Raw genomic sequence first — 115343 nt, 5'->3', positions numbered from 1 at the left:
ATGTAAACCAACAAATTTATTTGTCGGTTGAGAATAATTTTGTGTACCTAACAATCTGTACTAATGTTTTTTCAGAAACATATTAATACAATCTTGATCACGTTTTTTAGTTTACAACTATTCTAATTACGATGTCAATTACTTTGAATACGTTTTTTTATAAATAATCTGCAGGTTTCTTCTACACAAACGTGTTTTTATTTTTCACATCTGTATTAGTAAGCATTGACCTACTGTTATATTATTCCCTTTTTAACTTGTTTTTTCTCTTAGAATAATATGTAAACGATTTAATTCTCTTTAGTTTTTCTCTCTTCTTAACAAAAATATACAAACTCTTCTTCCTTTTATAGGTAATTACCCATACATTTCTCCCTTTCCCTCCATACATTATAGTAACCGCAGTATTAGCGGGAAATGATAAAGGAGGTCATCTCATGTACGGATACTCTTATTGCTATCCAACTTGTTCATATCCTTCCTACGGTTATGGCGGTTCTTGTGGCGGGTCTGGACGCGGCTTCGCCTTAATTGTTGTGTTGTTTATTCTTTTAATTATCGTTGGTGCTGCTTGCATTCGCTAATGTAAAACGAAACAACTATGGAAAGAAACAGACGGCTTTGCCGTCTTTTCTTTTTATTACATACATATTCTATAGTAGAACGCTTTCCAAAGCGCTTCCCCTTACTTGCCGATGACTTTTTCCATCTCCTTTGGTAGACTAAGGGGGAAAGGAGAGATTACATATGCTTACAATGAAAGATGTAATTCGCGAAGGAGATCCTATTTTGCGAAACGTTGCAGAAGAGGTAGTAATGCCAGCGAGCGAAGAAGATTCAAATACACTTAAAGAAATGATTGAATTTGTAATAAATAGCCAAGATCCTGAAATGGCTGAAAAATATAGTTTACGCCCTGGAATCGGATTAGCAGCTCCACAAATCGGTATTTCAAAGAAAATGATTGCGGTTCATGTAACAGATACGGACGGTACGTTATATAGTCATGCATTATTCAACCCAAAAATCATTAGTCATTCTGTTGAACGTACATATTTACAAAGTGGTGAAGGCTGTCTATCTGTAGACCGTGAAGTACCTGGTTATGTCCCTCGTTATACAAGAATTACAGTGAAAGCAACATCTATCAGCGGTGAAGAAGTAAAATTACGTTTAAAAGGTTTACCAGCAATCGTATTCCAGCATGAAATTGACCATTTAAACGGTGTTATGTTCTATGACCACATTAATAAAGAAAATCCATTTGCTGCTCCTGACGATTCAAAACCTCTGGAGCGATAATAAAAAAAGGCGGAGTTAATCTTCCGCCTTTTTTTATATGAAATGGGTTTCATATTTATTTATAACAATCCAGCCCATTTTAATCCATGATATATGCCGTCTTCACTAACATCTTTTGTCACGTGATTTGCCAGTTTTTTTAAGTCCTCATGACCATTCCCCATGACAATACCTGTCCCAACTGCTTCAATCATTTCTAAATCATTTAAGCCATCTCCAAATGCATACACTTGGTCACGGTTAAACCCTAACTTCTCAATGAATTTCTCAATCCCTTTTGCCTTAGATCCACCATTTGGAATGATATCCATTGAATACGCATGCCAGCGAATAAAATGAAAGTCCGGGTACTCATTAATAAACTTTTCCTCTTCATTGACTTCACAGAAAAGCAGAGTTTGATAAATATTACGCTCCTCATAAAAATCAGGTTCATATGCCGGATGTTCAAAGTTTAAACTCCCAAAACCTTCTTTCACATAATCATGATATTCTACTGACGCTCTCATTTCTTGATGATCAAGATATACAAGTGGATATCCTTCTTGTTTTGCAAACTGAGTAAACTTATGCAGGGCAGCCGGATGTAACGGATTATTAAATACTACCTCATCCTCAAATACAACGTATTGTCCATTAAAACTAACATAATTATGTATATTAAGTTCCTTACGAATATCTTCAAACATAAATGGCGCACGTCCTGTCGCAATTGCTACATGCACACCTTTTTCTTGTAAATGTCTTACTGCATCTCGTGTAGATTGCGGAATTTTTTTATCATGATCTAATAATGTTCCATCAATATCAAAAAAGACAATTTTATCATTCATTTTTCAAAATCCTTTCTGTTACTCTATATTCCTATTTTGATTATCGCTTTTCAAATGCTAAAAAAAAGTATAACATATTAAACATCTGTGAAGAAAGCGTTCACTTTCTGACCTTATTTACGAAACCTGCATATATATATTAGTAAAAAATGTGGATACTTGTTCGTATGAATTTTCTTTTCTATTCTTTCTCATACTATACCTATAACTAACGGCTACTAATCGTTACTATAGAATAACTTTCCCTGTATGAGGAAGGACAAGATTCAACATTCACTTTTGTCCTCTTTCTTATATCAGAGACGGAGTTTTCACTAGTAATATGCATGTTTAAAATAAGGAAAGGAAGGAGTAATCATGCTGAAGAAGCTGAAGAAAAAGCTCAAGCGTTATTTAAATGATCTAGTCCGTAAAAAGACAATCGCTTAAATTGTGCCCATTTCGGGCTTTTTCTTCATTCTCATTCGAAAAAACATGAAAATCGTGACTGTTTGCTTTATAATAAGTAACAGATAATGCAAAACATAGACAAGGAGAGGTTTTCCAAATGATTTTTAAAGTATTTTATCAAGAAAAATTAACTGAGGTTCCAGTACGTGAAAATACAAAAGTTTTATACTTAGAGGCTACGTCTCAAAAGGATGTTCGTAAAAAATTAAATAAGTTCGCATATAATATTGAGTTTGTTCAGTCTGTTACTGGTAATCATCTTGAATATGAAAAACAAAACGCTGATTTAATATTAGCGGAAATCGTATAGTCATATGAAATTTCTAAAGAATGATCAGGCTGCCGTTTTTGCTTTAGGTGGACTTGGTGAAATCGGTAAAAATACATATGCTGTTCAATTTCAAGATGAAATTATTATAATTGACGCTGGAATTAAGTTTCCAGAAGACGAACTCCTCGGAATCGATTATGTAATACCAGATTACACTTATTTTGTGCGAAACGAAGATAAAATTAAAGGATTATTCATTACACATGGTCACGAAGATCATATTGGTGGAATTCCTTACCTATTACGTCAAGTGAACATTCCGATTTATGGCGGAAAATTAGCAATTGCACTAATCAAAAACAAATTAGAAGAGCACGGATTACTTCGTAAAGCAAAACTTTATGAAATTCAAGAAGATGATGTTATTAAATTTAAAAAGACATCTGTTTCCTTCTTCCGTACAACTCACAGTATCCCAGATTCATACGGAGTTGTTGTGAAAACACCTCAAGGACAAGTGGTTCATACTGGCGATTTCAAATTTGATTTCACTCCAGTTGGTGAACCAGCGGACTTAACAAAAATGGCTGAAATTGGAAAAGACGGTGTACTTTGTCTCTTATCTGACAGTACAAACAGTGAAGTTCCAAACTTTACAATGTCTGAGCGCCGTGTTGGTGAGAGTATTCAAGATATTTTCCGCAAAGTAGAAGGACGTATTATCTTCGCAACCTTTGCATCAAATATCCATCGTCTACAACAAGTTGTTGAAGCAGCAGTTGAAAATAATCGTAAAGTGGCTGTATTTGGTCGAAGTATGGAAGCAGCGATTGAAATTGGACAAAACCTCGGTTATATTCGCTGTCCAAAAGATACATTCATAGATACTTCCCAACTAAACCGCCTACCAGCTAATAAAGTTGTTATTTTATGTACAGGTAGTCAAGGCGAACCAATGGCAGCACTTTCACGTATTGCTAATGGTACTCATCGTCAAATTCAAATCATTCCTGGCGACACAGTTGTTTTCTCTTCTTCACCAATCCCTGGTAATACAATTAGCGTAAGCCGTACAATTAACATGTTGTATCGTGCTGGTGCCGATGTAATCCACGGAAAACTGTCAAACATTCATACGAGTGGACATGGCGGACAAGAAGAACAAAAGCTAATGCTTCGTCTAATTAAACCGAAGTATTTCATGCCAATTCATGGTGAATATCGTATGCAACGTATGCATATGAAGTTAGCAAATGATTGTGGTATTCCAGAAGAAAACTGTTTCATCATGGATAATGGAGATGTTCTTGCCTTGCGTTCTGATGAAGCAAGTGTAGCTGGTAAAATACCATCTGGATCTGTCTATATTGACGGAAATGGTATTGGAGATATCGGTAATATCGTATTACGCGATCGTCGTATTCTTTCTGAAGAAGGACTTGTTATTGTAGTTGTAAGCATTGATATGAAAGAGTTTAAAGTTGCAGCAGGACCTGATATTATCTCACGTGGTTTCGTTTATATGCGCGAAAGTAGTGATTTAATTAACGATGCTCAAACATTAATTACAACTCATTTAGAAAAAGTAATGGAACGCAAAACAACACAGTGGTCTGAAATTAAAAATGAAATTACAGATACATTAGCACCATTCCTATACGAAAAAACGAAGCGTCGCCCAATGATTTTACCAATCATTATGGAAATATAAGAAAAAGGACAATACCTTCATGGTATTGTCCTTTTCTCTTATCTTAAAAAGTGTTTAAAACGATCCACTTCATCATCATGACCAATTACAATTAATATATCTCCCGCTTGAATATTTTCCGTAGCTCGAGGAGATACAATAACTTCTTTACCACGTTTAATTGCTACAATATTCAATCCAAACTTCGCACGAATATCTAATTCGATTAAAGAATGACCATCAATTTTTTTATTTGCAATAATCTCTACAATACTATGCTCATCTGAAAGCTCAAGATAGTCTAATACATTACTTGATGCAATATTATTAGCAATCCTTTTTCCCATATCACGCTCTGGATGCACAATGTGATCTGCACCTATTTTACTCAAAACTTTTTCATGATAATCATTCTGAGCTTTTACAGTAATATTTTTTACCCCTAACTCTTTCAGAATTAACGTTGTTAAAATACTTGAATTTAAATTATCTCCAATAGCAACGACTACATGATCAAAATTACGAATACCAAGACTTTTTAATACCATCTCATCTGTTGAATCTGCAATTACAGCATGCGAAGCTATATTTGCAAACTCATTAATTTTATCCTCATCTGAATCAATTGCCATTACTTCCATACCTAATTGAGCGAGTTCCCGGCAAATACTTCCACCAAAACGTCCAAGCCCAATGACAGCAAATTCTTTCTCTTTTTCACCCACAGGAATTCCTCCAATAACATCGAATACTATGTATTTTTATTGTAACATACTTTATATTTGCTACAAAAACCTGTATATCATGCTTATTTTTGTTTTTGCATATAAAAATACTGTTGTAAATAAAATGCGATACTGAAAATTAACATTCCAAATACAAATATGTTTCCAAATGAACTAAATGTTTCAAAAACGAATAATAACGTTTCTTGTCCGAAGAAAGCAAACAATAGTTGTATAAATGCGAATAGCAATGCCAATATATAATGATGTTGATGGAATAAATAATGCGTTGCGCCTAAAAAAGCAATAAACGAAATGATGAAAATCCACCAACTTTCTAAAAACAGTTGCCAATTAGTAAATTGATATCCATTCACTAATATTGCAATAATTCCTATAACAGCCATCGTTGGCACACTCCATAACAATGCACGCCCTCTAAAAAATTGCGTACCTTTTACATCTCCCTTTTCATTTGCAATGTATGTTAGCACGACAGTACTTATATACAAAACAGAGAAAATTGTTAAAACAATTATGAGCCAAAAATGCAACTGATAATATTCATGTTCTATATTCGTCACGATAGCAGCTAGCATACACGGTATTAGCATTCCCGTCCAACCATCTACTTTTCTTTCATTCCAAAATACCGTGTTACCGATCCGTATTCCTAACAACATAAAAATAATGATACCTAGTACAAATAATGTCGTTTTATTCCCTACTAAGCTCGTTGAGAAAGCAATTAATCCAATAAATAAAAAGAGAACAAATCCATTCATAATTTCTAATACAGGTGATAAATATCTCTTCACCCATTTATATGTTTCGTCATATTCATGATTATCTACTAAACGGTAGGCATAAAAACTTATCCCAAAATACACCGCCGCAATAATAACATACGCATATAAGACGAAACACAACATTGCACTGCTAATTTGCACGTAATTCCCCACCCTTTTTTCTATGTTTCACCTTGATTTTACACATTTTCCACACGAAATGTAAACATATATAAGCTAGTTAACTAATCATCTTCTCAATAAGCGATAATGAATAATGAGCAGCGGCTCAAAACCACTGCTCATTATTTTATCCATTTGTATGCCGATGTCTATGCGAAGCAAATATGAAAGATGTTTTCGCCTTGAAACTAACACGTACCCACTTTAAATTTTTGCAAAGTTAGTGAGCAAGTTCACTTTCTAGTTCCTTTCCACTTCACATATTGATCTAAAAATACAATAGCTTTCTCAATTGCCTCTTCATCTGGTTTTAATTTTGCGTGGTGTAAACCATATTCTGAATTTACCCCAAGCCAAAACATAAATCCAGGAATCTCTTGAAGCATATAACCAAAATCTTCACCTGTCATTGCCTCAGTACATGTAATTACATTCATATCAGTTTGTTCACTTACAAATTGCATAAACTCTCTCGTTAATGCTTCATGGTTATATACTTGATGATACATTGCTCCGTAATCAATAACCGCTTCACATTGGAAAGAAGCTTCTATACCTGCAACAATCGCCTCAATCCTACTTTTAACACGACTCATTGATTCCACTGATAACGTTCGGATCGTTCCTTCTAACCGAGATTTTTCTGCTATGATATTTTGAACTGTACCGCCTGTTATTTTTCCGATTGTAATCACTGCACTATCAAGAGGATTCACATTACGACTAATAACGGATTGAAGTTGTGTAACAAGGTGACTTGCTGCAACAATCATATCATTTGCAGTATGCGGGTAGGCTGCATGTCCACCTTTCCCTTTTAAATCAACATATAACTCAGATGTATTCGCAAATAATAGCCCCTCTTTTGTGGCAATTGTTCCTACAGCGTATTCAGGTGCAATATGGAGACCAAGGATGATATTCGGCTTCCATTCTTTTAACTCTTCACTCTCTAACATAGGAAGAGCCCCTCCTGGTCCTTCTTCAGCTGGTTGGAATAGAAACACAAGGTCATCATCTATTCTTTCTGTTACAGCTGCTGTCAGAAGGCCTAAACCGATTGTTGTATGCAGATCGTGTCCACATGCATGCATCATTCCTTCATGAATAGAAGCAAATTCATATCCAGTTTCTTCTGTAATTGGCAAACCGTCTATATCTGCTCGATAACCTATAATTTTTTCTGGATTTTTTCCATTTACTTTAACAATGACACCCGTTTTCCATACTTTCACTTCCACATTTTCATTCGAAAGCGTTCCTATGTAATCTAAAATATACTGTTGTGTTTTCCACTCTTTAAATCCAATTTCCGGTATTTTGTGTAGGTCTCTACGAATTTGAATGAATTTGCTTACTGCCATTTTTGCACCTCTATCTATAAAAAGCGTAAGAGCCTTTTTATGCTCTTACGCTTTTTTGTTTTTATTTCTCTGGGTTTAATTGACGAAGCTCTTGTTTAATTTCAGTTTTTGCTTTTGTCTTCTCATCAATCTCTTTAATTACGCGTGCTGGAGTACCCGCAACAACTGTATATGGAGGTACATCTTCTGTTACAACAGCTCCTGCTGCTACAACTGCACCTTTACCTACTGTAACTCCCTCTAACACAACTACGTTAGCACCAATTACAACATCGTCTTCAACGATAACTGGTTTTGCTGAAGGTGGCTCAATAACACCTGCAAGTACTGCACCTGCACCTACGTGACAGTTCTTACCAACAGTTGCACGTCCACCAAGTACCGCGTTCATGTCAATCATAGAACCTTCACCAATTACAGCACCGATATTAATTGTTGCATTCATCATAATAACAGCGTTGTCGCCGATTTCAACGTGGTCACGAATAATCGCGCCTGGCTCAATACGAGCTTTAATACCTTTTAAATCAAGCATTGGAATTGCAGAATTACGACGGTCATTTTCAACAACGTAATCAACGATGTTCTTGCTATTTTCATCAAGAATTGTCTTAATTTCAGACCATTCTCCAAATAATACACCAGACTTTTTATTTACAAATGCTTGTACCGTTTCAGGGAATGTTACTTCTTTTAAATCCCCTTTTATGTATACCTTTACAGGAGTTTTCTTTTCACTTTTTTGTATAAACGAAATAATTTCGTTAGCGTCCATCATTTTCATTCTTGTTGCCTCCTAAATCCATTTATAATGTTACTCTACCAAACGATAGAGCGAGTAGCAAGATAATAATCCTATTTTTCCATTTGAATTTCTTCTATAATTTCTAAAAATGCTTGTACTTGCTTTAATTGTCTAGCTGATTCACTCGTCAATAACCATGTTTCTCTCGTTAATTGAACAGGTGTTTTATACATATTTTCCTGTACCTCTTTTAAAACAGTAGAGGGTAAAAGGGCATAACCTATACCATTTAAAACGAGTTGTTTGCACGTCTCAATTTGATCAACGACAATTGTTCTCTTAGGTGGATTAGAAAATAAACCATACCACCAATTTTGTATTTGTCCATAATAAGTCGAATCACTTTTAAATTGAATAAATGGTCTATTTGTTTCTTTTAACATCGAAATATCTTTTATTTCTTTATCCACTAAATAAAGTTCATCTTCAAATAATTGTTGCTTCTGACCTTTATATTCTTGTGTTCCTCTCAATATAGCAACATGAACGTCTCCTTCATAAAATTGCTTTTGCACTTCACTACTCCAGCCAGTAAACAGCGATATTTTCACAGAAGGATATTTATGCACAAACTTCTTCAAAACAGGAGGAAGCCAATATTGACCAATAACTGATGCAACAGCTATTTTTAACGTTCCGTGAGTTTCTGTTCTAAAAACAGCTAGCTCACTTTTAATATCCTCTTCCTTTTGTAACATTTCTTTTGCATAATTTGCGACTTTTTCCCCTTCAGGTGTAATTGTCAATCCTTTTTGCGAGCGAATAAAAAACTTCATTCCCCATTGTTTCTCCATAGATTGTAATCGTTGACTAAGCGCAGGTTGTGAAACAAATAAACGTTCCGCCGCTTTTCTCATATTTGATTCCTGAGCTAACACAACCATCATTTGAAAATCATCAATTTGCAACTTTCTCCCTCTTTCCTTAGCTTCCATACACCTTATCTCAATAAGCTTTTCATCCTTAATTTAACTACATACTCTTATATTTTTTATCTTTTTAAATATAATACATACACAACTGATATGCACGAAAAAAAGTGACTTCTCAGTTTCTATGAAGTCACTTTTCTCACATTATCGATTATGTTGCCTTACTTTTTTATTCAACAATTTTAAAATAGCTCGACGTGTTAAAATTCCCTCAAAATACCCCTCTTCGTTGACAGCGCAAATAAAAGGATGATCAATTGTCATTTCTAAAGCTTTTGCAAACGAATCTTCTAACTTAAGTACCGGAATGTCTTCCTTCATCACCTGTTCTACTTTCATTTCTTCAAGTCTTTCAAACTCAATGCGTTCTAGCCCTAACATACCGTCTAAAATCATAGCAGTACTAATTAATCCGTGCAATTTATACATCGGGTCCAAAACAGGTATCGCCGAATATCCAGATTTCACAAGTACGAGTAACGCATGCTCTAAACCATTCCCTATTTGGACATGTGCTACTTTTTCTGATGAAATGATTAAATCTTTCACAAAAATTTGTTGAAACTCGTCTTTCGGAATACTAATCATGTTACATCCCCCATTTTTCCTTTTTCCTGCTTATAATCACCGGCTCTATCCATATTTTATGACAGCGTTTTCATATTATTATTTTGTCCTTACATTATTTCAATAAAAACAAAATTACACAGCTATTTTAGCATACAACACAAAAAAAAGACTACCATTTCGGTAGCGCTTAATACCCTTTATTTTTTAATCTGTAAAATAACCTTGTGATTTTTTTATATTGCATCACATCTGTCTTTTTTAAACCATTCTCAATATCTGTAAGTTCCACAGATAAAATTTCACTCGCATAATTTTGCTGAAATAAAATATCTAGTAACAAACTTTCCTCTTCTTCAGTTAAAACAAATTCCCTTTTCATATACCCCTCTCCTTATACTCGCATCGTTACTCTTATTATATAAAATTTCCAGCCTATTTAATAGATGTAATATTCAGTTTTTATTGAAAGATATATAAAAATTGTTTTTATTTCGTATATCGATTTGCATAACTAAATGCCGCGTAAGCATCCGGCTTAATTTTTGCAGTTAATCCCATCGCTTGAATTTTCGTTGTCATATCTAGAATAAATTCTTTTGTTAAACCATCATTTCCGATATCCAAGTGAATTTCCATTATAAATCCAGCACCATCTTGCGCATATGGATGCAATAAATCCCATATTGTTTGTATATGGTTTGGAGTAAATAGACATGCGATTTCTTGACTAAATTGCGTCTCTAAATATATTTTCTCACGTAAAGTTGCTGGCTTATCTTTTACTGATTTATGGTGTAAGCACCCCCAAGCTCCTTTTCCAACGCGATGAATATGAATTGCCGTAATAAACCTCGTATCCTTTTGATGTGCTTGTGAGTCTGTCCCAATGGATAAGCGATATAAATTTCGTGGATCCTTTTCAATGAAATTACAAATACGGGTAAAGACCATATCAAAATTTAAATGTCTCTCTGAAACATTATAAAATTTATGTTCCCCGGCCACATAGTCACGTCCTTTCAATTAGACAGACTTTTCGTATTCTCATTGTATGGGACAAAAACAAAAATTATAACTTCCTACCCTTTATTCGTTTCAATATTCCGAATTACATAATGGCAAACCTGGCATGTATAAATTACATTTTGATTAGATTGAGCCGTTAATACATGAATAATCTCAGTAGAATTGTGACAATTAGGACAAATCACCACTGGTAAACGTTCCATACAGCACACCTCCTCATTATTTTCATCCCTCTATTTACTATCCCATTAGTGATGGCTAATAAACATTATAGGACGAAGATTCTCCACTGATTACAATTTCACTTTATTACCATTGTAGGAAAAATTAAAAATCCCTATACATATATACTAAAAAGTAATAGAACTAAAAAAGGTGCTGCCATATGGCAACACCTTTTTTATATGTATCAAGAAATGATATCGTAAATCTCAATTGCAACCATGTCGATATTATCGAATTGATACACTTGAGGTTTTTCACCTTGTTGATACACTTCTAACTCATACATTTCACTTTTATCGAAAAATTTCACGCTACATTTGCGCTCACCGTTCACTTCAAAATAGCGTTGTGCTACTTCACCGCTTTCAGCTTGTTCTTGTAGACTAACAAGTCGAGTTAAAATTCCTTGGAGTAGAGACATGAAATCTCTCCTTTCTCTGATCTTCCTAACAATAGGTTTTACAGCTATACTCATTCTATCCGTCATAACAGAAAAAATGTTCCACACTCTAGGATAAAGGTTATTGGCCAGAAACTCAACTAAAAATTTGTCGAAATACAAAGGAAAAAAACAAAAAGAACATCTTTTCCCTTCTTTATTGCGATTTTTATACTGGAAGAATATAATAAAAAACAGAAAAAAGGAGGAATTACAATGAAAAAAATTGAGGTTTACACACAACCTGATTGTCCGCCATGTGTCATTGTGAAAGAATTTTTAAAGCATAATAATGTTGTATATGAAGAATTTGACGTAAAAAAAGACGCCGCTGCACGCAATCGTCTTTTATATGACTATGATTCTTATTCAACTCCAACAGTTGTAATTGATGGCGAAGTTGTTGCTGGTTTTCAAATTGAAAAATTACAACAGCTACTCAATATAGAATAGGAATAGGTGTAAAGACCTATTCCTATTCTTATCCCGCTATTTTCGGAAAATAAACACCCGATTGAGGCGGGATAATAATCAGCGGGAGATGAACCCCACTGATTAAAGTTTCACTTTATAATTGTTGTAATCTTTTTATTTCAGTTAAAAGTTCTTGGCTCTCATGATATCCGGCCAATTTCCATTTCCCTTGATCTCTTTGCAATGTTACAATTTGATATTGTCCACTTTTCGCCCGCTCATATACATATAAAATTTTATGCTCTTCATCATATGACATTTTCGTTTCTGAATTAAAAGAAAACGGCGCTTCTTTTGCTGGAAGTAAATATTCACCACTTTGTTTATCACTTCTACTATTTTCATCTGTAAATACTTGAAGGAAATTCTCTGTAAAATACGGTGATAACGTTTCTATCATCTTATTCATCGGCAAATGCTTCCCACGAATTGAAAATTGGGTTTCATAGCCATTTTGTATCGTTGTAAACACTTCTTTCCGATCGACCTTCACTTCCTCTTTTCCTAAAACAGTTGTAACACTATAACCAACTAGAAAGGCAATGCATACAAATAGAACTAACCATATTCCATATTTCCTCATTTTCTCACCTTCCTTTTAAGAAAACTTGTCTTTGTAGTATTCATTGTAACAATGATTATGCACAGACAGGGCTGGTTTCGTTCGTAAAATCTTTACAACGATAGACAGCATTTTCATCACCATTTTCACTATTTCCAATTTATGATAAAAACAAACAAAAAATGCACGAATTTCTTCGTGCATTAAAATAAAACATCTTCTTCATATAAATATTCATACGATAAATCTATAAATAAAAAGTTTTCATCATCAATTGGGAAAGAAAATGTTCGTACCATCTCACCAGTTTCAATATCAGCATATAAATCTGATAGTCTTGCCTTATTCTCAAAACGCATTTTCATAATATTTTCTAGAAAATACGGACGCCAACTCCAGTTCTTCATATAATACTCAGGCATCACAATCCATTCCCCATCTTTTTTCATAACGTTTCCTGATTGTTGGAAACCATCTTCGTTACAAATAAATATGCGAAAACTACACTGTGATACACTTTGGCTAAATTGTAATAACCAATCGTTTATATCTTCATTCTTTTTCTGTTTGGCTAGAACATCACCAATTCGATCGCGTAACATTTCTGTTAAATTATAAATTTTTTGTAACTTCTTCTTCTCATGTTGAATAAATTGATGACACTCATTACCAAGTCGTTCTTTCAAAACGTTCGTTTCAATAAAATCAGGCAAGCATTCTTTCAAATAATTCCCTTGATAGTATCTACCACCGTTTTTCCAAGCATATTGCAGTTGATAAAAAGCATCTATTTCTTCATATAACAATGTCGCACCAATTCTTCTAGCAAGTAATGATAAAGAATATAAAATATCTTGATAAGATTGTAAAAGTGCAGTTTGCCTTAAGTTTGTTAAATCTACTTTTAAAATATCCGGTGCTAACACGCTAATACGTTCTAAATTACTTGTACCCGTTCCGACTTTATTAATCGAAATTTGAATACCATATGTACGATAATACATAAGTAAATGATTAAATTGCTCTATATCTTCTTTGCATTCATGTTCTGTAATCTCTAAAACAATGTGTTTCAAATTTAAACCTTGCTCTTCATACATCAATAAAAGTTGAAGCAAACTTTCATCATCATCGTTCATTAATACGTTAGCATTCCGATGTATAAATAATAATAATTTTTGATCACTTTCTAAATAACGATTTAAAGCTTTTTCTACTATAATGTTATCGGCTTCCAGTTGAAACTCACTCGGAATAGAATCATCATGAAAGAAAGAAGCTAAACTTTGTATGCCCTCTTCTGTTTGAATACGTCCTACTACTTCATATCCAATTACAGTATGCTCATCAGCACTAAAAATAGCTTGATAATAAGGAAGGACTTTATCCAAGTTACTCATTACATCTAATGCATCTATCAACGTGCTTCCCTCCCTTTACTTTTCAAAAATTATAACATGATATTTACGGAAAAATAATAAAAAATCCCTTCAGTTTTCCTGAAGGGATTAGAGGGGTAAAATGCTAAGGGGAATTAGCAATTCTACTATGAAGAAAAAAGAGGTCTTAAATATAACGTACATATGGCCTCTTGTAAATACTTTTCTTTCATATGTCACAATTCCGTCACATTTAACCGTAAAAAAATGAATCAAACATTCATTTTTTTACCCCTTTTAAAATGGATATTGATGCAAATGTTGTCCTCCATCCATTGTCATGCAAGTTCCATTTATGTAGGCAGCTTCATCTGAACATAAATAATAAGCTAGACCTGCGATTTCTTCTGGCGTACCCAGCCTTCCAAGCGGAACACTTTGTATCGTACGCTTAGCCATTTCTTCTGAAATCCATAATTTATCAGCACCACCCGTACGTTCAATTGGTCCTGGCGCGATAGCGTTAACTCGTATTCCATATTTACGTCCCCACTCAACAGCAAGCGTCTTCGTCATTGCTAACACTCCAGCCTTCGCTGCAGCCGAATGAATAACTCCCGGACCTGCATCCCATGCATATGTTGCTACCATGTTAATGATATTCCCTTTTATACCTTTTTCAATCCAATATTTCCCGACAGCTTGGCTACAGTAAAATGTACCATTTAACACAATATTAATTACCGAATTCCAGCCATTCACGGATAAATCTTCTGCTGGACAAATAAAGTTTCCAGCTGCATTATTTATTAAAATATCAATTCGCCCAAACTTCTCATCAATCTGTTCAATCATTTTCTGAATATCTTCCGTATTTCTTACATCCATTTGTACAGGTAATATTTGTCCTGGAAATTGTTCAATTTCCAACTTTGTTTCTTCTAGTTTTTCCTTTGTACGTCCTGTAATAACTACTCGTGCCCCTTCTTTTGCAAAGCGAGTCGCCATTCCTTTTCCCATTCCGCTTGATCCACCTGTTATAATAACTACCTTTTCTTTCACATACATCCCCTCCAAAAAATGAATACACATTCATTTTATCATTTTATTTAATAGAAATCTTTATATTTTTAAACTTTTCTGATATTTTAACGTAAAGAGGTGTCTTTTCATTCATTTTTTTCGTAATCTATACTACTTTTTTATTATTTAAAATATATTTTTAATAAACTGAAAGGAGATTTGAGTAACCTGTATATGTAACAAAAACATGCGCTATAAATCAAATAGGTATACTCATATTTTTATGAAGAAAATTACAAGAAGAGATTTTTTAAAAACTGGAATGCGCACTTGTCTATATTCACTTATAACCACTAGCATCGGATACTATTACGCTAAATATATTGAGCCACATCTACTCTCTTTTACAGAGCATACACTTAAATCACAACTCATACCAAAAAGTTTTCACGGTATGAAGATTCTTCAATTCAGCGATTTACATCTCGGATACTATTTCTCTCTCCACCATTTATCTCAAATCGTTTCTAAAATTAATGCTGTAAAGCCCGACATTGTTCTTTTCACTGGTGATCTCATTGATAATTATCAAACATATACTGACACTCCTTTCGTTGCATCCATTTTAAAAAATATACAAGCACCCTTCGGTAAATTTTATATTTATGGTAACCATGATCACGGCGGATATGGAACAGAATACTACGAACACATCATGCGTGAATCTGGATTTGAACTATTACTAAATGGCGAAAAGAGAATTCGTCTACTGGATAATAGTGAAATTTCAATTTTCGGTCTTGATGATATACTACTAGGCAAACCAAAAATAGAGGAGACACTACAACACGCGAGGCAAAACACTTATAACATTGTTCTTGTTCACGAGCCAGATATTGCACCGCAAATTGCTAACTATCCAGTTAACTTACAACTTTCTGGTCATAGCCATGGCGGACAAGTACAAATTCCTTTTTTAGGCGCTATTATTACCCCAGCACTTGCTAAAAACTATGTTGAAGGTTTCTATACGATTCAAGATTTAACTCTCTATGTCAATCGAGGCCTTGGAAGAACACGTGTCCCATTCCGATTTATGTCAAAACCTGAAATTACGATTTTCACGCTCCAACATGCGTAATAATCCGCCTATTTTCTTACATATCCTTTCTTGTACGCGCTCATCCACGTTTCATTTACCATATGATAAAAGTGAGTCCAATAAAGGAGGTTTGTTCATGTATCCATATTATCAACCAATCCCAGTCCGTTCAGCACCTATTGGTCCAGTAGGCGACTCACGCTTCTTTCCATTTTTTGGCGTTCCATTTCTAGCTGGCATTGCTGGTGGACTGCTCGGCGGAGCATTAGCTTTCGGTCCTAGACCGTATTACCCACCATATCCACCACCTTTCCCACCGCCAGCACCTTATCCTTGTTATGGTGGACCTTGTCAACAACCATACTATTATTAATGTACCGCAACAATTCTACCAATGTTATTCCCTCTCTTAACCGATTCATAATCCATTAACATGCTTACAATAAAAACTATTCTCTCTACTCATGCTTCTATTTTGAGAACATACAATAAGTAGAGAACGAAGTAAAAACCTCTTTTTAAAAAGAGGTTTTTACTTCGTTCTCATTATTCAGCATCTGTGTTTTGATACGCCATCTTAAACAACTTCACTTGGCTATCAATCTCTTCTGCACCATTATTAATAACATAATAATAGTCACCGTCTTTATTTTGTTCACGCGTTTTCACATTATCAGCTAAAGTAAGCTGTAAAATCGCCTTAATTCGCGCCTTCATTTCAATATCTAATATCGGGAAAGATATTTCTACGCGCTTCTCCATATTCCGCGTCATCCAGTCAGCTGAAGATAAGTATATTTTCTCTTCCCCATTATGATGGAAATAATAAATTCGGCTATGTTCTAAATATCTCCCGACAACACTAACTACCCGAATATTTTCACTTACATTTGGAATACCAGGTCTTAAACAACATGTTCCTCGAACGATGAGTTCAACCTTTACTCCAGCTTGTGATGCTTCATACATTTTTTTAATGAGTGGTTTATCAGTTAACGAATTCATCTTAGCGATAATATATCCATTTCCATATTGTCTATGGTAACGGATTTCCTCATCTATTAAATCCATAAATTGCTCTCTTATATCAAATGGCGCAACCGATAAATGATGAAAATGCGGTTTTGTTGTATAACCACTCAAATAATTAAAGAAATTTGTTGCATCGACCCCAAAGTCTTTTCGTGATGTAATATAGCCAAAATCAGTATATAGCTTTGCGGTTGCATCATTATAATTTCCGGTCCCAAGATGTACGAACCTTTCAATTTTTCCGTTTTTTCTTCTTACAACTAGCGTAATTTTACTATGTGTTTTCAAATGACTTACACCGTAAATAACATGACAGCCTGCCTTTTCTAACTCTTTAGCCCAATGCACATTATTTTCTTCATCAAATCTTGCCTTCAATTCAACTAATACTGTCACTTGCTTCCCTTTTTCAGCCGCTACCTTTAGCGCCTGAATAATCGGCGAATCCCCACTTACTCGATATAATGTTTGTTTAATTGCAAGTACATTCGGATCGTCTGCCGCATCACGGACAAAATCAACTACTGGCTGAAACGATTCAAAAGGATGATGTAATAAAATATCATGCTCAATCGCTTTTTCAAATACATCTTCCGCATCACCTAAGTCTTGAGGCCGTTGCGGAATAAGAGCCGGATATACTAGATGTTCATATAAAGGAGCTAGTTTTTTATATAAAGAAAATAGACATGTTAAATCTAACGGTCCATCCATTATATACACATCTTCATCCTTTACTTCCAACACCTCATATAATAATGCTAATACTCTTTCATCAATATGCTCTTTGCCAACTTCTAAACGTACAGCAGCTCCCCACTTACGCTTTTTTAATTCTTTTTCAATTACCTTTAATAAATCTCTCGCACCTTCTTCGTGAATTGTTAAATCCGCATTGCGTGTAATACGGAAACGAGTAACAGATGATACTTTATATCCTGTAAATAATTTATGAGTAAAACTACTAATTACGTCTTCTAATAAAATAAATTTATGCTTTTGCCCTTCACTCGGTAAAAATATGAAACGTTCAAGTAGTGAAGGAACTTGTACAATTCCTAACTTCGTGCGGTTTTCTTCTTCCACTTGTTTCTCATCATATAAAAGAGTAGCTAAATTTAAACTTTTATTTAATAACATCGGAAATGGACGATATGCATCGATAGCCACAGGTGTTAAGACTGGGAAAATTTGTTCATCAAAATACTCTTCTATAAATTCTCTCTGTTCTTTCGTCAAATCATGGAACGTTAAACGCTCAATCCCCTCTAGCTCCAACGCTGGCAACACATAATTTTTAAACGTACCATATTGTACGGTCATTAATTCATGTGCTTTTATCGCAATTTTATTTAATTGCTTTTTTGGTGTTAAGCCGGCCTTATTTTCTGGTTGGTTAAACCCAGCACTCACTTGATCCTTCAATCCTGCCACGCGTACCATAAAGAATTCATCTAAATTTGAGCTGAAAATGCTAATAAACTTTAACCTTTCTAAGAGCGGATTCGTTTCATCTTGTGCTTCTTGTAGTACACGTTCATTAAATGCTAACCAACTTAATTCTCTATTATTGTAATAAGCTGTATCATTTAAATTTACTGTATTCCCCTTCAATAATTCCATCCCCTTCACACTTCCCCTTGAAACTTTTTTACTATAATTTAGTTACTTTCATTTTAGCAAATTACAATATTCCAAAGTGTTAATTTTTCGTAAAGACATCCGTACAACTTAACGTTTTGATTCGAAGGATAAGTTAATAGTCGTTTTCAATACTCTTTCTAGCTGCTTTTTTTGCTTTTCAGCTTGCACTTTTTCCGCTAATGCTGATTGCTCACATACAATTTTAAATGTTAATCCTTCTTTATTTTCTGTTATAGATATTGATTCCACAAGTGATCTTTGTCTTATATTTAGAGCTGCTGAAAATTGTAAAACAGCCCCTAATAGGCGAATTTTCTTTTGTTCGTTTTTATCAAACCATCCTTCAAATGGAGACAAATGTTGTTTGAATAGCATTTTTGATTTATAAGACGCAATAAGCGCTAATCTAACTCGCTCTTTATGCATCATACCATCAATTGTTTTATTCGCTAATAAATAAAACGTATGTAAGCGGCTCGCTTCTTCGTCTATATATTTACCTATATTAAATACTTTCGCTGCTTGATGGAATACTTCCCAGTCTTTTACCGACATTGAAATCAATCCTGTTTCTTCAAGCTGTTGACAAATCAATCTTCCCTGCTTTATAAGCTGCATTACAAATTCCATATCCATTTCATATTCATGTGACAATAAATACAAACTTTCTTCAACTACGTTCGGATAATATGAAATCCCCAAATTTTTTGTCAACTCTTCATAGAAAACACCTTCTCGTAACCCTTTTCTACTTAATACAAATGCTGGTGCCTTTATAACATTAACAAGCGTATGAAATACTTCGACTGCTGGAATAATTGTATCTGCTCGATCTTTTGCCAATCCTTCCATTTTTTGAAGTTCTATGAACGACAATGCTTCCAATTCTTCTTTCACATTTTTAATATCTTCTTCTTTCATCTTGTATAAATGTACCCCTGCTATAGGATAACAAATTAAATTTTGATGAATTTTTACTAAGTTCCTCGCACTACCACCAATTGCAATAAGAGGCAATTTCTTATCAATTAACCATGGTAATGTTCGAAATTGATGTTCTAAGTACGTTTGAATCTTTTCCAACTCTTCTTCAGTAGGTATATCCTCTTTAATAAATTGTTGCTTTAAAGAAAGTGCCCCAAAAGGAAAGCTATGATACTCTAAAATCTCTCTATTACGAAAGTATGTAACTTCCGTACTCCCTCCACCAATATCTACTGTAATCCCTTCAGAGAACGAAGTTGAATTCATAACTGCTAAATAGCCGTAACGTGCTTCTTCATATTCTGATAATACTCTAAGAGTAAAGTCTGTTTGTCCTTCAACAAGTTTTTTAATTGCATCTTGGTTCTCAGCCTGTCTGATTGTCGCTGTTGCAACACAAAGTACATGATGCAACTGATGGAATCGTGTACTTTCTTGAAATTGAAATAATGTTTGTAACAATACCTCTATTCCTTCTTCAATTAACATACCATCGACTAAGTAATTTCTTAACCGAGCGACCACTTTCGTATTTTCAATCTCTTTATAAAAACCTCCATTTTGCTTTTCATAAATAACTAAACGCATTGTATTAGATCCAATATCTATAATGGCATATTGTTGTTTTAATATTTCTTTCAAACTTCTCACTCTTTCATTATCAAATTTCTAAAACACATTCTATTACTATTATACAAAATAGTTGTTTTTTGTAACAATATTGCTTTAATATTGAAAATATATACAATCACTTTTTGCATATAATAAAAACCTATTTTATTTATGGTATAATAATGAAAAATTGAAAGGAGATTCAATATGAAACCTTCACAACCACAATCTCAATTACAAAACCAACATTCTATTAATCGACTAGCTCAATCTATTTTCGTTGTGAATCGTCATGCTAAAGCTGCAACTAACCCGAAGTATTTATACTGGTTAAAAAAGACTGCTTTAGAACGCTTAATTGCTGAAAAAAAAGCTATTAAAGAAGGATTGCATTTTTCTAGAAATCCACGTTTTAGCCAACAACAATCTGATGTTCTTATACGTTTAGGTGATTATTTTTTCCATATTCCTCCTACAAAAGAAGATTTTCGAATCCTACCACATCTTGGCCATCTTGAATCCTCCTATCGAAATCCGAAAACAACCTTATCTTTAACAGTAGCAAAAAAGACACTTCAAGATTACATTGGTCCTGAAGCACTGAAACAAGAAAAAAAATTAAGTGAACCTGTTCCATGGTATAGTCGTACTTATACAAAAAAATAAAACAGTTTGGCCCATTGTAGGCCAAACTGTTTTATTTTTTCTCTTCTTTAATTTTAATATTTGCTTGTTTATAAAAAGCTATTTTTTCTGTATTATAAGATTTCGTGAATTCATTAAACTTATCTTTTTCTGATTCAATATCCTTATAAGATTGATTTACTACTTTTACTTTTTCACTTATATCTTTTAATTTTGTACCTTTATCTTGTAACATTGTATATAATTCTTTTTCTTGTTTTAATGATTTATTATAACTATCATACATCTTGTTAAATGAATCGTGTCGTTTCTCATATGTGCTTTTCACTTTATCCGCTTGCTCTTTCAATTTCTTATCTTCAATTTTCTTCACATATTTATCTGCTGATTTCACTTCTTCTTGTGCCTTATTTAAAGATTCTTTTTCTTTTTTAAGCACTTTTTCTCGTTCATCTGTATTTTTCACTGCTTGGTTCAATTTTTCCTTAACAGTTTGATTATTATCTTTTCCTTCTTGAACAATCTGGTTATATAATTCTTGTCCCTCTTTTTCTAAAGTTTCAAGTTTCTTTGCATCTTCAAACATTGTTTTTTCTTGCTTTGCAGCATTTTCAAAAGCAACATATAATTCCTCTTCTGGTTTCGGTCCGAAACAACCTGCTAGTAAAGTCATTGATAATGCAGTTACAATTGCTAATTTACTATATTTCAACATCTTTTTCCTCCTACTTATATACGATCATCGTGTAAAAAGCTATGAAATTATATATCCTTCTATAAACTCCACACTCGCACCTTTTTTACGAAAATCATTTATATTGTTTGTAATGCTTGTACAAATTGTATTACTTAAAATTACATTTTACGTTTTTGAACTCAATAGCAGTTTCATATCCATCTTTTACTAGGCACTTTTTAAAACCTGTTCATACTATGTATTACATAAAAGTACAACGGAATTCATCACAGCCATCATAATTTGAAGAACAACAGTAATCATTCACCTGATAAAAGATGATCGTTGTTCTCTCACGTCTATCATTCTATCATTCCCTTTCCCGCTTTCTATCAAATAATCTCTTCGTTCATTTTACACAGTATAAACGCTATCTTGCAACAACTTACAATTACTCTTGTCATTCCCTAAAAAGGAAAAGTGTAGAGTATGTTTTCCTCTACACTTTTAAAATGAAACACATTGTGCAAAATGCATTGACACATCCATCATAATTATATGCTTATTCCATATATTTTTAAAGACTTTTATTACAAAAAAAGTTGTTTTTGTAATAAAAGTCAAAAAAATGTTACATTCAAAACTTCTTCATTTCATATTTCTTTAAATCAAAGTTTTTCTTATTTCCTTACAAATTCCTATGCTGGTACAATTGATTTTGTGCCTTTCTTAACAATTCTTCAAAAGTTTTTCCTTCTATTGGATAACTAGCTGCTCCAAATAATAGAGTCATACTTAACAAGCCATTTTCTATTTCACTTTCAATATTTTTCATTAAACGATTTGTTATTGTCGACTTTTCATGTCCGTTATCAATCGCCACAATAACATACTTATTTTCATCCCACCTAGTAACGACATCCCCTTTACGAATTGTCTTTACAATCGCACTCTCCAATTTTTGTACTAACACCTCCAATTTTTTTTCTTGCACTGTTTCTTTTAGTTCTTTCCATTCTTTCACAGAAAGAATGTACACTGTAATATTATGAGAATCCCGTTCTGATAACGCAGCTACTTTCTCAAAGAAATCAACTACAAAATCATTACTCGCCATTCCCCCTACTTCCGTATCCATGCGCCCACTCGCTCTTTTATCATACCAATGTCCAAAATAATAGCTGAGTATCATTTGCAATATATAAATAATAAAGACGGTATAAAACGATCGCGAATCCAGTTTTGTAATTACATCCTGAAGCGCAATCCATTCTGTAACTGCCACTGTATTCCCAAGTAGTAATCCACTAATTTTTCCTTTATGTTTCATACTTCTCCTCCCTTCTATACCAATATATGTTTCTATAGCAATTATGTTTTTCTACAAAATAAAAAATGTACATATTGGGTGTACATTTTCGCTTAAACTTGTCTACCATTTCTATTCTATTTCATATATATACTATATATCGTTTTTAGAAAGGGGTGACCTATATGCTGCAAAAAGAAAATCTATCAGATATTATGCGTTTACTAGCAGGTTTTCTGTTATCATTAAAATTACTATTTAACTCTTTCGGAATAAACTTTATTACAAACGATCAAATTGACGCTATTGTAAATGTTGCTTCCTTCCTTTTCATTCTATATTTTGGTTATAAAAATAATTATGTAGGAAAAAAAGGAATCGAGCAAAAAAAAGTACTCAAAAAGCACAACCTTCACTAAAAAAGGAACCTTTCATACAGGTTCCTTTTTATCATTGCCGCACAACAACTTCATTGGTTTGCAGCGGACCATATGATAATCCTTTATATTGAAATGTATATGTAGCCTGAAATAATGCGTTTTTGAGTGCTTTATCTTTATTTGCTTTTATTTTACAAATTAGTTCTACCTTCTCATTCGGTAATAAATTATCGATTCGCCACCTTACAAGCTGGAACAGAAACTCGCTCATCCCCTTATCAACCTTTAATGAATTTGGAATATAGGCAAAATAATCTCGAATCATATGACTTACTACAACTCGTGAAATCATTTCCATCCCTTTATTTTCGACTTCAATTCGAATAATAAGTATGTCGTTTACATCATAGGTCAGTTCATATGAAAATTTTTCTTTATACATACTACGGATTTGTAATGTAACTTCTAGATTAGGACATTCGTTTTCCTTTTTTGAGCCATCAATCCATAATACCGGTTGTAGCGGTATTGAACGCCTTCCTTGATCCGAAATTCGTTTCCATATTTTCATAATAATATTCACCTCATTTCAGATGCATCATCCATACGACCTTATTCTGCCTCTCTACACGATATTAATAAAGCTTGTTACAAATTGTATATAGTTATTACTCTTCCTTTTATCCTATTCGACAATATAAAGAAAAAACCATTTTTCCTCTGTTAACAGAAGGTATTCTTACTGAAATATTTTTTTACAATTTCCTTCATTGACTTTATCCCACTATTTGCCGAGCAGTAAGACCCCCATCTCAAAACTCAGAGAAAGTAAAGAAGCTAGGTGGGGGATGAACAAAACCTCCACTGATTAAAGTTTCACTTTATACCAATAATAAGTATTACTCAGTCTTTCGCTGCCCATACAACAGAATATTTTGACGGAAGAAAAAGTTTGCCTTTTAGTCAAATTTGACTATAATATTCTTTATGGCTTTGTCAGTGCACTTGTGGCAATTGATTTGAAAGAACTATATTAATTTTTTATGCACTGCACTCAAAACTTAATATAGTTTACTTATTATTAAAGGAGGGTTATATTTGGAATCTCAATTATCAAAAAAAGACTCCAACAAGACAAAATTTGTTGTTGCTGGTTTACTACTTGGTATTTTAATGGCGGCAATGGATAATACAATCGTTGCAACAGCAATGGCAACGATTGTTGGAGACCTAGGAGGATTTGACAAGTTCGTTTGGGTCACGTCTGCATATATGGTAGCAACAATGGCAGGGATGCCTATCTTCGGAAAACTTTCTGATATGTACGGACGGAAACGCTTTTATATTGGTGGCCTCATTCTTTTCTTATTCGGTTCTGCACTTTGCGGAACAGCATCTAGTATTGAGCAGCTAAGTATTTATAGAGCAATTCAAGGAATCGGTGGCGGCGCTCTTATGCCTATCGCTTTCACAATTATGTACGATATATTCCCACCAGAAAAACGCGGAAAAATGACAGGGCTATTCGGTGCGGTTTTTGGGACATCTAGTGTATTTGGACCTTTATTAGGTGCTTATATTACAGACTATATAAGTTGGCATTGGGTCTTCTATATTAATATTCCATTAGGACTTATCTCCTTCTTCTTCATTACGAAATACTACAGTGAATCTCTAGAATTTAGAAAACAAAAAATTGATTGGGCCGGCGCTATTACACTTGTTATTAGTATCGTTTGCTTAATGTTCGCCTTAGAACTTGGTGGTAAAGAATACGCATGGAATTCCACTGTAATTATCGGTTTATTTACAACAGTTGTTATTATGCTTATTATTTTCTTCTTCGTCGAACGAAAAGCAACTGAGCCTATCATTTCGTTCCATCTATTTAAAAAACCTTTATTCGCAGCTAGCCAAGGAGTTGCCTTTTTCTATGGCGCCGCTTTTATCATCTGTACCGTATATATTCCGATCTTCGTTCAAGGTGTTCTCGGCGGTTCAGCCTCAAATGCTGGATTGATTTTAACACCTATGATGGTCGGCTCTGTAATTGGAAGTCAAACAGGTGGACAGTTAGCTTCTCGAACAAGTTATCGTAACATCATGATGGCATCTGGCGTTTTCTTCGTTCTTGGTATTTATTTACTAAGTACTTTAACAATGGACACACCACGTCTACTCGTAACGCTATTTATGGTTCTCGCTGGACTTGGAGTTGGTTTCTCATTCTCAGTTTTAAGTATGTCTTCTATCCACAAATTAGAAATGAGAGACCGTGGTTCTGCTACATCAACAAACTCATTCTTCCGTTCACTCGGTATGACTCTTGGTGTAACGATTTTCGGCACAATTCAAAATCATATTTTTACAGATAAACTAAACACTTTGTTCCCTCCTGAACTAGCTAAATTAGCTCCAAAGGGCGGAGACACAAGTTTCTTATTATCACCAGGTGCTACTGATAAAATACCAGCTGAAATATTAACTGGTATTAAAGAAGCTCTCGCTACATCTATTGCCAGTACATTCTTCTGGGCACTTATCCCGGCTGTACTAAGCATTATTTGTATTTTACTTATGGGAAATGAACGCCTCTTTACAGGTCCAAAAACGAAACAAAAACAAAAGCAGGTAAGTTAGTATAGAAAAAAGAAACGGCATATCCTTTATGAAAAAGGGTATGCCGTTTATAATATATAAAGTAAATCTTTAATCAGTAAGGAACCATTCCCACTGATTATTATCCCTCACCAATCGGGATAAAGTTTCTATATACAGGAGTTGAGACAGAATGAGCATGAAATTAGTCATTCTCGGCTTGCTACTCGAAGGGGATAAACATCCATATGAAGTGCAACACATCATGAAAGAAAGACAAATGGATTGTTATATTAAATATGCAAAAGGATCACTTTACTACGCCTTCGAGCAATTAGAAAAGCAAGGTGCAATTAGTATTACAACTATTGTTCGAGATACGAATAGACCAGATAAAACAATCTTTCATATAACAGAAGAAGGTAAACGGTTATTTCACACGTTACTATTAAAGCAATTCGAAGCAAAAAATCAAATATATAAACCAATTTATTCAGCACTCTCTTTCGCTCATTTTGGTGACGATCAAGAGTTAGTTCCTATTTTAGAAAAGAAGAAAAATGATACCATTCAATATTTACATAATATGCAAACTATTTATGATTGTAGCAAAGGACAAATTCCACGTGCTCAATTATATATTTTACAAAGCGTTATTGAACATATTACAGTTGAATTACAATGGTTAAACACCCTCCTTACAGATGCAGTTGCAGGGCGGCTTTCAGAAATTGATATAGATGAAGATAAAGAAAAAGCTGTAAAAAGACAATAAAGTTATTTAATTTTAAAACCTAAAATAAGCATAACCCCGTTCTAATTTAGGACGGGGTTATCATATTATTGTTTAATTTTCGATATAAGATACTATTTCGAAATGAACCATCCAATCCCCTTCCTTATTCCAGAATACGGACTAATTGTTAAACAACACAACTAGCGTCTTATCTCTGTACAAGTACACACTTTTTTATAAGTTTAATCCAATCCACTCCTCTTCATTAATCAGAAAAATAAAAATGAAAAACTTTAGAATTTTCTTATTTCAAAACAGTAGACAAAATTCCAAAAATTGTGTTAGAATTTGTTTCAATATCATATTGCTTGTTAACTTCCTTTCAAAAGGAAAATAGGTACACGAACATTTCGTTTCGTGTTTAAAAGGGAAGCTTGGTGAAACTCCAACACGGTCCCGCCACTGTAAATGCTGAGATTTCTTTTTTAGAGCCACTGTGAAAACGGGAAGGTGAAAGAAATTATATGACGCATAAGTCAGGAGACCTGCCTGTTTTAACAACACTGATAGATTCACGGATGATGATGAGGTGTTAAAACAAAAAGGAAGGCTTATTTTCTGTGCCTTTGTACTTTTTGTTATAGGTATTTCCTAGTAAACGGAAATGCTTACTTTCAATTAGGGAGGAATTTGAAATGGCAATTCAAACAAGTAACTTAGGTTATCCACGTATCGGACTACAACGAGAGTGGAAAAAAACATTGGAAGCTTTTTGGTCCAATAAAATTGATAAAGAACAATTTTTAACAACGATGAAAGAAATTCGCCTTCAACACGTAAAAGTACAGCAGGAAAAAGGGATTGAACTCATTCCAATTGGCGATTTTACATATTATGATCACGTTTTGGATACTGCTTATATGCTAGGATTTATCCCATCACGTTTTTCTGAGTTTACATCTTACCTTGATGTATATTTTGCAATGGCGCGTGGCTCTAAAGATCACGTAGCTTCCGAAATGACAAAATGGTTTAATACAAACTATCATTATATCGTTCCTGAATATGAAGAGGGATTACAAATCTCTTTAAAAGATAACCGTCCACTTCGCTTATACGAAGAGGCAAAACAAGAATTAGGAGTAGATGGAAAGCCTGTTATTTTAGGACCATATACTTTCTTGAAATTAGCTAAAGGTTATACACAAGAACAATTTGCTACTATTTTAAAACAGTTAGTTGCACCTTACGTACAACTGCTTTCAGAACTACATGCAGCTGGTGCACAAGTCATTCAAGTTGATGAACCAATTTTCGCTTCTTTAACGAAAGAAGAAATTCAACAAGCAAAAGAAATTTATGAAGCTATTCGTAAAGAAGTTCCAAATGCGACTCTTCTTTTACAAACATATTTTGATAGTGTAGAAGAAAACTATGAAGAAATTATTACATTCCCAGTATCAGGTATTGGATTAGATTTCATTCATGGTAAAGAAGGAAATCTACATGCTATTTCAAAATATGGATTCCCAGCTGATAAAACTTTAGCTGTCGGTTGTATAGATGGCCGTAACATTTGGAGAGCTGACCTTGATGAAGTTCTTACGTTATTTACAACGTTACAAAAACAAGTCCAAACGAAAGATTTCATCGTTCAGCCTTCTTGTAGCTTATTGCATACACCAATCGATAAAACAGAAGAAATTCACTTATCGACCGAGCTATTTGATGCGTTAGCATTTGCAAATCAAAAATTAGAAGAGCTAGTTCTCATTCATTCTGCTCTGACTCAAGGTATAGAAAGCATTAGTAATGAGCTGGAAACATATCGAAACGTACATCATACAATTCGTTCATCTGCTGCACGTAACCGAGAAGATGTTAAAGCAGCACGAACAGCACTAAAAGAAGAAGATTTTTCACGTCCTCTTCCATTTGAAAAACGATATGAATTACAACAAGTTGCCCTAGAGTTACCGTTGTTACCAACGACAACTATCGGTAGCTTCCCGCAAACAACTGAAGTTCGTCAAACGCGAAAAGAATGGCGTAACGGTGTTATTTCAAATGAACAATATGAACAATTTATTGAAAAAGAGACAGAAAAATGGATTCGTTACCAAGAAGAAATTGGTCTTGATGTTCTTGTTCATGGCGAGTTTGAAAGAACTGACATGGTTGAATATTTCGGCGAGCGCCTTGCTGGTTTCTCATTCACTAAAAACGGTTGGGTACAATCATACGGTTCCCGCTGCGTAAAACCACCTGTTATTTATGGTGATGTAGCCTTTATTAACGGAATGACTATTAAGGAAACTGTTTATGCACAAAGCTTAACAGAGAAAGTTGTAAAAGGAATGTTAACTGGACCTGTTACGATTTTAAATTGGTCCTTCGTTCGAAATGACATTCCAAGAAAAGAAGTTTCGTATCAAATCGCATTAGCTCTTCGTCATGAAATTGAACTACTTGAATCTTCCGGAATTCGAGTAATCCAGGTCGATGAGCCAGCACTTCGTGAAGGAATGCCACTAAAAGAAAAAGATTGGGACGCTTATATTACATGGGCAGTACAATCCTTCCTTTTAGCAACTTCTTCTGTAGCAAATGAAACACAAATTCATACTCATATGTGTTACAGTAACTTTGAAGATATTGTTGACGCAATTCGCGCATTAGATGCAGATGTGATTTCTATTGAAACATCAAGAAGCCATGGCGAATTTATTGATACATTAAAACATACAACATATGAAAAAGGCATCGGTCTAGGTGTATATGATATTCATAGCCCACGTGTACCAAGCAAAGATGAAATGTATAAAATCGTAGAACAATCTTTAAAAGTATGCGATCCTAAATATTTCTGGATTAATCCTGATTGTGGTTTAAAAACGAGAAGAACAGAAGAAGTTATTCCAGCTCTAGAACATATGGTGCAAGCAGCAAAAGATGCTCGTTCCCTACTAAAAACAAACGCATAACAAAAATGGGTTATCCTCAAAAAGGATAACCCATTTTTTATTCTTTACTTTCAAAAAAGAATTCGTATTGTATTTTATATAATTCATCATCCGTTGGTTCTTCAAGAGGAGTTGCTTGTAAGACAACTGTATACTCACCATTTGGAATAGGGATTTGAAATTTATTTGAAAGAATACTTGTTACAACGATACATTCATTTTCAACTGTAAAAGGAACTGTAACTGTTCTAACCACTTCTTCTTTCTCAATATGTTTCCCGCAAGTTACTTTTATTTCACAAGTATAATCAGAAAGTGCTTCAAAAATAACAGTTCCATCCGCCTTCGCATAACCTCTTTCAAAATCTTCATCCGTCCAGTCAACGTAAGGCTGCTCACCGTCATAGTTCATCAACATTAATTGCGAATACGAAATTGTTAACTCCATCGTTCCCCTTCTCCTTCATTATGAAATATACAACTACTACTTTACGTCAAATTTCACACGCGTACCATCTGGGTATTTATCTAGCTTATTCCCTACCCAAGACCCTGCTCCGCGGTTATCTGCTGGACTTATATATTCGATATGTGCTCCTTTTCCGCCTTCTTTACACATCGCCATTGGCCATTCATCACGATCGTACCCTTTTTTTGATGGGTATGGAGCTAACGATAATTTTCTTCTATCCGCAGCACCACCACGGTCGATTGTACAAACTTCTGAATGTCCTTCTTTTATCGCATCCGTAATATGTTTCCCGGTTTCTGGATATCTCTCTTTCGGAAATTCTAGAACTTGATCATACGCATTTGTTTTTTTTGTACTTGTTTCCTCTGGAATAAGTACTTCATAAACCGCTACTACAATAGAAAGAATTGCAATAATTGAAATGATAATACCTTTTAATTGCTTCATGTATACCTCCATGATTCTACCAGTTTCTTTTCCTCAGTTATTATAACAAACTTCTCCCGTATATGTTTTCAGACATTATTTTAGCTCTTCTCCGCTATTCCGCCAAAAACTCTCATTTTTCTTCACCTTTTCACTAATGCTGTAGAAAACTAATAACCTTCCGACATTCTTTTTCAAAGGAAGTCCTCATAAAAGATTGAAATGATATATACGATACTTTTTGGGGAGGAAATATCATGGAAGCTATCTATAAAACGAAAGATGTCACGAATAAAACAGGCATCCCAAAACATATAGTTCGCAAATATAGTCAACTGTTAGAGGAACATGGTTATATGATTTCCAAAACAGCTGATGCCCGTATTTATAAACTGGATGATTTAAAACTATTGAAATCTATACATGAAAGAGCTGCTACATTGCAAGAAGATATTTCAGAAACGATACCAATTATTTTAAAAGAAAAAGAGGCCCCACCTGTACCAGTTATACAAGATAAGCAAGAAATACAACCGAAAGAAAAAGAAGATGGGCGTAACTTTGAGGAGTTCATGTTAAAACTTGAAATGCTCGCTCAATTAAATGAAGCAATTATTCATCAAAATTCTACCCTTATTACCCAAAATCGTTTAAAAGATGAAAAGCTAGATGAATTAATGCAACAAGTTTATGTAAAAGAAGGCTCTCAAGAAAAAATGCTACAAGAATTAGTGGATCATGCTGCTCAAACAGATGCCCTGCAGAAAGAAAAGATGGACTTATTAATGAATCATATGTATAAACGAGAATCTAAGCAAGAAGAAAAAATGAATAAACTCGTAAATCAAATTTATAACAAAGATAGTAATCGTGATGCACAACTTATGCAAGTTATTCGTGAAATTCAAGAAACAAAAAGAATGGTTGCTGCCTCAAAAGAGCAAGGATTCTTGCAATCATTTAGAAGCTTATTTAGCCGAACAAAACAAGAAAAAACAAATGAATAAACAATATAAAATAAAAAGTTACCTTTCAACGGTAACTTTTATTCCTTATTTCTTACAGCTGGCAATATAATAATCGCTTCAGTGCCTTTCCCACTTTCGCTTTTATATTCCAGCGTACCATTATGCGCTTGTAAAATACTAAATGTTACCATAAGCCCTAATCCTGTTCCTTTTTCTTTTAAAGAATAATACGGTTGTCCCAGCCTTGCTAACTGTTCTTTCGTCATTCCAACACCACTATCTTTAACTCTTATTACAATCGTTTCATCTTTTTGAATAGCCGTTACTTTTAAATATCCTTTATTTCCTTGAATTGCTTCAATACCATTTTTAACAACATTCATAATTGCTTGCTTTAATTTCGTCTTATCACCAATCGTATAAAGGCTTTCAGAAATCTCAACTTGCAAATATACACCTTGCATCGCTGCAAATGATGACATAAGTGTAGTCATTTCTATTAATTGTGCTGATAAACAAATGTGTTCCTTTTTCTCAATTTGTGGCCTTGCTAAATTCAAATAATCTGAAATAATTTGTTCTGCTCGGTCCAATTCGGCTAATACGAGACGCATATAATCCTTATTCTTCACATCTTCCGTACTTTCTAGCAATTGAATAAAACCACGAACAACAGTGAGCGGGTTTCGAACCTCATGTGCAACACTTGCTGCTAACTCACTTACAATATTAAGCTTTTCTGACTTTTGCATCTCTGTACGTAGTATTGCATTTTCATTTAAATATTCTGTTAAGTACACCTGAAATACCATTGTCATAACCATAATAAGCGAAGCAAATATATATCCGCTATATAGGTGCGAAATATACGGTGTAAACCCCGTTTCTAACAGAACGGTAATCATTCCAATTACTAAAGAAACAAGTACGTACAATGATGAAATCATAAATGCAAAAATTAGTTTCTTCTCCCTTGAAAATAGAGACCATTTCTTTGATAAAAATAATGGGACTATCAATAGAAATATTACTTCTATGATTGGAAGAAGGCTCATTCCCTTTAGTGCCCATTCATATGCAACAAAAATCACGGCCGGGACTAAACCAACAATCCCACCATATAGAAAACCACTAACAATCGGGATTGGGTGAAAGTTATACCCACAAGCGTCACCAAAACAAATAGAGTATGTCATGGAGAGAACGAGTGTAATACTGGATAAAAACATAATAAAGTAGCGGTTAGGCTTCGGAGGCATTTCTTGATAACGATTTAAACGAATCGCTTCATATAAAAATAGCGGCAAAATAATGATGGCAATTTGGATCATTAAATCACGGATCAGCTCCATAGCCTTTCATCCCCTATATGTATTTTGATATGATTATATCATTTTACGGGTTTATTTGTTTTAAAATTTTGATTTTTCTTAACATATTTGTTAATTCTTTGTTAACAACACATAATAATTGTTACAGATTTTCGAAATGAATGTAAACCCTGTACCAAATTTCTGCCCGGCAGTATACAATGAATACGGATTACAAAGAAAATAAAAAATACTTCATGAGACGGACAACTATAGCAAAATACAGCATATAATCCATACTATCTATGTTTACAAATAAGTGATCATTATTTTAGTAGGAGGAAGATAAATATGGCGGGTACTACGCTTGTTTTAAAAGAAGAAAATTTGGTCGTTCTAGAAAATGTTGAAAAATCAGTATATGAAGAGTTACAGCATAAAACGGGAGAAGAAAATTGCACATGTGCTGTTAATGAATCCGTTGTTCACCTTGGCAAAGTATCCTCTGTACTTTGGAATGAAGATGAAATAGATTGGGAGTACGGATATTAAAAAGTCGCTTACAGCGGCTTTTTTTCTATTATCCCTCTCTTTCTACATAACATATACGCAAGCGAAATTATAGAAAATATGATAAAATGGACTTAATTTTCAAACGGAAGAAAGGGAGATACAATGGAACAATTCATTAACCCTAGAGTGAAGGACATCCAAATTTCTGGAATCCGTCAATTCTCTAACATGATTCAAAACTATGATAATCTTATCTCTTTAACAATTGGTCAACCTGATTTTCCTACACCTTCTCTTGTAAAAGAAGCGGCAAAACGGGCTATTACAGAAAATTATACAAGCTATACACATAACGCTGGTTTACTAGAATTGCGCAAGGCAGCTTGTAACTTTGTAAAAGATAACTACGATTTACATTATTCACCTGAAAACGAAACCATCGTTACAATCGGTGCCAGTGAAGCAATTGATGTTGCATTTCGAACGATTTTAGAGCCAGGAACAGAAGTCATTTTACCTGCCCCTATTTATCCAGGATACGAACCGATTATTCGCTTATGCGGCGCTACACCTATTTTTATCGATGTTCGTGAAACTGGCTTTCGTTTAACAGCCGAAGCACTAGAAAATGCTATTACTGAAAAAACAAGATGCGTCGTACTGCCGTATCCTTCTAATCCAACTGGTGTAACTTTATCGAAAGAAGAACTGCAAGATATTGTAGATGTTTTAAAAGATAAAAACATTTTCGTCCTTTCTGATGAAATTTATAGCGAACTTGTATATGAACAAACGCATACATCTATTGCTCATTTCCCAGAAATGCGTGAAAAGACTATCGTCATTAACGGTTTATCAAAATCTCACTCTATGACTGGCTGGCGTATCGGTCTATTATTCGCACCAAGCTATTTAGCTGGACATATATTAAAAGTTCATCAATACAACGTAACGTGCGCTACTTCAATTGCTCAATATGCTGCAATTGAAGCATTAACAGCTGCTAAAGATGCACCAAAAATGATGTGCCACCAATACAAAAAACGCCGTGATTACGTATATAATAGACTCATTCAAATGGGCTTAACAGTTGAAAAGCCAACAGGTGCATTTTACTTATTCCCATATGTTGGACATTTAACATCTTCATCATTTGATTTTGCACTTGACCTTGTCAAAGAAGCTGGACTCGCCGTCGTTCCTGGAACAGCATTTTCTGAATATGGTGAGGGTTATCTTCGCTTATCCTATGCGTATAGTATCGAAACTTTAAAAGAAGGCTGTGACCGTTTAGAAGCCTTCCTACAACAAAAAGCTAAGAGTTAAACTCTTAGCTTTTTTATGCATAATGATCACAAGTTTGACGCTTCAGTAATTTATGCGGAATAATAATACACTTTGCAGTAGATTCTGCATTCTCTACTTTATCAACTAAAGCTTTTGCTGCTTCATATCCTAGTTGATATATATTCACATCAACTGTCGAAAGTGGCGGACTCGCAATTTCTGATAATAAAGCATTGTTGAAGCTTACAATAGAGACATCCTTCGGTACAACGAAGCCTTTTTTAGAAAGTGCACTTAACACACCAAGTCCAATCAAGTCATCCGTTGCGATAATTGCTGTCGGCGGTTGCTTCAGCCCCATTAATTCCTCCACGGCTTGTTGACCACTTTCTCTTGAAAAATCAAAATGTAAAATATACTCTTTCGGCAATATAATATCAGCTAATTTCAAAGCATCACTCATTCCAGCCAAACGATCTCTCGTTACAAGTAAATCAGATCCACCGCCGATGAACGCGATTTGTTTATGACCTAATGAAATCAAATATTCTGCTACTTCTCTTGCAGCTGTATAATTGTCATTATCTACATATGTAATTTCTTCTTTTCGATCATATGGTTTCCCAATTAATACAAACGGGAAATTTTGTTTATGCAAATATTGAATAATCCGATCATTCTCTCTTTAATATAAAAGAATAATGCCACCAATTTGGCGCCCCTGCACCATCTTTACAACACCATTAAAAATTTCATCTTCCGTTTCACCTGTCGACATATAAAGTGCATACCCTTCCACATGTGCAAATGAACTAATCCCTCTTATAACTTCTGGGAAAAACGGATTTTGAAAAGCTTTACTTGCAGAACTTGGCATAACAAGACCAAGTGTTTTTGTTGTTTGGTTAGCTAGGTTTCTTGCGTTTAAATTGGGATGATACCCTAGTTCACTCATTACTTTCCGAACACGACGCTTTGTTTTTTCACTTATACTTGGATTATCAGCAATTACACGAGAAACGGTAGATGGTGCTACATTCGCCTTCTTCGCCACATCTTTAATTGTAACTGTCATAAAAATCCCCCTCCTCTCAATTCTCTGCCATTTTTCATATATTTTTATCTTGCACCCGTTGCAAGTTATAGGAGAAGTCATAAACTTTCATTAATTCTATCTTGCAAAACCTATCATATTCTCCCTCTCCATGTATTGTAAGGGATATAGCTCTTTTTTCCTATACTATAATATACTATTTATTTCACTTCTTTTCACATATGATGTCAAATCTCTTTTCATCTCCCTATAAAATATTTTATAGGGAGATGAAAAGAAAAATGGGACGTAATGTCCCATTTTTCATCCTTTCGTACCTCCAGCAGTTAAACCAGAGATAAAGTATTTTTGTAGTGATAGGAATAAAATTGAAATTGGGATTGCAATCAATACTGAACCCGCTGCAAACGTTGTAAATTCATTACCAAATTTCTTCGCTACCATTTCATATAATCCAACTGCTAAAGTATAATTTTCTGGTGTGCGCAAAATAATACTCGCTAAAATGAAATCTGTAAATGGACCGATGAAAGTGAATAGCGCTACAACTGCTACGATTGGCTTTGCAAGTGGCATAATGATTTGCCAAAAAATACGGAAATGTCCTGCCCCATCCATACGAGCTGACTCATCCAATTCTTTCGGAATTGTATCAAAATATCCCTTCATAAGCCATGTATTCATTGGGATTGCCCCGCCTACATAAATTAAAATTAATGCAAGGTGCGTATCAATTAATCCTGTTAACTGCGCTAATACATATAGAGCGATTAACGCTGCAAAGTTTGGAATCATTTGCAGAATTAAAAATGATAATAAACCATTTTTTCTTCCTACAAAACGGTATCTTGAAAATGCATAAGCAGTAAAGCTAATTGCTAACACTGAGAAAATCATCGTTAAAACACTTACTTTTAATGTGTTTTTATACCATAGTAAATAATTACTATTCTCTAAATCTAATAACTTACGATAATGATCTAACGTTGCATTTTGTGGGATAATACTTGATCCAGATAAACTATCACCCGGATTAAACGATGAGCCAATAATCCATAATAATGGATAGAAAATGATGGCACACATTACGAAAATAACGAAATAACTTAATGAGAGACGTAACATCTTTTGTCTTTTAATATTCATTTACATCATATCCTCTTCTTGGAATGATTTTGTTCTCTTAAATTGCCATAACGCAACTGTAATAACGATTAACGATAATATCATTGTAAGAGCTGCTGCTTTCCCATACTGCGCTGAAGTCATCGTTAACTTATAAATCCATGAAATTAAAATATCCGTTCCACCTGCGTCTTGTCCAGCTACAGCAGGACCTCCGCCGTTAAATAGATAGATGATACTAAAGTTATTAAAGTTAAACGTATATTGCGTAATTAATATTGGTGCTGTTGCATATAGAACAAGTGGCAATGTAATTTTTCGAAACTGTTGCCAAGCTGTAGCTCCGTCTACTGTAGCAGCTTCATATAATTCTCCTGGAATCGATTGCAATATACCTGTCGTCATTGCAAAGACGAACGGGAATCCAAGCCACGTTTGAATCATAATTAAAGCTACCTTCGCCCAAAATGGATCTGTCATCCAAGCAATCTTTTCAATTCCGAATAAAGCCAATACTTGATTGTTAATTGCTCCAAATGTCTCATTAAACATACCAGAGAAAACAAGAATAGATACGAATGCTGGGACCGCCCACGGTAAAATGAAGATTGTTCGAATAATTGCCTTCCCTTTAATACCAGGCTGATTTACGATAATCGCTAAGAAAATACCAAGCGCAACTTGTAATGTCGTTGCAACGAATGTCCAAATGACAGTCCAAGAAAATACACTTAAAAACGTCTCTCTCCACATCGGTAATGTAAAGATATCAATAAAGTTTTTAAACCCTACCCAATCTACTAGTTTAGCTGGAGGAGAATGATATAAATCATAGTTCGTAAATCCAATTAAAATTACGAAGATGATTGGGAATACAACTACAAAGATAAGTAATAGAAAACCTGGTGAAACCATTAAATATGGAAAACCTTGATCTAGTAAATTACGGTATTGCTCTTTTACAGAGTTTAACGGTGTTCCTATATCACGTTTCTTCCCGTTTTGGTATGCATCATATAAATTAAACCCATATATTCCGAGGCCAAACACGATGACGATGAGTGCTAAGATTCCTTCTACTAATAGAAAGACAGAATGGTCACGTGGAACTTCTGTACCAAGCGTTACAATTCCCCATAATCCCATATTTAATAAATCAGCAAAGGCTACAATAAATGAACCTGTTAATACTAGAAAAATAAGACCTTTTACAAATTGTTTATTATACATTTGGCCCACGCCTGGAATGATAGATAACATGGTTGCCATTTTCCTATGCTTTGAACCATTTAAGCCGTTTGCTGGTTCCATAGATGTTTGCATGTTCCTTCCCCCTTTTTTCTGGGAGAGAATTCGTGCCCCTCATATTAGAGGCACGAATTTCACCTTATTTTTTCTTACTATGATTTGCCTCAATATTACCTTTAATTTGCTTCACTGCATTATCAAGCGCTGCTTTTGGTGCCTCTTTATCCGTAACAACTAATTGAAGCGCATCTCCAGCTGGTTTCCATACTTCTTGCATTTCTGGAATGTTCGGCATTGGAATCCCATTTTCAGATTGTGTCGCAACTGCTTTTGCAGCTTCATTATCTTTAATAATTGGATCTTCCATTACTGCTTTTACTGGAGGAATTTCTTTTGTTTTCTCAAATCGAATTTTTGCGTTTTCTTCATTCGTTACCCATTCAGTGAATTTTGTAGCTAAATCATTTTCTTTAGAGAAACTTGTTACATGCCATCCTTTAACCCCAACAAACGTTTTCATTGGTTGACCATTTGGTAATTTCGGCATTGGAGCAACCCCATAATCAATTCCGTTCTTTTCCATCGCTTGGAATGCCCATGGTCCATTCATAATAGATGCTGCTTTCCCTTCATTGAATAGTCCATCAGCAGCAGGTCCACCAGATTCACCGATAATACCTTTCGGGAATAACTTTTCTTTGTACCATTTTTGAAGGTATTCAGCACCTTGCACTGCTCCGCTATTATTTAATCCAACATCACTTGCATTTGGCTTTCCATCTTTTTCACCAAACACATAACCACCCATACCTGCCATGAATGCATTAGCAAAGTAGAAGTTATCTCCTAATGTTAAAAATCCGTACTTGCCATCCTTGGTAAATTCTTTTGAGAAGTTAAACAGCTCGTCCATCGTTTCTGGTGCTTTTGGCATTAATTTTTTATTGTAAATAAAGATTGGTGTCTCAATTGCTTTTGGTAAACCATATAATTTTCCGTTATATGTCTGTGCTTGTATTGATAAATCAGTAAATTTACTCTTTACAGCATCATCAGCTTTCACTTCAGAAAGTAAACCTTCTGTTACTGCGTTTCCGATTTGATCATGTGGTAATGTTACAACATCTGGTCCCGTCCCCGCTGGTCCATCAAGACGTAACTTCTTCACTTGATCCGTCATTTGCATTTCAACAACTTTTACTTTTACTTTATATTTTTCCTCAAAGCTTTTTACTGCTGGTTCTAAACCAACGCCTTTTTTATCATCTTCCCAAACAAGAAGATCATAGTCTTTCTTCGCTTTACTTTCCTCTTTTTTCCCCGAATCTTTCGGCCCACATGCAGATAACATACCAATTGATAATGCCGAAACCGTTAATAATGATAATGCTTTCTTCATCCCAAAAACCTCCCTAAATTGTATATGTACCTTAATAATTGAAAACGTTTGCATTGAATAGTTTAATAGAAGCGCAAACAATATCTCAATCTATGAAAACGTTTGCGCTATTTGTCTATCATTATACATTCTTTTATTCATTTTGCAAATATTAATTTAAAAATATTATTTACTATACTCTTTATATATTGACTTTATATGAAATGAATACTACTCTTATAAGCAATATTAAAGTTATGCAAAAAGCAATCGTTTGCAACATATACTTTATTATTATACTTAAGGGAACAATATGCATGGAGATAGTAAAGGGGGATTTTCTATATGCTTAAAGAAGCCATTTATCATAGGCCAAAAGATAATTATGCATACGCTTACGATGAAAAAACGATTCACATCCGAATACGTACTAAAAAAGACGATGTTCAAAGCGCCACTCTTATTTACGGTGATCCTTATGAATGGAAAGACGGGAAATGGATTACATCAAATACACCTATGAAAAAAACTGGTTCTACTACATTGTTTGATTATTGGTCCATTTCCATTGAGCCAAAATTTAAGCGCTTACGTTATGGATTCGAATTAAAAAACGATGCAGATACTCTAATTTATGCAGAGCGAGGATTTTTTTCTACCATTCCAAATGATGACGTTGGTAACTTTTTCTGTTTTCCATTTATTCATGCAAATGATGTATTCAAAGCGCCTTCCTGGATTAAAGATACTGTTTGGTATCAAATTTTCCCAGAACGATTTGCAAATGGAGATCGTGTACTAAATCCAGAAAACACCCTCCCTTGGGGCAGCACTGAACCAACTCCAACTAATTTTTTCGGAGGAGATTTTGCTGGTATTATCCAAAACCTTGATTACTTTGTTAATCTTGGAATTTCCGGAATATATTTCACACCTATTTTCAAAGCACATTCAAACCATAAGTATGACACAATCGACTACATGGAAATCGACCCACAATTTGGCACAAAAGAAACTTTCAAAGAACTCGTTCAGGCATGTCATACACACGGTATAAAAGTAATGCTCGATGCCGTATTTAATCATAGTGGATACTTTTTCGATAAATTTCAAGACGTACTAGAAAATAGTGAGCAGTCAGCATATAAAGAGTGGTTCCATATTCATGAGTTCCCAATTAGAACTGAGCCACTTCCGAATTATGATACTTTCGCGTTTACACCGTATATGCCTAAATTAAATACAGCACACCCGGATGTAAAAGAATACTTACTTGAAGTTGGGCGTTATTGGGTAAGAGAATTCAATATAGACGGTTGGCGCCTTGATGTGGCAAATGAAGTCGACCATAGCTTTTGGAGAGAATTCCGGAGTGAGATCAAGGCATTAAATCCTGAAGTATATATTTTAGGCGAAATTTGGCACGATGCACTTCCATGGCTACAAGGGGATCAATTTGATGCTGTAATGAGCTATCCTGTTACAAATGCTCTACTGTCTTACTTTGCTAACGATTCCATTAAAGCAAATGAATTTATGAAACAAATTACAGAATCTCTACATTCCTACTCTATGAATGTAAATGAAGCAGCATTTCATTTATTAGACAGTCATGATACACCGAGAATATTGACAACATGTAATGGAGATAAAAACAAGTTAAAGTTACTTTATATATTCCACCTTTCTTTCATCGGCTCTCCTTGTATTTATTATGGAGACGAAATTGGTATGGACGGCGGTATGGACCCAGATTGCCGCAAATGTATGATTTGGGACACGAAAGAACAAGACCATCTATTATTTACACATGTACAAACATTAATTTCATTACGAAAGCAATATAAAGCATTTGGCGGACATGGTATTTTCCAATTTATCGAAGCAAATGATGAACATAATTATATTTCTTATACGAAAACATATGAAGATGAAACTATCTTTTTCGTTTTAAATCCGACTGGTAGTGATATTACAACTTCACTACCTCTCCATGTCACCGGAAAGAAAATCATTAACATTTATACAGACGAAGAATTTTCAGCGGAAGCAAGTGTATTACAAGTTACACTTCCTCCATATGGATTCTCCATATTAAAATGGTAACCAAAAAATCCTTATACCGAAGTGGTATAAGGATTTTTCTTATTTCAATTTGAATACCATTGCTTCATACGGGCGTAATGGTATGCTTTCTACCGGTCCATTCTCTACATCGTAATTGTGTATTAATAACTCTAATTCACTATAAACAATGTCCTTAGGTAATTCAAATACACATTCATCCGCAGTAAAGTTTGCAATAACAAGAAGTTTTTCTTCTCCATATGTTCTTACGTATGCAAAAATAGAAGGACTATTCTCTAATATTAAATCATATGATCCATACACAACTATTTCATTATTTTTGCGTAGCTCAATTAATTTCTTATAGTAATAAAAAATTGAATCTTCGTCTTGGAGTGCTTGTTTCACATTAATCTCTTTATAGTTAGGATTTACAGTAATCCAAGGTTCACTTGTTGTAAATCCAGCGTGTTTCTGATCATCCCACTGCATCGGAGTTCTAGCATTATCACGACCCTTTATATAAATAGATTCCATTACTTTTTCTATATCTTCACCATGGTCTATCACTTTTTCTTTATACATATTTAATGTTTCAATATCTCGATATTCATCAATTGATTCGAATCGAACGTTCGTCATTCCAATTTCTTCTCCTTGATAAATATATGGCGTTCCCTTCATCATATGTAGAACTGTCGCTAACATTTTTGCTGATTCAGTACGATAGATTCCATCATTACCAAAACGAGATACAACGCGAGGCTGATCATGGTTATTCCAATACAGACTATTCCATCCTGCATGCTCTAATGCTTTTTGCCACTTCGTTAAATTCTCTTTTAAAGTAAGGAGTGAACATGGTTTTACATCCCACTTTCCGCCTTCTCCTGAATCTAAATCCATATGTTCAAATTGGAATACCATCTGCAGTTCTTTTCGTTCTTCCCCGGTATACAATTTCGCTTCTTCTGTCGTTACACCAGGCATTTCACCCACCGTCATAATATCATAATGAGACAATACTTCTTCATTCATTTCATGTAAGTATTTATGAATGTTTGGACCGTTCATAAAATGCTTATGACCTGAAACATACCCCTCTTCTTCTGTTTCAACAGCAGGTAACCCCTCTTCTTTAGAAATAAAATTAATAACATCCATGCGGAAGCCATCAATTCCTTTTTCTAACCAAAACTTCATCATTTCATAAACATCTTGTCTTACCTTTTCATTATCCCAATTTAAATCTGGCTGTTTTTTAGAAAACAGATGTAAATAATATTCATCTGTCATTTCATCATACTGCCATGCTGATCCACTAAAGGCTGCTCCCCAGTTATTCGGCTCTTTTCCTTCTTTTCCAGGGCGCCATATATAGTAATCTCTATATTTATTATCTTTTGATTTACGTGATTCAATAAACCAATTATGTTCATCAGAAGTATGATTAACAACTAAGTCCATCATAAGTTTCATATTACGTTCATGCATTTCATGTAATAGCTTATCCCAATCGTCCATTGTTCCGAACTCATTCATAATTTTACAATAATCACTTATATCATAACCATTATCGTCATTTGGAGATTCATAGACTGGCGATAACCAAATTACATCAATCCCTAATTCTTTTAAGTAATCTAACTTTGAAATAATACCGCGAAGATCACCAATACCATCACCGTTGCTATCCATAAAGCTACGAGGATAAATTTGATATACTACACTTTCTTTCCACCACTGTTTTTCCATTATGCTACCCCATTTCATTAATAATTCGATTTTCTCTTTTTAAGGCGCAAACGTTTTCATTAATGAATGATAACAGATTCTATCTTAATTTAAAATAGCGCTTACAACTTTTATTCTTATTTTTCTAAGAAAACATAAGAAATTTACTAATATTCTTCTAATGTATGAAAACGTTTTATTTTTTTGTTTATTTTTTGAATCTATTAGTTTATAATGAACTCAAAGAAAACGTTTGCATAATTATTTCTAGGAGGAAATACCATGGCAGAACTGAAATTAGAAAACATTTATAAAATATATGATAATAACGTAACAGCTGTAACAGACTTCAATTTACACATTCAAGATAAAGAGTTTATCGTATTTGTCGGTCCTTCTGGATGCGGAAAATCTACAACATTACGAATGGTAGCTGGACTTGAAGATATTTCAAAAGGAGAGTTTTCAATTGATGGTAAGCTAATGAATGATGTCCCTCCAAAAGATCGCGATATCGCAATGGTCTTCCAAAACTATGCTCTATATCCACATATGAGTGTGTATGATAATATGGCGTTTGGATTAAAACTTAGAAAAATACCAAAAGATGAAATCGATCGTCGTGTGAAAGATGCAGCAAAAATTTTAGGACTGGAACAATATTTAGATAGAAAACCGAAAGCGTTATCGGGTGGACAACGTCAACGTGTTGCGTTAGGTAGAGCAATTGTTCGAGACGCGAAAGTGTTCTTAATGGATGAGCCATTATCAAACTTAGATGCAAAACTCCGTGTTGCAATGCGATCAGAAATTTCTAAGTTACACCACCGCCTTGGAACGACAACAATTTATGTAACGCATGATCAAACTGAAGCAATGACAATGGCTTCTCGACTTGTTGTTATGAAAGACGGAAAGATTCAGCAAATCGGTACTCCAAAAGAAGTATATGAAACACCTGAAAACATTTTCGTTGGTGGATTTATCGGCTCTCCAGCGATGAATTTCTTCCGTGGTAAATTAACTGAAACCGATTTCGTTATAGACAATGTAATAAAAATCAAAGTAACTGAAGGAAAAATGAAACTATTACGTGAACAAGGCTATGTAAATAAGGACATCGTTTTAGGTATTCGTCCTGAGGACATTCATGATGAACTATTATTTTTAGAAGCTTCACAATCTACTGTTTTCACAACAAAAATCGAAGTTGCTGAATTATTAGGTGCTGAATCTATTTTATATATGAAACTTGGAGACCAAGACTTTGCAGCACGTGTTGATGCAAGACATACATTTTCACCTGGTGACCAAATTAAACTAGCATTCGATATGAATAAAGCACATTTCTTTGATAGTCAAACTGAACAACGTATTCGTTAAAAAATAATTTCCTTCTACAATAACACACAAAAAAACCGTCCACATTTATACTGAGGGCGGTTTTCATTATTATACTAGGGCTTCAACTGTATGAAATGATTGTCCTTTCGTGCTAATAATGCCGAATATCGGTAAATCACTTAGCACCACTTCTTCTTGCTGTTTCATAAAAGATGACGTTAATTGTTTTATCTCTATCCATACGTCATTAATACAAAGTACATTGGAATCGTTCTCTTGTTGGCGTGAAAAAATAGAATCTATTTTATATAGACCAGCATTTTGAAAAAGCATATCAATACGGCTGAATGCATCCAAAGTAATACTGATAACGCGTTGCCAATCTCCTTGCTTTCCCATATCATAGGATACAAAAAGTGCTTCTCCGCCTAGATTCGTAATTTCCTCCACTGTTGCTTGTCCACTTTCTTGATCAATGTCCGTCACAATTACTTTTGCGCCTTGTTTAGCCAACAAAAGAGCTGTATTACGTCCAATACCGATGCCGCCGCCAGTTACGATGGCAACTTTTCCTGCAAGCTTCATTTTCATTACCCCTTCTATAAGTCTTACCGTCATTCAGTATACTCCTTTATGAGATTAGTCTGCAAGCAAGAAAAGTTGCGCATCCACTTGTAAGCGGTTACTCTTTTACTCCTTCTTTTTTCTTACTATTACGCTGATCGAAAACTAAACCGATGAAAATTAAAATCCCCCAAAAGATTACGCTACCTCCAGTCATTTCGATTTCCCCCTTATTATATAAAGATATTATTTCAATTATTATAACATTTTCTTAATTTTCAATCTATTAAATTCAAAAATGATATGGATTAACTTTTTCCTTATTATATATCAATTAAAATATATTTGTATAATAAAGAAAGACCTTCTTATTTTATATATAAAAAGGTCTCTTTTTTGTTATACAAGACTTATTACTTTCGTTTTTGTAATTAAATCCTGAAAACCACAATTATCTTTGCGGAATAACATCATATATACGTTACATAATATCGGAATTCCAAGTAGTAATATGTTTGGTAATAACAATACAAAAAATCGTATTGTTAATGTTTGTAATGTTAACTTTTCACTCTTCAATGAAATTAATTTTATTCTCGTTACCTTTTTACCAAGTGTAACACCGTTCCAAATAAAGGGTAGCAAAATAAAATATATCGCCATTAATATAAAAACTACTGCAAGATCATATCTATAATCACCAAAACTAATATTAAAGCGATTAAAAATAGCACTATAATTTCCGGTCATAATAGCTACTACTGCACCATACATAACCGAGATTAAAAACATGTCAATTAGGGAAGCACCTATGCGATTCATTACAAGCGCTGGACGATGCATCTTTAACTTCATTTTTATGTCGACTCCTTCATATCCTTCTTTACCCGTCTCATCGTACCACTTCTAAAAAACATTGTAAACTAGCGTTTCTCTTACTTTTCTTGTACAATGTGTTACAACAGCATTGTAAAGGAGGTTCCCATATTGAAAAAATGGATAATCCTATTCGTCGCATTCCTATTAGCCGGTTGTGCTGGAAATACAAATCATATAACTTATACGATTAACGATGAATACGAACTCATACGTACTTCTGGAAATGCATTTGAACTTTTCCCATCACAAGATGCTGTATATGCCACACAATACATTCCTGCAAAAATTACAGACATTGCTTGGGATGATAAATACATTATTGCAAAACAAACCGAGGAAAAGTCAGATCCGAATAACCCTGACGCTGCAATTGCAAATAAAAAAAGTGAGCATTATTGGATTATTGACGTAAAGCATAATAAACGTTTCGGCCCCTATAATGAAAAGCAATTTAATGAACAAAAAGATGCGTTTAAAATTAAGGTACCTTTTCAAAATGTAGATTCATACATAAAAGAACAGAAAAAACAGTCAGCATAACATTTTAAGTGCTGACTGTTTTTTCTTACATGTTTTTAAAAACATCTTACTCAGAAAGTGAGATGTTAAAAGTTTCTGGCTCTTTTACAACATCTTGTGTTTCTGTATCTCCTGCCACTGCACCATCTGTTGTAAACTTAATATCCTTTACCTTTTCTTTTCCATCATCAAGTATTAAACCGACAATACCATCTCTTGTTTCACCAGGCTTATAGTCTTCTCTTGATACATTTTTCGTACCAACTAGCGTATCCTCATCATATAAAAAGTTTTGAGTCGCTACTTTAAAATGTTGCTTATCGTTAATCGCAACATCATTCATAGAGAAAAATTGCATATTTTTATTCCCGCTATTTTCCACCTTATATGTAATTTCAACGTAACGAATCGTATCACTAATCTCTGTTCCACTTAGCGATGCATATAATTCTGCATCTTCTTGACTTACTTTATCTCCTAATCTACGCTTTACTTCTTCAGGAGTTAATGCCGTATATACTTTTAATGTATTTTTTGCCTTTTCACTCATCTGTGATAAAGAGATTACTTTCACCTCTTGTACATGAATTTTCATTGGTGCTACTTCAAATGTTTGATTTACAGAATGAATCTGCTCTAACTTAAAAGTACCCCATCCTGTTTCTTTCACTTTTTGTCCTACTTTTTTCAGCTCACGCCCACCATATTCTTTCGTCTCAGGAATAGATTCTTTCTTCTTCGGTTCAACTTTCTTTTCTTCTTGATGGAAGCAACCACTTAACATAAGAAGAAAACTACATAAAACAAAAATACTTTTCCATGCTTTCATCATTTAATTTCTCCTAACACTATCATTCATTAATATAAAATTAGTCCCTAGCCTTGTAAACTATAGAAACAATAAGAAGTCCACAAAACGAACTTGTCAGTCCAGATACTATTATACCCCCTATTTGGAAAATATGAAAATAGGGATTTACGAACGCGTGAACGATAAATGTAATAGTTGCCACAATGATTGCCGAAATCCAATACTTCCTTTTTTCTGAAGCTATAATAATATCTTTCCCTGTTTCATCTTTATACTTCCATAGTACGTATACTAGTAATAATAAACCAACACATGTACTCCCGTGTTGCATATATTTATACACTGGAATACTATGTAATTCTCTTTGTAAAAATGGTATTTTCATAACGAAGTAGCCCATGTTATGAGTAAACGCATCCCAAACGACATGCGTAAGCATACCAAATAAAGCGGAATAGCAAAATACAAAGAAATCCTTCCATGTATGAAGCCCCCACCTTTTATCTACTGCATATATATAGTAGCCAGCAAATGGTTTAGGTAAATGCGTTATAAACGGCTTTTTTAAAATGTAATGATATATGTATGTTAACAAAAATACGAGCGGTAAATTTAAATATACGAACCCAAGCCATGTATGGCCAATAACACCATACGGTCTAAAGTGTAAAAAATATTCAAAGTCAGGCGCCATACTCCCTAATATAAGAGCCGTTACTGAAATATATTGAGAATGCTTTTTCGCAAAAGGAAGAATTGCTGCTGGATGTGCAAATGTAAACGGCATGTTGTAACTCCTCTTCATATTTTCAATAGAATACCATCTATCATAACGAGAGAATTGATCTTGATGCAATATTTATTTTCACATTGGAATATGATAGTTTACATGTTATAATCCACATAAAATATTCAGAAAATAAGGCGTTGCATATTCTTAACACTTGTCTTTTTTCCTGTTCCGTTTATCTTCTATGTAAGTACATACATCGGCTTTTTTCTATGGAAGCATTTTAAAGTAGTAGTATACATTCCGGACTTAGTCGGTTTCATTATTACCCTTGTATTTGTTGCTTTGTTACAATCAAAATCCGTTATGAATTGAGGTTTTTATATTGATTGACGTACCCTTTTTAAGAAATGTCACATTAAAAAAAGAAAATATCCCTAGTTTCTCCGCATATCCTTACTGTTTACCCGCTATCCGAACATTACAGTCACTAGCTTTCCATCCAAATGTAACATTCATTATTGGAGAAAACGGAACGGGTAAGTCAACATTACTCGAAGCAATTGCAATCGCTTTAGGATTTAATGCAGAAGGTGGAACGAGGAATTTCCGCTTTAGCACGAACGATTCACATTCATCTTTACATGAATACCTTCGAATTTCCAAAAGTTTCAATACACCAAACGACGGTTTCTTTCTTCGCGCTGAATCATTTTATAACGTTGCTTCTTATATTGATGAAATAGACGCTATAAAATCTTATGGCGGTGTTTCACTGCACGAGCAATCCCATGGTGAGTCATTCTTCTCCTTATTTATGAATCGTTTTTCAGGACAAAGTTTATATATTTTAGATGAGCCTGAGGCAGCTTTGTCACCGATGAGACAACTTTCCATGCTCATTCGAATGCACGAATTAGCGGAACAAGGTTCACAATTTGTTATCGCGACTCACTCGCCTATTTTAATGGCTTATCCTGAATCCACTATATATTCTTTAACACAAGAAGGGATTCACGAATCCACATTAGAAGAAACAGAGCATTACCAAACGACGAAACTTTTCTTTGAAAATCGCGATCGATTATTCCATCATTTATTTGATTCTTAAAAAAAAAAGAAGCAGCGATTGCTGCTTCTTTTTTATAGTGCTTCTATAAATAATGCTACCCCAATACCGCCGCCGACGCATAGAGAGGCAATTCCTTTTTCTAACCCGCGTCTCTTCAATTCATGAATTAAACTTACAGTGATACGAGCTCCTGTACAACCGATTGGGTGCCCAAGTCCTACACCACTACCGTTTACATTTACTTTCTCACGGTCTAAACCTAATTCTTTCTCTACAGCTAGGTATTGTGCAGCGAAAGCTTCATTAATTTCAAGTAAATCTGCATCTTCTAATGACCAATCTACTTTTTCTAATCCTTTACGAATTGCTGGTGCTGGTCCAATACCCATAATTTTTGGATCTACTCCAGCTACTGAATAGCCAACAATTCTAGCTAACGGTTGTAAGCCTTTTTCTTTCGCTTTTTCTTCGCTCATTAATACTAGAACCGCACTTCCGTCATTCAGACCAGATGCATTCCCTGCCGTTACAGATCCATCTTTACGGAAAGCTGGTTTTAACCCTGCTAATTTTTCCGCTGTAATGTCAGCACGTGGATGTTCATCCTTCGAAAATACTACTTCTTTTCTACGTTCTTTTATCGTAATAGGAACAATTTGATCGTCAAAGTATCCAGACTCGATTGCCTGCAGTGCCAATGTATGACTGCGAAGCGCAACTTCATCTTGTTCCTCTCTTGTAATTTCATATTGGTCAACCAAGTTTTCCGCTGTCTCCCCCATCATAATATGATGAATCGGATCTTCTAACACTTCCCACACCGTATCACGAATTTCTCCGTGCTGTAGACGTTGTCCCCAGCGGTGCTGTTTCAATGCATAAGGGCTTGAACTCATTGCTTCTACTCCACCTGCAATAACAACATCACTTACACCTAATTGAATTTGCATTGCAGCTGACATAATTGCTTGCATACCTGAAGAACATTGGCGTTGGATTGTATAACCCGTAACTGTGTCAGGAAATCCTGCCGCTAATGCAGCCGTTCTCGCCGTATTTGCTTCATCAGTTCTTTGAATACAATGACCTAAAATCACTTCATCAACTTCATGTGGTTCTACCCCGCCTCGTTTTACAGCTTCCTGAAGTACAGGAACCGCTAATTCTACTGGCGTTACATTTTTTAGCGCTCCTCCAAAAGTTCCAATTGGCGAACGAACTGCAGCTGTAATAACAACATTATGCATTTTGCACTTGCCCCTCTCTTATGTACCCTAGTCAGTTTTTAGGTGAAATTCCATAAGATGTATGTCTACAACTATCATACTATAAACATACTAAAAAATCAAAATATTTAATATAATAAAAATAGAAGGAATTACCCTTCTATTCTGTTAATGCATATAGGAATTTTTGTAAAATTTTCTCAGTTGTTTTATTCAAATTCGGTAACTTATCTACTGGAAAATATTGAAGCTGTAATCCTTCATGATCAAGTTTAACTTCCCCACTCACATGATGCCCCTGATACAGATGAATGACATTAAAAATTTCATCTCCATTTGGATATTGGAAGTACACTTCTTTTCCCGAAAGAACCCCGATAAATTGCATAATTTTCGCATTTAGTCCCGTCTCTTCAAATAGTTCTCTGCGAGCAGTTTCTTCTGTCGTTTCCCCTAACTCCATCGCCCCGCCAGGTACACCCCAATCATATGTATCTGAACGATATTGAAGCAATACTTCTTGATTATCATTTAAGATAATAATTGCTGACCCTACTAGAATAAGTGGCCTTGTACCAACGACTTTACGTAACTCTTCAATATACCCCAATATGTAAACTCTCCTTTCCTCACCCTCCCTTATCATAACAAAATTTTTCTCCTTTTGTTGATGTAATTTTAAAGAAAAAAAGGAAGCTTCCGCCTCCTTTTTTTACCTTTATTTCTTAAAACTTTCATATTTTACAGCTTCAAAAGCTTCTTCTATTTCATCATTACGATAATGGACATATGTAAAACGACCTAATTCTACTAATCTTGCTATTTCCTGTAAAACTTTATGCTGCTCATACGTTTCTTTCAGCTTAATATGTACATAAAACTTCATTAAAGGATGTTCATATAAAGGTTCTCCCACCTCTACATATACATCTTCAACCCCTTGTACAACTCTTACATAACTTGCAAATTGATAAAGTGCTTCTCTGTCTGAAACGATTTTTAATGTATACATATATTCTCCCCCTTTCCTTTACTATATCAAAAAGACAGCCACACCATGTTATAGAACTATGAAAATTTTTCGACTTGTCATCTATATATTCATGTAATAAAAAAGGCGTTTATCCATACATAGCACCTTTTTTCCACATATATTATAGGAAGAATTTTTTCAGTTGAGGTGTTCCTTATGGATCCATACGTCAATATATGTATTTGCATTACTCCAGGCGCCGATATTTCTGATGATCGTATTGCAAAAGATTTAGCTGTTGCAGAATCAATTTGGCACCCCATTACATTTCAAATTCAAGAAGTAATTGTTTTAAATGAGCTTTTCCGTTTTTCTGACCGTGAAATTAGTTATAAAAATTCTATTCAAAGTCAGGAAAAATTAGCATCCTTTTTCCAAACATGTGTAAATGAAGCTCCTGAATGCGACCTTTACATTTGTTATATTGGCAGTGATTATTTTAAAGAAACAGCAGTAATTGCCTGTGCTTACTCTTTAGCAAAACAGCAGCAACTTACAGGGTATATCGTTTTAACAAACTCGGCTGCTCCCATAAAAAATATATATACGCTCGCTCACGAAATCGGTCATATTTTATTTACAAGACGTGTTCACGGAAAACTTACTCACGCTGATCCTCATTCCCCAATTGGTTCGGAGCACCATCCTTCTCCAACAAATCTTATGTATCCGATAGTCCCGCGCCCAGAAAATGTTCATATTCAGTCTCTATTAACGAACGAACAAAAAGCACTCTCTTTACAAAGCTCTTTATTGCAAAGAAAAAAACAGTAACGACATTGTTACTGTTTAAAACAATATATTCCAATCAATAAACTAAATTCCGGCTGCAACGGATGCAAATATACAACTAAACATAAATACAATTACTCTAAAAATCTCTATATAATATTTCTTTGGAAATAATTTTTTTGCATATCCAGAGCAGCCACTTTTTATTGAACTTCTAGTTTACACTTTTTCTCTCTTCAATTCTTAAAGACCATCTCATCAATCCATATATACTTCCATACATAAGTAATATCTTTGCAATTCCCCAAAATACATTTTTTCCTTCTAATTCTTTAAATATAAACATAATCGCTAAAGGAACAATTAGCACTAAAACACCCATCCAACCAAGAACGTACACTTCTCCAACGAAAAGTAATAAAAAGATACTTGCTGCTAATATATATGTTTGTATTGTCGACAATTGCAAAATAGGTACACCGTACCATTTATCAATAAACATCAATAATACTAATAATAAGATGGGAACCATTACTATTACGTAAATAATCCCGAACTCTACAAACTTATTTTTAAAAGAAGACATTCTAAATGCAACAATTGTTCCAATAATTGTAATGATTAAGACGATAGGATAGCCGATTAACTGTATATTTGTTAGTGTGAATTGCTGATTCGGATTATTAAATAAAATATGAGTTAATATCCAATACCCACCAATACCAATTATCATCGCAAGAATACTCTTTATACTCCCGCCTTTATCCTTCTCCATCTCTTTCGCTAATTCTTCCGCATACTCTTTTGGCGAATCACCAAATATATCACTTACCGTCTTTCCCTCTTTTTCGCCTTCTATTAAATGAAGTTCTGCATCTTCTATAAAAGCGTCCACATCTTCTTCTTTAATTCCTTTTGTTATTAAATACACTTTCGTATCGATTAAAAACTTTTCTCCTTCTTTAGAAATCTGCATGATAACCCCTCCCTTATTTAACCGCTTCTCTTCTATTTGTCTTCATCATAATTTCAAAGAAAATTAAAATAAACAAACTTCCGTATAAACATATAATTTGAAATAATATTGGAACGAGGTCTTCTGATGTAAATGTTTTAAACACTAACATAATCGAAAGCGGAATGATTAAATATAAGTTTTTAAACCATCCTTCAAAATACATATTTATCGCCACTGTGATAATAAAAATCCCACCAGCTAATATATAACTTTGCATTTCGGTGAATGTAAACATTTTGGTAGGATATATTACATCTAATATCGTAACAACTCCTATTAAAAACATTGGCGCAATCATGACTAAAAACCACATAGAAAACCATGTTTTTGTAAAGCTTGTTACGAAGGTCATTTTACGAAGTAGAAAATTAGGCCCCATTACAGCTACGATCAATGTAAAGCTATAGCCAATGCACTGAATAAGTGAAATCTGTAGAATTCCGTTATTCACTATTAAGATAGAAGCAATAATCCAAAAAGATACGATATTCATTACTGTAAAACCAATTTGCTTCCACGTTTCCTGTCTATCTTTTTCCATCACTTTTACAAGTTCATTTGCATATTCTTTCGGTGAGCTTCCGAAAATATCTTCTACTCTTTTCCCATCACTTTCACCTTCTATTAAATGAAGTTCTGCGTCTTCGATAAAGCTCTCAATGTCGCTTTCTTTCACACCCTTTGCAGTCAAAAATAATCTCATATCTAATAAAAACTTCCGTGCTTCATTTGATAACATTATTTTCTTCTCCCCTTCCCTTCAAGTAGACGTTCCACACTACTTTGCATCGCTTCCCAGCGATCCATAAATTCATCAAGTGCTTCCTCACCTTTTTCTGTTAATGTATAATATTTTCGCTTAGGACCAGATGGAGATTCCTTCATTACACTTGTTATTAATCCTTCCTTTTGCATCCGTATTAATAACGGATAAATACTTCCTTCACTTGCCATGGTAAAGCCATACTTCGCTAGCTTTTCACTCATTTCATAACCGTATATTTCACCTTCAGAAATAATAGCAAGTAAACATCCTTCTAAAATCCCTTTCAGCATTTGACTTGTCGACATAATTCAAATCCTCCTACTATCTTGTTTTACAAGATAGATAAGCGTAAGTATCTTGCTTTACAAAATAGTATAGCAGAGACTATTTTGCAAAACAAGATAGCTAACAATATTTTTCCAAATGTTTGCAGGAATTTTATTATACCCTCTCTAAATAGAGCAATATGAAAACTTTATTATGAAGGGATGTTTTTCATCATGGTTACAAATCGAGTTGTTTTTCTAACAGGCGCTGCAAGTGGTATTGGTTATGAAATGGGAAACGCTTTTGCAAAAGAAGGTGCAAAAGTTGTTATTACCGATCGTCTTGAAGAACGTGCAAAAGAAGCTGCTGAACAATTACAAAAAGAAGGCTATCAAGCTATCGGTTTAAAATGTGATGTTACATCTGAAGAAGAAGTTACAGCTGCCATTTCTCAAACAGTTACTCATTTTGGTTCATTACATATATTAATTAATAACGCAGGAATGCAACACGTTTCACCGATTGAAGATTTTCCAACCGAAAAGTTCGAACTACTTATTAAAATTATGCAAATCGCTCCTTTTATCGCAATTAAGCATGTCTTCCCAATCATGAAAAAACAAAAGTATGGCCGAATTATTAATGTCGCTTCCATTAATGGCCTCGTTGGATTTGCAGGAAAATCCGCCTACAATAGTGCCAAACATGGCGTAATTGGATTAACAAAAGTTGCTGCTTTAGAAGGCGCTACGCATGGTATTACTGTAAATGCCCTTTGTCCTGGTTATGTCGATACCCCTCTCGTCCGTAACCAACTACAAGACTTAGCCACGACTCGAAATGTACCACTTGAAAATGTTTTAGAAGAAGTCATTTATCCACTTGTGCCACAAAAACGCTTATTACAAGTACAAGAAATTGCTGATTATGCGATGTTTTTAGCGAGTGAAAAAGCGAAAGGTATAACCGGGCAAGCCGTTGTTATCGATGGTGGTTATACTGCTCAATAAAAATAAAGTTTGCTCACGAAGAGCAAACTTTATTTTTTATCCCGTGGATCGTCATACTGTAGTAATTGCCGCGGCAACTTTTCTATTGCAACAATTACCCCATCTAATTTACTTTCAATCCGATGGAGTAAATATAATGTTACAACAATTGGAAACCCTACATTACCTATCATCTTAATCCACTCTTCCATCTTTTTCGCCTCCTTTCATTATATAAATAAGAGAAACGAACACATTTAGGCATAAAAAAACAAGCTATTATGTATTAGCTTGTTTTTTCAAACAATGATGCAATTTCTTGCTTATAATTTCCACGTATAATACCTTTCTCAGTAACGATACCTGTAATTAATTCATTCGGTGTTACGTCAAATGCAGGATTATAAACATCAGTTCCAATTGGTGCCACTTGTTTGCCAAAAATTTTCGTAACTTCTGTCTCGTCTCTTTCTTCAATAACAATTTCAGATCCTATTTGTTTCGTAATATCAAATGTAGATAACGGAGCTGCAACGTAAAATGGGATATCAAAATACTTTGCTAATATAGCTAAATTCATTGTTCCGATTTTATTTGCTGTATCTCCATTTGCAACAATTCGGTCCGCACCCACAATAATCGCATTTATTTCTTTCATTTGAATAGCATGAGCTGCCGTATTATCTGTAATAAGTGTTACATCAATATCTGCCTGTTTTAATTCCCAAGTTGTTAAACGTCCGCCTTGTAAAACTGGTCTTGTTTCACACGCATACGCATGTAAACGTATACCTTTTTCTTTCCCAATATAAAACGGTGCTAATGCAGTACCATATTTAGCAGTTGCGATACTGCCAGCGTTACAAATTGTTAAAATGTTATCACCGTCTTTAAAACATGTTAAGGCATGTTCTCCAATACTCCGGCATACCGCTTCATCTTCTTGCTGAATGAGAAGCGCTTCTTCTTCTAATATTTTTTGTGCTTCTTTTATTGTAGTAATGTCTCGAATAGATTCTCTCATACGATCAATTGCCCAAAATAAATTGACTGCTGTCGGGCGTGACGTTCCTAAATAATTACAATCTCTATTAAACTTCTTTTGAAATTCTTCAATATGTAAAGTAGTATATTTTTTTGATGCAAGCGCCAAGCCAAATGCAGCTACAATTCCAATTGCAGGTGCTCCTCGTACTTCTAGCATGACAATGCTTTTCCATACCTCTTCAATCGTCGTTAATGTTTTATATTCTGTGCTATGCGGCAACTTTGTTTGATTTAATATTGCAATAGCATCCCCTTTCCAACTGACAGACCTCGGAATAGTAAAAATTGTACTCATGCTTTTATCCCTCCAGAAACCGTCTGTTGAAATAGTGTTCGGAACAGTTGAATATCAGCACTCTTAGATTCATACTTTATTAGTTCTTTACCTAAGGATAGCGCTTGTTTCTTAGCTTGAATTCTCGCTTCTTTATTTGCTATTTCATCTAAATCTGCTACATGAGCTAAGCCAATTGTTCTACGAATTATTTCACATCCCGCAAATCCGACAGCATCCGTAAAAATATTTTGCAAAATAATTGGTAGCCATTGCTTTTCTTTCGTATATACCTCTACACCTTCTCCAATCCATAACCTCGTAAAAGTTTCTACAAAATAACTCCACGTCTTCTCTATATGGAAAAATAGTACCCTTCTCTGTTCTTCTTCTCTAGATAAAGCATTCAATAATAGATTTGCAATAAATTGACCGATGTCAAACCCAAATGGACCGTACGTTGCAAATTCTGGATCAATTACTTTCGTTTCAGAAGGTGATGAAAAAATACTTCCAGTATGTAAATCTCCATGAATGAGTGCCTCTTTTCTCGTTAAAAATTTATATTTATACTGAGCCACTTTTAGTTTGACCGTTTTATCACTCCATAGTTCATCTACAGCTAGCTGCAAATCTGGCTCATAATCATTTGTATCATAATGGCCAAACGGATCTGTAAACACTAAATCTTCTGTAATTTTGCAAAGGTCTGAGTTTACAAATGTACCTTCTAGTACCCTTTTCTCTTCTGACTCTAACCCGAAATCTGAAGTATAAAATAAAACATGCGCTAGAAAACGACCGATATGTTGGGATAAAAGTGGATAATCTTCTCCATCTATTAATCCTTTTCTTGTAATTGTTAGTCTTGATAAGTCTTCTATTACTGTTACTGCTAACTCTTCATCATGACTGTGCACTACTGGAACATAATCCGGTACATACTTCGCAAAAATTTGTAATGCCTTGCTTTCAATCGTCGCTCTTTTTATAGATAACGGCCAGCTCTCACCAACTACTTTTGCGTATGGCAGTGCCTGTTTTATTATAATAGACTTCTCTCCATCATCTAATTTGAACACGTAATTTAAATTTCCATCTCCAATTTCATGACAAACAACATTTGCTTTCTTTTCAAAATAACCGTGTTCTTTCGCATATTGTATAGCTGTTGTTTCAGTTAATGAATAATATCCCATCGTCTTCTCCCCCTTTTTTAAATTCAGAGGTTTTTCTGACGTAGAAAAACCTCTTTCCACTAAGAAAGAGGTTTGAAGTTTATCTTCTCCCCTCTTATCTGCCAGAAAGTTTTACTTTCTGCTGGAATTAGCACCGTGCCTTTTGGCGTAAACGCCCCATTTCACAATGGTATTACGGTCGGTTGCTGGGCTTCATCGGGCCAAATCCCTCCACCTGCTCTTGATAAGAGTTGTATAATTTTTTGAATTTTTAACTTTATGTTGAAGACTATACCAAGAATAAAAATCACTTGTCAACATTTTATTTGTATAATTCTGGACGACGATCTGCAAAAACTGGAATTCCTTTGCGTACTTCTTTAATTTTCTCGAATGTAAGTTCTCCAAATAAAATTGATTCTTCTTCATTCGCTTCTACAACAACTTCGCCCCAAGGATCGACAATTAAAGAATGACCGGCAAACTCATTATTCGGATCTTTTCCTGCCCTATTACATGCAACAACATAACACTGATTTTCAACTGCTCTTGCTTGCAATAACAAACGCCAATGTGCTAAACGAACTAATGGCCATTCTGCTACAACAAATAAAACTTTTGCACCTTTAGCAGTATGAACGCGCATCCACTCTGGAAAACGAATGTCATAACAAATTGTGCCGGCACACTCTACATCATCTAACTTAAATTCACCTGTACTATTTCCAGCGATTAAATATTTATGTTCATCCATAAGCTGAAATAAATGTACTTTACTATATTCATTGACTAGTTCTCCTTTATTAGTTACAACATACATTGTATTTGTAACACCTTGTTCTGTTTGCTTTGCTATAGAACCACCAACAATATGTACACCATATTGTTTCGACCATTCTATCAACTTTTCTTTCGTTTCCAATCCATCCCTATCTGCAATTTCAGAAAGTCTCATTAAATCATAACCTGTTGTCCATAGTTCTGGTAAGACGATAACATCTGGTCTTTCCTTCATTGCTTCGCTTATTTTATTTTTAGCATTCTCAATATTTTTTTCTACATCTCCAAAGACAATATCCATTTGAATACATGCGACTTTCATTTTTTCAGCCCCATTCTCATTTTTTTCTTTACAAAATACTGGAAAGATTATATCATTTGTCACTAGAATTGTAACAACTTTCAAAAGAGGTGGAAAGTATGAAATTATTTCAACCTTCTGAGATAGTAACATCATTGCCAACACAATTTTTTGCTTCACTTGTTGCAAAAGTTAATAAAGTCGTTGCAGCTGGTCACGATGTTATTAATCTAGGTCAAGGTAATCCAGATCAACCAACGCCGCAGCATATCGTAAAAGCTTTACAAGATGCTGCAGAAAAGACCATTCATCATAAATATCCGCCATTTCGCGGACATGAAAGTTTAAAAGAAGCCGTGGCAACATTCTATCAACGTGAATATGATGTAGTAGTAAATCCAAAAACTGAAGTTGCTATTTTGTTTGGTGGAAAGGCTGGATTAGTAGAATTACCAGTTTGTTTTACAAACCCTGGTGATTCTATTCTCGTTCCCGATCCAGGCTATCCAGATTATTTATCAGGAGTTGCTTTAGCAAAAGCACAATTTAAAACAATGCCGCTTATTGCAGAAAATAATTTTTTACCAGATTATACGAAAATTGATGACTCTATTGCCGAGCGTGCAAAATTAATGTTTTTAAACTATCCAAATAATCCTACAGGTGCTACTGCATCAAAAGATTTTTTTGATGAAACTATTCATTTTGCTAATAAACACAATATATTAGTTGTTCATGATTTTGCTTACGGTGCTATTGGGTTCGATGGTCAAAAGCCTGTTAGTTTCTTACAAGCAGACGGTGCTAAAGATACAGGAATCGAAATTTACACATTATCGAAAACTTTCAATATGGCTGGCTGGCGCATCGCTTTTGCTGTAGGGAATGAAAGTGTGATCGAAACAATTAACTTATTACAAGATCATATGTATGTTAGTATTTTTGGGGCAGTTCAAGATGCTGCCCGCGAAGCACTATTAAGTTCACAGTCTTGCGTAATAGACCTTGTAAATAGTTATGAATCTCGAAGAAACGCTCTTATTTCAGCTTGTCACTCAATTGGTTGGAATGTAAACATTCCAACAGGATCATTCTTTGCATGGCTTCCTGTACCAAAAGGTTATACATCTGAGCAATTTTCTGATATTTTACTAGAAAAGGCACACGTTGCAGTTGCTCCTGGTGTTGGGTTTGGTGAACATGGCGAAGGGTACGTCCGTGTTGGTCTCTTGCATACAGAAGATAGATTACGAGAAGCCATTAATCGAATTGATAAATTAAATTTTTTCAAAAAATAATTGACAACACGAATAATATCTGACAAAATTCAGTTATCTTAAAAATTTAAACATTTCTAAATACTTCTTATCAAGAGCAGGTGGAGGGACGAGCCCGACGAAACCCGGCAACCGATCTACATAATTGTAGACACGGTGCTAATTCTCGCAGCATTACGCTGACAGATAAGGAGCTGGTTGTAAAAAAACCTCTCCTTAGCTGAGAGGTTTTTTTATTTAACTAGGAGGTTTTAACAATGAGCGGAATAATAGCGACGTATTTAATCCATGATGATTCACATAACTTAGAAAAAAAGGCCGAGCAAATTGCACTCGGATTAACAATTGGCTCTTGGACCCATTTACCAAATTTATTACAAGAACAATTAAAACAGCATAAAGGCAATGTCATTCATGTTGAGGAATTAGCTGAACAAGAACACACCAATTCGTATTTACGAAAAAAAGTAAAACGCGGGATTATTAAAATCGAATATCCGTTATTAAACTTCAGTCCAGATTTACCAGCGATTTTAACGACTACCTTTGGAAAGCTATCACTTGATGGCGAAGTAAAATTAATTGATTTAACTTTTTCAGATGAGTTAAAAGAGCATTTTCCTGGTCCAAAATTCGGGATAGATGGTATTCGAAACCTTTTACAAGTGCATGAGCGTCCCCTTTTAATGAGTATTTTTAAAGGAATGATTGGACGAAATATTGGGTATTTAAAAACGCAATTACGCGATCAAGCAATTGGTGGTGTAGATATAGTAAAAGATGATGAAATATTATTTGAAAATGCATTAACACCTCTTACGAAACGCATTGTATCGGGAAAAGAAGTTTTACAATCCGTATATGAAACATACGGACATAAAACGTTATATGCCGTAAATTTAACAGGACGAACTTTTGATTTAAAAGAAAATGCGAAACGTGCAGTGCAAGCTGGAGCTGATATTCTATTATTTAACGTATTTGCTTACGGACTAGATGTACTACAATCACTTGCAGAAGATGATGAAATCCCAGTTCCTATTATGGCACATCCTGCTGTAAGTGGTGCTTATTCAGCATCCAAGTTATATGGAGTTTCATCTCCATTATTACTCGGAAAGCTACTACGTTATGCTGGGGCTGACTTTTCATTATTCCCATCTCCATACGGAAGTGTTGCGCTAGAAAAAGAGGAGGCTCTTGCTATCTCAAAATATTTAACTAAAGACGATGCAGTTTTCAAGAAGAGCTTTTCTGTTCCGTCTGCTGGTATTCATCCTGGTTTCGTTCCCTTTATTCTACGAGATTTCGGTAAAGATGTTGTTATTAATGCTGGTGGCGGAATACACGGACATCCAAATGGGGCGCAAGGCGGCGGTAAAGCTTTCCGTGCTGCAATTGATGCTACTTTGCAAAATAAACCACTCCATGAAGTAGATGACATAAACTTGCATAGTGCACTACAAATATGGGGAAATCCCTCTCATGAGGTGAAATTATGAGTATTCAAGTATTTTGTGATTTTGATGGCACGATTACAAATAATGATAACATTATGTCCATTATGGAAAAATTCGCACCACCAGAAGCCGAAGAAGTAAAGAATAGAATTTTATCACAAGAGCTATCTATTCAAGAAGGTGTTTCTCAATTATTTCAATTAATACCTACTAATCTGCACGATGAGATTATTCAATTTTTAATAGAGACTGCTGAAATTCGTAATGGTTTTCATGAATTTATACAATTTGTAAATGAAAATGACATTTCTTTTTACGTTATATCAGGTGGAATGGATTTCTTCGTCTATCCACTCTTACAAGGACTCATTCCTAAAGAGCAAATTTACTGTAATGAAACTGACTTTTCAAGTGAATACATTACCGTTAAATGGCCTCATCCTTGTGATCATCATTGTCAAAATCATTGCGGATTATGCAAATCATCTTTAATCCGTAAATTAAGTGATACGAATGACTTCCATATTGTGATTGGAGATTCAATTACTGATTTACAAGCTGCAAAACAAGCAGATAAAGTATTTGCCCGTGACTTCCTTATTACAAAATGTGAAGAGAATCATATTGCTTATACACCTTTTGAAACATTTCATGATGTTCAATTTGCATTAAAACATTTGTTGGAGGTGAAATTATGAAACAACTGTTTCGTCAATGGTTTGACTTAAGCGAGATAAAAAAAGAATTAACAACACGAAATTGGTTTCCAGCAACGAGTGGTAATATTTCTATAAAGGTTAGTCATGAGCCACTTACTTTTCTTATTACAGCAAGTGGTAAAGATAAAACAAAAACGACTCCAGATGATTTTCTCCTAGTAGATCATCTAGGGGTTCCCGTATTAGAGACTGAATTACGCCCTTCAGCAGAAACAATCTTGCATACGCATATTTATAACAATACGAATGCTGGATGCGTACTTCATGTTCATACAACTGATAATAATGTCATCACAAACTTATATAGTGATACCGTCACCCTTCAAAATCAAGAAATTATTAAAGCTCTCGATATTTGGGAAGAAGGTGCAACAATCCACATTCCTATTATTGAAAACCATGCCCACATCCCAACGCTTGGAGAAACCTTCCGAAAGCATATACAAGGAGATTCGGGAGCAGTATTAATCCGTAACCATGGTATTACCGTATGGGGCCGAGATAGCTTTGATGCAAAGAAAAGATTAGAGGCTTATGAGTTTTTATTCCAATTTCATATAAAACTATTATCAATTCAAGGAGGCGTTTCTAATGGCGCAAATTCGTATTCATGAAGTAAATACTCGCATTGAAAATGAAGTGGAAGTATCTAAATTTTTACAAGAGGAAGGTGTTTTATATGAGAAATGGAATATTTCTAAACTTCCTCCTCATTTAAATGAAAATTATTCGTTAACAGATGAAAACAAAGCTGAAATATTAGCTGTGTTTTCAAAAGAAATCGCTGATGTTTCAGCACGTCGAGGTTATAAAGCATATGATGTAATTTCACTTTCAAATAGCACACCTAACCTTGACGAATTATTAATTAATTTTCAAAAAGAACACCATCATACTGATGATGAAGTTCGCTTTATTGTTAGCGGGCATGGCATCTTTGCTATTGAAGGCAAAGATGGGAAATTCTTTGACGTTGAACTTGAGCCAGGTGATCTCATATCTGTTCCTGAAAATGCAAGACATTATTTCACCTTGCAAGATGATCGTCAAGTTGTAGCTATTCGTATTTTTGTTACAGCTGAAGGCTGGGTTCCAATCTATTAAGGTAGTTAGTTGAATAAAAGGACTTGGATCCCCTTTTCCAACCTTTTATTCACTCTACATATATACATCCTCCTATGGAACAGGCTTATTTCAAAAAATGAAATAAGCCTGATTTTTTATTTTCTCAAACGTATGAGTCCTTCTGTTCAAAAACAATCTTCTCCTTCTATTTTTTAAGGGTATTTCTTAACACTTTTTGAACATTTATTGAACTTTTTTTGAATTTTTTCTGAAAATTCTGTTTTGTATATGATATACTACAAATAACTAAGAAGGAAAAGAATATCGCAAACAGAGGGGGATAATCATGAGTTTACTTATCGCACTTATACTAGGGGTTACGTGTGGAGCACTTCCTGTTATTCTAGGAGCTATTATGGAAGAGTTAGAAGTTGGTGTTTTAGGTTTTGTCGCATCTTGTGTAAGCGCTTTACTTTTTGGTTTGTTCGGCGCTATTCCTGTTTCAATTCTGTCTGCATTTTATATAATACGCCATGCTCGTGCAAAACAATTTGGTCCTAATCACATCGCGCAAGTTATTCCATTCCCAATTGAACGATGCCGCCGTGCTTCTAGCTTATAATTATAAAATTAAATATAAATAAATAAAAGTCCTCAAATGAGGACTTTTATTTATTTTCTTCTAGAAATTGAAACAATTCTTGTAAATGTAGGACATCTTCACTATAGCTAACAGATACGTGGCATATACCATCAATCTCTGCTTGCATATAAAGATCAACTCCATCTTGATCATATTTCAATGCCAAATAAAACTCCATTTCTTCTAGCATCTTTTTTGAAGTTCGAATAACGTAATGCCCTTTCTCATCTCTTCCATATTCGAATTTCGGTTCAAAATCATATTTTTGTTTAAAAGCTTCTTTTTGTTTTTCATTAATTTGTACACAAGTTGCTCGTTGTACAGCATCAATCATCTCATCAAATTTTTGAAGATCCATCTCACTTACCCCCTATGTATTTTTTGTATAACACTTGTGTTCCGCTATCCTCTTCCCCGTCTTTCATTAACTCTTCATACAATTCCTTCGCCAAACTTAAACCCGGTACTGGTAATTTTAATTTTTCAGCCTCATCTAAAGCAATCTTCATATCTTTCATAAAATGCTTTACATAAAATCCTGGTTCAAAATCTCCCTTTAACATTCGAGGAGCTAAATTACTCAATGACCAACTACCCGCTGCCCCAGTAGAAATACTCTCTAATACTTTATCTGGATCTAATCCAGCTTTTTTCGCATAAGCAACAGCTTCACATACCCCAATCATATTAGAAGCAATCGCAATTTGATTGCACATTTTTGTATGTTGTCCACTTCCAGCTGGTCCTTGCAACTGAATATTTGTTCCTAGTTTTTCAAATAACGGTAAACATTTTTCATATATTTCTTTCGCGCCACCGACCATAATTGCGAGTCTTGCTTCTTTCGCACCGACGTCTCCTCCAGATACAGGCGCATCTAACGTATATACATTCTTTCTTTTACCAGCTTCATTAATACGCTTTGCCAATGTTGGTGTAGATGTCGTGAAATCAATTGCGATTGTTCCTTCATTTGCATTCTCCAAAATCCCATCTATCCCAAAATACACTTCTTCTACATCATGTGGATATCCAACCATAGTCATTACAACATCAACTTGCTCTACTAACTCTTTCGGTGTATCACACCAATTTGCACCATCTTGCACTAAAGAGTCTGTCTTCGCTTTCGTTCTATTATATACATATACTTTATGACCATCTTGCATTAAATGATGAACCATACTTTTTCCCATTACTCCAATACCGATGAAACCTATTGATAAATTTTTATTTTCCATTTTCTCATCCCCTTTGTTCTAATAAATCACTTACCATCTTTCGGAACTCTTTATTAAAATCATCATCCATACTATTTTTCACATTTGAAAATAAAATAACAAAAGTCCCTTTTTCTTTATTAAAATTATTGAAAGTGTTCCAACCAGATAGTACACCATGATTATGAAAATAATCCGGATATATGTAAAAACTAAATGCATATTTCCGTTCTGTTGAAGGTGAAAACATCACTTGTATACTTTGTTCAGAAAGAAGTTTCCCATTTATAATCGCTTCGTCTAACTTCTTCATATCGCCAACTGTTGTATACATCTCACCGCATCCATATAACCAATCCATTAACAATTTTTTTGCAGGTTCAAGTACATTCTCTTTCTTTACATATCCTTTAGTAAAATGCTGATCTTCCTGAGCCATATTTCCCATACCGGATTCATGCATTTCTGCTTTAGTAAATATATTTTCTTTTATGTAATCTCCTAAAGGTTTTTTTGATATGCTTTCTATAATGTAGGCAAACACAATATAATTATAATCTGTATATTTCCAACCTGTGCCTGGTGGAAATTCTAATTTTTGGCTTCCACTCCAATTTACTAAGTTTATACGAGAAGCGGCATTCACTTTCCCTTTTCTGCTTTCTGGTAAACCTGATGTGTGTGTTAACAAATGATATAAAGTAATATTTTTATCTACTGGAAAAGAGGGAATATATTTATTTACATTATCTTGAATATTTAGCTTCCCTTGTTCCTGTAGCTGCAAAATAGATGTGGCCACAACTGTTTTCGTAATAGAACCGACACGATATTTCGTTTGAGGTGTATTCTCTATCTTATTTTGAACATCAGCATACCCATATCCTTTATTCAATATAACATGCTCTTTATCTGTTACTAAAACTGTTCCATTAAATTGCTTTCCTATTAAATATTGATCTAACTTTTGAGATATACTAGCATAATCAATTTGCTGTTCTTCTTTTTCTTCTATATTCTCTTGTACTTCTGATTCAATAGTAGGATTCACCTTAGTGGTTAATACAGTGCTTTCCTTTATATTGGGGTTATAGAGAAAATAGTATACTCCACCACAAACTACAACTGACAGCGAAGCCATCGTCATTATTTTTTTTATCATGTTGTTCCTCCATAATTCCTTCGTTCAAAATCCCCCCTACATTCTATTATCGAACAATAAAAAAAAATCGCAACAATTTGTTGCGAAAAATCACTTTTTTTCTTTTCTATATATACACACTTGATTTTTTCCATTTTTTTTCGCTTCATATAATGCAATATCCGCTCGTTGCATTAATTCTTCTCTTGTAATTCCTTGTTCATATAATGCAACTCCAAAACTCGCTGTTAATTTTGAAATTCCTGAGAATTGCTTTGTTTCAATGAAAAATCGTAATGATTCCGCAACCTGAAATGCTTCTTTTTCTACTGTATTAGTTACTAAAATAATAAATTCTTCTCCTCCCCACCTTGCAAACACATGTTGCTGCTCCACTTTAGATTTCATAAGCTCTGCAAGCTGAATTAATGCTAAGTCACCAAAATCATGGCCATACGTGTCATTTACTGTTTTAAAATTATCTATATCAAATAAAATAAGTGCTATGTTTTCATTATTACGCATCGCATTATCCCATTCTGCCTCTAGTATTTGTTGGAATTTCAAACGATTATAAATCTCTGTTAACGAATCTATCATAGCAAGCCTTTCTTGTTCTTGATAGATTTCATCTAATTCTGTAATCTCTGTACACTTCACAATAAATCTTGATAAATCTTCTGGCAATGGTGTCGCACGCAATAAAAAAGTTGACACTTCCCCTTCATAATTGGTCATCTTAATTCTTCTATCATATGATAATGTATCATCTAACCATGTTATATCATGAGTTGTTGAATAGTATCCATTTTCTCTAATGAAATGTTCAGCAAATACTAAATGTTGCTCACGATAGGCAAACAAATTTTCATATCCAAAAAACTCTAAAAAATTTGTATTACAATCAACAATCTCATCATCTTCTACTATAAATAATAGATCATTTTGAAAATCAAACATCGTTTGAAGTAGTTCTTGTTGCAAACTTACTTGCCGTACTAAAGAAAGCTGATACAAACTCTTATTCACTTCCTCTAACACCATTTGTGGAGTCACAGGGGCTATTACAATATTACGTATTCCTAACGTCAGCACTTCTGCAAACTCGCTTGTTATATGTTGATCCCAAATGACAATAAATGTACCCTGTGGATTATACATATTCTTTATATATTTTATTTGAGAAAAATCTGTTACATACATAATTACAATATGTGGTTTAGTCCTCTGAAACAATAATTCTCCTTCTTCGAAACTATTTGCTATAAACATACATTTTGGATGGATATTTTCTATCGTTTGTTGATGTGTGCATCCATTTTCTATATAAAGGACATTTAACTGAAGATCTTGTAATACATTTTGGAAAACCGTATTCTCTAATAAAAAATGTAGTATGTTCATCACTAGTCTTCACTCACTTCATATATCTTGTTCTACTGAATTCCTCACAAACATTTTAAAAGATTGTTCTCTAAAAACTCTAATCAGTGAGGAATTCATATTAACAAGCTAATTGAGAATGTTCTCTTCGTTTTTTCACTCTATAAATTCCTTTTTTAGTGTATGATTATAAGAATTGTATCGTTTGTATGAATGCCCTAGCTTCCCCTTTAAAACTTGACAATTAAAATAAATATATTATATTCTTAAATTCGACAACTTACAAAATGTAAGTAGAATATATTACATGTATTTTTTCATAATTTGATTTGTAATTTGGAGGATATATAATGACAAACGACAACTTTTTTAATGTTCTATACGAACGCACATCTACACGTGCATTCAACCCAGAAAAAGAAATTTCATCTACAGAGTTACACGAGATTCTAAAGGGCGCTGCTCAAGCACCTTCTGCTTGGAACTTACAGCACTGGAAATTCCTCGTATTCCAAGGTGAAGATGTACAGAAACGATTGCATCCAATTGCTTATAACCAGCAACAAATCCTTGATGCTTCAGCTGTAGTCGCTATTTTAGGTGATTTAGAAGCTTATAAAAACGTTGAACCAGTTTATGGTCCAATTGTAGAACAAGGATTTATGAAAGACGAAGCAAAAGAGCGCTTAGCTAAAAATATTGAGTCTGCATATGCTCGTGAACAATTCCCAAGAGATGCAGCCTTTTCAAATGCATCTTTAGCAGCAATGCAACTTATGCTTACGGCTAAAGCAACTGGCTGGGATACTTGTGCTATTGGTGGTTTCAACCCACAAGCACTTACAGAAGAATTCAATGTTTCATCTCGTTACGTACCAATTATGCTTATTACAATTGGTGAATCAACTTTAAAAGGTCATCCTGCACCTCGAATGAGCGTAGAGCAAGTAAGTGAATGGGCAAAATAATAAAAAACGAAGGTAATTTCATTACCTTCGTTTTTTTATGTTCTGTCACACATCAGTAATATTACAATGTATTATTCGACATCTACATATAAAAAAATAGTAAATTTCATGCTATTCCCATACAAATAAATGACGTTTTGTGTCGAATTTTGTTAAAGCAACGAAATATAACCGTGTATTTTTGTTACAATTGTGATACAATGATAACAAATAGATAACAAGAGAGGGATTTTCATTGAGTTCATACGGAAGCTTTATCGCACTTTTATGTTACATAGTAACTGTACTGCTTCTATATTTTATTGGCGATGCTGCAAACATTTCAGTTTTACAATTTCCAAAAGAAGAAGCGTTCCAATTAGAATCAGAAAAACATACTGCAAGATCCATTGTACCACTACTCCTAGCTCTTCCTGTATATATCATCGTTTTATATAAAAGCAAAAAAGTGTAAAGGCTCCCTATTTCATTCATTTCGGTGGTCTTTACATTTTTTTGTGATATCTATCCTATTTTAAACATCATCCCGTAATAAACACCCAGCTAGTCTTTTAAAATGAGAAAATCCCCTAGAAAAAATTCCACTCTCTGTCCAGTCACTCATTACCGAACTTACATAGATTATAAGTGTGAAGGGGGTGATGAGGATTATGTTTGGATCATTTGGATGCTGTGATAACTTTAGAGACTGTCATCATCATGAAAGAGAGTGCAGACATCATGAGAAAGAGAAAGAGAAAGAAGTAGTTAGACCACAACAACCAGCTGTATGTAACGTACTTGCTAGCATTTCAGTTGGAACAGAGCTTTCTCTTTTAAGCATTAAAGGTATCGGATCTTTCAACAATGTAATTTTTGAAGGTTTCGCTAACGGTGTTGCTCTTTTCTCTGCTTTAGCTCGTAATAATAATAACAAAGATAATAAAGACGACGACAAAGATGATAAGAACCGTCAACGTAATACTTTTAATGGTATTTTACGTGTATGCCCAACTGATATCGTTGCTATCGCTATCTAATTCTGTTCCTTATCCTCTATAGTAAGAAAATAAGATTTACTTTTCTCATAGAAAAAACCTGAGACCGATTTCAAATCGACTCAGGTTTTTTTATTGATTATATGCTTTTAACTAGTTCAACAACTTCTTCAGCAGTTGACATCATTAATGCTTTTTCTGCTAATGTTTCCATTTCTGCTTTTGACAACTTGCTTAGTTGTGTTCTTGCAGGAAGAATAGATGTTGCACTCATACTGAACTCATCTAAACCTAATCCTAATAATAATGGGATAGCAAGTGAATCTCCCGCCATCTCACCACACATACCAGCCCATTTACCTTCTTTATGAGCAGCATCGATAACCATTTTTACAAGACGTAAAATAGATGGGTTATACGGTTGGTATAAGTATGATACTTGTTCGTTCATACGGTCTGCAGCCATTGTGTATTGAATTAAGTCATTCGTTCCGATAGAGAAGAAATCAACTTCTTTCGCAAATTGATCTGCTAATACTGCTGAAGCTGGGATTTCAACCATCATACCAACTTCAATAGAATCAGAAACAGTTGTACCCGCTTCTACAAGTTTCGCTTTCTCTTCTAATAAGATCGCTTTCGCTTGACGGAACTCATCAAGAGTTGCAATCATTGGGAACATAATTTTTAAGTTACCGTATACGCTAGCACGAAGTAATGCACGAAGTTGTGTACGGAACACATCTTGCTCATCAAGACATAAGCGAATTGCACGGTATCCTAAGAATGGGTTCATTTCTTTTGGTAAATGTAAGTATGGAAGCTCTTTATCTCCACCGATGTCAAGTGTACGAACAACAACAGGTTGACCTTCTTTTACACCTTCAAGAACTGCTTTATACGCTTCGAACTGCTCTTCTTCTGTTGGAAGATTGTCACGGCCCATGTATAAGAATTCTGTACGGTATAAACCAACGCCTTCTCCGCCATTATCGATAATACCTTGTACATCATTTGGTGTTCCGATATTTGCAACAAGCTCAACGTGATGTCCGTCACTTGTTACAGTAGCTTGGTCTTTTAATTTTGCCCATTCAGTTTTTTGCTCTTCAAATTTCGCTTTCTTTTCTTCAAACGAGCGAAGAGTTTCTTCTGATGGATTTACAATTACTTCTCCATCTAAACCGTCGATGATTACGATATCGCCGTTTTGGATTTTCTCCATAACAACTTTCGTACCAACAACAGCTGGAATCTCCATAGAACGAGCCATAATTGCAGAGTGAGATGTACGTCCACCGATATCAGTAGTGAAACCTTTTGCATACTTACGGTTTAACTGAGCTGTATCAGATGGTGTTAAATCTTCAGCAATGATGATTACTTCTTCAGAAATTGTACCAGGATTTGAGAAGTTAATGCCTAGTAAATGTGCAAGAACACGCTTTGTTACGTCACGAATGTCCGCAGCACGTTCTTTCATATATTCGTTATCCATGTTTTCAAACATAGAAATAAACATTGATGCAACTTCATCCATTGCAAATTCAGCATTTACTTTTTCGCCATTTACTTTATCTTTTACTGGGTTTACTAATTCTGGATCATTTAACACTAATAAATGTGCTTCAAAGATCGCAGCTTTATCAGCACCTAGCTCAGCAAAAGCGTGATCCTTAATAGCTTCTAATTCAGTTTTTGCTTTCTCAAGCGCAGCTTCTAAGCGTGCAATTTCTGCAGCTTCGTTTGTAATTGATTTCTTTTCAATGTTAAATTCAGGATTTTCAAGTCTGAAAGCCTTTGCAATAGCAATCCCACTTGATGCAGCGATCCCTTGAATGTTAAGAGTCATTATTCTCCTAATCCTTCGTTTTTCATAGTTTCTTCGATAGCTGCTAGTGCTTGAGCTGCATCATCACCATTTGCAGTGATTTTAATTTCTGCGTTTTGTTGAATGCCTAAAGACATAACGCCCATGATTGATTTTAAGTTAACGTTTTTTCCGTTATACTCTAAGTTAATGTCAGAACCAAATTTGCTTGCAGTGTTTACAAGTAGAGTTGCTGGACGAGCATGAATTCCTGAGTCGCTAGTTACTTTAAAGATTTTTTCCATGATAATTTATCTCCTTTAAATTACAGTATTTTTTTAGTTGTATAGACGTGAGTACTACATCATCTATTGTATATAATAGGCGATGTTCGGTCAACCACATCGCCTATTATAATTATAAACATTTTGCGTCAAATTCCTACTGAATGTCAATAATTGCGTTTTCGCCCTTCTTAACATTTCCATCTTTTTTCAATTCGACTTGTTGCCCTTGTTGTAAATTTGTAAAGACAATTGGTGTAATGATAGATGGTGCATTTTCTTTTACAAATGCAAGATCTACTTTTAATAATGGTTGTCCTTGTTTCACTTTGTCGCCTTGTGCTACAAGTGCTTCAAAACCTTCACCATTTAATTTTACAGTATCAATACCAAAGTGGATTAAAATTTCTTTTCCGCCTTCAGATTGAATACCAATCGCATGCTTTGTAGGGAATACGTTGACGATTTCACCATTAACTGGAGAAACTACTGTTCCTTCTGTTGGCTCGATTGCAAATCCGTCTCCCATCATTTTTCCTGAGAATACTTGATCAGGTACTTCTGTAATCGATAAGATTTTCCCTTCAATTGGTGAAACGATTGTTTCGTTTGCATCAACTTGCTGAGGAGCTTCTTCTACTTTTACAGGCTCTTCTTTTTCAACATGAGGTGTACGACCTGACATAATATCATGAATTTGTGATTTTAATGTGTCAGATTTCGGTCCAAAAATAGCTTGAATGTTATTCCCAACTTCAAGTACACCAGCTGCTCCAAGCTCTTTTAAGCGATCTTTGTTTACATTCTTTTGTTCGTTAACTTGAACACGTAAACGAGTAATACAAGCGTCTAAAGAAGCAATGTTTTCTTTACCACCAAGTGCTACTAATACTTCACGAGGAAGTTCACCAGCTTCTGCTTTACCTGCACCGTCATTAGCATTTGCTACTTCACGACCAGGTGTTTTTAAATTCCATTTACGGATTGCAAAGCGGAATCCGAAGTAGTAAATAACTGCTAGCACAAGACCAACAATAATTACCCACCACCATGCTGTACGGCCTGGTAGTACACCGAATAACATAAAGTCAATTAAACCACCAGAGAATGTCATACCAATTTTAACACCTAAAATTTGCATTGTCATAAATGATAGACCAGCGAATACGGCGTGAATTCCGAATAGTACTGGTGCTACGAATAAGAATGAAAATTCAAGTGGCTCTGTAATACCTGTTAAGAAAGATGTTAATGCAGCAGAACCTAAAATACCAGCTGCTAATTTTTTATTTTCTGGACGTGCTTCATGGTACATTGCTAAAGCTGCTGCTGGAAGACCGAACATCATAAACGGATACTTACCAGTTGTAAATGTACCTGCTGTTAATTCTACACCGTCTTTTAACTGTGCCATAAAGATTTTTTGGTCACCACGGATTAATTCACCAGCTGCATTTGTATACTGACCAAATTCGAACCAGAATGGTGAATAGAAAATGTGATGTAATCCAAATGGAATTAATGAACGTTCAATTAAACCGAATATGAATGCTGCTAATGTTCTATTCGCATCAATCATTTGATGTGAGAACGTATTTAAGCCACCTTGAATGTATGGCCAAACGAAGCACATGATAATACCTACTACTAAAGAGAATGTTGCAGTTGCGATCGGTACGAAACGCTTACCTGCGAAGAAACCTAAGTATGATGGTAATTCAATGTTGAAGTATTTATTATAGCAATATGCCGCTACTATACCGACGATAATACCACCAAACACTCCAGTTTGTAGTGTTGGAATTCCTAATACATTTGCATATGCTGGATCTGTAAATCCAATTTTCACTGGATCTGCTCCAGAACTTGTTACTTTCACTAGCTTATCTACTTCTAAGAACACACTCATCGTTTTGTTCATAATTAAGTAACCGACGAATGCTGCTAAACCAGCTACTCCATCTCCACCAGCTAAACCAATTGCTACCCCAACTGCGAATAATAATGCAAGGTTAGCGAAAATAATATCACCAGATTGTTCCATAATTTTTGCTACCATTACGAACCAATCTGCTTTTAATGCAGGAATAACATTTGTTAACTGTGGATTTTGAAATGCATTACCAAATCCAAGTAAAATACCTGCTGCCGGTAAAATCGCAACTGGAAGCATTAACGCTTTTCCGACTTTTTGAAGAACACCAAAGATCTTCTTAAACATGGAAACCCTTCCTCTCTTATCTATATTGATACCTTCCGACAAACGCCAAAAAGACATGAGGAAAAAAAGATAGAACGATAGCTATACAAAGGGTAGTATATCCCTTTCTCTAGCTTACATTCCTTACTTTTCTCCACTCATGCCTGATCGAATCAGTAACACGTGTCAAAAATAGGTTTACGTATAAGTTCACTATAATTAAGGCAAACGTTTTCGTTATTTACCTTAATGTGTTTGTCGAAATTTGTATAACTTTGCAATAGTTATTATACATAACTATTGTAAGCGATTCAATGATTTTTTTTAACGTTTTCATTTTAGACAAAAATATATGTCTTTTTACACATGCTCTGCTTTCACTAAGCGCTGCAGGTGCATCGTTAAATATATGCTCTCTGCTTCATAAACAGGAAGTTGTAATTCTTTTTGCATGACCTTAACTAGCTTCCAAGCTAAATTATAGCAGACAGGGTATTCCGCCTTTAATAACTCAGCAAAACTTTGCGATTCCTCTACTTTCTCCCCTTTTTTCACCCGTTCAATAGCATATTGCAAATGACGGATAAGGCGTAAATAGTGGATACTTTCTTGGTCTAATGTAATTTGTAAGTTTGTCTCAATTAAAGATACAAGCTGTGCAATGAGACGGGAGTTTTGATTAACTGAAGATAGATCTGAATTTGTAAGTGAACTGTAAATATGGAGTGCAATAAAACCAACTTCTCCCTCTGGCAATGTAATTTGCAAACGAGAATTTAAAAGATCTACGACACCTTCAGCAATTTCATATTCTTCTGGATAGAGCATTTTCGTTTCAACTAAAAAAGGATTATCAATTGTAAGTCCTTGTTTTAATCGCTTAATTGCAAAAGAAATATGATCTGTTAAAGCGATATGAATATGTTCATTCAATGGTGATTTTGCTTTTTCTTGAATATAGAACATAATATCATTCATTAATTCAATTAATTTTTCGCTCACATGCGGCACTAACAGTTTGTATTGTTCACGATCACGTTCATTTTTTAAAACAAACATTTTTTCAATTTGTTCTTGCTCCAATACATCTTTCGCTTTCTTTCCAAATCCAATCCCTTTACCAATCACTACTACTTCCTCGTGTTCAGGATGGCTAGCAATGATGACATTATTATTTAAAACTTTTTTAATTTCTAGATAATTACTCATATAACACCACCCTCGTACTTAAATAGCCTGCTTTTATGTTACAGAACATTCTTATTTGTCGTCAATGTAAAACATCTACCATTTCATAAAAATTCATTTTTTAGACATGTTTATATATGATGCGTATAATGTAAGGGCAACTGTACATAGAAAGGAGATAACAATATGATTAAAATGTTTGTAAGTGATATCGATGGTACAATGATGCAACACGGAGGTCTCATTGATGAGCAGGATGTTGCGGCACTGCGCAGTCTTGCTGAGCAAAATGTTATTCTTTGTTTCGCCTCTGGACGACTTGATAATGAAATCGCAGACTTAATGAAAGCTGTAAATACAAATTTCCATCGTATTAGTGTTAATGGTGTTTTCGTATATACAGATGAAAATAAGCAACTCTTATCTGCAACTTTTGATTCCAGCATTCTTCCTGAATTGTTAGATATGACGAATGAAGAGCCTTATTTTCGTTATGTAAGTGATGAACATAATTACTATATTGAAGAAAAAACACCTTTTATTCACGAACTGGAACAACAAGTAACAATGACTTCTGTTGAAGAACCAAATTTATTACAGAAAATAGATGATACAATTTTTCCAAATAAAATCTCTGTCGGTGGAACAAAGGAGAGCTTACAACTCCTTCAGAAAAAAATTGATGAAAAGTTCCACGGAAAAGTTAGTACTTTCATTTCAGCAGAACAATGTTTAGATGTAATGCCACCGAATATTAGTAAAGGTTCTGCTATTTCTGTTTTATTAAAAGAGTTTCAAATACAACCAGAGGAAATTGCTTGCATAGGGGATTCTTATAATGATATTCCAATGTTTTCTTTAACTCCTCACAGTTTTGCTATGTCGCAAGCAGATGACGCAGTAAAAGAACACGCTCATTATGTAGTAAATACGGTTAAAGATGCTGTTAACCACGTAATTGCTCATAATAAAAATACGACTCACTCCTTTTAAGGATGAGTCGTATTTTTTCTTTACATGTTAAACAATTTGACATTTACTGTACTTCACAAGCTGAAATATATTATTTGTTACGTGCGATGTTTGTAATAAACTTATAACGATCCCCGCGATAAATACATTTCACATACTCTAACGGTACTTCACCTTCTGAATATGACCATTGACGCATTACAAGCACTGGCGCCTTTTTAGGAATATGCAGATGTTCAGCTTCATTATCCGTTGCAATTGAAGCTTCAATTGATTGAGTAGCGCTAACAAGTTTAAAGCCCAGTTTTTTCTCTAAATGTTCATATAAAGATTGTTGCAATATTTCTTCGTTAATATCTTTTACAAGAGCTGGCGACAAATATGTCGTCTCAAAAGCAATCGGTTCATCATCAGCTAAGCGAATACGCCTCACTTCATAAACCGACTCTCCCTCCTGTATTCTCAACCGGTCTGCTATTTTCGCAGTAGCTGGAACTAGGCGGAAACTAAGTAATTGACTACTTGGGTTCATCCCACGAGAAATCATATCTTCTGTGAATCCCGTCATTCCTTGCAATTTTTGTTCCACTTTCGGAAGTTGGACAAACGTACCGATTCCACGCTTTCGATATAAATAACCTTGTTCCACTAAATTATTAATCGCCTGTCTGATTGTCATACGACTCACTTCGAACTTATCGCAAAGTTCATTCTCAGATGGGATTTTATCTCCCGGCTTCCATTCGCCGTCCTCAATTAGCTGTTTCACCCACTCTTGAATCTGATAATAGATCGGAAATGGTGAATACTTGTCGATGTTCATCAGCAATCGCCTCACTGCATAAAGATAGAGCTTCTTGATCAGCAATTACGGTTACATTCGGATGACGTTGTAAAACTGTAGCAGGACACGCTTCACTATACTCACCTTGCAATAATTCTTTAAGAGCTTCTGCCTTTTTAGAACCCATAGCAACAAGTAGAACTTGTTTCGCTTTCATAATGCTTCCAATTCCCATTGTAATCGCATGAGTTGGCACATCTTCTTCTTTTTCGAAGAAGCGAAGGTTTGCTTGGCGTGTAGATTCTGTTAATTCAACAATGTTTGTTGGAGAATTAAACGGTGTTCCTGGCTCGTTAAATCCGATGTGACCGTTTTCACCGATTCCAAGAATCTGTAGGTCAACTGGGTTAGCAGCTAGAATGCCCTCGTAACGTTTGCACTCTTCCTCTAAATCACTTGCCATCCCGTTTGGTACATAAGTTTGTTTAAATGGAAGATGATCAAACAACTGTTCTTGCATGAAATAGTGATAGCTGTTTTTATCTTCATGTGGTAAATTTACGTACTCATCTAAGTTTACAGTGGTTACACGGCTTGTATCAAGTTTATTTTTTCGCATTTCTGCATAAATACCTAATGGAGAGCTTCCTGTAGCCATTCCTAACACTGGATTTTCTTTTGTTTTTACAACTTCTTCAATTAATTTATAACCTGCTTCTGCTAGTTCTTCTGGAGTTTTTACAACAAGAATATTCATTTAATTACTTCCCTTCCTTCATATGAATTCCTAAACGAACCGTATCATATACATGTAAATCTTCATTCATCACAACAAAGTCTGCATCTTTTCCTACCGCTAATGCACCTTTATTATTTAATCCAAACTCTTCTGCTTGGTTCACTGATGTCATTAATACTGCATCTTCGATTGAACAACCTGTAAATTCAATTATATTTCGGAAAGCTTGATCCATTTTTAGAATACTACCAGCTAATGTTCCATCTTCTAATCGAGCACTACCATCTTTTACATGTACTGGCTGTCCGCCAAGCTCATATAATCCATCTTCAAGACCTTTTGCACGCATTGCGTCAGTAATAACACTTACTTTTTTCGGTCCTTTTAATTTATATGCTAATTTCACCATATCGGGGTGAATGTGAATACCATCTGTAATTACTTCAACCATTACATCTGGATTTAATAACACATGACCCACAACTCCTGGTTCACGGTGATGTAATCCACGCATTTGATTGTATAAATGCGTTGCATGTGTAATGTTTCTATTTTTTAGTTGCGCATCAATTGCATCTGTATGTCCCATTGTGCCAACAACACCAGTTTCAGCAAGATACTGCTCAAACTCTAACGCACCTTCTTCTTCAGGTGCATATGTTACTAATTTAATTAAATTTCCGCTTGCTTCCTGCCATTGTTTAAATTGTTCAATATTCGCAGGAACAATATGTTCAAGTGGTTGTGCACCTGCACGTTTTTTTGAAACATACGGTCCTTCTAAGTGAATGTATTCGAAATGTGCTCCTTTTTCTTTCGCTTCCTTCGCGGCATGTAGTGCTGCTTCGATTGCTTCTGGAGCTTGTGTCATTGTTGTTGGGAAGTAAGTTGTAACTCCTTCTTTTAACATTTCTTTACCTAGAGTTACTAACCCATCGCTATTTGCATCCATCGCATCAATATCGTATCCACCATGAATATGAACATCAATCATACCTGGAATCACAATTTTTCCTGCCGCATCTAAAACCGCTTCATTTTCTTGTGATACATATTGAGCCATCAAACCAATTTCTTTAATTGTTTCTGCGTAACGAATAAATCCGTTTTCCACTACTTCTTGACCTGTATAAATTTTGGCATTGATGACAACTTGCGTTTTCATTTTCATCGATCCTTTCCCATGAAATACCTACTTGTTATTATTACCTTATTCGCCTAATTCCATCTTAATATATGCACGAGTAGTTGTCTATACATTCTAATGAAATTTCCTCTTTGTTTAACAAAAAGGAAGCTTAGTACGTCTCTCGCAATTATAATATATGTTATTCATTTTTTCCAAAAAGGAACAATACCATCTATCGTATGAATCACTTCAGTAATGGCATTAATCCGCTAAATTCTATTGTAATATGTTCGCCATCTGTTTCCATTTCTACTGTACGTCTATTTGTTCCATACATCATTATACCATGTCGTTTTAATCGTCTCACTACACTTTGATGCGGATGTCCATACGGATTTCTGCTCCCATATGAAAGAATCGCGAACTGTGGTTCTACCTTCTTTATAAACCTTTCACTTGTTGAAGTATATGAGCCATGATGTCCCACCTTTAACACATCTGCATGTACATCAAATTGCTTTAATATTTCATTTTCCGTCCGCACATCAGCATCACCCATTAGTAAAAAATCTGCCTTACCATACCGAATCTTTAATACAATTGAAGATTCATTATTTTCATCTTTGGACTTCCCGTTGTTTAATACTTGTATGGAAACATGCGGATCTAGCGGTATGTGTTGGCCCTCTTTTACTGAAATGAAAGGGATCCCCCTTTTCTTTATATTAGTTCGATACGTATGATAAGTAAGAGAACTATATGTTTTTCCACTATCTAATATAAGTGATACCGGCATTTGCTCTACAATCGGAATGAGCCCTCCAATGTGATCCATATCAGGATGAGTACTGACGATAGCATCTAAATGATTAATTCCTTTTTCAATTAGTTTTTGGATGATAACCTCACCAGCTTCATAAGGTCCTCCATCAATTAACATCGTTTGTCCATTTGGCAATGTAATAAGTGTTGCATCACCTTGTCCAACTTTTAAGAAACTCACTTTCATTTTACCAAAATGTTGCCGCTGCATATGTAAAGGAGACGCGGTATGAATAGACATCATATACCTTTTGGCCGATGCACTATTTAAAGAAAAGCATAACAAAACAGAAATTAATAATAAAATACTTCGCATACTTCTCATAACTCGTCTCCTTTTTTCAATTAGTATGGCACGGTATATAATTGATATACAAAAAAAGCTTAGCAAAATGCTAAGCTTTTATTTCGATATCTCTTGTAAAGAACCGAAGAATAAATCCGCTTCATTCATTTGTTCGTTCTCTTCAGAAAGCGGAGGTAAATCATCTAATGTTTTCAATCCAAACGTGTCCAAAAATTCTTTCGTCGTTCCATATAAAATAGGACGCCCTGGCCCTTCTGCTCTTCCCATTTCTTTTATAAGTAAGTGTGAAACTAACGTTTGTAACGCTTTATCGGTTTTTACTCCTCTAATCTCTTCCATTTCAGTTCTCGTGATTGGTTGACGATATGCAACAATCGCTAACGTTTCTAGAGCGGCCTGAGAGAGTGAAGCAGCTGTTGGGATATCTATTAGTTTTTGATAGTACGACGCATGTTCTTTCTTTGTAGCAAAACGATATACTTTTGCATACTGTACAATTTGCAAACCGCGGTGTGCACCTTCACATTCTTTTTGCATTTCTTCTAAAATATCGATTACTTCATTTCCTTCAATTTCAAGGACTTTCGCTATTTGTTCTGGGTAAATCCCTTCATCACCAGAAACAAATAAAAGCCCTTCAATGATTGATTTCTGTTCTGTTCTATCCATTTTACGAGCTCCTTCCTCCTATTTTCTCCATAAAAATACACATCAAAAAACCGAATCACAATTAATGCGTTCGGTTCAATATTTTTTCTCTTGTTCCAAACGATACATTCAAACCTAGCATGAGGTATAATATTTCTATCTCATTTTCCATACTAAATCTATGCAGATTTAGTAGAGCTTGATACGAAAATTTCATCAAAATTATGTTCTTGTTCGATTATGATTTGTTGATTTTTCATAAGCTCAAGTACCGCTAAGAATGTTACAACCATTATTTCTCGTTCATCATCAACAAACAAATCATAAAAACTTTGACGACCACCTTGTATTTCTAACTGCTTTAAAATATCAGTCATGCGCTGTTCAATCGGTATTTCTTGACGAGTAATACGTGTTGTTACAGGTGTCTTTGCTTTTTTACGGCGCATTAATTTTTGAAATGCCGCTAGCATATCATATAACGTAACATCAAGAGGCAAGCTTGTCTCCTCTTCTTGTTGCAATGATGTAAAATCAATTGGCGGACGTGTATATAGCTGTGCTCTTTCTTGTTCTCTTTCTTTTAGCTCAGTAGCAACTTGCTTATATTTCTTATATTCAATTAACCTCTCCATCAATTCTTGACGAGGATCATCTATAAAGTCATCACCGTTATCAAGTACATCTTCCTCATGTTTAGGCAACAACATTTTACTTTTAATTTGTAATAACGTTGCAGCCATTACTAAATACTCACTTGCAACATCTAATTGTAGTTCTTTCATCGTATGAACATAAGATAAATATTGCTCTGTAATTTCCGCTACAGGAATATTATATATGTCAATTTCATAACGATGTATTAAATGTAACAATAAATCTAAAGGCCCTTCAAAAGCCTCTACTTTAAAATTATACTGCACAAAGCATCCCACCACATTTTTTCTATAACAACATAAGTATAGAGCATACTCATGTTCTATCCAACCTTTTTAAGAAATTTAATTAAAAATAGACCGATGCCTATGCCATCATGCCCACCACTTCATATGATAACAGTGTAGTAAGAACAATGTAGGAGGTCAAAAAACTATGGGTCACGTTGATTGCGGTTTTAGCGGTGGGTTCGCATTACTTGTTGTATTGTTTATTTTACTAATTATTGTAGGAGCAGCTTGCTTCTGCTAATATGAACAATAACGGCTAGGGAAAATTCCCTAGTCGTTTATTGTTCATATTTCTATGATACACTTGTATTTATAACCGTTAAACAGGGGTGAAGAAAATGTATCCTACCGAATACATACAATTTTTAATTCATTTTCATGGAGATTATGATTATTTTGAATGTCACGAAATACTGGAAGAATATTGGAAAACAAAACCGAGAGGAAATCGTGATAATTATTTAGTCGGTCTTATTCAAATTGCAGTTTCTTTATACCATCAAAGACGCTTTAACTGGAATGGCGCAGAGAAGATGATGAAAAGCGCCATAACGATTTTAGAAAAAAACAGTGCACCTTTACTACGTTTAGGAATAAATCAGACACAGCTTCTATTCTTACTCGAGGATAGATTGCAATCTATACAGAAAGAAGAAGATTTTACACCGTTATTTTTACCATTATCAGATACAGCATTAGAAAATTACTGCATAGAATTATGCCAGAAACAAAACCTCCCTTGGAAAGACGTAAATGCTACTTCTAATGAATATATAATACATAAACACACATTACGTGATCGAACAGAAGTCATCGCTGAACGAAACGAACAATTACAAAAAAGAAAGCAGAGATAATAAACTACTTATCTCTGCTTTCACGAATGTATATTTTGTTCAAGCCCTTTACACTTTTTGCAAAAACTTGCTGTTTGCTCATTTCCGCAAATTGTAAACTCAAGAAATTTACTCTTTAACTCTTGAACCATCTTCGTCCCGATACCCATATGACGGTGAGACGGGTTCACACTCAAATGCTGAATTTCCAAAACTTGATTCTCTTTTTTTACAATCCCCATTATCCCAACAAAATCTTCATTTTGTTTCCACAAATACAATTGCCAATCATCTTTTGCTTCATACTCTTTCATAGTCAATTGTAATGTTTTCACATCTTTTTCAGTTGGCATAAACGAAAGAAGCCCCATTGCAATCTTTTCATAACTTTTTTTAAAACGAATTAACATAACCCTTATCCCTTCTTACAAAAGTTACAAACTATTAATCCCCTCAACCACTCTTTTCATATCACATTCATTTTACAATATTTTCAACAGAGTGAGAAGGGCTTAAAACAACTTGATAATCATACAAAGCGAAAAGAAGAAAGTCAAATATATGTTTCAGTACTATTTTTTCTAAGTAGATAAAAGAAGAAATGCTGTTATATGAAAGTTAAAAGAAACATCCACTGCTCATTATCACTTCAATATTCATCACCTTAGAGCAAATGAATTCTAGCAAAATTAATTTAATAAAAAATATTTATTGAAACACGTAACCTAATATATTCTATGTAATTTGTTAAAATTTTGTTCTCATAAGCGACATATTTTCATCATAATTACAATACTACTTGTATCATGTACTGTAAACGGAATACCCATTCCTATTAAAAAAACAAAAAAGAGAGCAATAGCTCTCTTTTCTCATTAACTTATTCTTCCCAAACTTTAACTTCTTTCATTACATCACCTTGACGCATGTTTAATACTGTTTCAATACCGCTTGTTGCTTTACCGAATACAGTATGCACACCATCTAAATGTGGCTGTGGCTCATGAACGATAAAGAATTGGCTACCGCCTGTGTTACGGCCAGCATGAGCCATAGAAAGTGATCCTACAAGGTGTCTATGAGGATTTCCATCAGTTTCACATGCGATAGAGTAACCTGGGCCACCTGCACCTGTTCCTGTTGGGTCTCCACCTTGGCTTACGAAGCCAGGAATAACACGGTGGAATGACACACCATCATAAAATCCTTGCTCTGCTAATTTTTTAAAGTTTTCTACTGTTTTCGGTGCTTCTTCTGGGAAAAATTCCAAGTCGATTTTTTCACCATTTTCCATTAATATGTATCCTAAAGTTTTCATACGTATATGTCTCCTTTCAACTATCTCAGCACTATATTACCACATTCATGACTAGAAACAAAAAGAATCCGACAATCTACATACTTCTTTTTTGAAATGTGGAAAAAGCTAGGTGACAAATAAAAAAAATATACTATAATAACTGTGTTGCCCGAAAATTTTAGAAAGAGAAAGGGAGCGATTTTTCGTGAAAACGAAATTACTAGCTCTGCTATTAGCTGTAACGGTATTTATGATGCCAACAGCTTCGTTTGCAGACATCATCGAGGGAGAATCAATTGTTACACTAGGAGAGAACTTATCCGAACAGCAAAAGCAAGATCTGTTAAAAGAAATGAAAGCACCGAAAGATGCTACGATCATTACTGTATCTAATGCGGAAGAACATAAATTTCTAGAAGGCATTGTTCCAAAAGCACAAATTGGCACGAGAGCAATTTCCTCTTCTATGATTACATACACAAAACCAGGATCTGGTCTTATTGTACGTTCAAAAAACATTAATTCGATAACAGATGCAATGTACACAAACGCACTTATTACAGCGGGTGTGAAAGATGCGGAGATTCAAATCACCGCACCATTTAAAGTTTCAGGAACTGCTGCTTTAACAGGTTTAATGAAGGCCTATGAAACAACATCGAACAAAGCAATTCCTGAAGAAGTAAAAAAAGTAGCTAATGAAGAAATGGTGCAAACAGCCCAGCTCGGCGATAAAATTGGTGAAGAAAAAGCAGTTCAACTTGTTGCAAAAATTAAAGAAGAGATTGCAAAAGAGCAGCCGCAAACGACTGAAGATTTACGTTCATTAATTAAAAAAATTGCTGATCAACTTGGTATTACATTAACGGATGAACAGTTAGATAACTTAGTAGCGTTATTTGATAAGATGAAAAATCTTAATATCGATTGGAATCAAGTTGGCAGTCAGTTAAATAAAGCAAAAGAACACGTTTCTGCCTTTTTAGGATCTGAAGAAGGGCAAAGTTTCCTAGATAAAGTAAAAGATTTCTTCTCAAGTATCATTGATTTTGTTAAATCGTTATTCAAGTAAAAAAGAAGCTCGTCACTGACGAGCTTCTTTTTTTATACAAGTAACGGCAATTTCATAATAGCTTCTTCTACCGACCGAACAACATGATTCGCCTTTACCTTCACATATGGATGAGCATGATGAAGAGTAAATGAATGCGGGGTTACTTCAAACATAGAAATATCATTGAAAGAATCTCCAATACATGCGACTTCATTTGCTTCAATTTGCAAATGTTCCATTAGTCGCCTTAAAGCACTCCCTTTACTTACTCCCCTTGGCATAATGTCAACATAGCGTTTACCAGACATAAAAACTTCTGCTTCGCTCTGAAATGTATCTCGTAACTCTTGATCTAACGCTACAATCGTCTCTTCTTCTCCAAAAACAAACAATTTCGCAGGATGTACAGTCTTACCAAATTCCTCTTCTAATGCTTCTATCTCAGCAATATGTACGCCCATATACGTTTCAAAAGTATGATGATGTTCATTCTTTCTTTTTGTATACCGTTGCTCATTTGCACAAACAATATCTGCTAGTCCCTTTTTATGGATATATCGATATATTTCCTGGGCAATCCCATCTTCAAAGCTTGATTCATGAAATATTTTTCCATCCGGCAGTAACATCGTCGCTCCATTTAAACTAGTTGTGTAATACGGGAATGCAAACCTATTTACGACTTCATCAATTCGATGAGTAAAGCGGCCAGAGGCAAAACAAATCTTTGTCCCTTTTTCAGCTAACCAACAAAGTGCACGTTCATCTTCTTTTTGCATATGATTCACATCGTAAACGAGCGTGTCATCTAAATCACTTACAAATAATTTAATCATGTCCTCTTCCCCTTCCATACACAATATCTACTCTAAGTGTACACAAAAAATGTTTGATTTTTGTTAAAAAACAATAAATTTTCGATAAAAAAATAAGCAGGATTAATCCTGCTTATTTTTGCCTTCTTACATTTTGAGGTCTTACAATACTTGGGCGCACTTTTAAACTAGACATCGTTGGACGGAGTAGAATTTTTGTTAATGCCCCCCAATCAAATGGTAAAAACGGCCATAAATACGGTGTTTGCAGACTTTTTATAGACGTTAAAAATAAAATCAATATCGTCATTCCGACTACGAATCCCATTTCATGAAATATACCTGTCAAAATAATGACGAATAGCTTTCCGACTTTATTCCCAAGCCCTAGTTCATAACTCGGTGTTGCATATGCTCCAATCATAGAAACTGCTACGTATAAAATTACTTCTGGTACAAACAAACCTACATCAATTGCAATTTGACCAATTAATATGGCAGAAATTAATCCTGCTGCAGATGATAATGATGTCGGTGTATGAATGGCCGCCATCCTTAAAAATTCAAGTCCAATTTCAGCCATCAAAATTTGTAATAAAATTGGTAAGTGCGTCATCTTGTTTGGTCCAATGAAAGCAAGACTTTCTGGTAAAAGAGTTGGATCAAATACAAAAACTAACCAAAATGGTAATAAGAACAGCGAAAATATAACACCTAAAAAACGTACCCAACGTAAAAATGTACCTACAGCTGGATTTTGTCTAAACTCTTCTGCATGCTGTAAATGATGAAAATATGTTGTTGGAGTAATCATAGCACTCGGTGATGTATCAACAAGTACTAGCACGTGTCCTTCTAGTAGATGATTTGCCGCTACATCTGGTCTTTCTGTGTATCGAATAAGCGGGAAGGGATTATAGCCTTGTTTAACTACAAATTCCTCTATCGTTTTATCCGCCATCGTAATCCCGTCTACTTCAATGTTATTTAATTCTTGTTTTATAATCTTAACTAAATCCGGATTTGCAACATCTTGTACATATGTAATACAAATATCCGTTTGTGATCGATCTCCTACTCGAATCATTTCATTTCGAAGACGTGGGTCACGTATCCTTCTACGAATTAATGCTGTATTTACAACGATATTTTCAACAAATCCATCCCTTGCACCACGTACTACCTTTTCTGTATCTGGTTCTGTTGGTGTTCGTCCTGGATAGCTACGAACATCTATCGCAAAAGCTTCCGTTTCTCCTTCCACAAATATAATAATGAGTCCTGATAATACTTGAAGCATTACCTCATCCATCGTTTTCACTTTACTTACTTGTTGATGAATTAAACGATTCTCTAAAAGCTTCACTGTATCTTCTTCTACATCTCTTATTTCATTAGTATCCACCGCTTCTTCTAAAATAGGGATAATATAATTTGTATCACAAAGTCCGTTTACAAATAACACACCAATTTCTTTATTTAAAATTTGAAATTTACGAATGCCAACATCGTATGTAATACCCAGTCCAGCTGTTTGCTTTAAGTAATTTTCATTATCACTTATGAAAGATGAAATAGGGATTTCTACCTTTTTAGGCTTCGTCATAAAAACCACTCCTTTCCAAAATTAATTGAATCGCTTTTCTAGTAATAGGTGACCCTCTCTCCCATTCATCATTTCCACACATCTTACCAATGTCACCGACACCAACAATGACAGGAACATTCAAGTCATCCAAACAATAAATTGTATCTCCACTAATTCTGCCAACTTCACCATCTGGAAGTCCAAATTTGTCAACGCCGTATTCAGTTAAATTCCCATTTCGATCTACACTTACATCTACACGTGCCCATTCCCAATGATGTGTATTAGACGCTACTGCCAAAATCCCCAGTACATCAATTTGTTTATGCGTGGCTACATATTTTAAAGCTTTTTCACCAGATCCTTCTCCAATAAATCCGCTGTCATCAAACATGACAAATACAGGGTCATATGGCGTTTGCATAATAAGCTCAACAACTTTCTTCCCTGTCAATTTGGTTGGATTACTTTGTGATGCTGAAATACACCTTCCCCCAAATTCCTTCGTTAAAAGCTCAATTGTTCGCTTTGCATATTCATCTCCATCTGTGACCAAAACAACCCTTCGTCTCATTTGATTTATCCTTTCGGTTTACATATAAGTGCTACAAAAAATGAAAATAATATCGCTGCAGAAATGCCTGCAGACGTTAAATTAAACATACCCATACCAATCCCTATATATCCGTGTTTTTCTGCCGCATGCATTGCCCCATGTAATAGTGAATGTCCAAAACTTGTAATAGGAACTGTCGCACCAGCACCAGCAAACTTTATAAGATTATCGTACAGCCCGAATCCATCTAAAACTGCTCCTACGACTACAAAGGTAGCCATTAAATGAGCTGGTGTTAACTTTGCGAAATCTAACAATACTTGTCCAATTACACAAATAGCGCCTCCTACAAGAAATGCATATATAAAATCCACAATTCACTCTCCCTTCACTCTCTCAAATACGACACCATGTGCAATTGTTGGAATTGTTTCTTTCTGTTGCATCATCATCGGGCTTAATAACGCACCAGTAGCAACGACAAAAATCCGTTGTAAATTCCCTTTTTGCATCTCACTTAATAAATGACCATATGTGACAACAGCTGAACAAGCACAGCCACTACCACCTGCAAATACTTCTTCTTGACCGGAATCATATATCATTAATCCGCAATCATTATATATATGCCCAATATCATAACCTTCTTCCAGTAAAAGCTGTTTCGCAATTGGTGTCCCAACAGCTGATAAATCACCGGTAACAATCAAATCATAATCAGCTGCACTTCTCTTCAAATCTTCAAAATGTTGTTGAATTGTATGAGCAGCAGCCGGCGCCATCGCCGATCCCATATCTAAAGGATTCGCAATTCCTAAGTCTTGCACTTTTCCAATCGTAGCTGCCGTAATTTTAATGGCACTTTTTTCCTTACTAATTAATATAGATCCTGCACCTGTAACAGTGGAATTTGCGGTTCCCGGTTTTTGTCCCCCATACTCTGTTGGATAACGAAACTGTCTTTCAGCCGTTGCATTATGACTACTTACTGTCGCTAAGACACGATTTGCAAATCCACCATCTATAAAGGCTGATCCAACCGCTAAAGTCTCCATCGAAGTCGCACAAGCACTAAACATCCCTAAAAAAGGAATCCCCCACTTACGCGCAACGTAATTTGCTGTCACTGTTTGATTTAATAAATCGCCCGCTAAAAAGAAATCAATTTGTGATGTTTCTACATTTCCTTTTTGTACAACTTGTTGAATAGAATCTGACATTAATCTTCGTTCAGCAAGTTCCCAGTTTTCCTCTCCGCAATGTAAATCATCATATGAAATATCAAAATCCTTTCCAAGAGGTCCTTCAGCTTCTTTTGGACCAACGGCAGTACCGGTTGCATTCACATAAATATCATTTTGAAATACCCACGTTTGTTTTCCTGTCAACCTCATACTAGCCCCTCCTTTAGGACATCAAAATTTGAAATGTATATCTTATTAATCCAATAATGTATGCACCAACGACCCCAAAAACGATAACACTTCCCGCAAGCTTAAACATATTTGTAGCAACCCCAAGCACAATTCCTTCACTCTTATGTTCTAGCGCAGCGCTCGCCATAGAATTCGCAAATCCTGTAACAGGTACGGCTGATCCTGCTCCAGCAAATTGACCGATTTTATCATATACACCACAACCCGTTAAAATCGCTGATAATAATACAAGAGTTGCAACTGTCGGATTTCCTGCCTCTTGTTCACTGAAATGAAAATAATGTATATAAAATTTCATCAATACTTCTCCGACAGTACAAATGAATCCGCCTACAAGAAATGCCTTAACACAATTTATGAAATAGTTTGGTTTTGGATGGTACTCCTTCACTTTATTTATGTAATCATCCTTTAGTTTTCGCCCTGTCATTTATATATTGCCTCCTACTTTACGAAATAAATCCAGTGAAACAACGAGCCTATTACTTTTCCAAGTACAAGAGCAACGAGTAAAACAACGATTTTCCCTTCTACCCCTACTCGTTTCGCTAAAATAGGTAAAACATTTAACACTTCTGTTAATGCAGCCGCAAGCATTCCAATGAATGTGCCACAAAATATGCCTAATATAACAAGCCAATATTGCGATGTTTGAAATGTAACATTTTTCAAGCTACACCAAGCCCCTGTTAACGTACCTGCAATAACCGCCCACTCAAAATATTGAATATGCTTTCCACTTCTCGTTAATTGAGCTAAGCGGGGGATTATTCCAAGTACAGCTAAAAATGCGACATATCCGCTACCTACTGCAATTCCTCCCGCTAAACCAATTAAAATAACAAGCCCAGACTCAATCATCGGTAAGTTGTTTCATATTATCCTTGTTTTCATGGACAATTACATATTGATCCAGTGACTGCTGATATTGGAACATCTCAACTTCTAACGGGCTCGGCTCTTCATTAATTCGCTTTTGAAATACATGATTAAAAAATAAGACCATACCTAATCCAAGACCTAATGAATAAGGAATTTGAAATAGAAGTGGTTGCGCCTTAAATTCTCCCGTAATCATGTAATATAACCGCTGATGTACTTGTTGCATACTTACATCTTCATGGAAATAAATGATCGCAAGGGCTGCTCCAATGAAAAGTAACAACCATACAAGTCCGAAGAAAATCGGATGTACTTTCTTTTTTTCATATATAATTTCAACAAGAGTTTGTCCAGAACCGAGTAAATTAATTTGTATATGGGCCGCTTTTTGTTGAATAATCTCAATAATTTTCATAACATCAATTACAACATGCGTTTTATCATGCGCTGTTATTTTGTAAACTACCTCATCCTGTAACGACTGAACTACCAGAGCATCTCCAGCAAGTTGAGCAACATCACCCAGCTTTACTTCATACGTAGGAGAAACTTTTAATCGATTACGCATTTTGATATAAATTGTTTGTTCCAATTTTCATTCACCTCTTCACTCTTCCTCGTAGTTGTAGTATGGTTATTGAATTTTTTTCTAATACAATTTTTTCATAAAAAAACATCTGTACCATTTCGGTACAGATGTTTTTTTAGTTTATGCCTTTTTCTTAAATAAATTTGCAATACTTAATGCGAGTCCTCCCCAAATGACTACTATACCAATCACCATCATCATAATTGCTGATCCACTCATTATGAAACACCTCGATCTTTCCATTCTTTTTCAAGCTTAGCAGAATCTGAATGTATTTGTGCATTCCATTTCTTTAGACTAATGATTAGTGCAACGATAAGGAACGCTGCTGCAATTGACCAACCATATGTTACGACAAACTCCGTTGGATAGTCTCCGTAGTTCTTTTTAATATTTTGGATTGTGCCATCAATTAACATGTACCCTAACATAAGCGGGGTAATAACGAGTAAACTCACTCTCCAAAACGTCCCTAACTTTATATCAGATACGAAGTTTGCGTGGTTTTGATAAACTGGTAAACGGCGTAGAATGAGCCCTATCGTAACTACTTCCACTAATGCAATTGTGATTAATCCAAAGTTATTAGCGAAGTAATCAACAACATCTAGGAACATAAGCCCGCCACGTGTTGCAAAAACAAGAGAAACTAGTACGAGAAGCGTCCCCATAATTCCGATTGTTTTTTGGCGGCTTAGGCTGAACTTTTCAGATACGGCAGCAAAACATACTTCTGCAAGTGAAATAAGTGATGTAATTCCCGCTACTGTTAACGATAAGAAGAATAATACGCCAAATAATGGTGACATCGGTAATTCATTAATAATTTGCGGGAATACTACGAACGCAAGTCCTACACCAGCACTCGCTACTTTATCAACCGGTACTCCCATATTATTTGCCATAAATCCAAGAGCTGCAAAAACCCCAATCCCTGCTAATAATTCAAATCCTGAGTTTGCAAATCCTGTAATAAAAGCATTATTTGTTGTATCTGAGTTTTTTGGTAAATAACTAGAATACGTAATCATAATTCCAAATGCTAAAGATAAGCTAAAGAAAATTTGGCCATAAGCTGCAAGCCATACTTTCCCATCAAAAATACGACTCCAATCTGGTTTGAAGAATGCATCTAACCCTTGCATCGCACCTTCCATCGTCACTGCACGAACTACGATAATAAGGAACATAACAACTAGTAAAGGAATGAAAATGCGGTTAACGACTTCGATTCCTTTTTTAACTCCTTTGAATGCAACACCAAGCACAATAATCCAAACAAGAGCTAACGGGATTAATACTTCTGGTACAAGCCCTCCAAATTGTCCTGGCTTATCTGCAACCTGTAAATATTCTTTAAATAAAAATGATTCCGTGTCTTTCCCCCATGCACCAGTAATTGCAAAATATGTATAGGAAATAGACCAAGCAATAATTACTGCATAATATGTTGAAACGATAAACGTTACACACATTTGCCACCATCCAATAAATTCAGCACGCGGATGAATACGGAAAAATGTAAGTGGTGCTGAACCGCGATGGCGATGCCCAAGAGCAAATTCAAACGCCAATAATGAAATACCTGTCGTTAATAATGCGAATAAGTACGGTAAAAAGAATGCGCCTCCTCCATTTTCATACGCTGTATAAGGAAAACGCCATATGTTTCCTAATCCAACGGCAGAGCCGACCGCTGCGAAAATAAATCCTGCCCTCGTTCCCCATTGTTGCCTCGTTTCCATATTCCCTTCCCCCTTTGTGACAAGTTCATACTTGGATTATATTTTAAATTTACTAAATTATCAATAAATTCTGTTAATTATTAAGAAAGTTTACAATCCCCTCCTATTAAATTCATAAAAAAAGATCGAATAGATAGCTATTCATCTATTCGATCTTTCATCTGTTTTAATATTTTCTTTTCAAGTCTTGAAACTTGTACTTGCGAAATGCCTATTCGTTCCGCTACTTCTGATTGCGTTTGATCTTTATAGTAGCGTAAATACACAATTAAACGTTCTCGGTCATCTAATTCTCTAATTGCTTCTTTTAAAGCAATTTTATCAAACCATTTTGTTTCTGATTGATCTGCAATTTGATCTAAAATAGTGATTGGATCTCCATCGTTTTCATACACCGTTTCATGTATGGACGAAGGGGCACGACTCGCTTCTTGCGCCAGAACCACTTCCTCTGGCGTTAGTTCCAACGCTTCGGCTACTTCATTAATCGTTGGAGCCCTTCCAAATTCTTTCGAAAGCTCGTCTCTCATCTTTCGAATTTTGTTTCCTGTTTCTTTTAAAGACCTACTTACTTTCACTGATCCATCATCACGTAAAAATCGCTGTATTTCGCCAATAATCATTGGAACTGCATATGTTGAAAATTTCACGTCGAAAGATAAATCAAATTTATCTACCGATTTTAAGAGCCCAATACATCCAATTTGAAATAAATCGTCTGGTTCGTATCCGCGATTAAGAAAACGCTGCACAACCGACCATACGAGACGCATATTACTTTGAACGATTGTATCTCTTGCTTGTTGATCTCCATCTTGACTTTTTTGAATTAACGCTTTTAGCTCGTGGTCCTTTAACTGAGGTTTCTTCTTCTCATTTTTGACCTCTATGTCCATAGGCTATTCTCCTTAATTGCATAGAGCGTTACTATTTGATAAGTATTTTGTCAAATGGATTGTTGTCCCGAAAGATTCGTTTGAAATAACTTCTACTTCATCCATAAAATTTTCCATGATAGTAAATCCCATTCCGGAACGCTCTAATTCAGGTTTAGTTGTAAAAAGGGGTTGTCTCGCTTCATCTAAATCAAAGATGCCAATCCCTTCATCTCGAATCGTGAGTTTCACCATTGCTTCTTCCAAAATTACAGAAATATAAACAACACCTTCTGCATTTCCTTCGTACCCATGAATAATTGCATTCGTAACTGCTTCTGACACAACTGTTTTAATCTCCGTAAGTTCTTCCATCGTTGGGTCAAGTTGCGCAATGAAAGCAGCTACTGTAACGCGAGCAAACGATTCATTTTGACTTAATGCTGAAAATTGAAGGTTCATTTCATTTCTCATTTATGCCACCCCCAACGTCGCGAGCGCATGCGCTTCACTTTCTTCTAAGCGAACGATTTTAAATAAGCCCGACATTTCAAATAAACGTTTAACAGGCGGTGAAATTGCACAAACAACCATTTCTCCACCTAATCCCTTTACATGCTTATATCGGCCTAATATAACACCTAAACCAGAACTATCCATAAACGATAAGTTCTCTAGGCTCAAAACAATATGATGAACACCATGTGTTTCAATCATATCTGTTACTTTCGTTCGCAACTCTTCAGCAGTATGATGATCTAATTCACCCGCTAGTCTCACACATAAGACGTCACGTTTTACTTCTAATTGCATGGAAAGACTCACACGATTTCCTCCTTATGCTCAAACTTTACTCATTTACATACATAAAGATTTTCGTGATACAACATTAGAATCCTTCCTACCGACAAAAGAAGAACTATTTCGTCATAAAGTGAAACCATTCAGCAATTATTTACTTACATACGAATAGAAAAGCGGCAAAATGTTTGCCGCTATTTTGATGTTGAAAACATCCCAAAACTTCTTTTAAATAACTCCCACCAGCTCGCTGCTGCAACATCTTCTTTTGCTACAATTGTTTGTTTTAATAAAACATCTTTATCTTTTTTAATAACAAGTGTACCAAGTGCGTCACCTTTTTTAATCGGCGCTTTCACTTTCTTTTCAGCAATTACTTCTTGCTTTACTTTGTCCATACTTTCGCCCTTCTTCATAAGAAGAGACACATTGTCTGACGCAATTAAATCTACTTTTTCTTTTTTCCCTTTTCCTACTTGGACAGTCTTAATTTTTTCGCCTCGTGTATACAATTTCTTTGTCATATATTGACCAAATGCGTAGTCAAGAAGCTTTGTTACTTGATTGTTCCGTTCTTTCGATGTAGGTGCCCCCATAACAACTGAAATAACGCGCATCCCATTCTTTTCAGCCGATGCTGTTAAACAATATTTTGCTTCTGTCGTAAAGCCCGTTTTCACACCATCTACTCCAGGATAAAAACGCACTAACTTATTCGTATTAACGAGCCAAAACTTCTTATCCGTATCTTCACGTAAATAGTCTTCGTATTTACCTGTGTATTTGCGAATAAGTGGGTACTTCATCAATTCTTTCGCCATGATAGCCATATCATTTGCTGTGGAATAATGGTCTTTAGCCGGAAGACCTGTCGGATTTTGAAAATGAGTGTTTTTCAATCCTAAATCTTTTGCTTTTTTGTTCATCATATTTACAAAACCTTCTTCTGAACCAGCGATATGCTCCGCTACTGCAACAGATGCATCATTCCCTGATGCAATGGCAATACCCTTTAGCATTTCATTTACAGTCATCTCTTCTCCAGGCTCTAAAAAGATTTGTGATCCACCCATTGAAGCTGCATGTTCACTCGCTCTAACTTTATCGGTCAGTTTTAGTTTTCCTTTTTCAACTTGTTCCATAATTAATAGCATTGTCATAATCTTCGTCATACTAGCAGGTGGTAACTTCTCATTTGGATTTTTATCAAACAAAACTTTACCTGTATCTTGTTCAATTACAATTGCTGATGATGCTTGTTCTGCTAACTTAGGCGTTGTTTCTTCTGTTTTCTCCTGCTTCGTCTTCTCAGATTGTGCAAAACTAACTGAAGTACCAGAAAGCAATAACATGAAACAAACAAGTATTCCAAAAACTCGCTTCATGACTAACCCTCCATTCTATATCAGACCTATTTTTTCCAATTTATTATTTTTTAATACCATATTTTTCTAATATTTTCGGTTGACAAATATATTCATCGCCTATATTGTATTAAGTGTATTACATGAAGTAGTACACCTAATACATGCTAGAAAGGAGACATTGCTCTTGCATATTCAACTTGATCCAAGAAGCAACACTCCGATATGGGAACAAATTGTTCAGAATATAAAAGAACTCGTATTAAAAAACATGTTAGCTCCAAGTGACAAGCTTCCTTCTGTACGCGAACTCGCTTCTTTACTCGTTATCAATCCAAATACAGTGAGTAAAGCGTATCAAGAGTTAGAGCGACAAGGGATTATTGAAACATTACGAGGAAAAGGAACATTTGTATCCCAATCGATTACCCCAACATTAGACGAAAGGAAAATCGCTATGGTTGAAAAGCAATTTCATCAATTACTATTAGAAGCCTCTTATCTTGGTGTTACGAAAGATAAAATTCATGATTGGATAGATTCATACTATAAAGAGATTGGAGGAAATGCACATGTTGAAAGTAACAAACTTGAAGAAAACGATTGATAATCAAACGATTTTAGATGATGTTTCTTTCACATTACAAAGAGGAAGTATCATCGGATTACTTGGAAGAAACGGCGCAGGGAAAACAACTTTATTACGTACGATGGTCGGCATTTTAGACCCTGATGTAGGAACTGTTACATATGAGGATACCGACATTCATAAGAATCCTGGCACAAAACAAAAAATCGTATATGTCCCGGATTCTACTAACATACTGAACGGATATACAGTAAAAGAAATTGTAAAGTTTTATAAAGCTGTTTACACCGCATTTGATGAAGCCTATTTCTACGAACTGTTAGAACGTTTTAACTTACCAAACAAACGAATTCGTAGTTATTCAAAAGGAATGCAAGCACTACTTGCGATTATTTTAGCTGTTTCTACAAAAGCAGAATATATCATTTTAGATGAACCGACAAACGGACTTGATCCTATCGTGAAAAGACAGATTTTACAGTTTCTCGTTGGAGAAGTTGCAGAAAAAGAGATTACGATTTTCATCTCAACTCACCATTTAGATGAAGTAGAACAAATTGCAGATACAATCATTATATTAAAAGGTCATACTATATCTTCTATTACATCACTAGACGATGCAAAATCACGATTTGCAAAAATACAAGTAGCTTACGAACGTTCATTACCTCAAAAACTAGAAAACTTAAGCAATATTAAAATATTAAACCAAACAGGAAAAGTATATACAATCTTAATCGAGGGAAATGTAGCTACAACACTAGAGAAGTTTTATAAAGAGCAACCTATACTCATTGAAGAATTAACAATGTCACTTGAGGATGTCTTCGTTACGACACTAGAGGAGGATGGGTATGTTTCATAAGGCGTTGTGGATGTGGAATTGGAAACGCGGGAAATATGCTGTGTTACTATTCTTCTTTAGTTCGCTTTACTTGTTATCTTTTGGCTACTATAAAGCAGCCGAGCTACAACTTTCTAATTATTATAGATTGCAAGAAAAGGGAACGTTCTATTACTATTATGAATTTTGGTCAAAGACAGGTAATAGTGTTTGGCTAACTTTTCTTATTATTTGCTTAGCTTGTCTATTTATAGGATGGGAGCGTAATAAACAGTCTAATACCCTAATGGCAATGCCATTTACAAGAAAAGATATTTTCTTTTCTAAATGGGCTTTTGGTTCATTCTGGATTATAGGGTCTCTCCTTGTAAACTGGATCCTTATGTACGTTATTTATAGAACAACCATTCATTTTGAGTATCAATCATTTAGTCCGTTTCATCGATACTTTCTTTATGCAATTGTTTCTTATGTTGCAGTATATACGGCTGCATTATGCATCGGTACGTTTACTGGAAGCATCGTTTCACAAGTCGTTTTTTGTATTCCGTGGCTACTAATGGGGCTTACATTCATGTCATTAGCTTACACCCTTACAATACAACATTTAGATGCTATAGCTCCTAAAAATAATAACTTATATCAACAACTTTATGAAATCAATCAAAAAACAAATATAGCTGCACCAATATATCGGTTTTCTATCACTTACGACTATGATTCAACATCACGAAAGAAAGAAAAAGATCCAACCACTTTAAGAGATCCAGCATCTTATCAATATTATTCGGCTAAGTCGATGTTAGTCCCTATTTTTTATACAATAGTTAACCTATTACTCGGCGCATATTTATATTCACGATCACCAAATGAAAACAGTCAAAAGATATTTATTTTCCAAAAGCATTTAAAAATATGGATATGGGGGACAAGCATTTACTTTGCACTATTAGGTGGCTATAAAATGAATCAATTTAATTTCTTACCTAGCTACTATATCAGTTTTTTTATAGCTGGAATCATTACTTATGTTATATTATCACGACTAACAAATTATAAAGTTTTTTAAAGGAGGAATCCTATGTTTCAAAAAGCATTATGGCTAAGAACGTATCAACAAAGTAAATATGTTGTATGGCTATTGTGGCTCAGCAGTTTCTATACTTTATCATATATGTACTATATGGCTTCTATTGAACAACAACAATATTTAAAGATGAACAAAGCGTGGAACTATATATATCATTACCACTTTAATTTAACACTTTTAGAACCTGTCATGTTGTTAGGTAGTATACTTATCGTTCTAGCCTGTACTTTAATTGGATGGGAAAGGCAAAATAACTCTAGCGACTTGTTATGGTCTATGCCCTTTAAACGTTCGCACCTTTATATAACAAAGTGGTTGTTTGGAATCTGTAATATCGCCGCTGTTGTCGTTTTAAACTGGGGACTATTTGCTATTATGAAAAAGTTGACTTTTCATAATAAATATCAAATCTTTTCCCCATTCCATACGTACTTTCTATATATGTTAATTGTACTAATTGCTATTTATACACTTGCATTATGTATAGGAACACTTGCTGGAAATATCGTATCCCAGGGAATTATCACTGCTATCATAATCGTTTTTCCATTCTTACTTCCATCTCTTATCGTAGGGGTGATTAGTGTTCATTCAAACGCGGATGGGGAAAAGATTTATACTAAAATAAACAATATGACGGAAAAGATACGTGTTTCTAGCCCAGCAGAAGGATTTAATATTGTATTTGATTACAATCCACAAAATGCTTACACCGATCCTAAAGGTGTTCGTCATGATGAACCAAATTTTTCATACATTCCTTCAGCCAAAACATTGATTGGACCTATTGCCCATATTATTATTTTATTACCACTCGGTATATATTTATATGCCCATTCAGTCAATGAGCGAAATGGTAACTTCATATTATACCCGAGACTACAAAAAGCAGTTATCCTATGTGCTATTTTAACTATTGGAATCGTTGGAGGTTTAACATTAAGTAGTACTCATTCATTGGCTAGTTTCTACATCGGATTTTTAGTAACTAGTTTCATTACGTATTTCTTCCTACCTAAAATATTAAAATGGAAAGTCTCTTGGAATTTCAAATAAAATAACCTCCTCTTATTGAGGAGGTTATTTCACATTCTCTCTTCTTTTCCCATAGTCTTTTTCTTGCTTCGTTCCAAACCCGTCACCATTTGCCACAATTTGATCTGTTGGAGCAACTATACTTTCAGCAATTCTCCATTCTCCCCCTTGTTGAATAAATACTTGCATAAAATAATTCATACCATTTAACTGATATGGATTTTCTTTTTTCACTTCATAGCGAGCTGCAACATAATACACCTGTACATTTTCAGCCTCAAACTTAGAAATATATTGTGATAATCTCGGGATGTACTGCGATGCTTTCTGAAGTGGAAGTTGTTTTACTTTTACAAGAGAAGACTTTTTTACATTACTGATCGTATCTTCATGCCGAATGTTATCGCTATGATGAAATAAAATTGTATTCTGCATAGAGCGAATCCATAGTTTTGAATATAAAACAGGTTGCTTATTTGAAATATGTTGTAATTCTTTTTGAACGACTTGAAGAGGCGTTGCAGCATCCGCGAATTGATGAAAGCAGAAAAAACTTCCAATCATAATGAAAAGCGTACAAATACGTTTCATAATTTTTCACTCCGATTCTTTTTAATTAAAGTATTGGAGTTTCAAAATGTTTTTATTCAAAAGAAAAAGGATAGGAAAGCTTCCGCTCCCTATCCTCATTTATTATAATACGCGACCAAATAACTCTAACACCATTTCTATTTCTTGGTCGCTCCAACCTTTAAATCTATCTTTATAATATTCTTTACGCACAGCTTCAAGTTTTTCAGTTACTTCTCTTCCGTGTTCTGTAATTTCTAAGTACACGATACGACGGTCTGAATTTGAACGCTTTCTTTCTACAAACCCTTTTCGTACGAGACGATCAGTAACAGCTGTAATATGACTGGAGGTTACGTTTACTTCACTCGCAATTTGCGAAGCCATCTGTGGACTGTTTAAAAATAACGCGCGTAATACAGAAAATTCATTGTATGGCATATGTTCTGCAAAACGTGTATTAATATCATTTTGTAATAAACGTATCATCTTTCGAAATGATCCGGATAATTCTAAAATCAGTGTTTCTCTTTTTTCGTTCACTAGCCTCGTCCCTTTTTTATCATATTTACACATATTATAATCTATAAATACCCTTGTTGTATATGCTTTCTTTCTTTAACATTACCATTTATGTAACTTTTTCATACAAATTTCTTTTTTGTTCACACATATATATATAAATAAGGATGGTGATGGAACATGCAAGGTGGAATGAACCCTTATTTACACAACGTACGTACAGCTAATACTGGTAAAGAAGCTACCATTACGGTGCAAGGTGAAGGTGTTGTAAAGGCAAAACCAAATGTTGTTATATTAACAATCGGTATTCGTACAGATCATAAAAATGTGAAACAGGCACAAGAAGAAAATGCAGTGCAATCAAAACAATTACTAGATGCACTGAAACACTTAGGGATTGCCGACAAAAATATAGAAACCATTTCGTATACGATTACGCCCCAATACGAATATATAAATGATAAAGCATTACTACAAGGATATCGTGTGGAACATTTGTATGAAATTACCGTTTTAAATGTCCAAAAAGCAGGGGAAGTATATGATATAGCCGTTTCAAATGGGGCAAACTTAGCAAAAGGATTACGGTTTCGAATATCTCATCCAAATAAATATTATGAGCAAGCTCTCATTCAAGCTCTGCAACAAGCGGTAGAAAAAGCTCGTGCTATTGCGAGTACATACAATTTAAATATTAATCCTGTTCCACTCTCATTCGTTGAAGAATCTGCCCAATTGCCACGGGAAGTGACGTCCTATGCTACTTTACATGCACAGGCAGCCCCGCCCATTCAATCGGGAGAACTAGAGATTATTTCCACAATACGAGCGATTTTTACGTATTTATAAATAATTTCATTTATAAGTAAACGTTATCATTTTCCTTGTTGTAAAAACATGATGTTCTGATATAATAAAGGACGGTGAGCTCTTACAAAAGAGATATCACGGGTGGGAGAGGGATATGAAAAAGAAGGTTTAACATGAAAGGAATACTTGAAAGTACATTTAAATTAGGTTTACACGAAACATCACCAAAACAAGAAGTTTTAGCTGGAGTTACGTCATTTTTCACAATCGTATATATTATGATTGTAAATGCATCAATTTTATCAGATGCTGGCATTCCTCTTGAAGCTGGAATTTTAGCAACTGTTTTCAGTTCATTTGTCGGATGTCTGCTCATGGCATTTTGGGCAAATGCACCTGCTATTCTTGTCCCTGGTATGGGTGTAAATGCATTCTTCACGTACACTGCTGTGCATACGCTCGGATTAGCTTGGCAAGAAGCATTAGCAGCTGTCTTCATCTCTGGTATTATTTTTGCAATTGCTGCGTTTACACCAATCGCTCGCGTGCTCTCAGTATCAATTCCAAAGTCATTAAAGGAAGCTATTACTGTCGGCATCGGATTATTTTTAGCATTTATCGGATTGCAAAAAGGTGGTTTAGTCGTTTCGAATCCAAATACGGCTGTTGCAATGGGTAAATTAAGTAACCCTGTCGTTCTTGCGACCGTGCTTACTCTTATCGTTGCACTTGTACTATTTATTCGTAACGTACGTGGAAACTTTTTATGGACGATTGCAATAGGAACTGGTATCTCATGGCTATTTGGTCTTGTTGATACAAGTCAAATCGGAAATAGTTCATTCTCATTCGCTAATTACGGCGATGTGTTTGGAGGTATGTCATTTGGCAAACTTTCTTCCTTACCGTTTTGGATTGCAACATTCTCCTTAAGCATGGTGCTTATTTTTGAGAACATGGGACTTCTGCACGGTTTATTAGAAGATGACCGTAAATTCCCGCGTGCTTACCAAGCCAATGCAATTTCAGCAATGACATGTGGTCTATTTGGCACAAGCCCTACCGTATCGACAGTAGAGAGTGCCGCAGGTATTACTGCAGGTGGAAAGACAGGTCTGACGTCTATCGTTACAGGGTTGTTATTCTTTGCATCACTGTTTGCACTTCCGTTTGTCAAACTAATTCCTGATAGTGCCATTGCACCAATCTTAATTATTATTGGCGGCCTGATGATTACAAGCATTCAACAAATTCCTCTGAACGATTTTTCAGAAGGATTTCCAGCGTTCTTAATTATCGTCATGATCCCGCTCACATATAGTATCGCTGATGGCATTGCGTTCGGATTTATTGCTTATCCTATCTTAAAAGTTGCTCTTGGAAAGCGTAAAGAAGTCGCACCGTCTATGTATATCATTACATGCTTATTCTTAGCCATGTTCGTATTACATGCTATTGGTTAAGTAAAAACACCGAGGAATTTTCCTCGGTGTTTTTTTACTTAAACCAACCTTTTTTATAAAACCAAGCCATCATTCCCCCGCCAATTAACGCCATGATAAGTAAACAAATAAAATAACTATATTGTCCACCAAGCTCTGGCATATGCGTAAAGTTCATTCCATATACTCCGGCAATAAATGTTAACGGCATGAAAATAGTCGAGAATACAGTTAATGTTTTCATAATGTTATTCATATGATGTGAGTTTAATGAAAAATAACTATCTCGAATATCTGCCGTTAACTCTCGGCTTGCCTCAATCATTTCTGTCAGTTTAAGCAAATGATCATGTATATCTTTAAAGTAAATTTCATGATCACTTATACCGTAAAAACGAGTCGAATTTAAAATACGATACAATAAATCACGCATCGGAATGATTGTACGCCTTAGCTTTGATAAATCTGCACGTATATCAAATACCTCTTCTAGTACACTTCCTGCTGTCTCACCCGTTAAATTATCATCAATTGCATTTAAATGATCCTCAATGTAATATACAGGCGCAAAATAGTCATCTACAATCTGGTCGATAATTGTATGGGCTACGTGTAAAGGACTATTTTTAATACGCTTCTTTTCTCCAAGTGTTTTCCATACTCTTTCGATTGCATTGTTATGAGAAAAGTGGAAAGACACAATATAACGATCACTTATAAATAAATCGATTTCGTGCGGTTCTAGTCCATCTTCCCCAAATGCATGAAGAACTAAAAAGTTATATCCATCATAAAAATCAACTTTTGGTCTCTGTACATATTCTATACAGTCTTCAATTGCAAGGGGATGGAACTTAAAATGATCTTGTAAAATGTATATATACTCTTCTTTCGTTGGCTTATATAAATCTAGCCAATACCATACAATATGGTCTTTCGTTGTTTCTTCTAGCGAAACATCATATAATACTTCATCTGTTTTTGTTATTGCACAAATTCTAATCATAATTTCACCCATTATTATTATAAACAAAAAATAGCAAAAAAAGCCAAGGAGAAATACTCCCTGGCCCTTCTTTATTATTCAGTAACGATGCCGTGCACTAATGTTGGTGCATCTACATGCTCGTTAGCAATCTTCATGTTCTCATAAATTTTTGCTTTTACATCTTCCACATTTTCACGGTTTGCGTAAATTGTAACAAGGGATTCACCTTTTTTCACGCTGTCCCCTACTTTTTTACGAAGCATTAAACCAACTGCTAAATCAATTTCAGATTCCTTTGTCGCACGTCCTGCTCCTAAAAGCATTGCTGCTGTTCCGATTTCATCTGCAACGATTTCTGATACATAACCGTCTTCCTTCGCTTCCACTTCAATTTTAAATTGTGCTTGTGGTAATTTAGAAGGATCATCAACAACAGATGCATCGCCGCCTTGCGCTGATAGGAACGTTTTAAATGATTCTAGCGCTTTACCGTTGTTCATTACTTCAATTAATTTCTCACGTGCATCTTCTAAAGATGAAGCTTGTCCAGCAAGATATACCATTTGACTTCCAAGTGTTAAACATAACTCTTCTAAATCTTTCGGTCCTTTACCTTGTAATGTATCAATTGCTTCTTGTACTTCAAGTGCGTTACCAATAGCTTCACCAAGTGGTTGACTCATATCAGAAATAACAGCCATCGTATTACGGCCAACGTTATTACCAATGCGCACCATTGCTTCTGCTAAACGTTTTGCATCTTCATCTGTTTTCATAAATGCACCTGCTCCAGTTTTTACATCAAGAACAATTGCATCTGCACCAGCAGCAATTTTTTTACTCATAATCGAGCTTGCAATAAGCGGAATCGAGTTTACTGTTGCCGTTACATCACGAAGTGCATATAACTTTTTATCCGCAGGTGTTAAGTTTCCACTCTGACCAATAACTGCAATTTTGTTTTCATTTACAAGACGCATGAATTCATCATTTTCGATTTCAACATGGAATCCTGGAACTGCTTCTAATTTATCAATTGTACCACCAGTATGTCCTAGACCACGTCCAGACATTTTTGCAACCGGTACACCTAAAGCGGCTACTAATGGACCTAATACAAGTGTTGTTGTATCACCAACACCACCTGTTGAGTGCTTATCTACTTTTACCCCTTCAATAGCCGATAAGTCGATTGTATCACCGCTATTTACCATTGCCATCGTTAAATCAGCACGTTCTTGATCGTTCATATCTTGGAAGAAAATTGCCATTGCAAGTGAACTTACTTGATAATCAGGAATATCACCATTCGTATATCCTTCAACAATAAAGTTAATTTCTTCTGTCGTTAATGCATGTCCGTCACGTTTTTTTGCAATTAGGTCCACCATTCTCATTATGAGTTCACCCCTTCATTTGTTTTACGATTGCTTTTACTAATGCTAAGAAGTTAGCTTTAACACGTTCTGTCGTTTCGATTACTTCATCGTGGTGAAGTGGCTGATCTAAAATACCAGCTGCCATATTTGAAATACAAGAAATACCAAGTACTTTCATACCAGCATGACGCGCTACAATTACTTCAGGTACTGTTGACATACCAACTGCATCTCCGCCAAGTGTACGAAGCATACGAATTTCTGCAGGTGTTTCATATACAGGACCTGTCATTCCAACGTATACACCTTCTTGTACTTTAATATTTAAGTCTGCTGCAACTTGTTTCGCCATTTCGCGAAGTTCTGTCGTATATGATGTAGACATATCAGGGAAACGTACACCCATTTCAGAATCATTTGGTCCGATTAATGGGTTTGTACCCATGAAGTTAATGTGGTCTGAAATTAACATAAGATCGCCTGGTTCGAATGATGTATTTACACCACCAGCTGCATTTGTTACAACAACTGTTTCTACACCTAGTTCTTTCATAACACGAACTGGGAATGTTACTTTTTGCATATCGTATCCTTCATAGAAGTGGAAACGTCCTTGCATTGCTACTACTGTTACACCTTGAAGTGTACCGAATACTAGTTGACCTGCATGACCTTCTACAGTTGAAACTGGGAATTCAGGGATTTCACTATAAGGTACTGTTACTGCGTTCTCGATTTCATCTGCTAATACACCTAGTCCAGATCCAAGGATTAGTCCTACTTGTGGTGTCTCTTGAAATTTCTCTTTTAAGTATGAAGCTGATTTTGTAATAAGTTCACGATTCATTTGTTTATCCCCCTATTTCTTTAGCTCGTTTAAGAAGCTTGTTCCGTATTCTGGCATTTTCACACCGAAGTTTTCTGCTACAGTTGCACCAATATCAGCAAATGTTTGACGAAGTGGTAACTCTTGTCCGCCTTCTTTCATACTTGGGCTATATGCTAATAAAGGTACATATTCACGTGTATGGTCAGTACCAGGATGAACTGGATCATTACCGTGGTCTGCTGTAATTAATAATAAATCATCTTCTTTTAGTTTTTCGAATACTTCTGGAAGACGCGCATCATAGTCTTGCAGAGCTTCTCCGTATCCTTGTGGATCACGACGGTGACCGAATAATGCATCAAAGTCAACTAAGTTTAAGAAGCTAAGACCTGTAAAGTCCATATTTAATGTATCTACAAGTTTATCCATTCCATCCATGTTAGACTTCGTACGAAGCGATTCAGTTACTCCTTCACCATCATAGATGTCAGAGATTTTACCGATAGCGATAACATCATAGTCACTATCTTTTAATTCATTCATTACCGTACGGCCGAATGGTTTTAATGCATAGTCATGACGGTTTGGTGTACGTGTAAAGCTTCCAGGCTTACCAACGAATGGACGAGCAATAACACGACCTACCATATACTTCTCATCTAACGTTAATTCACGTGCAATTTTACAAATTTTATATAATTCATCAAGCGGCACTACTTCTTCATGTGCTGCGATTTGTAATACGCTATCAGCAGAAGTGTAAACGATTAAAGAACCTGTTTCCATTTGTTCTTGACCAAGTTCATCAAGAATCTCAGTTCCAGAAGCTGGTTTATTACCGATGATTTTACGGCCTGTTTTTTCTTCTAATTCATCAAGTAATTCTTTCGGAAATCCTTCAGGGAACACTTGGAATGGTGTATCAATGTAAAGACCCATGATTTCCCAGTGTCCTGTCATTGTATCTTTACCAGTAGATTTCTCTTGCATTTTTGTATAATATCCAAGTGGTTTTTCTACTTTAGAGATGCCTTTCATTTCACGAATGTTACCAAGGCCTAATTTCACCATGTTAGGCATTGGTAATCCATTCATATGTTCAGCAATGTGACCAATTGTATCAGATCCTAAATCACCAAATTGTTCAGCATCTGGTGCTTCACCGATTCCAACAGAGTCCATTACGACTAGGAATATACGTTTATATTTATTCATAACTGCGACCTCCTATAAGTTCAGTTCTACTTCTTGTAGTATGTTCAAAACGCTATAAAGTGAAACTGTTCTCCATAAGAATTATCTTTCGTTCTCATTATCAAACAGTACTTCTTTAAATCATTCTCTAACCTATTTCGTTTACCTTGAAACGACGCAAAAACATTTCTAGTTTTTTCTAAGTCAGATGTCAGACATCTGATACTGATATCATAACATGTTTACGCTTTCTTTTTAATACATTTTCGTAGAATTTCTCATTTTCTTCACACTTCTATTGTAATCCATTATGCACAGAAGTGCTAATTATTTTATGATTTATTTCTTCATATAAAATGAAATTTTAATTAACCCGCAAATAACGGGACAAAAATAAAAAGCAGCTCTAAAGAGCTGCTTTTTATTTTACTTCTACTGTTTCTTCTTTATGTTCATGCAGTTCGCCTTTTCTAACATGAACTTTCACTTTGTAAGAACCGTTTTCTTTGAAAGTATGTTTCGTTTCATACTCTCCTTTATTTCCTTCTTTCGCTGGAATAAATTCGTGTTTTTCAACACCATCTTTCCAAATCTCAAGTTGTACTTCAGCACCAGTTAACGCTTCTTCTTTTTGTTTTAAATGAACTTTCATTGTTGATTCAGCATTTGCTTTTATGTCACCAGCCATAAGGTGGATCATTGTATCGCTTTTATGATCGCCATGTCCTGCACCGTGATCATTATTTTCTTTTTTCGCATCTTCTACTTTCGCATTTCCTACAGCCACTTTTACTTCTGGCATAACATGCATTTCACGCGCATTTGTGTGAGCGATAATATGGTATACTCCATCCGTCTCGAACGTTTTCTCTACAGCATAAACACCTTTTCCTTTATGCTTACCATCTAACATCTCGTGCTTTTCGTCGCCAGCTTTCCAAATTTCAAACTTTACATCATCAGCATCTGTTACTTTTTCTTTTCCTTGTGTAACAAGTGCTTGTACTTCTGTTTTTTCACGAGGTTTAATTTCTTTCGGATTTGTTTGAACTGCTACTTTTACAGCTTCCAGTTTCTGTTCTTTTTTCGGTTCTTCTTTGTTTGTATTACAGCCAGCCAATGCTAGCATCGCGATAAATAAAGTCATAATAAGTTTTTTCATCATCATTTCCTCCTTCATACCTTATTTAGTATAGAGGAAATACATTGTAATATTCCAGTCTTCTGCTGAAAACAATGTACGAAATATTTGTGAAGTTTCTGTGAAGTACTATAGCCTTTTGAATCTATGAAAAAAGAGCATAGTAACTATGCTCTCGGATGAAACTGTTTATATACATCTTTTAATCTAGCTTTTGAAACATGCGTATAAATTTGTGTCGTTGAAATATCTGCATGTCCAAGCATTTCTTGCACAGCACGCAAGTCTGCTCCATTTTCTAATAAGTGCGTAGCAAAAGAATGGCGCAATGTATGAGGTGTAAGTTCTTTTTCAATATTTGCTTCTTTCGCCAATCGTTTTAAAATTTTCCAAAATCCTTGTCTTGATAATCGATTCCCATGATGGTTTAAAAAGAGTGCATCTACTACTTTTTTACCCATCAATTCTCTTCTTCCCTTTTCAATGTACTTTTGAATCGCTTCCGTCGCTAAACTTCCTAGTGGAATAATTCTTTCTTTATTCCCTTTCCCTATGCAACGAACAAATCCCATCGTCAAATGTACATCTTCTAAATTTAAGGCAATTAATTCCGAAACACGAAGTCCTGTTGCATACAGTAACTCTAGCATCGCTTTATCACGAACCCCAAAAGCACTCGTCATTTTTGGTGTCTGAAGTAACGCCTCTACTTCATCGACTGATAATACTTTCGGTAATTTCCGTTCTCCTTGCGGCGTTTCAATATGTACGGATGGATCGTGCTCTACCGCTCGTTCCCGAAGTAGAAATTGATGGAACGAACGAATCGATGCAATATGACGTGCTAATGTTTTTGAAGATTTTCCGTTTTCTTTTAAGTGCTGCAGAAAATTAACAATGTGCAAGCGTGTCACTTCATGAAAGCTTTTCGCTTGTTCTACGTTTTGCAAGTACTTTACATAACTTTTTAAATCACGTTCATAAGATACTACTGTATTTTTCGCTAACCCTTTTTCGACAACCATATAATGAATAAAATCTTTTAATTGATCTTCCAATCTACACTACTCCCCATTTTCATAGAAAAACATCATTCTATTTACGAAAGCATCCTTTGCCGGCTCTTCATTCCCTGATACTTTTTCTACAGTCTCTTCTTTTGGCTTTTCATAACGATGATAGCTTTCATATTCTTCATTTATCCATAGTATAGCGAAATAAAACAAAATCGTACAACTTGTAAATAATAAAAATACTTTTACCCCATCAAAAGTTAATTTTAAAGCTCGGCGCATTGTAAATTCCTCCAAAATATAAGTTATTACAACATATGCCAAGCTTTCACCAATTTATACCTTATTCAAATAAAAAACCTCTTCCTAGTTAAATAGGAAAAGGTTATTTTTCATCCGTTTCATTTTCTTGACAATTTTTACAAATCCCATGGAATGTTAAACGATGATCCTTCACCTTAAAGCTCCAGTCACGTTCTACTTTCCTTTCCACTTCACCAAGTAAATCTTCTTGTATTTCTTGTACAGCACCACATTGTGTACAAATCAAATGATGGTGGAAACGCTGCGCACCTTCTTGGCGTAAGTCATAGCGTGAAACACCGTCTCCGAAGTTAATCTTATCGACAACTTTTAACTCAGATAATAGTTCTAAAGTTCGATAGACGGTTGCTAATCCGATCTCTGGCGACTTTTCTTTTACAAGGAGGTAAACATCTTCTGCGCTTAAATGATCTTCTTCATTTTCTAGCAGCACACGAACTGTTGCTTCACGTTGCGGTGTTAATTTGTAGCTCGCTGCATGTAATTGCTTCTTAATTCGTTCAATTCTTTCTTCCATTCGGTACTACTCCCTCCTCGCCACTCTTACACCATTATATCAGAAGAAGGGCTTCTGTCAAAAGAAAAACAATAAAAACAAATTGATAATTATTCTCAAAAAGTATTTATTGTTTATTAATAGCCTCAACGACTTCTTTCATTAAAACTGGCGATGCATAAGCTTCTACACTAGAAGCAAGAGCTAACACTGCTCCAATTATAAGAAAGAAGCATGTATAACGAATTAATAATGGTAATAGCGGCTCGGTTATTTTCCTGATAAATTGATGCCTAATCATGCGTAAGGAAAAGCTTGCAGCAATTGTTGTCATAACGAGAAATACTGGAATAATAATGAGGTTTTGTGGCAATACAGAAACGAATGCTAATAATAATCCATTCCATCCATGCTGACTTACTAAAAAACCTACTGTAAATCCGACAACTACTCCTTTTACAAATAATAAAATAAAAATAAGTGGCAATCCAATAATTGAAATTCCCAAAATCCAAATAAATCCAATGTATTTTAATTGCGAAAAGTAACTTTCTCGAAACATTTCGCTTGCAATAGCAAATTCTCCTTTAGAAACTTGTCCAAAAAAACGTTGTAAATAAAATGATAAATCTTGTTTTTGATTTAATTGTAAACTATTTACAAGAATGGCCCCAAATATTACTCCCATCAATAATAAAACAGCGTTAAATATATATAATGAAGAGTTTTCCTGTATGTGAGACATTACACGGTCTTGCCAAGTTTTTCGCCACATTTTTCTTCCCTCCGTTCACACTCTTACTAAAAATGTATGAAAGAAAGAAAAAAGTATGACGAATTAACATTGAAATTCCGCTCTACTTTGCTAAACTAAAAAGTAGAGAATAGGAGGGATTTCTCTTGAAACCATTATTATTAGATTTTCCAACATTATTTCAAACTGAACGCTTACAAGTTCGTAAGCCATTTCCAGGTGATGGTGCAGAAGTGTATGAAGCAATCCAAGCTTCTCTAGAAGACTTAGTACCGTGGATGCCAATTAACGCTGAAACAGAAGAAAGTGCTGAAGAAATCGTTCGTAACGCTCACGGACAGTTTTTACTTCGTGAAACACTTGATTTTCACTTATACGATAAAGTATCTGGTACATTCATCGGAGCTATAACGCTCAAGCCTGAAAACTGGGATATTCCAAAGTTTTCACTTCACTTCTGGCTGCATAGTGCTTATACAAAGCAAGGTTATATGACCGAAGCTGTTAAAGGTGCCATTCAATTTGCCTTTGATAAGCTAGGTGCTAGAAGAATTGAAATTCGTATTGATGCAACAAATACAAATGCATGTAACTTAGCAGAACGTTTAGAATTTATTCTAGAAGGTACAATGGAAAATGATTTCATAGCACCAGATGGTAGCTTACGTGATGCACGCGTATATGCAAAAATCAATTAAAAAACACTCGCCTTTGGCGAGTGTTTATTTTTGTAGTTGTAAATATTGTACTGCAAACATCGTCTTCGCATCATGAATACGAAGATCTTTCATAAGAATAACCGCTTCTTCTAACGATACTTCCATCAATTCCACAAACTCATCTTCATCTAACTCAGCTTTATTTTCTTTTTTCGTCAAACCTGTCGCTTTATATACATATAAAATTTCATCCGCGAACCCTGGAGATGTGTAGAAAGAAGTAATAAGCTCCATATTTTCACATCCATATCCTGTTTCCTCTTCTAATTCACGAACTGCTGTCACCTCAGGTTTTTCACCAGGTTCTAACTTGCCGGCTGGAATTTCTATAATCGCCTTTTCAAGCGCTTTACGATATTGCTCAACAAGCACAATTTTCCCCTCATCAGTAATAGCAATAATAGCAACTGCACCAGGGTGATTTACAATTTCACGTTTACTCATTGCTCCATTTGGTAATACTACATCATCAACACGAACTTTTATAACTCTACCATCAAAAATTGGTTCAGTTTTTACGGTTCTCTCTGCAAGATTACTCATACTACTTCATCTCCCTGTTCTATTTCCTATTCTTTCCTCATACATTTTACCACATTGAAAGGAGCGTGATAGAAATGAAAGTTTATATTTTACCAAATCGCGTCACTTTAGTCGGAAAAGCGTGGCAAATTCGCCATAAGCTAAAACAATATGGCAAAGAGTACACAACTGTACAAGAGTGGATTACAGCAAATAAAGGGAAAATTTAATCAGAGGGGGCATCTCCTCTGATTATTTCTCTTCACCAATCGGGATAAAAAGTAAAAGTTTGTCAACCTCTTTTCCCTTGCGTACAATAAAGATAAGGAGGTTGACTTATGAAAAAACGTCAATTAGGAAACTCGGATTTATTTGTGACAGAAATGGGACTTGGCTGTATGTCTCTCGGTACATCTGAAACAGAAGCTATGCGTATTATCGATGAAGCAATCGATTTAGGAATCAATTTTTTTGATACAGCAGATTTATATGATTATGGATTAAACGAAGAATTTGTTGGAAAAGCCTTAAAAGGGAAACGAGACCAAATCGTTCTTACAACAAAGGTTGGAAATCGATGGACAGACGAAAAAAACGGCTGGTCTTGGGATCCTTCTAAAGATTACATAAAGGCTGAAGTGAAAGAAAGTTTACGTAGACTTCAAACTGATTACATTGACCTTTATCAACTTCACGGCGGAACGCTTGAAGATCCTATAGATGAAACAATTGAAGCCTTTGAAGAATTAAAAAAAGAAGGTATCATTCGCCATTACGGTATTTCTTCTATACGTCCAAATGTCATCCGTGAATATGCAAAACATTCAAATATCGTTAGTGTATTAATGGAATATAGCCTTTTAAATCGTCGCCCTGAAGAATGGTTCCCGCTTCTTAATGAACATCAAATTAGTGTCATTGCTCGCGGACCACTTGCAAAAGGAATTCTAGCTGACAACAATGCAAGAAAGATAGAAAGAGTAAAAGAAAAGAATTACCTTTCTTATTCTTACGATGAATTATATGCGACACTCGCAATTGTAAAAGAAGTAATCAGAGAAAGCTCTTTAACCGGAACAGCTATTCAATATTGCTTACATAACGAAACTGTTGCAGCTGTTATACCTGGTGCAAGCTCTATTCAACAATTACAAGAAAATGTACAGGCTTGTAAACAAACACAGTTAACAACAGCACAATATATACAACTTCAGCAAATTGCTAAATGTGATACCTATGCTTTACATCGTTAAAAAGACGCTACCATACTGGTAGCGTCTTTTTATAACGTATCATATTTATCAGGATTCGTTCCTACATGTAAATTACGGTTTAATGTATTAATTTGATTCATTTCTTCTTCCGTTAGTGAAAAATCAAAGATAGTAAAATTCTCCTGAATGCGAGATGGTGTAACAGATTTAGGAATCGTCACTATCCCACTTTGAATATCCCATCTTAATATAACTTGCGCAGGTGTTTTTTCATATTTGTTAGCAATGGCCTGAATAATCGGGTGCTGAAATACTTCCCCGCCTCTCATTAATGGACTCCATGCTTCCATTTGAATTTGCTCACCTTGACAGAAATTACGCAATTCAAATTGTGTTAACATTGGATGAAGTTCCACTTGGTTTACCATTGGCTTCACTTTACAGTTTGGTAATAACAGTTCTAAATGATGTTTATGGAAATTAGAAACACCAATCGCGCGCACTTTACCTTCTTCGTACAGTTTTTCTAACGCTCGATACGTATCGACATACTTCCCTCTTATTGGCCAATGTATTAAATATAAATCTACATAGTCCATTTGTAATCTCTTTAGACTTTTCTCAAATGCTTCAAGTGTTTCCTCATATCCTTGATCGTCGTTCCAAACTTTTGTTGTAATAAAGATGTCTTCTCTCGGAATCCCTGATTCACGAACCGCTTCTCCGACACCGCTTTCATTTCCATATACAGTTGCTGTATCAATCGAACGGTATCCAACTTCTAACGCTGTTTTTACTGCTTGTTTTACTTCGTCGCCTTCTGTTGCTTTATAAACGCCTAGACCAATCATTGGCATTTTCACGCCATTATGAAGTGTAGTTGTTGGAATATGCACATTCGTTCTCCCTTTCATTGTTACATTTTTATAAGCCACCACTTTATTTCAACAAGATTCAATCAAAAAGTCAAAACATATGTACAGTTTACATAATAAATTTATACACCTTCAAAAATAATGCGAACTCATTCATTCACGCTATTTTCTATCCATTTCTTCGCTTTTTCATCCACATTACGTACAAACTCAGTTTTCCCTTCCGAATATAACGCACCATCATATGTATACTTTTCAGCTAATTCTTTCTTTAAAGTTGCATATGCCTCTGCTTCTTCACAATGAGCCATCATATAATCACGAAATGCTAAATGCCTTACTATCTCTGGATTTCCTTTTTCAAACACGTGTAAATGATACGAACGTTTTTCCTCCGTTCCATGAATAAAATAGCGGCGTCTTGAAATACCATTTTCTCCTTTTGCGATGTAACCAAGCTCTATAAATCGTTCATTCCACCTATCTACTCTTTCGATACTCTCTACTTCCATAATCATATCTATAATTGGTTTAGCTGCCAGTCCTGGCACTGACGTACTTCCAATATGATGAATTTTCACCGTTTCTGGCATCGCTGATTTTAATCTTTCAGCCTCTATTTGAAATTTTTCACCCCAATGATTTTCATGCGGAACAACTACAATTTTCCTCATTCTAACTTCCCCTTTCTTACAAGCTCGTCAAAAAAATGATCAGTGAAATATCACTGATCATTTTTTTATTATTTAAAGTCTTTCCAAGTAAGGCTACTTTCACTTAACAGTTCTTCAAATGATTTATTCTTTTCACGTTCTTTTTGTTCTTGGCGCTTTCTTTCCAGTTCTGCTGCCTCTTTTTTCTCTTCTCTCACTTGCAATTCTTTCTTCTTATTCTTTAATTGCTGCATAAGTGAATCATTTAATTGATCACCTAATGTAAGAGATTCTTTCTTTGATTGATTCACTTGAGATTGTCTTTGCATTTGTCTTTGTTTCTTTTTCTTCATGCTGCTCACCTTTTACTTTTTTCTCCATTATAGTAGATACAAGATGAAATCGACAACAAAAAAGGGTCATTACTCTATTATTCATCTTTTGTAAATATGTTAATTTTTCGAAAAAACTAAATTTTTATATAGATATAATCCTATGAATCTATTAAAATTATGTCGTATGATGTCAGATTATAAAAAAAGGAGAATTAAATTATGTGGAAAAAAATTATTCCTGCTGTTGCCGTTTTAAGCACCATTACTTTTTCAAGCGTATTTGCCGCTCCCCCATCTCAGACTCCAGCTGAACAAAACCGCTACATAGACGTACAAATGCTTGGTATTAATGATTTTCATGGACAACTAGATACTGTTAAAAAAATTAATAATAAAGAAGCTGGTGGCGCTGATTACTTAGCTACTTATTTAAAAGAACGGAAAAAACAAAACCCGAATACACTTCTCGTACATGCTGGTGATATTGTAGGTGCTAGTCCACCAGTTTCAGCATTATTACAAGATGAGCCTACAATTGAATTTTTAAATGACTTAAAGTTTGATGTTGGTACAATCGGAAACCATGAATTTGATGAAGGTATCGATGAAATGAAACGCCTCATTTACGGTGGATATCACGAAAA

The 115343-nt window shown here is 34.9% G+C and carries 130 protein-coding genes, 2 pseudogenes and 3 riboswitches (1 of these 135 running past the window's edge); of the genes and pseudogenes, 44 read left to right on the top strand and 88 right to left on the bottom strand.

The features are described 5' to 3' along the window. Nucleotides 1–437: 437 nt before the first annotated feature. Both V7S50_RS01975 and def read left to right on the top strand, forming a co-directional pair. Entirely contained in the window at nt 438–584 is a 147-nt protein-coding gene (locus tag V7S50_RS01975) for a YjcZ family sporulation protein (RefSeq protein WP_000274562.1), read from the top strand. Nucleotides 585–747: 163 nt separating this feature from the next. Beyond that, nucleotides 748–1302 (top strand): peptide deformylase, encoded by a 555-nt coding sequence (gene def, locus V7S50_RS01970; protein WP_063223147.1) that lies wholly within the window; start codon nt 748–750, stop codon nt 1300–1302. A gap of 59 nt (nt 1303–1361) precedes the next feature. On the opposite strand, the gene V7S50_RS01965 is transcribed toward def, so the two are convergent. Further along, on the bottom strand, nt 1362–2135 hold the full coding sequence (locus V7S50_RS01965; RefSeq protein ID WP_063223146.1) for a Cof-type HAD-IIB family hydrolase: 774 nt from the start codon (nt 2133–2135) through the stop codon (nt 1362–1364). A 547-nt stretch (nt 2136–2682) separates the two neighbouring features. On the opposite strand from V7S50_RS01965, the gene V7S50_RS01960 reads away from it, so the two are divergent. Beyond that, nucleotides 2683–2895 carry a DNA-dependent RNA polymerase subunit epsilon gene (locus tag V7S50_RS01960; RefSeq protein WP_060632082.1) on the top strand — a complete coding sequence of 71 codons (213 nt, stop codon included), beginning with the start codon at nt 2683–2685 and terminating at the stop codon, nt 2893–2895. A 4-nt stretch (nt 2896–2899) separates the two neighbouring features. Beyond that, on the top strand, nt 2900–4567 hold the full coding sequence (gene rnjA / locus V7S50_RS01955) for a ribonuclease J1 (RefSeq protein WP_060632083.1): 1668 nt from the start codon (nt 2900–2902) through the stop codon (nt 4565–4567). A 38-nt stretch (nt 4568–4605) separates the two neighbouring features. Here rnjA and V7S50_RS01950 read toward each other — a convergent pair whose 3' ends face one another. The 10 genes from V7S50_RS01950 to V7S50_RS01905 all read right to left on the bottom strand — a co-directional run bounded on the left by V7S50_RS01950 (nt 4606) and on the right by V7S50_RS01905 (nt 11585). Continuing rightward, nucleotides 4606–5271, bottom strand: coding sequence for a potassium channel family protein (locus V7S50_RS01950; RefSeq protein ID WP_000504032.1), 666 nt, complete (start codon nt 5269–5271; stop codon nt 4606–4608). 83 nt (nt 5272–5354) lie between these two features. After that, entirely contained in the window at nt 5355–6221 is an 867-nt protein-coding gene (locus V7S50_RS01945) for a hypothetical protein (protein WP_063223145.1), read from the bottom strand. Between the two features lie 254 nt (nt 6222–6475). Then, a complete protein-coding gene (locus tag V7S50_RS01940) occupies nt 6476–7606 on the bottom strand; it encodes an N-acetyldiaminopimelate deacetylase (RefSeq protein ID WP_063223144.1) in 1131 nt (376 codons plus the stop codon). A 61-nt stretch (nt 7607–7667) separates the two neighbouring features. Continuing rightward, nucleotides 7668–8390, bottom strand: a complete 723-nt coding sequence (dapD, locus tag V7S50_RS01935; protein ID WP_060632086.1) for a 2,3,4,5-tetrahydropyridine-2,6-dicarboxylate N-acetyltransferase — start codon at nt 8388–8390, stop codon at nt 7668–7670. Between the two features lie 71 nt (nt 8391–8461). Further along, the gene (locus V7S50_RS01930; RefSeq protein ID WP_242252070.1) at nt 8462–9346 is read right to left on the bottom strand and encodes a LysR family transcriptional regulator; all 885 of its coding nucleotides are present in this window, start codon (nt 9344–9346) and stop codon (nt 8462–8464) included. 141 nt (nt 9347–9487) lie between these two features. Further along, entirely contained in the window at nt 9488–9931 is a 444-nt protein-coding gene (gene cbpB / locus V7S50_RS01925) for a cyclic-di-AMP-binding protein CbpB (RefSeq protein ID WP_063223143.1), read from the bottom strand. 169 nt (nt 9932–10100) lie between these two features. After that, nucleotides 10101–10292, bottom strand: coding sequence for an antirepressor AbbA (gene abbA, locus V7S50_RS01920; RefSeq protein WP_063223142.1), 192 nt, complete (start codon nt 10290–10292; stop codon nt 10101–10103). Nucleotides 10293–10399: 107 nt separating this feature from the next. Next, complete coding sequence (locus V7S50_RS01915) at nt 10400–10918, bottom strand: ribonuclease H-like YkuK family protein (protein ID WP_063223141.1); 519 nt, start codon at nt 10916–10918, stop codon at nt 10400–10402. Between the two features lie 74 nt (nt 10919–10992). After that, complete coding sequence (locus tag V7S50_RS01910; RefSeq protein WP_063223140.1) at nt 10993–11142, bottom strand: hypothetical protein; 150 nt, start codon at nt 11140–11142, stop codon at nt 10993–10995. Between the two features lie 206 nt (nt 11143–11348). Then, nucleotides 11349–11585 (bottom strand): YkuJ family protein, encoded by a 237-nt coding sequence (locus V7S50_RS01905; RefSeq protein ID WP_000055151.1) that lies wholly within the window; start codon nt 11583–11585, stop codon nt 11349–11351. Nucleotides 11586–11819: 234 nt separating this feature from the next. On the opposite strand from V7S50_RS01905, the gene V7S50_RS01900 reads away from it, so the two are divergent. Beyond that, a complete protein-coding gene (locus V7S50_RS01900) occupies nt 11820–12056 on the top strand; it encodes a glutaredoxin family protein (RefSeq protein WP_000717880.1) in 237 nt (78 codons plus the stop codon). 115 nt (nt 12057–12171) lie between these two features. Here the strand turns inward: V7S50_RS01900 and V7S50_RS01895 are convergent, their stop codons facing one another. The 3 genes from V7S50_RS01895 to fadH all read right to left on the bottom strand — a co-directional run bounded on the left by V7S50_RS01895 (nt 12172) and on the right by fadH (nt 15080). Continuing rightward, the gene (locus tag V7S50_RS01895; protein WP_242252072.1) at nt 12172–12660 is read right to left on the bottom strand and encodes a DUF3993 domain-containing protein; all 489 of its coding nucleotides are present in this window, start codon (nt 12658–12660) and stop codon (nt 12172–12174) included. A 182-nt stretch (nt 12661–12842) separates the two neighbouring features. Then, complete coding sequence (locus V7S50_RS01890; protein ID WP_000564300.1) at nt 12843–14060, bottom strand: EAL domain-containing protein; 1218 nt, start codon at nt 14058–14060, stop codon at nt 12843–12845. Nucleotides 14061–14315: 255 nt separating this feature from the next. Beyond that, a complete protein-coding gene (fadH, locus tag V7S50_RS01885; RefSeq protein ID WP_060632088.1) occupies nt 14316–15080 on the bottom strand; it encodes a 2,4-dienoyl-CoA reductase in 765 nt (254 codons plus the stop codon). 244 nt (nt 15081–15324) lie between these two features. Between fadH and V7S50_RS01880 the strand changes: the two genes are divergently transcribed. Together V7S50_RS01880 and V7S50_RS01875 are read left to right on the top strand one after the other, a co-directional pair. After that, nucleotides 15325–16182, top strand: a complete 858-nt coding sequence (locus V7S50_RS01880; protein ID WP_242252074.1) for a metallophosphoesterase — start codon at nt 15325–15327, stop codon at nt 16180–16182. 97 nt (nt 16183–16279) lie between these two features. After that, nucleotides 16280–16516: a hypothetical protein gene (locus tag V7S50_RS01875; protein ID WP_000283743.1), complete on the top strand. Its 237-nt coding sequence runs from the start codon at nt 16280–16282 to the stop codon at nt 16514–16516. A gap of 173 nt (nt 16517–16689) precedes the next feature. On the opposite strand, the gene V7S50_RS01870 is transcribed toward V7S50_RS01875, so the two are convergent. Together V7S50_RS01870 and ppx are read right to left on the bottom strand one after the other, a co-directional pair. Continuing rightward, nucleotides 16690–18798 (bottom strand): polyphosphate kinase, encoded by a 2109-nt coding sequence (locus tag V7S50_RS01870; protein ID WP_063223138.1) that lies wholly within the window; start codon nt 18796–18798, stop codon nt 16690–16692. 108 nt (nt 18799–18906) lie between these two features. Next, nucleotides 18907–20445, bottom strand: a complete 1539-nt coding sequence (gene ppx / locus V7S50_RS01865) for an exopolyphosphatase (protein ID WP_242252075.1) — start codon at nt 20443–20445, stop codon at nt 18907–18909. 177 nt (nt 20446–20622) lie between these two features. Here ppx and V7S50_RS01860 point away from each other — a divergent pair, with 177 nt between their 5' ends. Continuing rightward, entirely contained in the window at nt 20623–21081 is a 459-nt protein-coding gene (locus V7S50_RS01860) for a YkyB family protein (protein WP_000804864.1), read from the top strand. A 31-nt stretch (nt 21082–21112) separates the two neighbouring features. Here V7S50_RS01860 and V7S50_RS01855 read toward each other — a convergent pair whose 3' ends face one another. Then, nucleotides 21113–21775, bottom strand: coding sequence for a YkyA family protein (locus V7S50_RS01855; protein WP_063223136.1), 663 nt, complete (start codon nt 21773–21775; stop codon nt 21113–21115). A 649-nt stretch (nt 21776–22424) separates the two neighbouring features. Continuing rightward, nucleotides 22425–23066, bottom strand: coding sequence for a diguanylate cyclase domain-containing protein (locus V7S50_RS01850; RefSeq protein WP_242252076.1), 642 nt, complete (start codon nt 23064–23066; stop codon nt 22425–22427). A gap of 164 nt (nt 23067–23230) precedes the next feature. Between V7S50_RS01850 and V7S50_RS01845 the strand changes: the two genes are divergently transcribed. Continuing rightward, a complete protein-coding gene (locus V7S50_RS01845; protein WP_063223134.1) occupies nt 23231–23464 on the top strand; it encodes an SPP1 phage holin family protein in 234 nt (77 codons plus the stop codon). A gap of 31 nt (nt 23465–23495) precedes the next feature. On the opposite strand, the gene V7S50_RS01840 is transcribed toward V7S50_RS01845, so the two are convergent. Then, complete coding sequence (locus V7S50_RS01840; RefSeq protein WP_242252077.1) at nt 23496–23996, bottom strand: hypothetical protein; 501 nt, start codon at nt 23994–23996, stop codon at nt 23496–23498. A gap of 527 nt (nt 23997–24523) precedes the next feature. Here V7S50_RS01840 and V7S50_RS01835 point away from each other — a divergent pair. The 3 genes from V7S50_RS01835 to metE all read left to right on the top strand — a co-directional run bounded on the left by V7S50_RS01835 (nt 24524) and on the right by metE (nt 29743). After that, the gene (locus V7S50_RS01835; RefSeq protein WP_000445746.1) at nt 24524–26065 is read left to right on the top strand and encodes an MDR family MFS transporter; all 1542 of its coding nucleotides are present in this window, start codon (nt 24524–24526) and stop codon (nt 26063–26065) included. A 151-nt stretch (nt 26066–26216) separates the two neighbouring features. Beyond that, nucleotides 26217–26798: a PadR family transcriptional regulator gene (locus V7S50_RS01830; protein WP_063223131.1), complete on the top strand. Its 582-nt coding sequence runs from the start codon at nt 26217–26219 to the stop codon at nt 26796–26798. A gap of 339 nt (nt 26799–27137) precedes the next feature. After that, a riboswitch (cobalamin riboswitch) is annotated at nt 27138–27326 on the top strand. 128 nt (nt 27327–27454) lie between these two features. Next, nucleotides 27455–29743 carry a 5-methyltetrahydropteroyltriglutamate--homocysteine S-methyltransferase gene (metE, locus tag V7S50_RS01825; RefSeq protein ID WP_063223130.1) on the top strand — a complete coding sequence of 763 codons (2289 nt, stop codon included), beginning with the start codon at nt 27455–27457 and terminating at the stop codon, nt 29741–29743. 37 nt (nt 29744–29780) lie between these two features. On the opposite strand, the gene comJ is transcribed toward metE, so the two are convergent. Both comJ and nucA read right to left on the bottom strand, forming a co-directional pair. After that, nucleotides 29781–30170, bottom strand: a complete 390-nt coding sequence (gene comJ, locus V7S50_RS01820) for a competence protein ComJ (RefSeq protein WP_060632097.1) — start codon at nt 30168–30170, stop codon at nt 29781–29783. Between the two features lie 36 nt (nt 30171–30206). Further along, nucleotides 30207–30641, bottom strand: coding sequence for a DNA-entry nuclease (gene nucA / locus V7S50_RS01815; protein WP_063223129.1), 435 nt, complete (start codon nt 30639–30641; stop codon nt 30207–30209). Between the two features lie 236 nt (nt 30642–30877). Between nucA and V7S50_RS01810 the strand changes: the two genes are divergently transcribed. Further along, entirely contained in the window at nt 30878–31627 is a 750-nt protein-coding gene (locus V7S50_RS01810) for a DUF3967 domain-containing protein (protein ID WP_098555055.1), read from the top strand. A gap of 38 nt (nt 31628–31665) precedes the next feature. Here the strand turns inward: V7S50_RS01810 and kinB are convergent, their stop codons facing one another. Continuing rightward, nucleotides 31666–32940, bottom strand: a complete 1275-nt coding sequence (gene kinB / locus V7S50_RS01805) for a sporulation sensor histidine kinase KinB (protein WP_242252078.1) — start codon at nt 32938–32940, stop codon at nt 31666–31668. A 309-nt stretch (nt 32941–33249) separates the two neighbouring features. On the opposite strand from kinB, the gene V7S50_RS01800 reads away from it, so the two are divergent. Next, nucleotides 33250–33450 carry a hypothetical protein gene (locus V7S50_RS01800; protein ID WP_000929285.1) on the top strand — a complete coding sequence of 67 codons (201 nt, stop codon included), beginning with the start codon at nt 33250–33252 and terminating at the stop codon, nt 33448–33450. Between the two features lie 123 nt (nt 33451–33573). Further along, the gene (locus tag V7S50_RS01795) at nt 33574–34737 is read left to right on the top strand and encodes an aminotransferase A (RefSeq protein ID WP_063223126.1); all 1164 of its coding nucleotides are present in this window, start codon (nt 33574–33576) and stop codon (nt 34735–34737) included. Nucleotides 34738–34750: 13 nt separating this feature from the next. On the opposite strand, the pseudogene malR reads toward V7S50_RS01795, so the two are convergent. The 4 genes and pseudogenes from malR to V7S50_RS01775 form a co-directional block, all read right to left on the bottom strand. Beyond that, a pseudogene (gene malR / locus V7S50_RS01790) lies at nt 34751–35773 on the bottom strand (maltose operon transcriptional repressor MalR). A gap of 282 nt (nt 35774–36055) precedes the next feature. Beyond that, on the bottom strand, nt 36056–36898 hold the full coding sequence (malD, locus tag V7S50_RS01785) for a maltosaccharide ABC transporter permease MalD (protein WP_336375962.1): 843 nt from the start codon (nt 36896–36898) through the stop codon (nt 36056–36058). Further along, entirely contained in the window at nt 36899–38200 is a 1302-nt protein-coding gene (gene malC, locus V7S50_RS01780) for a maltosaccharide ABC transporter permease MalC (RefSeq protein WP_063223124.1), read from the bottom strand. A 64-nt stretch (nt 38201–38264) separates the two neighbouring features. Further along, entirely contained in the window at nt 38265–39524 is a 1260-nt protein-coding gene (locus tag V7S50_RS01775) for an extracellular solute-binding protein (protein ID WP_063223123.1), read from the bottom strand. A 324-nt stretch (nt 39525–39848) separates the two neighbouring features. Here V7S50_RS01775 and V7S50_RS01770 point away from each other — a divergent pair, with 324 nt between their 5' ends. Continuing rightward, nucleotides 39849–41609: an alpha-glycosidase gene (locus V7S50_RS01770; RefSeq protein WP_242252079.1), complete on the top strand. Its 1761-nt coding sequence runs from the start codon at nt 39849–39851 to the stop codon at nt 41607–41609. A gap of 39 nt (nt 41610–41648) precedes the next feature. Here the strand turns inward: V7S50_RS01770 and malL are convergent, their stop codons facing one another. Further along, nucleotides 41649–43325: an oligo-1,6-glucosidase gene (gene malL, locus V7S50_RS01765; RefSeq protein ID WP_199677476.1), complete on the bottom strand. Its 1677-nt coding sequence runs from the start codon at nt 43323–43325 to the stop codon at nt 41649–41651. A 261-nt stretch (nt 43326–43586) separates the two neighbouring features. On the opposite strand from malL, the gene V7S50_RS01760 reads away from it, so the two are divergent. Next, nucleotides 43587–44687, top strand: coding sequence for an ABC transporter ATP-binding protein (locus tag V7S50_RS01760; protein ID WP_063223120.1), 1101 nt, complete (start codon nt 43587–43589; stop codon nt 44685–44687). 69 nt (nt 44688–44756) lie between these two features. Here V7S50_RS01760 and V7S50_RS01755 read toward each other — a convergent pair whose 3' ends face one another. The 3 genes from V7S50_RS01755 to V7S50_RS01745 form a co-directional block, all read right to left on the bottom strand. Continuing rightward, nucleotides 44757–45266: an SDR family NAD(P)-dependent oxidoreductase gene (locus tag V7S50_RS01755; RefSeq protein WP_242252080.1), complete on the bottom strand. Its 510-nt coding sequence runs from the start codon at nt 45264–45266 to the stop codon at nt 44757–44759. Between the two features lie 64 nt (nt 45267–45330). Next, nucleotides 45331–45429 carry a flagellar motor protein gene (locus V7S50_RS01750; protein ID WP_097950693.1) on the bottom strand — a complete coding sequence of 33 codons (99 nt, stop codon included), beginning with the start codon at nt 45427–45429 and terminating at the stop codon, nt 45331–45333. Between the two features lie 182 nt (nt 45430–45611). Then, nucleotides 45612–46067, bottom strand: coding sequence for an RDD family protein (locus V7S50_RS01745; protein WP_063223117.1), 456 nt, complete (start codon nt 46065–46067; stop codon nt 45612–45614). A 132-nt stretch (nt 46068–46199) separates the two neighbouring features. Between V7S50_RS01745 and V7S50_RS01740 the strand changes: the two genes are divergently transcribed. Continuing rightward, entirely contained in the window at nt 46200–46631 is a 432-nt protein-coding gene (locus V7S50_RS01740; protein ID WP_063223116.1) for a DUF3997 domain-containing protein, read from the top strand. Between the two features lie 46 nt (nt 46632–46677). Here the strand turns inward: V7S50_RS01740 and V7S50_RS01735 are convergent, their stop codons facing one another. Next, nucleotides 46678–47442: a hypothetical protein gene (locus tag V7S50_RS01735; protein WP_063223115.1), complete on the bottom strand. Its 765-nt coding sequence runs from the start codon at nt 47440–47442 to the stop codon at nt 46678–46680. A 37-nt stretch (nt 47443–47479) separates the two neighbouring features. Next, the gene (locus V7S50_RS01730; protein WP_242252081.1) at nt 47480–48208 is read right to left on the bottom strand and encodes a DUF4184 family protein; all 729 of its coding nucleotides are present in this window, start codon (nt 48206–48208) and stop codon (nt 47480–47482) included. Nucleotides 48209–48536: 328 nt separating this feature from the next. Between V7S50_RS01730 and V7S50_RS01725 the strand changes: the two genes are divergently transcribed. Continuing rightward, complete coding sequence (locus tag V7S50_RS01725) at nt 48537–49262, top strand: AAA family ATPase (protein ID WP_242252082.1); 726 nt, start codon at nt 48537–48539, stop codon at nt 49260–49262. Nucleotides 49263–49294: 32 nt separating this feature from the next. On the opposite strand, the gene V7S50_RS01720 is transcribed toward V7S50_RS01725, so the two are convergent. The 3 genes from V7S50_RS01720 to V7S50_RS01710 all read right to left on the bottom strand — a co-directional run bounded on the left by V7S50_RS01720 (nt 49295) and on the right by V7S50_RS01710 (nt 51461). After that, entirely contained in the window at nt 49295–50470 is a 1176-nt protein-coding gene (locus tag V7S50_RS01720; protein ID WP_063223112.1) for an acetyl-CoA C-acetyltransferase, read from the bottom strand. 139 nt (nt 50471–50609) lie between these two features. Then, on the bottom strand, nt 50610–51059 hold the full coding sequence (locus tag V7S50_RS01715) for an NUDIX hydrolase (RefSeq protein WP_063223111.1): 450 nt from the start codon (nt 51057–51059) through the stop codon (nt 50610–50612). 108 nt (nt 51060–51167) lie between these two features. Continuing rightward, nucleotides 51168–51461 carry a DUF3928 family protein gene (locus tag V7S50_RS01710; RefSeq protein ID WP_000288331.1) on the bottom strand — a complete coding sequence of 98 codons (294 nt, stop codon included), beginning with the start codon at nt 51459–51461 and terminating at the stop codon, nt 51168–51170. Nucleotides 51462–51638: 177 nt separating this feature from the next. Between V7S50_RS01710 and V7S50_RS01705 the strand changes: the two genes are divergently transcribed. Beyond that, nucleotides 51639–52256, top strand: a complete 618-nt coding sequence (locus tag V7S50_RS01705; RefSeq protein ID WP_063223110.1) for an ImmA/IrrE family metallo-endopeptidase — start codon at nt 51639–51641, stop codon at nt 52254–52256. 42 nt (nt 52257–52298) lie between these two features. On the opposite strand, the pseudogene V7S50_RS01700 reads toward V7S50_RS01705, so the two are convergent. The 4 genes and pseudogenes from V7S50_RS01700 to V7S50_RS01685 form a co-directional block, all read right to left on the bottom strand. Further along, nucleotides 52299–52416 (bottom strand): annotated as a pseudogene (locus tag V7S50_RS01700) (DNA-binding protein); the annotation flags it as partial. 12 nt (nt 52417–52428) lie between these two features. Beyond that, complete coding sequence (locus V7S50_RS01695; RefSeq protein ID WP_242252083.1) at nt 52429–53190, bottom strand: DUF1129 domain-containing protein; 762 nt, start codon at nt 53188–53190, stop codon at nt 52429–52431. A gap of 13 nt (nt 53191–53203) precedes the next feature. Then, nucleotides 53204–53971, bottom strand: a complete 768-nt coding sequence (locus tag V7S50_RS01690; protein WP_242252085.1) for a DUF1129 domain-containing protein — start codon at nt 53969–53971, stop codon at nt 53204–53206. Further along, nucleotides 53971–54303, bottom strand: a complete 333-nt coding sequence (locus V7S50_RS01685) for a PadR family transcriptional regulator (protein ID WP_000107977.1) — start codon at nt 54301–54303, stop codon at nt 53971–53973. The genes V7S50_RS01690 and V7S50_RS01685 overlap by 1 nt, the downstream gene beginning before the upstream one ends. Nucleotides 54304–54498: 195 nt before the next feature. Here V7S50_RS01685 and V7S50_RS01680 point away from each other — a divergent pair, with 195 nt between their 5' ends. Next, a complete protein-coding gene (locus V7S50_RS01680) occupies nt 54499–55275 on the top strand; it encodes a 3-hydroxybutyrate dehydrogenase (RefSeq protein ID WP_242252087.1) in 777 nt (258 codons plus the stop codon). 29 nt (nt 55276–55304) lie between these two features. Here V7S50_RS01680 and V7S50_RS01675 read toward each other — a convergent pair whose 3' ends face one another. The 4 genes from V7S50_RS01675 to V7S50_RS01660 all read right to left on the bottom strand — a co-directional run bounded on the left by V7S50_RS01675 (nt 55305) and on the right by V7S50_RS01660 (nt 58939). Continuing rightward, on the bottom strand, nt 55305–55466 hold the full coding sequence (locus tag V7S50_RS01675; protein ID WP_000393331.1) for a YvrJ family protein: 162 nt from the start codon (nt 55464–55466) through the stop codon (nt 55305–55307). A gap of 74 nt (nt 55467–55540) precedes the next feature. Next, nucleotides 55541–56596 (bottom strand): S-methyl-5-thioribose-1-phosphate isomerase, encoded by a 1056-nt coding sequence (gene mtnA, locus V7S50_RS01670; protein ID WP_336375963.1) that lies wholly within the window; start codon nt 56594–56596, stop codon nt 55541–55543. Further along, a complete protein-coding gene (gene mtnK, locus V7S50_RS01665) occupies nt 56593–57774 on the bottom strand; it encodes an S-methyl-5-thioribose kinase (RefSeq protein WP_336375964.1) in 1182 nt (393 codons plus the stop codon). The genes mtnA and mtnK overlap by 4 nt, the downstream gene beginning before the upstream one ends. Nucleotides 57775–57865: 91 nt before the next feature. Next, nucleotides 57866–58004: riboswitch (SAM riboswitch) on the bottom strand. A 71-nt stretch (nt 58005–58075) separates the two neighbouring features. After that, nucleotides 58076–58939: a carbon-nitrogen family hydrolase gene (locus V7S50_RS01660; protein WP_242252091.1), complete on the bottom strand. Its 864-nt coding sequence runs from the start codon at nt 58937–58939 to the stop codon at nt 58076–58078. A gap of 14 nt (nt 58940–58953) precedes the next feature. On the opposite strand from V7S50_RS01660, the gene V7S50_RS01655 reads away from it, so the two are divergent. The 6 genes from V7S50_RS01655 to V7S50_RS01630 all read left to right on the top strand — a co-directional run bounded on the left by V7S50_RS01655 (nt 58954) and on the right by V7S50_RS01630 (nt 63977). Next, nucleotides 58954–60132: a pyridoxal phosphate-dependent aminotransferase gene (locus tag V7S50_RS01655; RefSeq protein WP_242252092.1), complete on the top strand. Its 1179-nt coding sequence runs from the start codon at nt 58954–58956 to the stop codon at nt 60130–60132. Nucleotides 60133–60196: 64 nt separating this feature from the next. Then, nucleotides 60197–60304, top strand: a riboswitch (SAM riboswitch). Between the two features lie 64 nt (nt 60305–60368). Continuing rightward, the gene (mtnW, locus tag V7S50_RS01650) at nt 60369–61613 is read left to right on the top strand and encodes a 2,3-diketo-5-methylthiopentyl-1-phosphate enolase (protein ID WP_242252093.1); all 1245 of its coding nucleotides are present in this window, start codon (nt 60369–60371) and stop codon (nt 61611–61613) included. Beyond that, nucleotides 61610–62269, top strand: a complete 660-nt coding sequence (gene mtnX / locus V7S50_RS01645) for a 2-hydroxy-3-keto-5-methylthiopentenyl-1-phosphate phosphatase (RefSeq protein WP_063223102.1) — start codon at nt 61610–61612, stop codon at nt 62267–62269. The genes mtnW and mtnX overlap by 4 nt, the downstream gene beginning before the upstream one ends. Next, nucleotides 62266–62904, top strand: coding sequence for a methylthioribulose 1-phosphate dehydratase (locus V7S50_RS01640; protein WP_063223101.1), 639 nt, complete (start codon nt 62266–62268; stop codon nt 62902–62904). Before mtnX ends, V7S50_RS01640 begins: the two co-directional genes overlap by 4 nt. Next, nucleotides 62882–63394, top strand: coding sequence for a 1,2-dihydroxy-3-keto-5-methylthiopentene dioxygenase (locus tag V7S50_RS01635; protein ID WP_336375965.1), 513 nt, complete (start codon nt 62882–62884; stop codon nt 63392–63394). The genes V7S50_RS01640 and V7S50_RS01635 overlap by 23 nt, the downstream gene beginning before the upstream one ends. 307 nt (nt 63395–63701) lie before the next feature. Beyond that, nucleotides 63702–63977, top strand: a complete 276-nt coding sequence (locus V7S50_RS01630; protein ID WP_063223099.1) for a hypothetical protein — start codon at nt 63702–63704, stop codon at nt 63975–63977. Nucleotides 63978–64023: 46 nt separating this feature from the next. On the opposite strand, the gene V7S50_RS01625 is transcribed toward V7S50_RS01630, so the two are convergent. The 4 genes from V7S50_RS01625 to V7S50_RS01610 all read right to left on the bottom strand — a co-directional run bounded on the left by V7S50_RS01625 (nt 64024) and on the right by V7S50_RS01610 (nt 67763). Then, on the bottom strand, nt 64024–64356 hold the full coding sequence (locus V7S50_RS01625) for a DUF3909 family protein (protein ID WP_242252095.1): 333 nt from the start codon (nt 64354–64356) through the stop codon (nt 64024–64026). Between the two features lies 1 nt (nt 64357). Next, entirely contained in the window at nt 64358–65239 is an 882-nt protein-coding gene (locus V7S50_RS01620) for an NAD(P)-dependent oxidoreductase (protein WP_242252096.1), read from the bottom strand. A 4-nt stretch (nt 65240–65243) separates the two neighbouring features. Next, entirely contained in the window at nt 65244–66380 is a 1137-nt protein-coding gene (locus V7S50_RS01615) for a serine hydrolase domain-containing protein (protein ID WP_242252097.1), read from the bottom strand. 90 nt (nt 66381–66470) lie between these two features. Next, nucleotides 66471–67763, bottom strand: coding sequence for a GGDEF domain-containing protein (locus V7S50_RS01610; RefSeq protein WP_242252098.1), 1293 nt, complete (start codon nt 67761–67763; stop codon nt 66471–66473). 329 nt (nt 67764–68092) lie between these two features. Here V7S50_RS01610 and V7S50_RS01605 point away from each other — a divergent pair, with 329 nt between their 5' ends. From V7S50_RS01605 to V7S50_RS01595, 3 genes are all read left to right on the top strand, one after another. Continuing rightward, entirely contained in the window at nt 68093–68710 is a 618-nt protein-coding gene (locus V7S50_RS01605) for a nitroreductase family protein (RefSeq protein WP_242252100.1), read from the top strand. A gap of 235 nt (nt 68711–68945) precedes the next feature. Further along, a complete protein-coding gene (locus tag V7S50_RS01600) occupies nt 68946–69164 on the top strand; it encodes a hypothetical protein (protein ID WP_000100487.1) in 219 nt (72 codons plus the stop codon). A gap of 196 nt (nt 69165–69360) precedes the next feature. Continuing rightward, complete coding sequence (locus tag V7S50_RS01595; RefSeq protein ID WP_242252101.1) at nt 69361–69729, top strand: DUF3915 family protein; 369 nt, start codon at nt 69361–69363, stop codon at nt 69727–69729. Nucleotides 69730–69826: 97 nt separating this feature from the next. Here the strand turns inward: V7S50_RS01595 and ptsP are convergent, their stop codons facing one another. From ptsP to glcT, 4 genes are all read right to left on the bottom strand, one after another. Next, on the bottom strand, nt 69827–71539 hold the full coding sequence (gene ptsP / locus V7S50_RS01590) for a phosphoenolpyruvate--protein phosphotransferase (protein WP_242252102.1): 1713 nt from the start codon (nt 71537–71539) through the stop codon (nt 69827–69829). After that, complete coding sequence (gene ptsH, locus V7S50_RS01585) at nt 71539–71802, bottom strand: phosphocarrier protein HPr (RefSeq protein WP_000411080.1); 264 nt, start codon at nt 71800–71802, stop codon at nt 71539–71541. The genes ptsP and ptsH overlap by 1 nt, the downstream gene beginning before the upstream one ends. Nucleotides 71803–71938: 136 nt before the next feature. Next, nucleotides 71939–74002, bottom strand: a complete 2064-nt coding sequence (gene ptsG, locus V7S50_RS01580; protein ID WP_242252103.1) for a PTS glucose transporter subunit IIABC — start codon at nt 74000–74002, stop codon at nt 71939–71941. A 339-nt stretch (nt 74003–74341) separates the two neighbouring features. Then, nucleotides 74342–75190 carry a glucose PTS transporter transcription antiterminator GlcT gene (gene glcT / locus V7S50_RS01575; RefSeq protein ID WP_060632136.1) on the bottom strand — a complete coding sequence of 283 codons (849 nt, stop codon included), beginning with the start codon at nt 75188–75190 and terminating at the stop codon, nt 74342–74344. Nucleotides 75191–75355: 165 nt separating this feature from the next. On the opposite strand from glcT, the gene V7S50_RS01570 reads away from it, so the two are divergent. Then, the gene (locus tag V7S50_RS01570; RefSeq protein WP_242252104.1) at nt 75356–76162 is read left to right on the top strand and encodes an HAD family hydrolase; all 807 of its coding nucleotides are present in this window, start codon (nt 75356–75358) and stop codon (nt 76160–76162) included. A 70-nt stretch (nt 76163–76232) separates the two neighbouring features. On the opposite strand, the gene phnF is transcribed toward V7S50_RS01570, so the two are convergent. From phnF to scpA, 6 genes are all read right to left on the bottom strand, one after another. After that, nucleotides 76233–76964: a phosphonate metabolism transcriptional regulator PhnF gene (gene phnF / locus V7S50_RS01565; protein ID WP_002194085.1), complete on the bottom strand. Its 732-nt coding sequence runs from the start codon at nt 76962–76964 to the stop codon at nt 76233–76235. After that, nucleotides 76894–77682 carry a glucosamine-6-phosphate deaminase gene (gene nagB / locus V7S50_RS01560; protein ID WP_063223090.1) on the bottom strand — a complete coding sequence of 263 codons (789 nt, stop codon included), beginning with the start codon at nt 77680–77682 and terminating at the stop codon, nt 76894–76896. Before nagB ends, phnF begins: the two co-directional genes overlap by 71 nt. Before the next feature lie 4 nt (nt 77683–77686). Next, entirely contained in the window at nt 77687–78829 is a 1143-nt protein-coding gene (gene nagA / locus V7S50_RS01555; protein ID WP_242252300.1) for an N-acetylglucosamine-6-phosphate deacetylase, read from the bottom strand. Between the two features lie 208 nt (nt 78830–79037). Then, a complete protein-coding gene (locus tag V7S50_RS01550; RefSeq protein ID WP_242252105.1) occupies nt 79038–79940 on the bottom strand; it encodes a ComEC/Rec2 family competence protein in 903 nt (300 codons plus the stop codon). 78 nt (nt 79941–80018) lie between these two features. After that, nucleotides 80019–80591, bottom strand: coding sequence for a segregation/condensation protein ScpB (gene scpB / locus V7S50_RS01545; protein WP_000376224.1), 573 nt, complete (start codon nt 80589–80591; stop codon nt 80019–80021). 158 nt (nt 80592–80749) lie between these two features. Beyond that, complete coding sequence (scpA, locus tag V7S50_RS01540) at nt 80750–81493, bottom strand: segregation/condensation protein A (protein ID WP_060632140.1); 744 nt, start codon at nt 81491–81493, stop codon at nt 80750–80752. A gap of 169 nt (nt 81494–81662) precedes the next feature. Between scpA and V7S50_RS01535 the strand changes: the two genes are divergently transcribed. Beyond that, nucleotides 81663–81758: a YjcZ family sporulation protein gene (locus V7S50_RS01535; RefSeq protein ID WP_000510194.1), complete on the top strand. Its 96-nt coding sequence runs from the start codon at nt 81663–81665 to the stop codon at nt 81756–81758. A 97-nt stretch (nt 81759–81855) separates the two neighbouring features. Further along, nucleotides 81856–82374 (top strand): DUF309 domain-containing protein, encoded by a 519-nt coding sequence (locus V7S50_RS01530; RefSeq protein ID WP_242252106.1) that lies wholly within the window; start codon nt 81856–81858, stop codon nt 82372–82374. A gap of 20 nt (nt 82375–82394) precedes the next feature. On the opposite strand, the gene ribT is transcribed toward V7S50_RS01530, so the two are convergent. Together ribT and V7S50_RS01520 are read right to left on the bottom strand one after the other, a co-directional pair. Beyond that, the gene (ribT, locus tag V7S50_RS01525) at nt 82395–82763 is read right to left on the bottom strand and encodes a GNAT family N-acetyltransferase RibT (RefSeq protein WP_060632142.1); all 369 of its coding nucleotides are present in this window, start codon (nt 82761–82763) and stop codon (nt 82395–82397) included. Between the two features lie 470 nt (nt 82764–83233). Further along, nucleotides 83234–83671 (bottom strand): peptidylprolyl isomerase, encoded by a 438-nt coding sequence (locus V7S50_RS01520; RefSeq protein ID WP_060632143.1) that lies wholly within the window; start codon nt 83669–83671, stop codon nt 83234–83236. A 187-nt stretch (nt 83672–83858) separates the two neighbouring features. On the opposite strand from V7S50_RS01520, the gene V7S50_RS01515 reads away from it, so the two are divergent. After that, a complete protein-coding gene (locus tag V7S50_RS01515) occupies nt 83859–84725 on the top strand; it encodes a DUF1002 domain-containing protein (protein WP_060632144.1) in 867 nt (288 codons plus the stop codon). A 32-nt stretch (nt 84726–84757) separates the two neighbouring features. On the opposite strand, the gene V7S50_RS01510 is transcribed toward V7S50_RS01515, so the two are convergent. The 14 genes from V7S50_RS01510 to dacF all read right to left on the bottom strand — a co-directional run bounded on the left by V7S50_RS01510 (nt 84758) and on the right by dacF (nt 95379). Continuing rightward, on the bottom strand, nt 84758–85561 hold the full coding sequence (locus V7S50_RS01510; protein WP_242252107.1) for a Cof-type HAD-IIB family hydrolase: 804 nt from the start codon (nt 85559–85561) through the stop codon (nt 84758–84760). Nucleotides 85562–85655: 94 nt separating this feature from the next. Next, complete coding sequence (spoVAF, locus tag V7S50_RS01505; protein WP_063223085.1) at nt 85656–87128, bottom strand: spore germination protein SpoVAF; 1473 nt, start codon at nt 87126–87128, stop codon at nt 85656–85658. Next, the gene (locus tag V7S50_RS01500) at nt 87115–87684 is read right to left on the bottom strand and encodes a stage V sporulation protein AE (RefSeq protein WP_063223084.1); all 570 of its coding nucleotides are present in this window, start codon (nt 87682–87684) and stop codon (nt 87115–87117) included. The genes spoVAF and V7S50_RS01500 overlap by 14 nt, the downstream gene beginning before the upstream one ends. A gap of 5 nt (nt 87685–87689) precedes the next feature. Beyond that, a complete protein-coding gene (spoVAE, locus tag V7S50_RS01495) occupies nt 87690–88040 on the bottom strand; it encodes a stage V sporulation protein AE (RefSeq protein WP_242252109.1) in 351 nt (116 codons plus the stop codon). A gap of 3 nt (nt 88041–88043) precedes the next feature. Beyond that, entirely contained in the window at nt 88044–89060 is a 1017-nt protein-coding gene (spoVAD, locus tag V7S50_RS01490) for a stage V sporulation protein AD (protein ID WP_063223082.1), read from the bottom strand. Nucleotides 89061–89073: 13 nt separating this feature from the next. Beyond that, nucleotides 89074–89532, bottom strand: coding sequence for a stage V sporulation protein AC (gene spoVAC, locus V7S50_RS01485; protein ID WP_242252111.1), 459 nt, complete (start codon nt 89530–89532; stop codon nt 89074–89076). A 14-nt stretch (nt 89533–89546) separates the two neighbouring features. Continuing rightward, complete coding sequence (gene spoVAB / locus V7S50_RS01480; RefSeq protein ID WP_063223080.1) at nt 89547–89963, bottom strand: stage V sporulation protein SpoVAB; 417 nt, start codon at nt 89961–89963, stop codon at nt 89547–89549. Then, on the bottom strand, nt 89956–90576 hold the full coding sequence (gene spoVAA / locus V7S50_RS01475) for a stage V sporulation protein SpoVAA (RefSeq protein WP_063223079.1): 621 nt from the start codon (nt 90574–90576) through the stop codon (nt 89956–89958). Before spoVAA ends, spoVAB begins: the two co-directional genes overlap by 8 nt. 117 nt (nt 90577–90693) lie before the next feature. Then, complete coding sequence (locus V7S50_RS01470) at nt 90694–90792, bottom strand: methionine/alanine import family NSS transporter small subunit (RefSeq protein ID WP_000016826.1); 99 nt, start codon at nt 90790–90792, stop codon at nt 90694–90696. Beyond that, nucleotides 90792–92318, bottom strand: a complete 1527-nt coding sequence (locus tag V7S50_RS01465; protein ID WP_242252113.1) for a sodium-dependent transporter — start codon at nt 92316–92318, stop codon at nt 90792–90794. Before V7S50_RS01465 ends, V7S50_RS01470 begins: the two co-directional genes overlap by 1 nt. Before the next feature lie 137 nt (nt 92319–92455). Next, complete coding sequence (sigF, locus tag V7S50_RS01460; RefSeq protein ID WP_063223077.1) at nt 92456–93214, bottom strand: RNA polymerase sporulation sigma factor SigF; 759 nt, start codon at nt 93212–93214, stop codon at nt 92456–92458. 12 nt (nt 93215–93226) lie between these two features. After that, a complete protein-coding gene (gene spoIIAB / locus V7S50_RS01455; protein ID WP_001243399.1) occupies nt 93227–93667 on the bottom strand; it encodes an anti-sigma F factor in 441 nt (146 codons plus the stop codon). Next, entirely contained in the window at nt 93668–94018 is a 351-nt protein-coding gene (spoIIAA, locus tag V7S50_RS01450; protein ID WP_000059133.1) for an anti-sigma F factor antagonist, read from the bottom strand. Nucleotides 94019–94188: 170 nt separating this feature from the next. Then, on the bottom strand, nt 94189–95379 hold the full coding sequence (gene dacF / locus V7S50_RS01445; protein ID WP_242252115.1) for a serine-type D-Ala-D-Ala carboxypeptidase DacF: 1191 nt from the start codon (nt 95377–95379) through the stop codon (nt 94189–94191). 166 nt (nt 95380–95545) lie between these two features. On the opposite strand from dacF, the gene V7S50_RS01440 reads away from it, so the two are divergent. The 4 genes from V7S50_RS01440 to V7S50_RS01425 are packed head-to-tail and all read left to right on the top strand — an operon-like array spanning nt 95546 to nt 98937. Further along, nucleotides 95546–95965, top strand: coding sequence for a GntR family transcriptional regulator (locus tag V7S50_RS01440; RefSeq protein ID WP_242252117.1), 420 nt, complete (start codon nt 95546–95548; stop codon nt 95963–95965). Next, nucleotides 95931–96812 (top strand): ABC transporter ATP-binding protein, encoded by an 882-nt coding sequence (locus V7S50_RS01435; RefSeq protein ID WP_242252119.1) that lies wholly within the window; start codon nt 95931–95933, stop codon nt 96810–96812. The genes V7S50_RS01440 and V7S50_RS01435 overlap by 35 nt, the downstream gene beginning before the upstream one ends. Then, nucleotides 96802–97860 carry an ABC transporter permease gene (locus tag V7S50_RS01430; protein ID WP_242252120.1) on the top strand — a complete coding sequence of 353 codons (1059 nt, stop codon included), beginning with the start codon at nt 96802–96804 and terminating at the stop codon, nt 97858–97860. The genes V7S50_RS01435 and V7S50_RS01430 overlap by 11 nt, the downstream gene beginning before the upstream one ends. A gap of 12 nt (nt 97861–97872) precedes the next feature. Beyond that, entirely contained in the window at nt 97873–98937 is a 1065-nt protein-coding gene (locus tag V7S50_RS01425; RefSeq protein WP_242252122.1) for an ABC transporter permease, read from the top strand. A gap of 24 nt (nt 98938–98961) precedes the next feature. Here the strand turns inward: V7S50_RS01425 and V7S50_RS01420 are convergent, their stop codons facing one another. Both V7S50_RS01420 and V7S50_RS01415 read right to left on the bottom strand, forming a co-directional pair. Then, complete coding sequence (locus tag V7S50_RS01420; RefSeq protein WP_242252124.1) at nt 98962–99507, bottom strand: hypothetical protein; 546 nt, start codon at nt 99505–99507, stop codon at nt 98962–98964. A gap of 102 nt (nt 99508–99609) precedes the next feature. Further along, the gene (locus V7S50_RS01415; RefSeq protein ID WP_061679124.1) at nt 99610–100029 is read right to left on the bottom strand and encodes a MarR family winged helix-turn-helix transcriptional regulator; all 420 of its coding nucleotides are present in this window, start codon (nt 100027–100029) and stop codon (nt 99610–99612) included. 159 nt (nt 100030–100188) lie between these two features. Between V7S50_RS01415 and V7S50_RS01410 the strand changes: the two genes are divergently transcribed. Then, on the top strand, nt 100189–100860 hold the full coding sequence (locus V7S50_RS01410) for an SIMPL domain-containing protein (protein ID WP_242252125.1): 672 nt from the start codon (nt 100189–100191) through the stop codon (nt 100858–100860). A gap of 134 nt (nt 100861–100994) precedes the next feature. Further along, the gene (locus V7S50_RS01405; protein WP_242252126.1) at nt 100995–102284 is read left to right on the top strand and encodes an NCS2 family permease; all 1290 of its coding nucleotides are present in this window, start codon (nt 100995–100997) and stop codon (nt 102282–102284) included. 34 nt (nt 102285–102318) lie between these two features. Here V7S50_RS01405 and corA read toward each other — a convergent pair whose 3' ends face one another. The 9 genes from corA to spoIIM form a co-directional block, all read right to left on the bottom strand. Then, nucleotides 102319–103281, bottom strand: coding sequence for a magnesium/cobalt transporter CorA (gene corA / locus V7S50_RS01400; protein ID WP_063223168.1), 963 nt, complete (start codon nt 103279–103281; stop codon nt 102319–102321). 62 nt (nt 103282–103343) lie between these two features. Then, nucleotides 103344–104648, bottom strand: coding sequence for a pyrimidine-nucleoside phosphorylase (locus tag V7S50_RS01395; protein ID WP_001243077.1), 1305 nt, complete (start codon nt 104646–104648; stop codon nt 103344–103346). A gap of 7 nt (nt 104649–104655) precedes the next feature. Beyond that, nucleotides 104656–105477: a purine-nucleoside phosphorylase gene (locus tag V7S50_RS01390; RefSeq protein WP_001078444.1), complete on the bottom strand. Its 822-nt coding sequence runs from the start codon at nt 105475–105477 to the stop codon at nt 104656–104658. A gap of 12 nt (nt 105478–105489) precedes the next feature. Then, a complete protein-coding gene (gene deoB, locus V7S50_RS01385; RefSeq protein WP_242252127.1) occupies nt 105490–106674 on the bottom strand; it encodes a phosphopentomutase in 1185 nt (394 codons plus the stop codon). Between the two features lie 400 nt (nt 106675–107074). Continuing rightward, nucleotides 107075–107818: a FixH family protein gene (locus tag V7S50_RS01380; RefSeq protein ID WP_242252128.1), complete on the bottom strand. Its 744-nt coding sequence runs from the start codon at nt 107816–107818 to the stop codon at nt 107075–107077. A 143-nt stretch (nt 107819–107961) separates the two neighbouring features. Then, nucleotides 107962–108852 (bottom strand): site-specific tyrosine recombinase XerD, encoded by an 891-nt coding sequence (gene xerD, locus V7S50_RS01375; RefSeq protein ID WP_016135298.1) that lies wholly within the window; start codon nt 108850–108852, stop codon nt 107962–107964. A 6-nt stretch (nt 108853–108858) separates the two neighbouring features. Next, nucleotides 108859–109089 (bottom strand): YqzK family protein, encoded by a 231-nt coding sequence (locus V7S50_RS01370; protein WP_060632164.1) that lies wholly within the window; start codon nt 109087–109089, stop codon nt 108859–108861. 103 nt (nt 109090–109192) lie between these two features. Continuing rightward, a complete protein-coding gene (gene fur, locus V7S50_RS01365; protein ID WP_000392657.1) occupies nt 109193–109648 on the bottom strand; it encodes a ferric iron uptake transcriptional regulator in 456 nt (151 codons plus the stop codon). 106 nt (nt 109649–109754) lie between these two features. Next, on the bottom strand, nt 109755–110372 hold the full coding sequence (spoIIM, locus tag V7S50_RS01360; RefSeq protein WP_229200852.1) for a stage II sporulation protein M: 618 nt from the start codon (nt 110370–110372) through the stop codon (nt 109755–109757). Nucleotides 110373–110527: 155 nt separating this feature from the next. Here spoIIM and V7S50_RS01355 point away from each other — a divergent pair, with 155 nt between their 5' ends. After that, entirely contained in the window at nt 110528–111079 is a 552-nt protein-coding gene (locus tag V7S50_RS01355; protein ID WP_063223067.1) for a GNAT family N-acetyltransferase, read from the top strand. A 24-nt stretch (nt 111080–111103) separates the two neighbouring features. Here the strand turns inward: V7S50_RS01355 and V7S50_RS01350 are convergent, their stop codons facing one another. Beyond that, a complete protein-coding gene (locus tag V7S50_RS01350; RefSeq protein WP_242252129.1) occupies nt 111104–111643 on the bottom strand; it encodes an NUDIX hydrolase in 540 nt (179 codons plus the stop codon). A gap of 74 nt (nt 111644–111717) precedes the next feature. On the opposite strand from V7S50_RS01350, the gene mciZ reads away from it, so the two are divergent. After that, a complete protein-coding gene (mciZ, locus tag V7S50_RS01345; protein ID WP_063223066.1) occupies nt 111718–111852 on the top strand; it encodes a Z-ring formation inhibitor MciZ in 135 nt (44 codons plus the stop codon). Between the two features lie 108 nt (nt 111853–111960). Then, nucleotides 111961–112875, top strand: a complete 915-nt coding sequence (lolS, locus tag V7S50_RS01340) for an aldo/keto reductase (RefSeq protein WP_242252130.1) — start codon at nt 111961–111963, stop codon at nt 112873–112875. Nucleotides 112876–112904: 29 nt separating this feature from the next. On the opposite strand, the gene V7S50_RS01335 is transcribed toward lolS, so the two are convergent. The 3 genes from V7S50_RS01335 to V7S50_RS01325 all read right to left on the bottom strand — a co-directional run bounded on the left by V7S50_RS01335 (nt 112905) and on the right by V7S50_RS01325 (nt 114717). Next, nucleotides 112905–113732 (bottom strand): aldo/keto reductase, encoded by an 828-nt coding sequence (locus V7S50_RS01335; RefSeq protein ID WP_199677483.1) that lies wholly within the window; start codon nt 113730–113732, stop codon nt 112905–112907. A 128-nt stretch (nt 113733–113860) separates the two neighbouring features. Next, on the bottom strand, nt 113861–114385 hold the full coding sequence (locus tag V7S50_RS01330) for a GrpB family protein (RefSeq protein ID WP_063223063.1): 525 nt from the start codon (nt 114383–114385) through the stop codon (nt 113861–113863). A 68-nt stretch (nt 114386–114453) separates the two neighbouring features. Continuing rightward, a complete protein-coding gene (locus V7S50_RS01325; RefSeq protein ID WP_063223062.1) occupies nt 114454–114717 on the bottom strand; it encodes a YqkE family protein in 264 nt (87 codons plus the stop codon). A 201-nt stretch (nt 114718–114918) separates the two neighbouring features. On the opposite strand from V7S50_RS01325, the gene V7S50_RS01320 reads away from it, so the two are divergent. Beyond that, on the top strand, nt 114919–115343 hold the start of the coding sequence (locus tag V7S50_RS01320; RefSeq protein WP_242252131.1) for a bifunctional metallophosphatase/5'-nucleotidase. 1165 nt of this gene lie beyond the right edge of the window; 425 of the gene's 1590 nt are visible here — the first part of the coding sequence; its start codon is at nt 114919–114921; the stop codon falls past the right edge of the window.

This window comes from Bacillus sp. CCNWLW194, from assembly GCF_037120585.1.
In the GTDB taxonomy this organism is placed as follows: domain Bacteria; phylum Bacillota; class Bacilli; order Bacillales; family Bacillaceae_G; genus Bacillus_A; species Bacillus_A basilensis.
The sequence above is the reverse complement of the archived record's forward strand: the minus strand, read 5'-3'. Positions and strand labels throughout refer to the sequence as shown.

Excerpts from the sequence above, each read along its gene's own strand:
- V7S50_RS01975 (WP_000274562.1), top strand. The coding sequence starts at position 438 with ATGTACGGATACTCTTATTGCTATCCAACTTGTTCATATCCTTCCTAC.
- def (WP_063223147.1), top strand. The coding sequence starts at position 748 with ATGCTTACAATGAAAGATGTAATTCGCGAAGGAGATCCTATTTTGCGA.
- V7S50_RS01965 (WP_063223146.1), bottom strand. The coding sequence starts at position 2,135 with ATGAATGATAAAATTGTCTTTTTTGATATTGATGGAACATTATTAGAT.
- V7S50_RS01960 (WP_060632082.1), top strand. The coding sequence starts at position 2,683 with ATGATTTTTAAAGTATTTTATCAAGAAAAATTAACTGAGGTTCCAGTA.
- rnjA (WP_060632083.1), top strand. The coding sequence starts at position 2,900 with ATGAAATTTCTAAAGAATGATCAGGCTGCCGTTTTTGCTTTAGGTGGA.
- V7S50_RS01940 (WP_063223144.1), bottom strand. The coding sequence starts at position 7,606 with ATGGCAGTAAGCAAATTCATTCAAATTCGTAGAGACCTACACAAAATA.
- dapD (WP_060632086.1), bottom strand. The coding sequence starts at position 8,390 with ATGAAAATGATGGACGCTAACGAAATTATTTCGTTTATACAAAAAAGT.
- V7S50_RS01930 (WP_242252070.1), bottom strand. The coding sequence starts at position 9,346 with ATGGAAGCTAAGGAAAGAGGGAGAAAGTTGCAAATTGATGATTTTCAA.
- cbpB (WP_063223143.1), bottom strand. The coding sequence starts at position 9,931 with ATGATTAGTATTCCGAAAGACGAGTTTCAACAAATTTTTGTGAAAGAT.
- abbA (WP_063223142.1), bottom strand. The coding sequence starts at position 10,292 with ATGAAAAGGGAATTTGTTTTAACTGAAGAAGAGGAAAGTTTGTTACTA.
- V7S50_RS01910 (WP_063223140.1), bottom strand. The coding sequence starts at position 11,142 with ATGGAACGTTTACCAGTGGTGATTTGTCCTAATTGTCACAATTCTACT.
- V7S50_RS01905 (WP_000055151.1), bottom strand. The coding sequence starts at position 11,585 with ATGTCTCTACTCCAAGGAATTTTAACTCGACTTGTTAGTCTACAAGAA.
- V7S50_RS01900 (WP_000717880.1), top strand. The coding sequence starts at position 11,820 with ATGAAAAAAATTGAGGTTTACACACAACCTGATTGTCCGCCATGTGTC.
- V7S50_RS01895 (WP_242252072.1), bottom strand. The coding sequence starts at position 12,660 with ATGAGGAAATATGGAATATGGTTAGTTCTATTTGTATGCATTGCCTTT.
- V7S50_RS01880 (WP_242252074.1), top strand. The coding sequence starts at position 15,325 with ATGAAGAAAATTACAAGAAGAGATTTTTTAAAAACTGGAATGCGCACT.
- V7S50_RS01875 (WP_000283743.1), top strand. The coding sequence starts at position 16,280 with ATGTATCCATATTATCAACCAATCCCAGTCCGTTCAGCACCTATTGGT.
- V7S50_RS01870 (WP_063223138.1), bottom strand. The coding sequence starts at position 18,798 with ATGGAATTATTGAAGGGGAATACAGTAAATTTAAATGATACAGCTTAT.
- V7S50_RS01860 (WP_000804864.1), top strand. The coding sequence starts at position 20,623 with ATGAAACCTTCACAACCACAATCTCAATTACAAAACCAACATTCTATT.
- V7S50_RS01855 (WP_063223136.1), bottom strand. The coding sequence starts at position 21,775 with ATGTTGAAATATAGTAAATTAGCAATTGTAACTGCATTATCAATGACT.
- V7S50_RS01850 (WP_242252076.1), bottom strand. The coding sequence starts at position 23,066 with ATGAAACATAAAGGAAAAATTAGTGGATTACTACTTGGGAATACAGTG.
- V7S50_RS01845 (WP_063223134.1), top strand. The coding sequence starts at position 23,231 with ATGCTGCAAAAAGAAAATCTATCAGATATTATGCGTTTACTAGCAGGT.
- V7S50_RS01840 (WP_242252077.1), bottom strand. The coding sequence starts at position 23,996 with ATGAAAATATGGAAACGAATTTCGGATCAAGGAAGGCGTTCAATACCG.
- V7S50_RS01830 (WP_063223131.1), top strand. The coding sequence starts at position 26,217 with ATGAGCATGAAATTAGTCATTCTCGGCTTGCTACTCGAAGGGGATAAA.
- metE (WP_063223130.1), top strand. The coding sequence starts at position 27,455 with ATGGCAATTCAAACAAGTAACTTAGGTTATCCACGTATCGGACTACAA.
- comJ (WP_060632097.1), bottom strand. The coding sequence starts at position 30,170 with ATGGAGTTAACAATTTCGTATTCGCAATTAATGTTGATGAACTATGAC.
- nucA (WP_063223129.1), bottom strand. The coding sequence starts at position 30,641 with ATGAAGCAATTAAAAGGTATTATCATTTCAATTATTGCAATTCTTTCT.
- V7S50_RS01810 (WP_098555055.1), top strand. The coding sequence starts at position 30,878 with ATGGAAGCTATCTATAAAACGAAAGATGTCACGAATAAAACAGGCATC.
- kinB (WP_242252078.1), bottom strand. The coding sequence starts at position 32,940 with ATGGAGCTGATCCGTGATTTAATGATCCAAATTGCCATCATTATTTTG.
- V7S50_RS01800 (WP_000929285.1), top strand. The coding sequence starts at position 33,250 with ATGGCGGGTACTACGCTTGTTTTAAAAGAAGAAAATTTGGTCGTTCTA.
- V7S50_RS01795 (WP_063223126.1), top strand. The coding sequence starts at position 33,574 with ATGGAACAATTCATTAACCCTAGAGTGAAGGACATCCAAATTTCTGGA.
- malD (WP_336375962.1), bottom strand. The coding sequence starts at position 36,898 with ATGAATATTAAAAGACAAAAGATGTTACGTCTCTCATTAAGTTATTTC.
- malC (WP_063223124.1), bottom strand. The coding sequence starts at position 38,200 with ATGCAAACATCTATGGAACCAGCAAACGGCTTAAATGGTTCAAAGCAT.
- V7S50_RS01775 (WP_063223123.1), bottom strand. The coding sequence starts at position 39,524 with ATGAAGAAAGCATTATCATTATTAACGGTTTCGGCATTATCAATTGGT.
- V7S50_RS01770 (WP_242252079.1), top strand. The coding sequence starts at position 39,849 with ATGCTTAAAGAAGCCATTTATCATAGGCCAAAAGATAATTATGCATAC.
- malL (WP_199677476.1), bottom strand. The coding sequence starts at position 43,325 with ATGGAAAAACAGTGGTGGAAAGAAAGTGTAGTATATCAAATTTATCCT.
- V7S50_RS01760 (WP_063223120.1), top strand. The coding sequence starts at position 43,587 with ATGGCAGAACTGAAATTAGAAAACATTTATAAAATATATGATAATAAC.
- V7S50_RS01755 (WP_242252080.1), bottom strand. The coding sequence starts at position 45,266 with ATGACGGTAAGACTTATAGAAGGGGTAATGAAAATGAAGCTTGCAGGA.
- V7S50_RS01750 (WP_097950693.1), bottom strand. The coding sequence starts at position 45,429 with ATGACTGGAGGTAGCGTAATCTTTTGGGGGATTTTAATTTTCATCGGT.
- V7S50_RS01745 (WP_063223117.1), bottom strand. The coding sequence starts at position 46,067 with ATGAAGTTAAAGATGCATCGTCCAGCGCTTGTAATGAATCGCATAGGT.
- V7S50_RS01735 (WP_063223115.1), bottom strand. The coding sequence starts at position 47,442 with ATGATGAAAGCATGGAAAAGTATTTTTGTTTTATGTAGTTTTCTTCTT.
- V7S50_RS01730 (WP_242252081.1), bottom strand. The coding sequence starts at position 48,208 with ATGCCGTTTACATTTGCACATCCAGCAGCAATTCTTCCTTTTGCGAAA.
- V7S50_RS01720 (WP_063223112.1), bottom strand. The coding sequence starts at position 50,470 with ATGCATAATGTTGTTATTACAGCTGCAGTTCGTTCGCCAATTGGAACT.
- V7S50_RS01710 (WP_000288331.1), bottom strand. The coding sequence starts at position 51,461 with ATGTATACATTAAAAATCGTTTCAGACAGAGAAGCACTTTATCAATTT.
- V7S50_RS01705 (WP_063223110.1), top strand. The coding sequence starts at position 51,639 with ATGGATCCATACGTCAATATATGTATTTGCATTACTCCAGGCGCCGAT.
- V7S50_RS01695 (WP_242252083.1), bottom strand. The coding sequence starts at position 53,190 with ATGCAGATTTCTAAAGAAGGAGAAAAGTTTTTAATCGATACGAAAGTG.
- V7S50_RS01690 (WP_242252085.1), bottom strand. The coding sequence starts at position 53,971 with ATGTTATCAAATGAAGCACGGAAGTTTTTATTAGATATGAGATTATTT.
- V7S50_RS01685 (WP_000107977.1), bottom strand. The coding sequence starts at position 54,303 with ATGTCGACAAGTCAAATGCTGAAAGGGATTTTAGAAGGATGTTTACTT.
- V7S50_RS01680 (WP_242252087.1), top strand. The coding sequence starts at position 54,499 with ATGGTTACAAATCGAGTTGTTTTTCTAACAGGCGCTGCAAGTGGTATT.
- V7S50_RS01675 (WP_000393331.1), bottom strand. The coding sequence starts at position 55,466 with ATGGAAGAGTGGATTAAGATGATAGGTAATGTAGGGTTTCCAATTGTT.
- mtnA (WP_336375963.1), bottom strand. The coding sequence starts at position 56,596 with ATGAGTACAATTTTTACTATTCCGAGGTCTGTCAGTTGGAAAGGGGAT.
- mtnK (WP_336375964.1), bottom strand. The coding sequence starts at position 57,774 with ATGGGATATTATTCATTAACTGAAACAACAGCTATACAATATGCGAAA.
- V7S50_RS01655 (WP_242252092.1), top strand. The coding sequence starts at position 58,954 with ATGAAATTATTTCAACCTTCTGAGATAGTAACATCATTGCCAACACAA.
- mtnW (WP_242252093.1), top strand. The coding sequence starts at position 60,369 with ATGAGCGGAATAATAGCGACGTATTTAATCCATGATGATTCACATAAC.
- mtnX (WP_063223102.1), top strand. The coding sequence starts at position 61,610 with ATGAGTATTCAAGTATTTTGTGATTTTGATGGCACGATTACAAATAAT.
- V7S50_RS01640 (WP_063223101.1), top strand. The coding sequence starts at position 62,266 with ATGAAACAACTGTTTCGTCAATGGTTTGACTTAAGCGAGATAAAAAAA.
- V7S50_RS01635 (WP_336375965.1), top strand. The coding sequence starts at position 62,882 with ATGGCGCAAATTCGTATTCATGAAGTAAATACTCGCATTGAAAATGAA.
- V7S50_RS01630 (WP_063223099.1), top strand. The coding sequence starts at position 63,702 with ATGAGTTTACTTATCGCACTTATACTAGGGGTTACGTGTGGAGCACTT.
- V7S50_RS01625 (WP_242252095.1), bottom strand. The coding sequence starts at position 64,356 with ATGGATCTTCAAAAATTTGATGAGATGATTGATGCTGTACAACGAGCA.
- V7S50_RS01620 (WP_242252096.1), bottom strand. The coding sequence starts at position 65,239 with ATGGAAAATAAAAATTTATCAATAGGTTTCATCGGTATTGGAGTAATG.
- V7S50_RS01615 (WP_242252097.1), bottom strand. The coding sequence starts at position 66,380 with ATGATAAAAAAAATAATGACGATGGCTTCGCTGTCAGTTGTAGTTTGT.
- V7S50_RS01610 (WP_242252098.1), bottom strand. The coding sequence starts at position 67,763 with ATGAACATACTACATTTTTTATTAGAGAATACGGTTTTCCAAAATGTA.
- V7S50_RS01605 (WP_242252100.1), top strand. The coding sequence starts at position 68,093 with ATGACAAACGACAACTTTTTTAATGTTCTATACGAACGCACATCTACA.
- V7S50_RS01595 (WP_242252101.1), top strand. The coding sequence starts at position 69,361 with ATGTTTGGATCATTTGGATGCTGTGATAACTTTAGAGACTGTCATCAT.
- ptsP (WP_242252102.1), bottom strand. The coding sequence starts at position 71,539 with ATGACTCTTAACATTCAAGGGATCGCTGCATCAAGTGGGATTGCTATT.
- ptsH (WP_000411080.1), bottom strand. The coding sequence starts at position 71,802 with ATGGAAAAAATCTTTAAAGTAACTAGCGACTCAGGAATTCATGCTCGT.
- ptsG (WP_242252103.1), bottom strand. The coding sequence starts at position 74,002 with ATGTTTAAGAAGATCTTTGGTGTTCTTCAAAAAGTCGGAAAAGCGTTA.
- glcT (WP_060632136.1), bottom strand. The coding sequence starts at position 75,190 with ATGAGTAATTATCTAGAAATTAAAAAAGTTTTAAATAATAATGTCATC.
- V7S50_RS01570 (WP_242252104.1), top strand. The coding sequence starts at position 75,356 with ATGATTAAAATGTTTGTAAGTGATATCGATGGTACAATGATGCAACAC.
- phnF (WP_002194085.1), bottom strand. The coding sequence starts at position 76,964 with ATGAACATCGACAAGTATTCACCATTTCCGATCTATTATCAGATTCAA.
- nagB (WP_063223090.1), bottom strand. The coding sequence starts at position 77,682 with ATGAATATTCTTGTTGTAAAAACTCCAGAAGAACTAGCAGAAGCAGGT.
- nagA (WP_242252300.1), bottom strand. The coding sequence starts at position 78,829 with ATGAAAACGCAAGTTGTCATCAATGCCAAAATTTATACAGGTCAAGAA.
- V7S50_RS01550 (WP_242252105.1), bottom strand. The coding sequence starts at position 79,940 with ATGAGAAGTATGCGAAGTATTTTATTATTAATTTCTGTTTTGTTATGC.
- scpB (WP_000376224.1), bottom strand. The coding sequence starts at position 80,591 with ATGGATAGAACAGAACAGAAATCAATCATTGAAGGGCTTTTATTTGTT.
- V7S50_RS01535 (WP_000510194.1), top strand. The coding sequence starts at position 81,663 with ATGGGTCACGTTGATTGCGGTTTTAGCGGTGGGTTCGCATTACTTGTT.
- V7S50_RS01530 (WP_242252106.1), top strand. The coding sequence starts at position 81,856 with ATGTATCCTACCGAATACATACAATTTTTAATTCATTTTCATGGAGAT.
- ribT (WP_060632142.1), bottom strand. The coding sequence starts at position 82,763 with ATGTTAATTCGTTTTAAAAAAAGTTATGAAAAGATTGCAATGGGGCTT.
- V7S50_RS01520 (WP_060632143.1), bottom strand. The coding sequence starts at position 83,671 with ATGAAAACTTTAGGATACATATTAATGGAAAATGGTGAAAAAATCGAC.
- V7S50_RS01510 (WP_242252107.1), bottom strand. The coding sequence starts at position 85,561 with ATGGAAGGGGAAGAGGACATGATTAAATTATTTGTAAGTGATTTAGAT.
- spoVAF (WP_063223085.1), bottom strand. The coding sequence starts at position 87,128 with ATGACGAAGCCTAAAAAGGTAGAAATCCCTATTTCATCTTTCATAAGT.
- V7S50_RS01500 (WP_063223084.1), bottom strand. The coding sequence starts at position 87,684 with ATGAGACGAAGGGTTGTTTTGGTCACAGATGGAGATGAATATGCAAAG.
- spoVAD (WP_063223082.1), bottom strand. The coding sequence starts at position 89,060 with ATGAGGTTGACAGGAAAACAAACGTGGGTATTTCAAAATGATATTTAT.
- spoVAC (WP_242252111.1), bottom strand. The coding sequence starts at position 89,532 with ATGACAGGGCGAAAACTAAAGGATGATTACATAAATAAAGTGAAGGAG.
- spoVAB (WP_063223080.1), bottom strand. The coding sequence starts at position 89,963 with ATGATTGAGTCTGGGCTTGTTATTTTAATTGGTTTAGCGGGAGGAATT.
- V7S50_RS01470 (WP_000016826.1), bottom strand. The coding sequence starts at position 90,792 with ATGAGTGGATCAGCAATTATGATGATGGTGATTGGTATAGTAGTCATT.
- V7S50_RS01465 (WP_242252113.1), bottom strand. The coding sequence starts at position 92,318 with ATGGAAACGAGGCAACAATGGGGAACGAGGGCAGGATTTATTTTCGCA.
- sigF (WP_063223077.1), bottom strand. The coding sequence starts at position 93,214 with ATGGACATAGAGGTCAAAAATGAGAAGAAGAAACCTCAGTTAAAGGAC.
- spoIIAB (WP_001243399.1), bottom strand. The coding sequence starts at position 93,667 with ATGAGAAATGAAATGAACCTTCAATTTTCAGCATTAAGTCAAAATGAA.
- dacF (WP_242252115.1), bottom strand. The coding sequence starts at position 95,379 with ATGAAGCGAGTTTTTGGAATACTTGTTTGTTTCATGTTATTGCTTTCT.
- V7S50_RS01435 (WP_242252119.1), top strand. The coding sequence starts at position 95,931 with ATGTTGAAAGTAACAAACTTGAAGAAAACGATTGATAATCAAACGATT.
- V7S50_RS01430 (WP_242252120.1), top strand. The coding sequence starts at position 96,802 with ATGTTTCATAAGGCGTTGTGGATGTGGAATTGGAAACGCGGGAAATAT.
- V7S50_RS01425 (WP_242252122.1), top strand. The coding sequence starts at position 97,873 with ATGTTTCAAAAAGCATTATGGCTAAGAACGTATCAACAAAGTAAATAT.
- V7S50_RS01420 (WP_242252124.1), bottom strand. The coding sequence starts at position 99,507 with ATGAAACGTATTTGTACGCTTTTCATTATGATTGGAAGTTTTTTCTGC.
- V7S50_RS01410 (WP_242252125.1), top strand. The coding sequence starts at position 100,189 with ATGCAAGGTGGAATGAACCCTTATTTACACAACGTACGTACAGCTAAT.
- V7S50_RS01405 (WP_242252126.1), top strand. The coding sequence starts at position 100,995 with ATGAAAGGAATACTTGAAAGTACATTTAAATTAGGTTTACACGAAACA.
- corA (WP_063223168.1), bottom strand. The coding sequence starts at position 103,281 with ATGGGTGAAATTATGATTAGAATTTGTGCAATAACAAAAACAGATGAA.
- V7S50_RS01395 (WP_001243077.1), bottom strand. The coding sequence starts at position 104,648 with ATGAGAATGGTGGACCTAATTGCAAAAAAACGTGACGGACATGCATTA.
- V7S50_RS01390 (WP_001078444.1), bottom strand. The coding sequence starts at position 105,477 with ATGAATCGTGAACTTATTACAAAATCAGCTTCATACTTAAAAGAGAAA.
- deoB (WP_242252127.1), bottom strand. The coding sequence starts at position 106,674 with ATGAATAAATATAAACGTATATTCCTAGTCGTAATGGACTCTGTTGGA.
- V7S50_RS01380 (WP_242252128.1), bottom strand. The coding sequence starts at position 107,818 with ATGATGAAAAAACTTATTATGACTTTATTTATCGCGATGCTAGCATTG.
- V7S50_RS01370 (WP_060632164.1), bottom strand. The coding sequence starts at position 109,089 with ATGCGCCGAGCTTTAAAATTAACTTTTGATGGGGTAAAAGTATTTTTA.
- fur (WP_000392657.1), bottom strand. The coding sequence starts at position 109,648 with ATGGAAGAAAGAATTGAACGAATTAAGAAGCAATTACATGCAGCGAGC.
- spoIIM (WP_229200852.1), bottom strand. The coding sequence starts at position 110,372 with ATGTCTCACATACAGGAAAACTCTTCATTATATATATTTAACGCTGTT.
- V7S50_RS01350 (WP_242252129.1), bottom strand. The coding sequence starts at position 111,643 with ATGAGTAATCTTGCAGAGAGAACCGTAAAAACTGAACCAATTTTTGAT.
- mciZ (WP_063223066.1), top strand. The coding sequence starts at position 111,718 with ATGAAAGTTTATATTTTACCAAATCGCGTCACTTTAGTCGGAAAAGCG.
- lolS (WP_242252130.1), top strand. The coding sequence starts at position 111,961 with ATGAAAAAACGTCAATTAGGAAACTCGGATTTATTTGTGACAGAAATG.
- V7S50_RS01330 (WP_063223063.1), bottom strand. The coding sequence starts at position 114,385 with ATGAGGAAAATTGTAGTTGTTCCGCATGAAAATCATTGGGGTGAAAAA.
- V7S50_RS01325 (WP_063223062.1), bottom strand. The coding sequence starts at position 114,717 with ATGAAGAAAAAGAAACAAAGACAAATGCAAAGACAATCTCAAGTGAAT.